The 115,343-nt window shown below is 44.4% G+C and carries 95 protein-coding genes, 1 pseudogene and 2 riboswitches (1 of these 98 running past the window's edge); of the genes and pseudogenes, 64 read left to right on the top strand and 32 right to left on the bottom strand.

Annotation, left to right across the window (positions count from 1 at the left end; all coding sequences use genetic code 11):
* Positions 1–79 precede the first annotated feature (79 nt).
* Positions 80–3,064: a gamma-glutamyltransferase gene (locus tag JSY36_RS07850; protein WP_205165934.1), complete on the top strand. Its 2,985-nt coding sequence runs from the start codon at positions 80–82 to the stop codon at positions 3,062–3,064.
* A gap of 260 nt (positions 3,065–3,324) precedes the next feature.
* Complete coding sequence (locus tag JSY36_RS07855) at positions 3,325–4,233, top strand: LCP family glycopolymer transferase (RefSeq protein WP_205165935.1); 909 nt, start codon at positions 3,325–3,327, stop codon at positions 4,231–4,233.
* Positions 4,234–4,811: 578 nt separating this feature from the next.
* Here the strand turns inward: JSY36_RS07855 and JSY36_RS07860 are convergent.
* Positions 4,812–5,771, bottom strand: a complete 960-nt coding sequence (locus JSY36_RS07860) for an LCP family glycopolymer transferase (RefSeq protein WP_205165936.1) — start codon at positions 5,769–5,771, stop codon at positions 4,812–4,814.
* A gap of 248 nt (positions 5,772–6,019) precedes the next feature.
* Between JSY36_RS07860 and JSY36_RS07865 the strand changes: the two genes are divergently transcribed.
* The 20 genes and pseudogenes from JSY36_RS07865 to JSY36_RS20825 all read left to right on the top strand — a co-directional run bounded on the left by JSY36_RS07865 (position 6,020) and on the right by JSY36_RS20825 (position 26,790).
* Complete coding sequence (locus JSY36_RS07865) at positions 6,020–6,769, top strand: YveK family protein (RefSeq protein WP_205165937.1); 750 nt, start codon at positions 6,020–6,022, stop codon at positions 6,767–6,769.
* Positions 6,720–7,460 carry a CpsD/CapB family tyrosine-protein kinase gene (locus tag JSY36_RS07870; RefSeq protein ID WP_122899455.1) on the top strand — a complete coding sequence of 247 codons (741 nt, stop codon included), beginning with the start codon at positions 6,720–6,722 and terminating at the stop codon, positions 7,458–7,460. The genes JSY36_RS07865 and JSY36_RS07870 overlap by 50 nt, the downstream gene beginning before the upstream one ends.
* Before the next feature lie 132 nt (positions 7,461–7,592).
* Positions 7,593–8,357 (top strand): tyrosine-protein phosphatase, encoded by a 765-nt coding sequence (locus JSY36_RS07875; protein WP_205165938.1) that lies wholly within the window; start codon positions 7,593–7,595, stop codon positions 8,355–8,357.
* A gap of 333 nt (positions 8,358–8,690) precedes the next feature.
* On the top strand, positions 8,691–10,511 hold the full coding sequence (locus tag JSY36_RS07880; RefSeq protein ID WP_205165939.1) for a nucleoside-diphosphate sugar epimerase/dehydratase: 1,821 nt from the start codon (positions 8,691–8,693) through the stop codon (positions 10,509–10,511).
* 23 nt (positions 10,512–10,534) lie between these two features.
* Positions 10,535–10,852 (top strand): annotated as a pseudogene (locus JSY36_RS20655) (sugar phosphate nucleotidyltransferase); the annotation flags it as partial.
* A gap of 332 nt (positions 10,853–11,184) precedes the next feature.
* Positions 11,185–12,294, top strand: coding sequence for a DegT/DnrJ/EryC1/StrS family aminotransferase (locus JSY36_RS07890; protein ID WP_205165941.1), 1,110 nt, complete (start codon positions 11,185–11,187; stop codon positions 12,292–12,294).
* Positions 12,295–12,299: 5 nt separating this feature from the next.
* On the top strand, positions 12,300–12,935 hold the full coding sequence (locus JSY36_RS07895; RefSeq protein ID WP_205165942.1) for a sugar transferase: 636 nt from the start codon (positions 12,300–12,302) through the stop codon (positions 12,933–12,935).
* Positions 12,932–13,555 (top strand): acetyltransferase, encoded by a 624-nt coding sequence (locus JSY36_RS07900; protein WP_205165943.1) that lies wholly within the window; start codon positions 12,932–12,934, stop codon positions 13,553–13,555. The genes JSY36_RS07895 and JSY36_RS07900 overlap by 4 nt, the downstream gene beginning before the upstream one ends.
* On the top strand, positions 13,552–14,802 hold the full coding sequence (locus JSY36_RS07905) for a glycosyltransferase family 4 protein (protein ID WP_205165944.1): 1,251 nt from the start codon (positions 13,552–13,554) through the stop codon (positions 14,800–14,802). The genes JSY36_RS07900 and JSY36_RS07905 overlap by 4 nt, the downstream gene beginning before the upstream one ends.
* Positions 14,803–14,849: 47 nt before the next feature.
* Complete coding sequence (locus tag JSY36_RS07910) at positions 14,850–16,199, top strand: nucleotide sugar dehydrogenase (RefSeq protein WP_205165945.1); 1,350 nt, start codon at positions 14,850–14,852, stop codon at positions 16,197–16,199.
* Between the two features lie 18 nt (positions 16,200–16,217).
* Positions 16,218–16,964 carry a polysaccharide deacetylase family protein gene (locus tag JSY36_RS07915; RefSeq protein ID WP_205165946.1) on the top strand — a complete coding sequence of 249 codons (747 nt, stop codon included), beginning with the start codon at positions 16,218–16,220 and terminating at the stop codon, positions 16,962–16,964.
* Positions 16,945–17,850, top strand: a complete 906-nt coding sequence (locus JSY36_RS07920) for a hypothetical protein (RefSeq protein WP_205165947.1) — start codon at positions 16,945–16,947, stop codon at positions 17,848–17,850. Before JSY36_RS07915 ends, JSY36_RS07920 begins: the two co-directional genes overlap by 20 nt.
* A 113-nt stretch (positions 17,851–17,963) precedes the next feature.
* On the top strand, positions 17,964–19,196 hold the full coding sequence (locus tag JSY36_RS07925) for an oligosaccharide flippase family protein (RefSeq protein ID WP_205165948.1): 1,233 nt from the start codon (positions 17,964–17,966) through the stop codon (positions 19,194–19,196).
* Positions 19,197–19,253: 57 nt separating this feature from the next.
* Entirely contained in the window at positions 19,254–20,372 is a 1,119-nt protein-coding gene (locus tag JSY36_RS07930; RefSeq protein ID WP_205165949.1) for an O-antigen ligase family protein, read from the top strand.
* 228 nt (positions 20,373–20,600) lie between these two features.
* On the top strand, positions 20,601–21,161 hold the full coding sequence (locus JSY36_RS07935; RefSeq protein ID WP_205165950.1) for an N-acetyltransferase: 561 nt from the start codon (positions 20,601–20,603) through the stop codon (positions 21,159–21,161).
* 18 nt (positions 21,162–21,179) lie between these two features.
* Positions 21,180–22,310, top strand: a complete 1,131-nt coding sequence (locus JSY36_RS07940; RefSeq protein ID WP_205165951.1) for a DegT/DnrJ/EryC1/StrS family aminotransferase — start codon at positions 21,180–21,182, stop codon at positions 22,308–22,310.
* Positions 22,311–22,340: 30 nt separating this feature from the next.
* Positions 22,341–23,351: a Gfo/Idh/MocA family protein gene (locus JSY36_RS07945; protein ID WP_205165952.1), complete on the top strand. Its 1,011-nt coding sequence runs from the start codon at positions 22,341–22,343 to the stop codon at positions 23,349–23,351.
* Between the two features lie 76 nt (positions 23,352–23,427).
* A complete protein-coding gene (locus JSY36_RS07950; RefSeq protein ID WP_205165953.1) occupies positions 23,428–23,565 on the top strand; it encodes a hypothetical protein in 138 nt (45 codons plus the stop codon).
* Between the two features lie 857 nt (positions 23,566–24,422).
* A complete protein-coding gene (locus tag JSY36_RS07955) occupies positions 24,423–25,073 on the top strand; it encodes a transposase (protein WP_205165954.1) in 651 nt (216 codons plus the stop codon).
* A 259-nt stretch (positions 25,074–25,332) separates the two neighbouring features.
* The gene (locus JSY36_RS20825; protein WP_419466032.1) at positions 25,333–26,790 is read left to right on the top strand and encodes a flagellin; all 1,458 of its coding nucleotides are present in this window, start codon (positions 25,333–25,335) and stop codon (positions 26,788–26,790) included.
* A 61-nt stretch (positions 26,791–26,851) separates the two neighbouring features.
* Here the strand turns inward: JSY36_RS20825 and JSY36_RS07965 are convergent.
* The 3 genes from JSY36_RS07965 to JSY36_RS07975 all read right to left on the bottom strand — a co-directional run bounded on the left by JSY36_RS07965 (position 26,852) and on the right by JSY36_RS07975 (position 31,039).
* A protein-coding gene (locus tag JSY36_RS07965) for an IS3 family transposase (RefSeq protein WP_205165955.1) occupies positions 26,852–28,014 on the bottom strand; the annotation gives its coding sequence in 2 pieces (ribosomal slippage) (positions 26,852–27,738 and positions 27,738–28,014; 1,164 coding nt in all).
* Positions 28,015–28,148: 134 nt separating this feature from the next.
* Positions 28,149–29,267 (bottom strand): response regulator transcription factor, encoded by a 1,119-nt coding sequence (locus JSY36_RS07970; protein ID WP_205165956.1) that lies wholly within the window; start codon positions 29,265–29,267, stop codon positions 28,149–28,151.
* Positions 29,264–31,039 (bottom strand): cache domain-containing sensor histidine kinase, encoded by a 1,776-nt coding sequence (locus tag JSY36_RS07975; RefSeq protein WP_205165957.1) that lies wholly within the window; start codon positions 31,037–31,039, stop codon positions 29,264–29,266. Before JSY36_RS07975 ends, JSY36_RS07970 begins: the two co-directional genes overlap by 4 nt.
* 294 nt (positions 31,040–31,333) lie before the next feature.
* Between JSY36_RS07975 and JSY36_RS07980 the strand changes: the two genes are divergently transcribed.
* The 10 genes from JSY36_RS07980 (at position 31,334) to JSY36_RS08025 (ending at position 43,186) form a co-directional block, all read left to right on the top strand.
* On the top strand, positions 31,334–32,236 hold the full coding sequence (locus JSY36_RS07980; protein WP_236784654.1) for an endonuclease/exonuclease/phosphatase family protein: 903 nt from the start codon (positions 31,334–31,336) through the stop codon (positions 32,234–32,236).
* 402 nt (positions 32,237–32,638) lie between these two features.
* Positions 32,639–33,661 carry an ABC transporter substrate-binding protein gene (locus JSY36_RS07985; protein ID WP_122899413.1) on the top strand — a complete coding sequence of 341 codons (1,023 nt, stop codon included), beginning with the start codon at positions 32,639–32,641 and terminating at the stop codon, positions 33,659–33,661.
* 63 nt (positions 33,662–33,724) lie between these two features.
* Positions 33,725–34,834 carry an ABC transporter ATP-binding protein gene (locus JSY36_RS07990; RefSeq protein WP_122899411.1) on the top strand — a complete coding sequence of 370 codons (1,110 nt, stop codon included), beginning with the start codon at positions 33,725–33,727 and terminating at the stop codon, positions 34,832–34,834.
* Complete coding sequence (locus JSY36_RS07995; RefSeq protein ID WP_122899409.1) at positions 34,791–36,467, top strand: ABC transporter permease; 1,677 nt, start codon at positions 34,791–34,793, stop codon at positions 36,465–36,467. Before JSY36_RS07990 ends, JSY36_RS07995 begins: the two co-directional genes overlap by 44 nt.
* A gap of 81 nt (positions 36,468–36,548) precedes the next feature.
* Positions 36,549–38,003, top strand: a complete 1,455-nt coding sequence (locus tag JSY36_RS08000) for a phosphoglucomutase/phosphomannomutase family protein (protein WP_205165958.1) — start codon at positions 36,549–36,551, stop codon at positions 38,001–38,003.
* Between the two features lie 104 nt (positions 38,004–38,107).
* Positions 38,108–39,274: an ABC transporter substrate-binding protein gene (locus tag JSY36_RS08005; protein ID WP_205165959.1), complete on the top strand. Its 1,167-nt coding sequence runs from the start codon at positions 38,108–38,110 to the stop codon at positions 39,272–39,274.
* Positions 39,275–39,278: 4 nt separating this feature from the next.
* The gene (locus JSY36_RS08010) at positions 39,279–39,902 is read left to right on the top strand and encodes an NUDIX hydrolase (RefSeq protein ID WP_183163878.1); all 624 of its coding nucleotides are present in this window, start codon (positions 39,279–39,281) and stop codon (positions 39,900–39,902) included.
* 12 nt (positions 39,903–39,914) lie between these two features.
* Positions 39,915–40,742, top strand: coding sequence for a hypothetical protein (locus JSY36_RS08015; protein ID WP_122899401.1), 828 nt, complete (start codon positions 39,915–39,917; stop codon positions 40,740–40,742).
* 294 nt (positions 40,743–41,036) lie between these two features.
* Complete coding sequence (locus JSY36_RS08020; RefSeq protein ID WP_205165960.1) at positions 41,037–41,285, top strand: hypothetical protein; 249 nt, start codon at positions 41,037–41,039, stop codon at positions 41,283–41,285.
* A gap of 161 nt (positions 41,286–41,446) precedes the next feature.
* Entirely contained in the window at positions 41,447–43,186 is a 1,740-nt protein-coding gene (locus tag JSY36_RS08025; protein WP_205165961.1) for an InlB B-repeat-containing protein, read from the top strand.
* Between the two features lie 270 nt (positions 43,187–43,456).
* Here JSY36_RS08025 and JSY36_RS08030 read toward each other — a convergent pair whose 3' ends face one another.
* On the bottom strand, positions 43,457–44,854 hold the full coding sequence (locus JSY36_RS08030) for a sodium/glutamate symporter (protein ID WP_205165962.1): 1,398 nt from the start codon (positions 44,852–44,854) through the stop codon (positions 43,457–43,459).
* 327 nt (positions 44,855–45,181) lie between these two features.
* Between JSY36_RS08030 and JSY36_RS08035 the strand changes: the two genes are divergently transcribed.
* The 15 genes from JSY36_RS08035 (at position 45,182) to JSY36_RS08105 (ending at position 57,378) form a co-directional block, all read left to right on the top strand.
* Complete coding sequence (locus tag JSY36_RS08035; RefSeq protein ID WP_205166078.1) at positions 45,182–46,168, top strand: substrate-binding domain-containing protein; 987 nt, start codon at positions 45,182–45,184, stop codon at positions 46,166–46,168.
* A 24-nt stretch (positions 46,169–46,192) separates the two neighbouring features.
* Positions 46,193–47,143 carry a sugar kinase gene (locus JSY36_RS08040; RefSeq protein WP_205165963.1) on the top strand — a complete coding sequence of 317 codons (951 nt, stop codon included), beginning with the start codon at positions 46,193–46,195 and terminating at the stop codon, positions 47,141–47,143.
* A gap of 206 nt (positions 47,144–47,349) precedes the next feature.
* Positions 47,350–47,988 carry a 3-hexulose-6-phosphate synthase gene (hxlA, locus tag JSY36_RS08045; RefSeq protein WP_205165964.1) on the top strand — a complete coding sequence of 213 codons (639 nt, stop codon included), beginning with the start codon at positions 47,350–47,352 and terminating at the stop codon, positions 47,986–47,988.
* On the top strand, positions 47,966–48,517 hold the full coding sequence (hxlB, locus tag JSY36_RS08050) for a 6-phospho-3-hexuloisomerase (protein ID WP_236784655.1): 552 nt from the start codon (positions 47,966–47,968) through the stop codon (positions 48,515–48,517). The genes hxlA and hxlB overlap by 23 nt, the downstream gene beginning before the upstream one ends.
* Positions 48,518–48,545: 28 nt before the next feature.
* Positions 48,546–49,577 (top strand): TRAP transporter substrate-binding protein, encoded by a 1,032-nt coding sequence (locus tag JSY36_RS08055; protein WP_236784656.1) that lies wholly within the window; start codon positions 48,546–48,548, stop codon positions 49,575–49,577.
* Between the two features lie 64 nt (positions 49,578–49,641).
* Complete coding sequence (locus tag JSY36_RS08060) at positions 49,642–50,118, top strand: TRAP transporter small permease (RefSeq protein WP_249414095.1); 477 nt, start codon at positions 49,642–49,644, stop codon at positions 50,116–50,118.
* A 3-nt stretch (positions 50,119–50,121) separates the two neighbouring features.
* A complete protein-coding gene (locus tag JSY36_RS08065; protein WP_205165965.1) occupies positions 50,122–51,411 on the top strand; it encodes a TRAP transporter large permease in 1,290 nt (429 codons plus the stop codon).
* Positions 51,412–51,431: 20 nt separating this feature from the next.
* The gene (locus JSY36_RS08070; RefSeq protein WP_205165966.1) at positions 51,432–51,716 is read left to right on the top strand and encodes a cupin domain-containing protein; all 285 of its coding nucleotides are present in this window, start codon (positions 51,432–51,434) and stop codon (positions 51,714–51,716) included.
* A 4-nt stretch (positions 51,717–51,720) separates the two neighbouring features.
* The gene (locus JSY36_RS08075) at positions 51,721–52,395 is read left to right on the top strand and encodes a bifunctional 4-hydroxy-2-oxoglutarate aldolase/2-dehydro-3-deoxy-phosphogluconate aldolase (protein WP_236784657.1); all 675 of its coding nucleotides are present in this window, start codon (positions 51,721–51,723) and stop codon (positions 52,393–52,395) included.
* A gap of 343 nt (positions 52,396–52,738) precedes the next feature.
* Complete coding sequence (locus JSY36_RS08080) at positions 52,739–53,134, top strand: C-type lectin domain-containing protein (RefSeq protein WP_205165968.1); 396 nt, start codon at positions 52,739–52,741, stop codon at positions 53,132–53,134.
* A gap of 284 nt (positions 53,135–53,418) precedes the next feature.
* A riboswitch (TPP riboswitch) is annotated at positions 53,419–53,525 on the top strand.
* A 97-nt stretch (positions 53,526–53,622) separates the two neighbouring features.
* Complete coding sequence (tenI, locus tag JSY36_RS08085; protein ID WP_205165969.1) at positions 53,623–54,246, top strand: thiazole tautomerase TenI; 624 nt, start codon at positions 53,623–53,625, stop codon at positions 54,244–54,246.
* Positions 54,243–55,370 carry a glycine oxidase ThiO gene (thiO, locus tag JSY36_RS08090; RefSeq protein WP_205165970.1) on the top strand — a complete coding sequence of 376 codons (1,128 nt, stop codon included), beginning with the start codon at positions 54,243–54,245 and terminating at the stop codon, positions 55,368–55,370. The genes tenI and thiO overlap by 4 nt, the downstream gene beginning before the upstream one ends.
* A gap of 4 nt (positions 55,371–55,374) precedes the next feature.
* Positions 55,375–55,578, top strand: coding sequence for a sulfur carrier protein ThiS (gene thiS, locus JSY36_RS08095; RefSeq protein WP_122899359.1), 204 nt, complete (start codon positions 55,375–55,377; stop codon positions 55,576–55,578).
* 1 nt (position 55,579) lies between these two features.
* Positions 55,580–56,347, top strand: a complete 768-nt coding sequence (locus JSY36_RS08100) for a thiazole synthase (RefSeq protein ID WP_205165971.1) — start codon at positions 55,580–55,582, stop codon at positions 56,345–56,347.
* Entirely contained in the window at positions 56,347–57,378 is a 1,032-nt protein-coding gene (locus tag JSY36_RS08105; RefSeq protein ID WP_205165972.1) for a thiazole biosynthesis adenylyltransferase ThiF, read from the top strand. Before JSY36_RS08100 ends, JSY36_RS08105 begins: the two co-directional genes overlap by 1 nt.
* A 451-nt stretch (positions 57,379–57,829) precedes the next feature.
* Here the strand turns inward: JSY36_RS08105 and JSY36_RS20445 are convergent, their stop codons facing one another.
* From JSY36_RS20445 to JSY36_RS08135, 6 genes are all read right to left on the bottom strand, one after another.
* On the bottom strand, positions 57,830–58,117 hold the full coding sequence (locus JSY36_RS20445; RefSeq protein WP_236784658.1) for a hypothetical protein: 288 nt from the start codon (positions 58,115–58,117) through the stop codon (positions 57,830–57,832).
* A 286-nt stretch (positions 58,118–58,403) separates the two neighbouring features.
* Positions 58,404–59,078 (bottom strand): thiaminase II, encoded by a 675-nt coding sequence (gene tenA, locus JSY36_RS08115; protein WP_205165973.1) that lies wholly within the window; start codon positions 59,076–59,078, stop codon positions 58,404–58,406.
* Positions 59,068–60,366, bottom strand: coding sequence for an acetylornithine deacetylase (locus JSY36_RS08120; protein WP_205166080.1), 1,299 nt, complete (start codon positions 60,364–60,366; stop codon positions 59,068–59,070). The genes tenA and JSY36_RS08120 overlap by 11 nt, the downstream gene beginning before the upstream one ends.
* Before the next feature lie 218 nt (positions 60,367–60,584).
* Positions 60,585–60,684: riboswitch (TPP riboswitch) on the bottom strand.
* An 877-nt stretch (positions 60,685–61,561) separates the two neighbouring features.
* Positions 61,562–62,824 (bottom strand): PTS ascorbate transporter subunit IIC, encoded by a 1,263-nt coding sequence (locus JSY36_RS08125; RefSeq protein WP_205165974.1) that lies wholly within the window; start codon positions 62,822–62,824, stop codon positions 61,562–61,564.
* Positions 62,825–62,827: 3 nt separating this feature from the next.
* The gene (locus tag JSY36_RS08130) at positions 62,828–63,100 is read right to left on the bottom strand and encodes a PTS sugar transporter subunit IIB (protein WP_205165975.1); all 273 of its coding nucleotides are present in this window, start codon (positions 63,098–63,100) and stop codon (positions 62,828–62,830) included.
* 28 nt (positions 63,101–63,128) lie between these two features.
* Positions 63,129–65,186, bottom strand: coding sequence for a BglG family transcription antiterminator (locus tag JSY36_RS08135; protein ID WP_205165976.1), 2,058 nt, complete (start codon positions 65,184–65,186; stop codon positions 63,129–63,131).
* An 867-nt stretch (positions 65,187–66,053) separates the two neighbouring features.
* On the opposite strand from JSY36_RS08135, the gene JSY36_RS08140 reads away from it, so the two are divergent.
* The 7 genes from JSY36_RS08140 to JSY36_RS08170 all read left to right on the top strand — a co-directional run bounded on the left by JSY36_RS08140 (position 66,054) and on the right by JSY36_RS08170 (position 77,871).
* On the top strand, positions 66,054–67,403 hold the full coding sequence (locus JSY36_RS08140) for a glucoamylase family protein (protein WP_205165977.1): 1,350 nt from the start codon (positions 66,054–66,056) through the stop codon (positions 67,401–67,403).
* Positions 67,404–67,764: 361 nt separating this feature from the next.
* Complete coding sequence (locus JSY36_RS08145) at positions 67,765–69,012, top strand: sugar ABC transporter substrate-binding protein (protein ID WP_205165978.1); 1,248 nt, start codon at positions 67,765–67,767, stop codon at positions 69,010–69,012.
* Between the two features lie 352 nt (positions 69,013–69,364).
* Complete coding sequence (locus tag JSY36_RS08150) at positions 69,365–70,246, top strand: carbohydrate ABC transporter permease (protein WP_122899332.1); 882 nt, start codon at positions 69,365–69,367, stop codon at positions 70,244–70,246.
* A gap of 11 nt (positions 70,247–70,257) precedes the next feature.
* Positions 70,258–71,073, top strand: coding sequence for a carbohydrate ABC transporter permease (locus JSY36_RS08155; protein WP_236784661.1), 816 nt, complete (start codon positions 70,258–70,260; stop codon positions 71,071–71,073).
* Positions 71,074–71,242: 169 nt separating this feature from the next.
* Positions 71,243–73,426 (top strand): glycoside hydrolase family 3 N-terminal domain-containing protein, encoded by a 2,184-nt coding sequence (locus JSY36_RS08160; protein WP_205165979.1) that lies wholly within the window; start codon positions 71,243–71,245, stop codon positions 73,424–73,426.
* 42 nt (positions 73,427–73,468) lie between these two features.
* Complete coding sequence (locus JSY36_RS08165; RefSeq protein ID WP_205165980.1) at positions 73,469–76,813, top strand: GH36-type glycosyl hydrolase domain-containing protein; 3,345 nt, start codon at positions 73,469–73,471, stop codon at positions 76,811–76,813.
* 74 nt (positions 76,814–76,887) lie between these two features.
* Positions 76,888–77,871: a LacI family DNA-binding transcriptional regulator gene (locus JSY36_RS08170; RefSeq protein ID WP_205165981.1), complete on the top strand. Its 984-nt coding sequence runs from the start codon at positions 76,888–76,890 to the stop codon at positions 77,869–77,871.
* Positions 77,872–78,367: 496 nt separating this feature from the next.
* On the opposite strand, the gene JSY36_RS08175 is transcribed toward JSY36_RS08170, so the two are convergent.
* From JSY36_RS08175 to JSY36_RS08210, 8 genes are all read right to left on the bottom strand, one after another.
* Positions 78,368–81,088 (bottom strand): phospholipase D-like domain-containing protein, encoded by a 2,721-nt coding sequence (locus JSY36_RS08175; RefSeq protein ID WP_205165982.1) that lies wholly within the window; start codon positions 81,086–81,088, stop codon positions 78,368–78,370.
* 927 nt (positions 81,089–82,015) lie between these two features.
* The gene (locus JSY36_RS08180; protein ID WP_205165983.1) at positions 82,016–82,477 is read right to left on the bottom strand and encodes a GNAT family N-acetyltransferase; all 462 of its coding nucleotides are present in this window, start codon (positions 82,475–82,477) and stop codon (positions 82,016–82,018) included.
* Between the two features lie 369 nt (positions 82,478–82,846).
* Positions 82,847–83,662, bottom strand: a complete 816-nt coding sequence (locus JSY36_RS08185) for a carbohydrate ABC transporter permease (RefSeq protein WP_122899303.1) — start codon at positions 83,660–83,662, stop codon at positions 82,847–82,849.
* A 16-nt stretch (positions 83,663–83,678) separates the two neighbouring features.
* A complete protein-coding gene (locus tag JSY36_RS08190; RefSeq protein WP_205165984.1) occupies positions 83,679–84,629 on the bottom strand; it encodes a carbohydrate ABC transporter permease in 951 nt (316 codons plus the stop codon).
* A 57-nt stretch (positions 84,630–84,686) separates the two neighbouring features.
* The gene (locus JSY36_RS08195; RefSeq protein ID WP_122899299.1) at positions 84,687–86,003 is read right to left on the bottom strand and encodes an extracellular solute-binding protein; all 1,317 of its coding nucleotides are present in this window, start codon (positions 86,001–86,003) and stop codon (positions 84,687–84,689) included.
* A gap of 18 nt (positions 86,004–86,021) precedes the next feature.
* A complete protein-coding gene (gene argH, locus JSY36_RS08200) occupies positions 86,022–87,506 on the bottom strand; it encodes an argininosuccinate lyase (RefSeq protein WP_205165985.1) in 1,485 nt (494 codons plus the stop codon).
* A gap of 1 nt (position 87,507) precedes the next feature.
* Positions 87,508–88,728: an ROK family transcriptional regulator gene (locus JSY36_RS08205; protein WP_205165986.1), complete on the bottom strand. Its 1,221-nt coding sequence runs from the start codon at positions 88,726–88,728 to the stop codon at positions 87,508–87,510.
* Positions 88,729–88,935: 207 nt separating this feature from the next.
* Positions 88,936–91,467 carry a PIG-L family deacetylase gene (locus JSY36_RS08210; protein WP_205165987.1) on the bottom strand — a complete coding sequence of 844 codons (2,532 nt, stop codon included), beginning with the start codon at positions 91,465–91,467 and terminating at the stop codon, positions 88,936–88,938.
* A gap of 387 nt (positions 91,468–91,854) precedes the next feature.
* Here JSY36_RS08210 and JSY36_RS08215 point away from each other — a divergent pair, with 387 nt between their 5' ends.
* Positions 91,855–92,766, top strand: coding sequence for an Nmad3 family putative nucleotide modification protein (locus tag JSY36_RS08215; RefSeq protein WP_205165988.1), 912 nt, complete (start codon positions 91,855–91,857; stop codon positions 92,764–92,766).
* A gap of 300 nt (positions 92,767–93,066) precedes the next feature.
* Here the strand turns inward: JSY36_RS08215 and JSY36_RS08220 are convergent, their stop codons facing one another.
* The 3 genes from JSY36_RS08220 to JSY36_RS08230 form a co-directional block, all read right to left on the bottom strand.
* Positions 93,067–93,846 carry an N-acetylmuramoyl-L-alanine amidase family protein gene (locus JSY36_RS08220; RefSeq protein WP_122899290.1) on the bottom strand — a complete coding sequence of 260 codons (780 nt, stop codon included), beginning with the start codon at positions 93,844–93,846 and terminating at the stop codon, positions 93,067–93,069.
* Between the two features lie 104 nt (positions 93,847–93,950).
* Positions 93,951–94,181, bottom strand: coding sequence for a helix-turn-helix domain-containing protein (locus JSY36_RS08225; protein WP_205165989.1), 231 nt, complete (start codon positions 94,179–94,181; stop codon positions 93,951–93,953).
* Positions 94,181–94,786: a sigma-70 family RNA polymerase sigma factor gene (locus JSY36_RS08230; protein ID WP_205165990.1), complete on the bottom strand. Its 606-nt coding sequence runs from the start codon at positions 94,784–94,786 to the stop codon at positions 94,181–94,183. The genes JSY36_RS08225 and JSY36_RS08230 overlap by 1 nt, the downstream gene beginning before the upstream one ends.
* Before the next feature lie 246 nt (positions 94,787–95,032).
* Here JSY36_RS08230 and JSY36_RS08235 point away from each other — a divergent pair, with 246 nt between their 5' ends.
* Both JSY36_RS08235 and JSY36_RS08240 read left to right on the top strand, forming a co-directional pair.
* Positions 95,033–95,179 (top strand): YvrJ family protein, encoded by a 147-nt coding sequence (locus JSY36_RS08235; protein ID WP_205165991.1) that lies wholly within the window; start codon positions 95,033–95,035, stop codon positions 95,177–95,179.
* Between the two features lie 293 nt (positions 95,180–95,472).
* Positions 95,473–95,601: a tautomerase family protein gene (locus JSY36_RS08240; RefSeq protein WP_205165992.1), complete on the top strand. Its 129-nt coding sequence runs from the start codon at positions 95,473–95,475 to the stop codon at positions 95,599–95,601.
* 239 nt (positions 95,602–95,840) lie between these two features.
* Here JSY36_RS08240 and JSY36_RS08245 read toward each other — a convergent pair whose 3' ends face one another.
* From JSY36_RS08245 to JSY36_RS08255, 3 genes are all read right to left on the bottom strand, one after another.
* Positions 95,841–96,866 (bottom strand): hypothetical protein, encoded by a 1,026-nt coding sequence (locus JSY36_RS08245; protein WP_205165993.1) that lies wholly within the window; start codon positions 96,864–96,866, stop codon positions 95,841–95,843.
* A 267-nt stretch (positions 96,867–97,133) separates the two neighbouring features.
* Entirely contained in the window at positions 97,134–98,633 is a 1,500-nt protein-coding gene (locus JSY36_RS08250; protein ID WP_205165994.1) for a hypothetical protein, read from the bottom strand.
* Positions 98,634–99,053: 420 nt separating this feature from the next.
* Positions 99,054–99,869 (bottom strand): alpha/beta fold hydrolase, encoded by an 816-nt coding sequence (locus tag JSY36_RS08255; RefSeq protein ID WP_205165995.1) that lies wholly within the window; start codon positions 99,867–99,869, stop codon positions 99,054–99,056.
* Positions 99,870–100,129: 260 nt separating this feature from the next.
* Between JSY36_RS08255 and JSY36_RS08260 the strand changes: the two genes are divergently transcribed.
* Complete coding sequence (locus tag JSY36_RS08260; RefSeq protein WP_205165996.1) at positions 100,130–101,368, top strand: M14 family zinc carboxypeptidase; 1,239 nt, start codon at positions 100,130–100,132, stop codon at positions 101,366–101,368.
* An 80-nt stretch (positions 101,369–101,448) separates the two neighbouring features.
* Here the strand turns inward: JSY36_RS08260 and JSY36_RS08265 are convergent, their stop codons facing one another.
* Entirely contained in the window at positions 101,449–102,387 is a 939-nt protein-coding gene (locus tag JSY36_RS08265; RefSeq protein ID WP_205165997.1) for an acetamidase/formamidase family protein, read from the bottom strand.
* A 379-nt stretch (positions 102,388–102,766) separates the two neighbouring features.
* On the opposite strand from JSY36_RS08265, the gene JSY36_RS08270 reads away from it, so the two are divergent.
* Complete coding sequence (locus JSY36_RS08270) at positions 102,767–103,528, top strand: zinc ribbon domain-containing protein (protein WP_205165998.1); 762 nt, start codon at positions 102,767–102,769, stop codon at positions 103,526–103,528.
* Positions 103,529–103,616: 88 nt separating this feature from the next.
* Here JSY36_RS08270 and JSY36_RS08275 read toward each other — a convergent pair whose 3' ends face one another.
* Positions 103,617–104,132: a TcaA NTF2-like domain-containing protein gene (locus JSY36_RS08275; protein WP_205165999.1), complete on the bottom strand. Its 516-nt coding sequence runs from the start codon at positions 104,130–104,132 to the stop codon at positions 103,617–103,619.
* A 57-nt stretch (positions 104,133–104,189) separates the two neighbouring features.
* A complete protein-coding gene (locus tag JSY36_RS08280) occupies positions 104,190–105,458 on the bottom strand; it encodes a zinc ribbon domain-containing protein (RefSeq protein WP_205166000.1) in 1,269 nt (422 codons plus the stop codon).
* A 475-nt stretch (positions 105,459–105,933) separates the two neighbouring features.
* Between JSY36_RS08280 and JSY36_RS08285 the strand changes: the two genes are divergently transcribed.
* The gene (locus JSY36_RS08285) at positions 105,934–106,197 is read left to right on the top strand and encodes a hypothetical protein (RefSeq protein ID WP_205166001.1); all 264 of its coding nucleotides are present in this window, start codon (positions 105,934–105,936) and stop codon (positions 106,195–106,197) included.
* 50 nt (positions 106,198–106,247) lie between these two features.
* On the opposite strand, the gene speB is transcribed toward JSY36_RS08285, so the two are convergent.
* The 4 genes from speB to JSY36_RS08305 all read right to left on the bottom strand — a co-directional run bounded on the left by speB (position 106,248) and on the right by JSY36_RS08305 (position 111,419).
* Positions 106,248–107,138 (bottom strand): agmatinase, encoded by an 891-nt coding sequence (gene speB, locus JSY36_RS08290; protein WP_122900086.1) that lies wholly within the window; start codon positions 107,136–107,138, stop codon positions 106,248–106,250.
* Positions 107,139–107,229: 91 nt separating this feature from the next.
* Positions 107,230–108,552 (bottom strand): aspartate aminotransferase family protein, encoded by a 1,323-nt coding sequence (locus JSY36_RS08295; protein ID WP_205166002.1) that lies wholly within the window; start codon positions 108,550–108,552, stop codon positions 107,230–107,232.
* Between the two features lie 24 nt (positions 108,553–108,576).
* A complete protein-coding gene (locus tag JSY36_RS08300; protein WP_122900084.1) occupies positions 108,577–109,914 on the bottom strand; it encodes a YjiH family protein in 1,338 nt (445 codons plus the stop codon).
* A gap of 134 nt (positions 109,915–110,048) precedes the next feature.
* A complete protein-coding gene (locus JSY36_RS08305; protein WP_205166003.1) occupies positions 110,049–111,419 on the bottom strand; it encodes a sigma-54 interaction domain-containing protein in 1,371 nt (456 codons plus the stop codon).
* Between the two features lie 367 nt (positions 111,420–111,786).
* Between JSY36_RS08305 and JSY36_RS08310 the strand changes: the two genes are divergently transcribed.
* From JSY36_RS08310 to ggt, 4 genes are all read left to right on the top strand, one after another.
* Positions 111,787–112,137: a DUF2512 family protein gene (locus JSY36_RS08310; RefSeq protein ID WP_122899249.1), complete on the top strand. Its 351-nt coding sequence runs from the start codon at positions 111,787–111,789 to the stop codon at positions 112,135–112,137.
* Positions 112,138–112,618: 481 nt separating this feature from the next.
* Positions 112,619–113,872, top strand: a complete 1,254-nt coding sequence (locus JSY36_RS08315; RefSeq protein WP_205166004.1) for a GTPase family protein — start codon at positions 112,619–112,621, stop codon at positions 113,870–113,872.
* A gap of 14 nt (positions 113,873–113,886) precedes the next feature.
* A complete protein-coding gene (locus JSY36_RS08320) occupies positions 113,887–114,336 on the top strand; it encodes a hypothetical protein (protein ID WP_205166005.1) in 450 nt (149 codons plus the stop codon).
* A gap of 398 nt (positions 114,337–114,734) precedes the next feature.
* Positions 114,735–115,343: the beginning of a gamma-glutamyltransferase gene (gene ggt / locus JSY36_RS08325; protein ID WP_205166006.1), read on the top strand. It continues 1,161 nt past the right edge of the window; only the first 609 of its 1,770 coding nucleotides appear in the window; the start codon lies at positions 114,735–114,737; its stop codon lies off the right edge, out of view.

Below are 115,343 nucleotides of genomic sequence, written 5' to 3' on the forward strand. Positions count from 1 at the left end.
AGTATACAGGCGCTTTTGGGAGCGGTTGCCTCTTTCTAAAACCCTTCACGGCTGAAAAAACAGAGTGGAGGTGACATGAATGTTAAAAAAAATACTCACGATCACGTTACTGCTCAATACATTTCTCATCGGGATTGCCAACCCCCACCTTGTATCAGGTGAGGGTGAAAACCCGGCTGAACAAGACGAAGATTACGACAACTACGGCGTCAGTGCGGCCCACCCCGCTGCTGTAGAAGCCGGAATGGAAGTGTTGGAAAGCGGCGGGAATGCCGTTGATGCAGCCATTGCCGTTTCCTATGCCCTCGGTGTAGTTGAACCGTTCGGCTCAGGAATCGGCGGCGGCGGAAAAATGCTGATTCTGCCTCAGGAAGAAGAAGACCCTGTCGTTTATGACTACCGTGCCGCAGCACCTTACGATGACGAATGGGGTGATAAGATCACCGGTGTGCCGGGGTTTGTTGAAGGACTGAACAGAGTCCATAACGATTACGGTCTGATGCCCTTTGAGCACCTGATCTCTCCTGCAATTGACCTTGCGGAAGACGGGTTCAGAGTCGATTACCTTCTTTGGGAACGTCTTGAGGCGGCTTCCTACCGCCTCCCTGTAGAGGAGTTGTCTCACTTTTACCCGCGGGGAGAGGCGATTAAACCTGGAAGAAACCTCAAGCAGCCGGAACTTGCTGAAACGTTGACCAAAATTCAGGAAAACGGCGCCCACGCTTTTAACCGGGATGAATTCGGCGACATGATTAATAACGCTGTTCCTTACCTTGACGGCAGTGACCTGGACGAGTATGAAGTGGAGCTTTCCGAACCTGTGGTCGGTGAGCTGAAAGAAGGGACGATTTATTCGGCAGATCCGCCCCATGCGGGGGTATCCCTTGTTCAGTCCATGCTGCTGGCTGAAAAAATGAATATAGAAGATACAAAAGGCGATGAAGAGGAATACGTTCACCTCATGTCAGAAATCTCAAAGGTCACAAAGCGTGACCGGATCGAAAATATCGGTGACCAGTCCGATTCCCTTAAAGATGAGCTCACGAGCGAGAACCACATTGAAGAGCTGGCAGACGAGATTTCAACCGAAGAGCCTTCTCCTGATATCGGGACAGAGGAAGAAGACGGCGATGATGAAAAGACAGATACAACTCATTTTGTTGTCGTGGACCAGGATGGTATGGTGGTATCGACCACGAATACACTGAGCAACTTCTTCGGCTCGGGAGAGTATACGGACGGTTTCTTTTTAAACAACTCCATTCAGCAGTTCAGCGAATTCGAATCCTCACCAAACAGCTATGAGCCCGGTAAGCGTTCAAGAAGTTTAACCGCGCCTTCCATTTACGTGGATGATGAACGTGTGGTGGGAATCGGAAGCCCGGGAGGAAACCGGGTACCTTCTGTGATGGCCCAGGTGCTCACAAGACATCTCTACTTTGACGAACCCTGGGAAGACGCCGTCAATGCGAAACGGTTTTATGGTGAGTCAGACATCCTTTATGTAGAGGAAGACTTTGACGAGTCGGTACTCGGTGCCCTCAGGGACCGAGGCTATGAGCCGGAAACACGGAACTTATCGGTCTTTTTCGGAGGCATTCAGGCTCTTGATTTTAATACGGAAGACGGATCCATAGTGGGAATTGCCGATTACCGGCGTGACGGCTTATGGGATGCAAAAGACAAAGTATCATGGATGGAATATGCCCAGTACGGATTGGTCGGCTTGTTTATTCTGAGTATCATTTTCCCGCTGATGCATATCATCCACTGTCTGCCGTTTTTCCGGACGAAAAACGAAACCGTGCACCGCATCTTGAGAAAAGAAAAAGGCATGAGCATTCTCATCCCTTGCTACAATGAGCAGGGAATTATAAAAACATCCCTTGAAACCATTGAATCTCTCTCGTATTCAAACTTTGAAGTGCTTTACATCAACGACGGCTCAACGGACAAAACGCTCGCGTATCTGGACGACTTTCTCGAGCTGAAACCGAGCAGCCGGGCGCCGCACAGGAAACTGGATCATAAAAAGGTAAAAACCGTCTATCAGTCCAAGCGTTATCCCAACATTTATGTAGTGGATAAATGGAACGGCGGAAAGGCCGATGCCCTTAATGCAGGGATCGAGTATGCCAGTGAGGATCTTGTGATTACCCTTGATGCGGATACGATGCTGACCGATCAGGCGATGCCGAAAGTAAATGAAGTATTTGAGGATGGAGATGTCGTTGGAGCGGGGGGAATGGTCCATGTGCTTCAGACGAAAACGGCCAATCCGTTAAGCCGTCTGTCCCTTAAGCACACCAATCTGCTCGTGCGCCTGCAGATGCTCGATTTCCTGAAGGCGTTCTATATTACAAAGGTATCCCTTGCCCGTTTTAATGCCCTGGCTGTTATTTCAGGAGCATTCGGGATTTTCAGAAGACAGGCCCTGATTGATGTCGGAGGCTACCGCTCCACTGTAGGGGAAGACATTGACATTACGTTGAGGATGCAAAAATACATCGCGGCAAACAAAAACAAGAAGGTTGTCCACATTAAAGATGCCATCTCCTATACCGAGATGCCTGAAACCGTGAAGGACTTCTTCAAACAGCGTGTCCGGTGGCAGAAAGCCTACATCGACTGTATTATTCACTTTAACTCGTTCTTTGCAAAAACGCTCTTCAGGAAGGCTGTTTCTTTCTTCTATATCTTTGAGTCTTTCCTTGTGGGAATTGTATCGGCGTTTATTTTGACGGCCTTTTTCGTCATCAACGGGATCTTTTATCCGCCTGATTCCTACTTGCAGTATGTACTGTTTTATCTGACCTACTTGTTCCTGTTCGGGGTCATCTATGATATTGCCGCTCTGATCTTTACGAGAGCCCAAGGCTTTAAGTTCAGAATGAGAGATATTTTTACATTAGGCACAACGATTCTATTTGATATTTTCATCTACCGTTTTATCCTGATGTACATTGTGATGCACGGTACGATCGCCTACTTCTTTAATACAGACTGGAACAAGGTTGAGAGAACAGGCAGAGACTACAAAACCGAATCAAAACCCGCAGCGTAGGAATAAGGCAGGGACGAGTTAACAAGAAACCGAACGTGCGGTGCGAATAAACCGCTCCTGAAATATACTTCGCTTTCCGCGGTGGTCCGGTGAGCCTCCTCACTTCGTTGCGGGGTCTCACCCTGGCCCCTGACACCGCAGGAGTCTGCGTATATTTCATCCGCTATGTCAGTGGATTGGATTATCAAAGAAACTCTTTCTTTTTGTCCCATCATCATTGCCTATACAAGGCTTAACAAAAACTTCAGGAGGTGACATGTATGGGAAAGAAAATACTCCTTATCACTCTTACGTTCGCTGTGGTCCTCGTTGTGGGAGCGGGAGGCTATGTGTGGCAGGCTGTTAACGCTACGATCGGAAGCATCCAGGAAAACATCGACCGTAACCAGTCGGAAAAGCGCCAGGAGGCCATTGACCTGGAAGAAGGGGATCCGGTATCCATCCTTTTGATGGGAGTGGACGAGCTCGAGACCCGGGACGACCTGGGCCGTACCGATACTATGCTTCTGCTCACGGTGAACCCGAAGGAAGAATCGATCAACATGGTGAGTCTGCCCCGTGATACCCTGACCGAAATCCGAGGGCAGCGGACAGAGGATAAAATCAGTCACGCCCATGCTATGGGAGGAAGTGAAACGGCGTTATACACCGTGGAGCATTTCCTGGATATCCCTGTCGACTATTTCGTAAAAGTAAACATGGAAAGCTTCGTCGGTCTCGTTGATGCCATCGACGGAGTTGAAGTGGACAATGAGTTTGAGTTTATCTTTCATGAGATGCATTACCCGGAAGGAAAAATCAAGCTGGACGGAGAGGAAGCCCTCGGCTATGCACGTATGAGAAAGGACGATCCTAAGGGAGACTTCGGCCGCCAGATGAGGCAGCGTGAAGTGATCGAAGAGATCATTGATAAAGGAGCGAGCTTTTCTTCCATTACGAACCTGACCGACATTCTTGAAGTGGTGGAAGACAACGTCCAGACCAACCTCTCCCTCGATGAGATGTGGGACATTCAATCGAACTACAAAAACACCATCAACGACGTCGAGCAGCATGAGATCAAAGGGGAAGACAGAAAAATGGACGGAATATCCTACTTCTTCACTGATGAAGATGAGCTCGAGTCACTGTCTGACGAATTGAAGCAACATCTTGAAGTGGAGGAGTAATCTCCTAAAGAGGCTGGGACATAACTGTTTTAGCCAACGAGAATCCGAACGAATAATATGCGGTGCAACTAACCGCTCCTGAAATATACTTCGCTTTCCGCGGGGGCACCGGTGAGCCTCCTCGGGCTCTGCCCTCCGGGGTCTCACCTTGGTTCCTGCTCCCGCAGGAGTCTGCGTATATTTCATCCGCTACGTTCGTGTATTGTTAGGATTCTCAGCTAAACACGTTCTTTATGTCCCCGACTCCCCTTAATAAGTGAAGATTGTTACTCAAGCAAGATCATATTGTGCTACAGTCGAACAAGCATCATTCAACCTTATTGAAGGTTTACTCATGCTTCTTTCTTTACGAACATCTCCTTTGAAGTGAACTAGAAAAGAAGACGTCCCTCTTTTTTAATTAAACCACCACACCAAAACGATACCGAGTAGTCGATTATTTATGATATGGTTATATTTCCTTTCAACACTAACTTACCAATAGACCTTAAGCACTTTACTTGTCGTAGATATCAAAAAAAAGACCTTCTCACAGCCGGGTGAGAAGGTCTTTTTCGTACTATTATATTCATGCTTTATTATGATTCATCATCGTCATTTTCATTAATTGCGACCGAGTCACTGCCGTCGAGTCCGAGGTGGGCGCGGAGCTCGCCGCTTACCCGCTGGCGTTCGTTTTCATCAACAATATAGTACCAGATGCCGTCAATGCGGCTTCCGGATCCGGCGATTTCAAGTGTCTCTGAGTTGTGACGGGCATCACGGTAATTAGACTGAATCTTTACCATTTTATCAAAGTTTAAGTCTGTGCTGATGTTGTTGCCGAGGGCATCCAGGATTTCGCCTGCTTTTGTGATGGAGGAGAACTGAGCGCCTTCTTTAATAATTGCATCAACGATTTCACGCTGGCGTTCGTTACGACCTAAATCTCCACGTGGGTCTTCATAACGCATTCTGGAATATGCAAGGGCTTGGGACCCGTCCAAATCAAGTGGACCTTCACTGAATTCATAAGAGCCTGACTTAAACCCAAAGTTGTTATTAACTGTCACGCCACCAAGAGCATCCACAATATCTTTAAAGCCATCCATATTAACAGTCATAAAGTAGTCAATTGGAATATCAAGAAAGTTTTCAACGGAAGCCATGGCCATCTCGGGCCCTCCGAAAGCATAGGCGTGGTTGATTTTGTCATCAACGCCGCGACCGACCATTTCTGTGCGCGTATCACGGGGAATGCTCATCATTTTCATTGATTCGTCTGCCGGGTTTACGGTTACTACCATTAATGTGTCCGTACGTCCACGGTCTGTACGGCTGCCCCCTGTGTCCACACCCATTAACAAAAATGAAAGAGGCTCCTGATCTTCAATATCCACTTCCAATTCGCGCTTTTCTGATTTTTCGCGATCTACTGTAACGTGCATTTGGTTATCCACTGTATTCTGAACGCTTGAGTACATGTAATAGCCATAGCCTGCGACAGATCCTAATATAACAAACAAAATAAGGCCACTTATAAGTAGAAACTTTTTCATTAAGCTAACTCTCCTCTTAAACTATGATTACTTTGATTATATTTCTCTACCCTCTATTAGACAAGAAATATTTATAAGTAAATGTATTTTTTTACCTATTTGTCGCATTCTTTCGATTGAAAACGCTTAATATGAAAATCATGTTAAAATATGATGTGTTTTCTGAATTTTTCCTCGAAAACCATTTACATAACCTGTTATCTTGAGTAACATATACGGAGACCTAATGAAGGAAGCAGGAGGAAATAATGGAAGAGACAATCAGCTTAAAAGATATTTTCCAGACACTCAGAAAAAGACTTACACTGATCATCGGTATTACCGCTGTAGCAGTAGCAGCAAGTGCTATCATATCATACTTTTTTTTAACACCGATGTATCAATCATCCACTCAGATCCTCGTAAATAAATCCCAGGAAGACAGTACCCAGGTAACCCAGGCGGATCTCAGGACGAACCTGGAGCTCATAAATACATACAACGTTATTATGACATCCCCTAGAATCCTGGAGCCCGTGATTGAAGAAATGGGCATTGACGCAACACCTTCACAAATCCGGGATCAAGTATCCGTAGGAAGTGAACGTGACTCCCAGGTAGTAACGATCAGAGTCGAGAACCCTGACCCAGGCCAAGCAGTAGAGCTCGCAAACACTATAGCAATGGTTTTTCAAAGAGACATTGTTGACATTATGAATGTGGACAACGTATCGGTTTTATCACCGGCAGAATTATCGGACAATCCATCCCCGGTAAGCCCGAACCCTGCATTAAACATGGCAATCGCCTTTGTAGTCGGGCTGATGGGCGCAGTTGGATTCTCTTTCTTACTGGAATTTTTGGATAACACGATTAAAGACGAAGATGACATTGAAGAAGCACTTGGCATTCCGGTTCTGGCAAGTATAGGATCCATTGATGGTAAAACGATTGATATGAACAAGTTAAATGAAACATCGAGACAAAACAGAACGGGGCGTGGAAGCATTGGCGCGTAAACGTAAAAGCAACCAGTTAACAGACAAACAGCGGAGCCTGATTTCCCATCACGCTCAAAAATCGCCTGTCACCGAACAGTTTCGGACATTAAGAACAAACATTCAATTTTCTTCTATTGATAAAGTCGTAAAGAAAATTCTTATTTCATCTTCAGGTCCCGCTGAAGGGAAATCTACTGTTATCGCGAACCTGGGCGTGGTTATGGCCCAGCAGGGGAAACGTGTTCTGTTAATCGACTCCGATTTAAGAAAGCCGACGGTTCATTTTACATTTCAGCTGGAAAACACCTTCGGCTTAACGAGTGTCCTGACCCGGGCTGAATCTTTCGAATCTGCCGTGCAGGAAACGGCTGTTGAAAACCTTGAAGTACTTACATCAGGTCCGGTTCCTCCTAACCCTAGTGAGTTAATTGGCTCAAGATCGATGGAATTATTCCTGAGTCAGATAGAAAAAGACTATGATTATATTCTCTTTGATGCACCGCCGATCAATGTGGTAACGGACGGTCAGATTCTGGCTACGAAGACAGATGGCGTTGTTCTTGTGATCCGCAGCGGGAAAACAGAGAAAGAGGCAGCGATAAAAGCTGTTGAACTTCTTAAGAAGACGAATTCAAATATTATTGGCACCGTTTTAAACGACCGTGAAATGAAAGAAGATACGTATTATTACTACGCAGAAGGAAAGTAGCATAAAAACTGAAATAATATAGAAGATTATGACCCTTTTCTGGAAATAGTGTGATATTATGGAATAGACTCAAGAGGAAATAGTCCGATAGACCCTGTAAACATCTGCAATCGGGAAAGGGGATTCTGCTTTATGATTGATATTCATTGCCACATACTGCCGAATTTGGACGACGGTCCTGCAAATAAAGAAGAAGCGTTAGAGCTTGGAAAAGCGGCATTTGAAGAAGGCATTCATACGATTTTAGCTACACCGCACCACCAGCACCCACACTACCACAACGATAAAAATACGATTCTGGCAAGTATTGAAGAACTGAACCTCATATTTAAAGATCACCAAATCGATGTGAAGATCCTTCCTGGTCAGGAAACCCGTATTTATGGAGAACTGCTTGAGGGGTTTAAAAACGAAGAGATACTTACTCTGAATGAGGGAAAGTATTTTTTTGTGGAGTTTCCCTCATCGGAGATACCGAGATACAGCAAACGTCTATTGTATGACGTCCAGCAACAAGGGTTAAAGCCGATCATCGTTCATCCTGAGCGAAACCAGGCCGTGATGAAAGATCCGTACAGGCTTTATGAGCTTGTTCAAGGCGGATGTCTGACACAACTGACAGCGGGGAGTATTACAGGGAAGTTTGGAAAGAAGATTAAGAGATTATCAGAAGACTTAATAGAAGCGAACCTGGCTCACTTTATTGCAAGCGACGCCCACGATACCATTCGGCGTCCGTTTCTATTAAAAGATGCCTATGATGGAATAGAGAGAGAATTCGGAATAGAAACAAGATTCTATTTTCAGGAAAATGCGGAGCTGCTTGTAGAAGGTAATCAAGTGATGGTTGAACCGCCGCAGAGAGTAAAAACGAAGAAGTTTTTAGGGTTGTTTTAAAGCAAGCACAACTTATATCAACTATCTATATTGTAAACCGACTGTGTAAATTCAGTGTTACATGACCATTACATTCAGGTAATGCCTCCTCACCTTTATCAACGGGGGTACTCAGCCACGCTGTGGGTCGTTCACCAAAGTGAACAACCTTAGACGCTAGTTGTCACCGGTGGGGTGTGAGGTTAGGTTTAATGCCTATTCATTATATAGTACGGAGGTAGTATGGGGGTTACGACCGTATTATTTAGAAAATTTAGCGAGGTCTTTGTTTTCGATAACGAACTCTCGTTAAGTGTTCTAAAGATTTATTTATTTTACATAGGAGGGGACGAGTTGGATTATAAGAAACGGTTAGGGCTGCTGGTTACTGCTGATTCACTGATTGTCGTGTTTTCGATTTTTATTGGTTTTTGGCTTTTGGTCCCGACATCAACGATTTTACCTGAGGCGATCATCGCAAGCTCCATTGCGTTATTTTTTGCTCACCATGTTTTCGCTCATCTATTTAAACTATATAAACGGGTCTGGCAGTATGCGAGCATCCAGGAGCTGTCAGCGATCTTTGCGGCAGTTTCACTTTCCATCACCGCTGTTGCTCTTATTCAGATTATCGGATATCAAACCATTTTTGCAAGAACGTTGCTCGTCACGTGGATGCTGCATATCTTGCTCATCGGTGCTTCACGTTTCTCCTGGAGAATCTACCGTGATTCATTAATGAAAGGAAACACGGAGAAGAAACGAACCCTCATCATCGGGGCCGGAAATGGCGGCACACTCGTTGCCCGTCAGCTCATGAACAGCATCAAGTCAGAGCTTCACCCGGTTGCATTCATCGATGATGACTTTACAAAACAAAACCTGGAAATCATGTCGATCCCTGTACTGGGACGGACAAAAGACATTGAAGATGTTGTCGTAACGAAAAACATCGAACACATTATCATCGCGATTCCTTCATTGACAAAAACGGAACTCAATACGATCTTTGATGCCTGTTCGAAAACAAAAGTCCGGACGCAGATCATGCCGTCAGTGGAAGACATTATGAGCGGGAAAGTCACCGTCTCCCAGATCCGGGACGTACAGGTGGAAGACTTACTCGGCCGCGAGCCGGTTGAACTGGATACAGAAAAAATCGGTGCCAAGCTTACAGGTAAGACCGTCCTTGTAACTGGAGCCGGCGGATCGATCGGATCTGAAATCTGCCGCCAGGTATGCGCCTTTAACCCGGACAAGCTGATCCTCCTCGGTCACGGAGAAAACAGCATTTACAGTATCGACATGGAGCTGAAAGTCACGTTCCCTCATCTTGATGTGGAAACAAAAATTGCCGACGTCCAGGACGCTGATCGGATGATCGATGTGATGAACACCCATCAGCCGGATGTGGTTTACCACGCCGCGGCACATAAGCACGTACCGTTAATGGAAAAGAACCCTCATGAAGCAGTGAAAAACAATGTGATCGGTACGAAAAACACGGCCGAAGCAGCCCATGAAGCAGGAGTGACAACATTTGTGATGGTCTCAACGGATAAAGCCGTGAACCCGACAAGCGTCATGGGAGCAACGAAACGGATTGCTGAAATGGTTGTTCAGCACATGGACCGAATCAGCGACACGCGCTTCGTGGCGGTCCGCTTTGGTAACGTTCTGGGAAGCCGTGGAAGCGTAATCCCTCTATTCAAAAAGCAGATTGAAGCAGGTGGCCCGGTGACAGTAACCGATCCGAAAATGACACGGTACTTCATGACAATTCCGGAAGCATCCCGTCTTGTACTTCAAGCGGGATCGTTAGCAGAGGGCGGCGAGGTGTTTGTCCTGGATATGGGAGAGCCTGTTAAAATCGTCGACCTTGCGAAGAACTTAATTCGCTTATCCGGATTTCGAGATGATGAAATTGAAATCATGTATTCAGGCATGAGACCGGGAGAAAAAATGTTTGAAGAACTCCTCGGCAAAGACGAAGTACATGACGAACAGATTTATCCGATGATTTACCGCGGGAAGACACCGCCTGTTGACGTGAACGTGGTTTATGACCTCATTGAAGACTTTGAACAATTCCCGATCACTACATTACGGGAATATACATTAGACCTGGCTCACTTCAGGCTGAAAAAAGTGAAGCAGTTGAGTTTGGTAAAATAACCACTATTAGAAGGGATGATCGTATGCAAAAAGTAAAAAAGGCAATCATACCGGTTGCGGGACTTGGAACACGTTTCTTACCTGCAACAAAAGCCATGCCAAAAGAAATGCTTCCGATTGTGGACAAGCCAACGATTCAATACATTGTTGAAGAAGCGGTTCAATCGGGAATTGAAGACATCATCATCTATCGGCAAAGGGTAACACGCAATAGAGGATCATTTCGAACAATCGTTTGGGCTTAAGCAAGACTTGTTCAAAAGTAAAAACGGAACTTTTGAAAAGTTTGAACACTCAGCGAATATGGGGGAGACATTCATTACATTCGCCAAAAAGAGCCCTAAGAACTTGGACAATAAGATTCAGCGTGTATTTGCTTATGACTTTAAAGTCACTCGTCAAGTCGTTTGGCAGGAGATGAGTTTGTGAAGAACGTTGAAGTTTGCTTTTAAGGGTGAGGGGTTTAAAGCCAACCTGCTTAAGACTATGGAAGAGATGAAAAAGAGAAAGTAAAACAATAAAAAATATAAGTTCCCGGATGACTGATGCTTGGTTAGGTCTGTTGTTCGGGGATTTTAATATGCATAAAAGATTATTAGTGGTTTAGTAGTGCGTCAGAAAAACTCTACTTACTGCTAAACTACTAAACAAACAGGAAGGAAGACAATCATCTATGAGAGACCGTATTTACCTTTCGTCACCACATATGAGTGATGAAGGTTATGAACAAGAGTATGTAAAAGAAGCATTTGAAACAAACTGGATTGCGCCACTAGGAATAAATGTGAATGAATTTGAAAATGAATTAGCCGCTAAAGTAGGGTCAAAAGCTGCAGCTGCACTATCATCAGGGACAGCAGCTATTCATTTAGCATTGAGAGCTGCAGAAGTTGGAGAAGGAGATATCGTGTTCTGTCCAACTTTGACATTTTCAGCGACTGCCAACCCAATAATCTATGAAAATGCAAAACCGGTATTTATCGATAGTGACTACGAAACATGGAATATGTGTCCAAAGGCTTTAGAAGAAGCGTTCCGAAAATATCCAGAAGTTAAAGCAGTCATTGTTGTACATCTATATGGTCTGTCTGCTGACATGAATAAAATCGTAGACCTATGTACGAAACATAATGTTGTCTTAATTGAGGATGCTGCTGAATCTCTAGGAACTTACTATAAAGGTAAGCATACTGGAACATTTGGTGACTATGGCATCTTTTCTTTTAACGGAAACAAAATCATCACGACTTCCGGTGGAGGGATGTTGGTTTCTAATAATGAAAGTAAGATTGCTAAGGCTAGGTTTTGGGCTACTCAGTCGAGAGATCAAGCAAGGCACTATCAGCACAGCGAACTAGGGTTTAATTATCGAATGAGTAATGTGGTTGCGGGGATTGGCAGAGGACAACTGAAAGTACTTAATCAAAGAGTTGAGAAAAAGAGATACATATATGACTTTTATAAAAGAGAATTAGGTGAGTTAGAAGGTGTAGGGCTTATGCCAGACAACGATTGGGATTATTCGAATTATTGGTTAAGCTCAATTACGCTGACTGGGAAAGTGAGGCCGATTGATATCTATGAAGCTTTGGAAGCTGGAAATATAGAATCGAGGCCGGTTTGGAAGCCGATGCATATGCAACCGTTCTTTGAGAAATATGATTTTGTGGGTACCGATGTATCTGATAAGTTGTATGAGAATGGTGTTTGTTTGCCATCTGACACGAAAATGACTGATGAGGATTTAGAGAGAGTAGTAGAGATTATTAAAGGATTGTGGTGAGTAAAATGAAGATTGGTTTTTACAGAAGGATTATAAAAAGACCGATGGATCTTGTTCTAGGATTGTTTGCAATTTCAGCACTAAGTCCAATTCTTTTAATAGTAGCTCTTTTAGTAAGAACTAAGTTAGGAAGTCCTGTTTTATTTAAGCAAGAACGGCCAGGTTTGAATGAGAAAATATTTACTATGTATAAGTTTAGGACAATGACAGATGAGAGAGATGAGAATGGAGAGTTGTTGCCCGACAGTATTAGATTAACAACCTTTGGACAGTTTCTACGATCAACTTCACTAGATGAACTTCCTGGACTATTTAATATTCTAAAGGGTCATATGGCAATTATTGGACCTAGACCGTTGTTAGTTCAGTATCTGCCTCTCTATGATGCTCATCAAAGAAGACGACATGAAGTTAGACCTGGCTTATCAGGTCTTGCACAGGTTAGTGGTAGAAATGCGATTAGTTGGGAAGAAAAATTTAGTCTAGATGTGAAATATGTTGATAACGTAAGTTTTGTTGGAGACTGGAAGTTAATTTTTTTAACAATAAAAAAGGTTATTGTAAAAGAAGGAATCAATTCCGACACAGCAGCAACTATGGAACCATTTAAGGGAAATAAAAAGGAACGAATGAGGGTATGAAAAATAAACTTCTTATAATTGGTGCTAGTGGCCACGGTAAAGCGGTTGCAGATATTGCACTAAAAATGGATAAATGGCAGAGTGTCAATTTCTTAGATGATAATGAGGCTATTACTTTCTCACTGGGCTTAAATGTAATTGGAAAATCAACTGATGTTATAGAGTATATTGAGGATTATGAAATCTTTGTCGGTATTGGAAATAATACGGTAAGGAAAAAGCTTCAAGAAAACCTTCTGGCTAACGGTGCAAGTATCCCAGTTTTAATTCATCCTAATGCTGTAATTGGTGAGCAAGTTGAGATAGAAGTCGGTACTGTAATAATGGCTGGGGCAGTGATTAACTGCTGCACTATAGTAGGACAAGGTTGCATCTTAAATACAGGAGCCACGTTGGACCATGATAATCTAATTGAGGATTTTGTACACATTTCACCAGGTGTGCATTTAGCAGGCACAGTTAAAGTAGGGCATGGTTCATGGATAGGTATTGGCAGTATTGTCAGTAATAATATCAATATTCATAGTGAGTGTAAAATTGGTGCAGGCGGGGTTGTTGTTAAGGATTTGAGTGAGACTGGAACTTATGTAGGGGTGCCGGTGAGGAGGGTTAGAGAATGAAAAAAAATATATGGATATTTAACCATTATGCTACCAATATGTATAAGGATAGTGCAGGTAGACATTATTGGTTTGCAGAAAATTTAATTAAACAAGGGTATAACCCAACTATCTTTTGCGCTACAACTATTCATAATTCAAATGACAGTATAAGTATTGGCAATAAAAAATACTCTTCAGATACTGTAAATGGAGTTCCATTTGTTTTTGTGAAAACCCCGAGTTATCTAGGTAATGGGTTACAGAGAATCAAAAACATGGTGGCTTTCTATAATAACCTTTTTTCCGTGGCTAAAGATTTTGTGAAAATCCACGGTAAACCAGATGTTATATTAGCATCAAGTGTACACCCTCTTACTTTAGTAGCGGGGATAAAAATAGCTAAAAGATTGGGGGTCCCTTGTATTTGTGAAGTAAGAGATTTGTGGCCAGAAACATTAATTGCTTATGGTTCATTAAAGAGAGAGAGTTTACTTTCGCGATTGTTATACCTTGGAGAAAAGTGGATCTACAAAAAAGCAGATAAGTTAATATTTACTATGGAAGGAGGTAAAGATTATATAATCGAAAAAGGTTGGGATAAAGCTAATAAAGGTCCTGTTGATATCAGTAAAGTACATCACATTAACAATGGTATTGACTTGGAACTTTATGACCATAATAAAAAGATTTATTGTCTAGAAGACAATGAATTAAACAATAATAAAGCCTTTAATATTGTTTATACAGGTTCAATAAGAGCCGTAAACAAAGTAGAAAAAATATTAGATGTAGCGAAGTTGTTAAAAAATGAAAACATAAATTTTTTGATATGGGGTAGTGGTGACTACCAAGAAATTATAAAGAATAGAATTGAAAATGAACAAATTAGTAACGTTTATCTTAAAGGTCGGGTAGATAAAAAATATATCCCTTTCATTACTACAAACGCTAATATTAATTTGATTTCAGGTGAAAATATATCCCTTTTCAGATACGGGGCTTCTCTCAATAAAATTTTTGATTATCTTGCCTCGGGGAAACCTATTCTAAGTACGAAGCAGTATGGCTATTCAATTATTCGAAAAAATAAAGCAGGCATTGAGTTAGAAAATAGTAATCCTGATAAAATAGCAGAGGCAATTATGTATTTTAAAACTTTGAACAAAGAGGAATATGAAAGATATTGTTTAAACGCTAGACAAGCGTCTAATGATTTCTGTTTTAAAAAACTAACAAATAAATTAATTAAAACAATAGAATCTTAAAATAAGAATAGCTGTTCGTAAATATCTTTATAAAGGGAGAATGAAAAATGATTCAAACAATAATTGACAAAGAAAAGAAGACTTTGAAGCAAGATTTAATTACAAAAATTGAAAAGAAAGAAATAGTTGTAGGTGTAGTTGGTTTGGGTTATGTTGGGTTACCGTTAGCTGTTGAAAAAGCAAAAGCTGGGTTCAAAACAATAGGTTTCGATATTCAGGAAGAAAAAGTTAAAATGGTAAATGAGGGTAAAAATTATATTGGAGATGTTGTAGACGATGATTTGCTAGAGATAGTTAATGAAGGCAAATTATCTGCAACCTCTGAGTTTAGCTTTATAAAAGATGTAGATTTTATTGCAATTTGTGTACCAACTCCACTAGATAAATATCAACAGCCTGATATTAGTTATGTGAAAAATTCCACAATTGAAATTTCAAAGTATCTTAAAGTAGGTTCAATTGTTGTATTAGAAAGTACAACCTATCCAGGAACTACAGAAGAATTAATAAAACCATTATTAGAAGAAGGATCTGGGTTGAAGTGTGGGGAGGACTTTTATGTTGCTTTTTCTCCTGAAAGAGTTGATCCTGGTAATTTGAAATATAAAACAAAAAATACACCTAAAGTTGTTGGGGGCATTGGAAAAGCTGCTACAGAGATTGCTGCAACTATGTATAGAAATGTACTTGACGGTGAAATTTTTGAAGCATCTTCACCTGCAGTAGCTGAAATGGAAAAAATCTTAGAAAATACCTATAGAAATATAAACATAGGATTAGCAAATGAAATGGCTATCATTTGTAATAAAATGGGCATAAATGTATGGGAAGTAATAGATGCAGCTAAAACAAAGCCGTATGGATTCCAAGCTTTTTATCCAGGAGCTGGTGTTGGAGGACATTGTATTCCACTTGATCCATATTACTTAAGTTGGAAAGCTAGAGAATATGATTACCATACCCAATTAATTGAGACATCTGGGATTATTAATGATAATATGCCACAATATGTTGTAGAAAGATGTAGTAAAGTATTAAATCGTTGTAGAAAGCCTTTGAATGGTTCCGAGATATTAATTATTGGGGTCGCTTATAAACAAGACATAGATGATTATAGGCACAGTCCTGCGCTTAAAGTTATTGATAACTTTGAGAGAGAAGGAGCTGTAGTAAAATATTTCGATCCATACGTAAAGGAATATGTATTTGAAGGAAAGAAGAAAGAAAGTTTATCTTTATTAGATATAGAGATAATAAAAGGTGCAGATCTCGTAGTTATTACAACAGCTCACACAACAGTTGATTATAAAATTATTAAGGACAATGCTAAATTTATCTTTGACACTAAAAATGTTATGGATAAATTTGAAAATAAAAACAATATAGAGTTGCTTTAATTGAAATGGAGGCCTTAAATGAAGTTTACTTATAAAGCTTATTCTGAATTGATTGATTTGTTGAAAGGCAAAGGTTACTCCTTTGCTGATTACTTTGATTATAAAGATAAAAAGAAAACAGTTATATTTAGGCATGATGTTGATTTTTCTTTATCAAAAGCATTACAGTTAGCAAAATTAGAAAAAGTAAAAGGGATAAAGTCAACTTACTTTATATTACTATCTACAGACTTCTATAATGTGTTTTCTAAAGAATCTTATAAAATTTTAAAAGAAATACAAGAACTAAATCATGAAATAGGTCTTCACTTTGATGAGAAAAGGTATGATATTAAAAACCTTGAGAAGTTGGAGCACTATATAATTAAAGAAAAGAATAGTCTAGAATTACTTTTAGATAATGAAGTAAGAACAGTTTCCATGCACAGACCCTCAAAAAGGATTTTGGAAAATGATATTCAGTTTAAAAATATATTAAACACCTATTCTAAAACTTTCTTCAAAGAATTTAAATATATGTCAGATTCTAGAATGAACTGGAGGGAAGTAGTCTTAAATATAATAGAAGAAGAGAAAAATGATAAACTTCATATATTGACACATCCTTTTTGGTATTCTGAGCGGGAAGAAACAATGAAACAAAAGTTATATCAATTTATTAATATTGCAAATAAAGACAGATATTCAAATCTAAAATTAAATTTTAAAGATTTGAACGAGGTAATACAAATAGGAGACATTCAATATGAAGATCAAAGTAAATGATATAATTCACTATCTTCTAAAAGAAAAATTGCAACATTCCTTTATAGGTGATCTAGATATTGAAATTGAATATTTTTCATCTATTAATAATGTTAAAGACCACTGTGTAAGCTGGGTTAAAGATATTAAGGCCTTTGATATTAGTGATTTAGAGAATACCAAGAATATATTAATTGTTTGTAATGATTTTAATGAGAAAGTATATTACAAAAATTTAAGCTTTATATGTTGTGAAAACCCTAAAGAAGCTTTTTATACTATATTAAAATATTTCTTTCCGAAAAAAGAAAATGTAAATTTTATTAGTCCAAAAGCTACTGTCGAAAGTGAAAGTTTGGGAAAAGACATATACATTGGTCACAACACTTACGTTGGGGAAGAAGTTGAAATAGGGAATCATGTAATTATAAAAAACAATGTTTCCCTAGAAGGGAGAATAAAAATAGGAGATTATTCTATTATTAATTCAGGAGTTGTAATAGGTTCTGATGGGTTTGGATATTACCAGAATAGCGAAGGAATTCAGCAGAAGGTACCTCATTATGGGGGTGTTAATATCGGAAAGCATGTTGAAATAGGTGCTAATACATGTATTGATCGCGGGACATTAGATAACACCGACATAAGCGATTATGTAAAAATTAATAACTTATGTCATATCGCACATAATGTACAAATTAAAAAACATGTATTTATAACGTCAGGTACAATCATAGCTGGAAGTACGACTATTGGTGAAAGTTCGTATATTGCACCGGGAACGGTTATTAGAAACCAACTAAAAATTGGTCAAAAAAGTTTCATTGGAATGGGGTCGGTAGTTGTTAAGGATGTTAATGAAAATGAAAAAGTTCTTGGTGTTCCAGCGAATATTATGAAAAAGTAAATAATTAACTTTTATAGGGGAAGCTAAGTCATATAACTTTTGGCTCTTTAATAAAATAAATGTATATTAGCTGGAGTCTCAAGTGAAAATATAAAATAAAAGGGCGTAGCTTTATGAAAAGTCTCTTATTTAAAAACTTCTCTTGGAGTTTTATTGGAAGTTCAATATATGCGTTAAGTCAATGGATTTTAATAATAACGATAATGAGAGTTGGAAGTCCGCATGACGCGGGTGTTTATTCTTTAGGGCTGGCTTTATCGGCTCCAATAATAATGTTGATCAATTTAAATTTTCGAGCAATGCAATCTACTGATTTATCCATTAGATTTGGATTTAATGCTTTTAAAGTTACCAGAATACTAGGAAACGCGTTATTTTTTTGTGTTTTTTTAATAATTTTGGCTATTACTAATTATAATATTGAAATAGCAACAGCTTTGGTTTTAATTGCATTAATTAAAATTATAGAATCCTTCTCGGATTTATATTACGGTCTTTTTCAATACAATGAACGCCTAGATTTAGTTGCTAAATCTACTATTTTAAGAGGAGTTCTAGGTACATTGCTTTTTGGGTTTGGATACTATATTTTTAAAGACCTCAGCCTTGCGCTAGTTTTGATGCTTGTAATGTGGACATTAAATTTAATATTCTTTGACATTAAAAATGGAAAATATTTCTTGAAAGAAATGCAATCAGAGGCAAAAAATTTAAAAATAAAAAGTTTAATTAAAATTGGGTTACCGATAGGTCTAGTTTCTTTTATTGCTTCACTTAATGTAAATATTCCAAGGCTAGTTTTTGAACAGTATTTAACATTAGAGGATTTAGGATATTTTACTGCGATTTTTTATTTAGTTTTAGTAATTGGTAAATTTATGACTTCACTATCAAGCGCTACTCTACCAAGGATGGCCAACTTGTATGAAAATGGTAATTTGATTTCGTTTTTCAAAATATTTAAGTTAATAATGTTTTTATTAATGTTTTTCTCATCTTTGACAATTATGATTTCTTATTTTTGGGGATCTGAACTATTATTATTTGTATATGGGGAGGATTATTATAGTCTCAATATTTTATTGATTTTGATTATGATTTATGGATTATTTAATTATTTAGGATTTGCCTTTGAAATAGGGTTAAATGCAATGAAAAAATATGAATTCAGATTGTATATTGAAATATTTGTTACTTTAGCAGTTATTTTTAGCTCTATTTACTTTATACCTAACTTCGGTTTAAACGGTGGGGCTATTGCGTTAATTATTTCAGCAATTTTTAAGACTATTTTGTTAACAGTTCTGTTCATGTTTAAATATAAAGCTTTAAATATAAAGCTATGAATAGGGGGGTTAAACATTAACCAAAATAAATTATCTTCTTATTTGATAGGCTTTTCATTGTTTCAGTTTGGTATACTTCAACCCCTTGCTATTATATCAGGTTCACAAGCTATAATAGCCGTATCCACCATTGCTATCTTTACTATACTATTAATAATCTATAAATTTAAATTCAAAAAATATGTAATTAGTTTTCTTACTTTATTAACATTATTTTTTCTGACAAACTACTTTTTGTTTGGAAATCGGGAAGTTACATTAGTAATATTTATGGAATTTCTTATGAAAAGTTTTTCGTTGTTTATTATTGGAAGTTTCCCCTTTTTAACTCCATATTTAAAGAAGTCTTTTTATTTTTTTGCTATTTTAAATTTTATTGCTTTAACTATCATAGTAATTTTAGGATTTGTGGAATCAATAAGTTATATGAGATTCGGGTATGCAATGTTACCGACTCTTCTAGTTTCAATTTATGCATTAAGAGATATTAGTATTATTAAGTACAAATTACTTTGGATATTAATATGTTTTAGTAGTTTTATAATAATATTTATTTATGGAAGTAGAGGACCACTAGTTGGACTACTAATATTTATATTTATTATTTTATTTCTGGATGTTAAAGCTAACTTTTTTAAAAAAATGTTCATATTTTTAATATTGATATTAGGTTATATATATACTTTTATTTATGATGGTTTCCTAAAAATTTTAGACTTTATATATTTTGAGTTAAACTTACAAACATATTCCATAATAAAATTGAAGGTGATGGTTGAACGTGGATTAGCCGAATCAAGTTCAGGGAGAGATTATTTGTATGAAAGTTTCTTTGAGCAGATTAAATCAAATCCAATATTCGGAAGTGGTATAGGTATAACACAAGAAGTATGGGGAGTAACCCCACATAATTTATTTCTTCAAATAATGTTAGAGTTTGGTTTTGTAGGGTTAGTGATATTTATTGGTTTAGGAGGACTAGCATTTTATTTTCTTGCAAGAATAAGAAGGGTAAATAATGATTTATTTTTATTAATATCTATTATTTTTTCTGTTTCTGTTGGTAGATTATTAGTAAGTTCAGATATTTGGTTGCGCCAAGAACTATGGTTATTCATATCAATATTAATTAATGCTTTTCTAATGAGTAATCTTAAAATTTTTTCAAATAGATGAATAAAAATATCTTATTAATTTTAGGAAAATCGTTGTTAACCTCTGACCTAGCAGTTGTAACTATTGATCACTCAGATGTGGACTATTCATTTGTTCAGCTCCATGCAAAGGCTACATTTTATACTAAAAATGTAATGAAAGATGTTACAAACAGAGAAAATGTTGAATTATTATAGGGGGAGCCATAAAGGCTTCCTCCTTAATTTGATAATTAAGGAGAATATAGAAATGCATTATTTTGTACATGAAAGTAGTTATATAGATAATGATGTTAAAGTAGGAGATGGTACAAAGGTATGGCACTTTAGTCATGTACATACAGGAGTTCGTATAGGTGAGAATTGTTCTCTTGGTCAGAATGTTAATGTTGGTAACAACGTCAAAATTGGAAATGGTGTGAAGATTCAAAATAACGTTTCAGTATACGAGGGTGTAGAATTAGAAGATTATGTATTTTGCGGACCTTCTATGGTCTTTACTAATGATTTAACACCAAGAAGTAAATATCCTAAAGGTAGTGAAGGATATAAAAAAACTCTCGTGAAATACGGAGCATCAATTGGAGCGAATGCAACTGTTGTCTGTGGTAATACGATTGGCCGTTGGGCTATGATTGCCTCTGGTGCAGTTGTTACAAAGGAAGTTCCAGATTATGCATTGGTTGCAGGAGTTCCGGCTAAACAGATTGGTTGGGTATGTGAATGTGGTGTGCCGGTCAAAAACAACTATGATTGTAAGGACTGTGGAAGGTCCTATACGTTAAGAGATGGGCAATTAAAAGAAAAATAGCTTTCAGGAGAGATGAATATGCAATTTAGAGATTTAAAGATACAGTATGAACAGCATAAACCACTTATTGATTCTGCAATTCAAGAAGTGTTGACCAGGGCAAATTTTATTGGCGGCAAGCAAGTTAAAGACTTGGAAGACCAATTAGCTGAGTATGTTGGTGTGAAACATTGTATTACATGTGCAAATGGAACAGATGCGTTATCTCTTGTTTTAATGGCTTGGGATGTTAAAGAAGGCGATGCTGTATTCGTACCTGACTTTACTTTTTTCTCCACGGGGGAAGTGGTTTCATATAACGGTGCGACACCAATTTTTGTGGATGTGGATGAGATAACATTTAATCTTGATCCTAATAAATTGAAGCAATCTATTGAAAAAGTAAAACTTGAGGGGAATTTGAATCCGAAAGTAGTTATTCCTGTTGACCTGTTTGGACTTCCTGCTAATTACGAGGAAATTGAAAAAATTGCTAAACAAAATAACTTGTTAGTACTTGAAGATGGAGCACAAGGTTTTGGTGGAAGTATTAATGGTAAAATGGCTTGTAGCTTTGGAGATGCCGCTACGACTTCCTTTTTCCCTGCTAAACCACTAGGGTGCTATGGAGATGGTGGTGCCATTTTTACGAATGATGATCGTACAGCTGAATTGTTAAAATCATATAAAGTACATGGAAAAGGTACCAACAAGTATGACAATGTAAGAATTGGCGTTAATTCAAGACTAGATACTATTCAAGCTGCAATATTACAAGTTAAATTAAAAGCTTTCAGGGAACAAGAACTTGACGGTGTAAATAATGCTTATGCGCTTTATAATCAGAGGTTAAGTAGTATTGTAAAAACACCCTTCATTCCTGAGGGTTATTATTCAAGCTTTGCTCAATATACGATAAAACTTGATTCAAAAGAACAACGAGATTCATTGCAGGCTAAGCTAAAAGAAAACGAGATTCCTAGTATGATTTATTATATAAAGCCAATGCATCGCCAACAAGCATTCTCAGATTTAGAATTTGAGGAAAGGGATTTTGAGGTGACAAATAAACTTTGTGATACAGTATTATCATTACCAATGCATCCTTATCTTAAAGAAAAAGAAATTGAGAAAGTATGCGATGTGATACTTGGATTTTTTAATAACTAATTTCTAAAAAAGGAAAGATGAGGTTTCATTATGAATTTTGCAATCATTGGATGTGGATTTATAGCTAAGAAACACGCTGCAGCTATTAGTCAAACTGAATCAGCAAAGCTTGTAGCTGTATGTGATAAAGTTACAGATACAATGCAGTTTTATAAAGAAGAGTACGGTGCAAATGACTATAACAACTTAGAGGTTATGCTAGAAAAAGAGAAAATCGATGTTGTTTGTATTTGTACTCCAAGTGGATACCATGCGTCTATCGCGGTACAAGTAGCTGAAGCTAAGAAACATATCGTTGTAGAAAAACCTATTGCTATGACATTAGGGGATACAGAAAGAATAATAGAAGCTTGTAGAGTTAATGAGGTGAAATTATCTGTTGTACATCCTAATCGTTTTAGACCGGTAGTGCAAGAATTGAGGAAGATATTGGACCAAGGATTATTAGGGGAAGTTAGTCATGCAAGTTGTATGGTGAATTGGAATAGAAATCAAGAGTATTATGATCAAGCCACTTGGAGAGGTACTAAAGAATATGATGGTGGAGTTTTGATGAACCAAGCTATTCATAATCTTGATTTACTACTATGGTTCTTGGGGAAGCCAAAACAAGTTTTTAGTATGGAAGCCACTAGGTTCCGTAATATAGAAGCTGAAGACGTTTCTGTAGGTACCATTCAATTTGAGACTGGTGCGCTTGGAACAGTTGAGGCTTCTACCACGGTGTATCCTAAAAATTATGAAGAATCAATCACTATATTTGGAGAAAAGGGAACTGTAAAAATCGGTGGTACTAATGCGCTATACTTTGAACATTTAGAAATTGAAGATATGACTGATAACCAAAGACAAGATTTAAAAGAAAGTATTAAAGCAGATCCATGGGGGACTCCAGGTCACCAGTGGATTATTGAGGACATGGTTAATGCTATTAGTGAAAATCGAGAGCCAGCAGTTACTGGTGAAGACGGTAAAAATGCTCTAAAACTAGTATTAACTTTCTATGAATCTGCTAAACTAAACCAACCAGTGCAATTTTAATATTAAGCTAAGTAAAATATATAATGAGCAGCTAATCTTTATAGGTCAGCTGCTCTATTTTTATGGAGGGATTTTAATGGGAAGTGAAAACTTAAAGAACTTGATGCTAGAAATAAAAGAATACAGTGAAAAGAATATAGAAGTAGATAAAAATGAAGTTCTTGATTTAATAAAAAATAGACTAGTAAAGAGTTTAGAGCTTAATAATCATTAAATAATATATTTAAATTTTATTGCTTACTAAAGAAGAGGAATGACTTTTTTATACTTTCGTTTTATTTCTTTAGTGAGTAATTTTGATTAAGTTAATGGATAAAAGGAGTGACACACAACGTTGAAGTTGTTTGATAGTTTACCTAAGTCAATAAAGAAAACAATCAGATATATTCATCAAGATGTAACTTCAGTAGAGAAATTAGAAGAAATTGAAAGGCAGTTACTCTATAATCTCTGGTGGATGTGTGCCTCGGGGAAGCGCCGGGACGGTTCTGATGCTTCCTACCTGTAAAAAGATATAAAAAGAGTTTTTTTTACGAGAAATGTCTTGAAAATGACTTTTCTCAAATTTGAATTGAGTGAATGTTAATTCATTGATTAATCATAGCAGGTAGGGTTGGTATAGCTGGGACTTAGAAAAGCGAGATGGTCGTTATTTAGAAGTGAGTGAGATGAAATTGTTTTGATAGTACAGCAAGCGCAAGGTCAGTTAACAGGAAGCGCGGGGACGGTTCTTTGCTTCCGGCAAGGGAGTTATTCAAGGTGTGGGAAGCAAGTAGAAGCCGTCCCCGAGCTTCCTTTTTTATTTTGAGAACTTTTGTTCCCCTTTTTTGGTTTTTTGTGCTATATTATTTTCACCGTATGATTTTCTTCGAATTCTCCTTAATTTCTTTCCTCAGTGTAATACCTTTCCTTAACTTCTATTATTTCTTTTGTTTTTTGCCTTATGTCCTCTATGTGGATACTCCTTTATTCTTTAATGCTCCCCTTACATTCTTCAATCTTGTTTTTTATCTCTTGTTCTTTGTCTAATTTATTTACAAAGGTGGTGGTTGTGTGCCTCGAGGGGCGAGGTTGAAAAGCCGAACTGGGATTTATCATATGATGTGGAGAGGATCTAGCGGGCAAGAGATCTTTCATGACGACGATGACCGTACTCAGTTCCTTGAATTCGTTAAAAAATATAAACAGCGTTTTAATATGAAGGTATACGCCTGGTGTTTGATGAGTAATCATGTACATTTCCTCATAAAAGAAGGCAATGAACCGGTTTCCGATACGATGAAACGGATCGGTGTGTGCTTTGTTAAGTTTTACAATTGGAAATATAGGATATCTGGCCATTTATTTCAGGACCGTTTTAAAAGTGAGTGCGTGGAAACCGATCAGTATCTCCTAACGGTTGTCAGATATATTCATCAGAATCCGGTAAAAGCGGGAATGGTCACCCGTGTTGATGAGTGGAAGTGGAGAAGCTGTCCTTGGTTTTACAAAGGTGCAGGTGCACTCTTTGGTGAACTTCTGGATCCACGTTTTGTATTATCTCAGTTTGCGAACAACATGGTGAAGTTTAAAGAGTTTAATGAGAGTGTCAATGATAATCAGTGTCTCGATATAGAGACGACGAGTCAGAGGTTAACAGATGACGAAGGAAGGGCATTGATTGTGGAGCTTTTGAGGACTACCTTGAATATTGCACAAGTTAAGAGATGGGAACGGTTCTGATGCTTCATGGCACACTGGAAGGTGTGCTCACGAAAAATATTAAAGAGAAGTTGTAACCCTCTGTCATTTTGTGGTTTAGTTCTTCAAAATTACCTTAATGTTGGTCCTTCTCATTACGTATTCAGAACTTAATCAAGACGGGCGAGATTCAGACAGGTGGATAAACTAAGTAAAGCTAGTTTTAATTTTTTTCAATAATCACTCAAGGTGTCTTAACCGTGCGGGAGACGACGCAGCGGGTCTTGCGATTTCCGAGAAGATGCGAGCGCAGATCAATGGTTTGGACCAGGCAAGCCGTAATGGCCAGGACGGCATCTCATTAATTCAAACGGCTGAGGGTGCTCTTGATGAAACACACTCGATCCTGCAGCGTATGCGCGAACTTGCTGTACAGGCAGCGAATGATACAAACGTTGATGTGGACCGTAACGAGATCCAAAAAGAAATGAACCAATTGACTTCTGAGATCAACCGTATCGGTAACACGACAGAGTTTAACACGCAAAACCTGTTAAACGGAGGAAACTCTCTGGAAGGAGTGGCTGTAGATCCGTTGTCAGGTGGATCAGATGCAGTAGCAGCTCAGGTTACGATTGATTTTTCATCTGGTGATAATATCACTACAGAACTAACAGTTGAAATTGATGGGGTTAGCCTTACAGAAGGAACGGACTTCAATGCCGGGGCTGATTTAGCTGAAACACTAGCAAATATTGCGACAGCCATGAATGATGAGGGAAGTTCTGACTATACCTTTGAAGCTGTCGGTGAGACTTTGGTATTAACTCAAAAAACTGCTGGCGATGATCCAGCTACTCCGCCGGCTGCAACAGGAACCTGGATTGAGGAAGACGGAGAACAAAGCTCTTCTGTAACAAGAAATTATGTGGCTGCTGAAGCTGCAACTGGACAGATCACTGTTGATCCAGGTTCAGAAATTACTGCTGGAACCGTATTTACTATTGGTGATCAAGCATTTGAACTTACTGATGGGGGGGCTGCAAGTGCGGGTAACGTTGCTGTAGATATTTCTACATTAAGCGGTAATGAAGATATCTTAGGTGCGTTAAACACTGTAATTAATGCAAATTCACCTGCAGGTGTTGATTCAGTTTCAGTGAATGCTTCGACAGGTGTGATTTCTGTAAATGCTGTTGCTGGGGATGCAGGTAACTCTCTTCAGTTAAGTGTATCTAAAATTGGAGAAACTGCAGGATTCTCTGCCAACTTCCAAATCGGTGCAAACCAGGGTCAGTCGATGACAATTGAAATTGCTGATATGAGAGCAGGCGCTCTTGGAATCAGCGGTGTTTCTGATGCTGCTGCCAATGGTGTAGGCGGTAAAGATGCGGGTGCTGTATTCACAGATGCCCATGATGTAAGTAACGGAACTGACAACGCAAAGTCCGAATCTGCCCTTGATGTTTCTACACATGAAAATGCATCTGCCGCGGTTGAAGTATTAAATCAGGCGATTGAAAGTGTATCTGCACAGCGTTCTGAGCTTGGTGCGTTCCAAAACCGTTTGGAGCACACGATTTCAAACTTAAACAATGCTTCTGAGAACCTGTCCGCTGCGGAATCCCGTATCCGTGACGTAGATATGGCTGCAGAGATGATGGAGATGACTCGTACAAATATCCTTTCTCAGGCGTCTCAATCTATGCTTGCACAGGCAAACCAACAGCCACAATCCGTTCTGCAACTTCTAGGTTAATAATAAAAAAGCCTCCAATATAAACTGACCTAGTTATATGAGACAGTAATAAAACACCTTCCTAGGCTGCCATATCACCAAACTCTATTGGTGTGTGGTAGCCTAATTTTTCTTGGATACGCTCATCGTTATAATACCTCATAAATTGATCTACACGTTCCTTTACTTCTTCTAAAGACAACGAATTGAATTTAACATACTGAAATTCTTCTGATTTCAGGGTCGAATGGAAAGACTCAATAACTGCGTTGTCCCAACAGTTTCCTCGGCGTGACATACTACTGACTAAATTCTTTTCTTTAATCCGATTTTGATAAGCATAAGAAGAATAAACACTTCCTTGATCTGAATGGATGATGACTCCTTTAGGGTTTCCTCGCGTTTCCAGTGCTTCATCCAAGGTATCAATCACCAAAGGGATTTGTTGATGAGTATAAAGCTTATAAGCAACGATTTGGTTATTAAACAAGTCCATGATCGTGGATAAATATGAAGTGTCTGGACCATAGTGAATGTAGGTTACATCCGTTACCCACTTTTGGTTAGGTTTGCTTGCGTGAAATTCTCGCTGTAATAAATTTGGCGCGACAATGACAGATTCCCCTTGAGATTTCCACCTTCTTTTTTGCTTTACTCTACATTGAAGGTGGAATTTCTGCATGATCCGTTGAACAGTATTACGGTTCAATTTGATATGATAGTTACGTTTTAATAGTTCCTTGATTTTACGATGACCATATCGATACTTTGTTTTTTCGCAAAGGTAAATAATCGTTTCCTCTTCCTTAGACAACTCGACTGGTTGCGCAGATACCCAGCGATAATAGGTGGATCTGGGAACATTTAAAGCTGATAAGATAGCTGAAACTGTATATTTTTTTCGTGAAGTCTGGACTAGTTGGAGGACGATTTCTTTTTCAGCTCCTTTTCGATCTCCAAATACTTTTTTAATATTTCATTTTCCTGCTTCAAATGATTTATTTGACGTTCTTTTTTCTCTTCATCACTTGAACTGTCAGGTCCATGACCATATGAATATTGTTTCCCTATTGGTTGATCGAATCGATGAACCTGATTTTCACGATACCATTTCATCCACGTTTTGATTTGAGACACATTTTTAATCCCATATTTCTCCATGATCTCCTGGTTCGTATACTGACCACTCATCTTATCTTTCACTACTGCCCACTTAACTTCATTTGAATATACGTTTTTGCCCATGCAAAAACACCTCCGAATTAGCACTTTGTTTAAGTGTACCATTTCGAAGGTGTTTTATAGTGTCTCATTAATTTAGGTTAGTCTAATATGGGGGCTTTTTTTCAATTTGACTGTACTTAGTATCCAGCGTTTAATTAATCCTCTTGTTTCCGGTATTCCTTCGGTGTCACCCCGCACTTCTTCTTAAAAGTCTGGCTGAAGTACCGGGAATCTGTATAGCCTACTTTAACAGCAATCTCATAGGTTTTCAGGGATGTTTCCCGGAGGAGGCGCTTAGCTTCTGTGAGCCGTTTATCTGTAATGTAGTCTACGAAGTTTTTGCCGGTGAGCTGTTTGAACAGCTTGCTGAACTGGCTGGTGCTGATGTGAAAATAATCCGCAAGCTCGGCCTGGCTTAATTGCAGGTTGAAGTTGGAGTCTATGTAGTGCACGGCTTTTGTAATATCCACCGTATACTGTGTACTTTGGTACAGCGTATATCCGCATTCATTGGCCAGGTCCGTTTGTTCGATTGCCCATTTTGCTTCCTCATACAGCCGGGACCAGTCCGTTATTAATTCAGATACTGAGCTTACGCCTGCCGTTTGTGGCTTAAGGGTCGATAACAGCGATTCGATATGATGTGGCCAGCTCCTGCTGTCAGTAATGTTATAGATAAGAAGTTCCAGTTTATAAGGGTCGGCACTTATATTGAGATGGGCAAAGTCAGTATAGTGATCGGTAATTTCCTCACAGGATTCCTTCAGGTCCACAATAACGAAACCGAATGGAGGAGAGGGAGTGAAATAATCTTTCAGGCGAGCGATGTTTTCATTTGCTGGGTGAGAGACAACCTCCCGTGTGAGGAGGGAGATTATGTCTTTTTTTTCACTGCGGTCTGTTTCAAGCTCTCCGAGTATTTTCTCCATCGTTGTTCGAAGCTCATCTTCGTCCGTCGGCTTCAGCAGCAGATCCCTGGCTCCCAGCTTCAATGCTTTTTGGGCATATTCAAATTCATTGTGACCTGTCAGGATGATGCTTTTCATGTCGGGATATCTCTCTGAACAGTGCTCCATTAACGCCAGTCCATCCATCCCGGCCATACGTATGTCCGTTAACAGGATATCGGGTTCGTGAAGTGCGATAAGAGAAGCCGCTTCTTTTCCATTTGAGGCTGCTCCGAGTACATTGATCCCCCATTCTGACCAGGGGATCGTTTTTAATAAGCCCTCGCGTATAAGCCATTCGTCATCAACAATTAATAGTGTTGTCATGCGGATTCCTCCCTGTAGGCGGGCAAGGTTATGGAGAATTTTGTTCCTTCGTTTTCCTTCGTTTCAATATGCCATGTAAAATCATTTCCGTAATATAAAAACACTCTTCGTTTGACGTTTTGAAGTCCTATTCCTGTTCCTTTAGATTGTAATGGTTTTTCCAGATTAATCCTGTCTAACGTTTTACTGTCTATACCTGCCCCGTCATCTTCTACGATAATCTTCAGGCTGTTTGAAATCATTGTAATCGTAATGGAAAGATTGCCTTTTTCCACTTTTCCTTCAAGCCCGTGGCTGATGGCGTTCTCTACGAGAGGCTGAAGCAGAAGGGAAGGAATGAGGGCTTTCTTTGCTTCTTCATCTACATGCAAATGAATATTAAACTGGTCCCGGTAGCGTACTTCCTGAATATTTAAATAGTTTTTGAGCTGCTTAATGTCTTCTTCCAAAGGAACAAGGTCATCCCCCCGCTTGATGGAATACCTCATAATTTCCCCTAATGAAACTACCAGCTTGCTAATCTCTTTTGCACCATTTAAACGAGCCATCCAATTGACGGTTTCGAGTGTATTATACAAAAAGTGAGGATTAATTTGAGCCTGAAGGGCTTTAATCTCGGACTCTTTCAGACGGATCTTTTTCTCATAATTCTCCTGAATCAGGTTGCTCACCCTTCCTAGCATCTGGTTAAAGCGTCGGGCGAATATGCCGATATCATCGTTGTACTTCGGTGCAAACCGGGCTGTCAGGTCCCCTTTTTCCACCGTTCTCATGACTTTCATCACTTTATACAAAGGATCAGTGACTGTCTTGGACAGGAAGTAAGCGAGCCAGGATGAGATGATAATTCCCAGTATGGCAAAGCTCCAAGTAAGATTTCTGATCAGACTGTTCTTTTCATGAATCAGTCCGATTGGTGTAAGACTGACAATTTTAAAGCCCGTATCTTCAGCCGTGTCATAGGTGAGCACAGAGGCCTGACTTTCCCACTCTGCTTCAAAGAAACCCTGATCGCCCTGGATGACGCGGGGTAAAAAATCATAGCTCAGACGGGTACCCACAATCTCTTTATTCGGCTGGCTTGAGATGATATAGCCCTGTTCATCCAATAAAAACAGCTGATCGTTAAGGTGTTTGCCTCCCGTGGCATAAATGTCCGAGAGTGCTGATTCATAAATATCGATCATTAAGTAGCCGAGAGGTTCTTGTGTACTGTGGTCATGAAGCATTCTGCCGGATGTCAGAACCACCTCCTGCATTTCCTCCGGCCTGATCGAATAGTGGGTATCCCAGATGTTTTTTCCGTCAGCCGCCTGGGCCTTTCTGAAGGCGCCCCAGTTTTCCCGGATGTGATTGTAGTGAGGAGGCAGGTGCTGGGTGGAAAAATAGCGGTCTCCATTGGCTCCGATGATGTAAATGCTCACATCCCAGTTTTTGGCCCCCATGACTGTATCAAAGAGGCGCTCTATCTGTTGCAGGTCTTCATCCTTTTCCTCCGGGCTACGGTATGGATCTTTATTTAAAATCTCCTGAATCTCCCCATTTTTATAGAGAAAGAGAGACAACTGCTCAACATCGTTTATAAAATAAGTCAGGTTATTGTTCACCTGCTTAAGCCGCTCCAGTTCACCTTCACTGATTTCTTCCTGCATCAGTTTTGTTACATAGTTGTAGGAAAACAGACCGAGTAAGGAGACGGGGATAAATGCCGTGACAATAATCAGGGCAATTAACTTGGTTCGCAAATTTAAACTCAAAAAACGACGAATCATCCTCCCATTCCTCCTTCTTTTCCCCTTCTTTTTCCATATGTGACCAACGGACCGAATCGTTGGAACTGTATTTCTCATTTATAGAACTTTATGGAAAATAATCATACTAATCTCGAAAAAACACCCCACAAGAAAGCGCTTACTGAAATGATAGAATGACTATATTCTACCACGTTTTAGGAGGTGTGTTGAGGTCCTTTCGGTTTACTAAGGATCCTTTGTGGTGTTTCAATTCTGGTTTTTATACGTGCCACTCGTTGTTTGACTACTAAAAAAGGATAAGGAGCGATTGAGTTGAAAACAAGAAAAAAAGGATTAATAGTCTTTTTCGCAGTTGCTATGCTGTTTTCATTTATCATTCCCGTCAACCACCAGGCAAGCGCCGATACTCCAAGGGGAAATGAAGTAAACGTGGATGTGATGTCATTTAATATTGCTCATGGCAGAGGGATGGACGGAGTCATGGATTTGGAACGAATTGCTTCGGAGATTGAAGATTCCGGTGCTGAGATTATCGGCCTTCAGGAAGTCGACCGTCATTGGTCAGACCGAAGTGATTTTGAAGATCAGGCAAAATGGCTCGCGGAACGTCTTGATATGCATTATGCGTATGGGGCAAACCTTGACCGGGATCCGTTGGAAGAAGGAGATCCAAATCGTCAGTACGGAACCGCAGTGTTAAGTGAGTATCCAATCATTGATTCGCAAAATCACCTTCTCACTCTCATGGTTATTGAAGGAGAACACAATGAACAGCGGGGGTTATTGGAAACGGTGATTAATGTAAAAGGAAACCATATCCGATTCTTCAATACGCACCTGGGATTAAAAGAAGTCGAGCGGCTTGTTAACATTCAGGAGATCTTTGATATTGTAGATGAAGACAATAAACCAAGTATTATCGTAGGGGATTTCAATGCTTATCCAGGTGACGAAGAAATAGACTTAATGGAAAAAAGATTCGATGATGTCTTTGCGAGCCTGGGATTAAATGATGCCTATACCTTTCCTGCACCTTATGTTGATCCGGATACCGGAGAGGTAACAGAACCCAATGCGAGAATCGACTACATTTTTTCCGATAAAGACATAGAATACCAAAATGCAAGAGTGATTCATACAAGTGTATCTGATCATCTGCCGATTCTAATCGAGTTTACATTGGACAGAAGCAGACCCTATGAAAATGGAAGATAAATAGTGCGTTTAAGAGGCTGGGACATAAAGAAAGTGTTTAGCTGAAAATCCGAACAATACGCGAACATAGCGGATGAAATATACGTAGACTCCTGCGGAATGAAAAAGCAAAGGTGAGACCCCACAGTGCGCAGCACGAGGAGGTTCACCAGCTTTCCGCGGAAAGCGGAGTATATTTCAGGAGCGACTTGTTTGCACCGTATGTTATTTGTTCGGATTCTCGTTGACTAAAACACTTCTGTCCCAGCCCTTTTGCCGGCTGAAATGGTAATTGGAATAGAAGTTTGGCATACAGGAAAAAAAACATACTTTTTCAGAAAGATTACAACATTAAAATCAGTTTCAGACCTGCTACGATAGATTACAAGGAAAACGTATTACTACATTAAAGGGGGATTTATTATGAAAAAGGCAGGGTTTCTGGCTTCGTCTCTTGCAGTATTAACGGTTTTTGCAGCTGCTTGCGGCGCAGAGGATGATGCAAGCGGAGAAAGCTCATCAAATGTTGTAACCGTTTACTCACCGCACCAGTCTGAAATTATCAACCCGATTGTAAGAGAATTTCAGGAGCGTTCCGGGATTGAGGTGGACCTTGTAACCGGCGGAACAGGGGAGTTACTGAACCGGGTACAGGCTGAATCCAACAATCCGGGTGGTGACGTGTTCTGGGGCGGAGGTGCCGAGTCCCTCGAAGCCTACAATGATTATTTTGAACCGTATGTAACAAGTGAAGATGACAGCATACCGGAGGAATATAAGAGCCCTACGAACCACTGGACAGGCTTCTCCGCTTTACCGATGGTCATTATGTATAACGAAGAGATGGTCAGTGAAGAGGATGCACCTACAAGCTGGGAAGACCTTCTGGATGAGCAGTGGAAAGGGAAAATTGCCTACACGGATCCAGGCCGCTCAGGATCTTCCTATACACAGCTTGTGACGATGCTTTTTGCCTATGAAGAAAACGGAGAAAAGGGTTGGGATTTTGTTGAGCGTTTCGTGGAGAACCTTGACGGTACGATGCTTTCCGGATCGAGTATGGTATTCAGAGGTATTGCAGATGGTGAATTCCCGATCGGAATTACCCTTGAAGAAGCAGCTCACCGTTACATTGCCGGCGGGTCTCCCGTTAATGTAGCCTACCCTGAAGAGGGAACGTCAGCAGTTCCGGATGGCATGGCACTCGTGAAGGATTCAAAGAACAGTGCAGAAGCACAGGAGTTTATGGACTTCTTAGTGAGTGAGGATGTACAGGAAATGATTGTAGAAGAATTTAACCGTCGTTCCATTCGTGAGGATATTGATCCTCCTGAAGGTCTTGTAGACTCTTCAGAGATCCCAATGGTCGATTACGACTTTGAATGGTCTGCTGAAAATCAGGAAGAAGTCATGCAGCAGTTCCAGCAGTTAATTATGCAGCAGTAATATATTGTACTGAAAGGGATCGGGACATTTCTTGATCCCTTTTCTTTTAAGGGAGGAAAGGACATGGGAAGCATCAACATCAAAGAGGTTAGTAAACTGTTCGGAGAAACAAGAGCGGTTGACCGTGCTGATATTCAAATAAAAGAAGGGGAGTTTTTCACCCTCCTTGGTCCGAGCGGGTGTGGAAAAACCACTCTTCTCAGAATGCTTGCAGGGTTTTACAGACAGGAAGAGGGAGACATCTACTTCGATGAAAAGCTGGTCAACGACCTTCCTGCTCATAAAAGAAACATCGGTATGGTTTTTCAGAACTATGCCATCTTTCCTCACATGACGGTCTTTGACAATGTGGCTTACGGTCTGAAAGCAAGGAAGGTAGGCAAGAAGCAATTGACAGAGCGGGTAGAAGAAGCACTGGAAATGGTGGAGCTTTCCCACTTAAAAGATCGCCAGCCATCCCAGCTTAGCGGCGGACAGCAGCAAAGGGTAGCACTTGCCAGAGCCGTTGTCATTCATCCTGGTTTGTTATTGATGGACGAACCTCTCTCGAACCTGGATGCAAAGTTACGTGTGAAAATGAGGGATGACATCCGTAATCTGCAAAAGAAACTAAACATCACAACGATTTATGTCACACACGATCAAGAAGAAGCTCTGGCTGTGTCTGACCGGATTGCTGTTCTGGACAGTGGTAAAATTCAGCAGATCGGAAAGCCACATGATATTTACCTCCACCCTAAAAATAAATTCGTTGCCAACTTTATCGGCACGACCAATTTTTTGGATGGTACTGTAAGCGGGAAGACTCTTCGCGTTGGCGGAGCAGCCTATCCGATAGAGCTGAACAACAATTATGAAGGAGACGTTTTGTATTCTATCAGACCGGAGCAAATCAACATTCTTGGAGACAACGATCACAGTGAACGAGCCCTGAGCGGGGTTGTAACGGATGCGTCGTTTTTAGGAGAATCTGTCGTCTACCGTGTAGGGTTGGAAAACGGAGACGAGGTTCGTGTGCATGAACACTCTATTCGATACCATGAACTGAGGGAGATAAAGGATTACGTACGAATTGACCTTAACCCAAAAGACGCTGTGGTATTTAATGCGAGCGGGGAGGAGGTCCTCAATGAGCCCGAAACCAGTGACAACTCCTCAGTCAAATCCCTTTAAGTTTCGGCTGGATTTTTGGAACGGAATTACCATTGTTGCATTTCTTCTCATCGGTCTATTCCTTCTTTATCCGCTGTTCAATATTTTTATTAATAGTTTCTGGCAGGATGGAAGAATCTCTCTTGAAAACTACCGGGATTTCTTTTCCTACCGTTATTACTACAGTGCTCTATTTAATAGTTTTATTGTATCTACATCAGCTACGTTCTTTGCATGCTGTATCGGGATTCCGCTGGCCTATGCCATGTCCCGGTTCAATATCCCGTTTAAAGGGCTGATTAATATACTGATCGTCCTTACGTTATTATCCCCGCCGTTTATCGGAGCCTATTCCTGGATTTTAATGCTCGGAAATAACGGGTTCATCACAAACTTCCTGGGTAATTTCGGACTCGATATTCCGTCTATTTACGGGCTTCACGGGATGATCTGGGTTTTCACACTGCAATTTTACCCCCATATCTACCTTTATGTATCAGGGGCGTTGAAAACGATAGACAGTTCCTTGGAAGAAGCGTCGGAAAACCTGGGTGTTGCCGGGTGGCAGCGGATCCGTCAGGTCACATTGCCGTTAATTTTCCCAACCCTGTCTACAGGGGCGCTGATGGTATTTATGGCGTCATTTGCAGATTTTGGCACACCGATGCTGATCGGGCAGGGTGAGAAGGTACTGCCGATTCTTGCATACGAACAGTTTATCAGTGAAATGGGAACCAACCCTGCAATGGCCAGTACGTTAAGTATGATTCTATTGACGGTTACGACGCTCGTCCTGTTCGTTCAAAGGTACTTAGTAACAAAGAAAACATACACCATGAGTGCATTGCGGCCTCCTAAACTTATAAAGCTTAAATGGCCACTTCGGCTGGCAGCCACGCTGATGGTGTTCAGTGTAATCGTGGTGTCGATTATTCCGCAGGCGACGGTTATCACCACGTCTTTCCTAAAGACAAACGGGCCTGTATTTGTGCCACAGTTCAGTCTGGACAGTTATCGTGAGGTGATGTACCGGGTTCCCGGGGCGATACAAAATACGTTCACCTATGCAAGTATTTCGATCGTAATCATGGTATTTGCCGGTCTCACCTTGTCTTATGTGATTGTCAGAAGAAGCTCCAAGCTTACGTCGATATTGGATGCACTGATTATGATTCCGTATGTTATGCCGGGAACGGTGCTGGGAATCAGTCTGATCATTGCGTTTAATGAGCCGCCTATAGAACTGACGGGTACCTGGGTCATCCTTGTTATCGCCTACTGTATACGTAAACTGCCGTATACGATGAGATCGAGTACCGCCATTCTCTATCAGATTGACAAAAGCGTGGAGGAAGCGTCCATCAGTCTGGGTGTCCCGCCAATGAAGACATTCTTTAAAACCACAGCTGTGTTAATGATACCGGGTGTTTTATCGGGAGCCATTTTGAGCTGGGTAACGACGATCAATGAGTTAAGTTCAACCATTGTTCTTTACTATGGAGCAACAGCTACCATTACGGTCTCCATTTACAGTGAAGTGTTCACCGCAAACTTCGGTACAGCTGCGGCATTGGCATCGATCCTGTCGTTAAGTACGATCGTGTCGTTGATTGTGATCACCAAGTTGTCCGGGAAAAAAGAGTTCAATATCTGATTTAAAAGGAGAGTGCGAAACAGTCCTGGGTTAGCGATTGGGATTTCGCACTCACCTTTATCTTAAACAAAGGGGAGATTCATGATGATACGGTTTGGTACAGGTGGTTGGCGGGACATTATTGGTGAGAATTTCACCTTTGATAATGTAAGGCGGTTTTCACAGGGAGTCGCCAATCATATTATTGAAAGCGGCAAAGAGAAGCAAGGTGTCGTTATTGGGTACGATAACCGGTTCATGGCAGAAGACTTCGCCAAAGCATCATCAGCAGTGTTTGCTGCCAACAGCATTCCAGTATTATTACTCACTCCTTCTGTTCCCACACCTCTTGTAAACTTCGTAACCATCGAAAAAAAGACAGCTGCCGGGCTGACATTTACAGCAAGTCACAATCCCTATATTTATAATGGAATCAAATATGTAAGAGAACATGGACTGCCTGCGACTGAAGAGGTCACAACCGAACTACAGGAGTCCATAAACAAAATACCCACTTCCCATATTAAAACGATGGAGTACGACTTGGGAGAAAGGGAAGGACTGATCAAAAGGCTTGATTATCATGATGAGTTCATTACCTTTATTGAATCTCAGGTGAACATGGACAAGCTGAAAGAAGCAAAGCTGAAAGTTTTGTACGACCCCATGTTTGGAACCGGGGTCAATGCCATCTCAACCTTACTCGTGGACGCACGGTGTCAGGTGAGGACCATTCATAATTCCATGGATCCTTTGTTTGGCGGTCGTGTGCCGGCACCTACGGAGGAAACGCTGTGGAGAGTGGTCTCCATGATGAAAGAAAAGCCGGGAGACTATGATATCGGCATAGCAACAGACGGGGACGGAGACAGGATTGCGGTCATTGATGAAAACGGAGAGTACGTCCACCCGAACGAGATCATTACCCTTCTTTATTACTACATGCTCAAGTACCGGAAGCAGAAAGGAGCTGTAGTCAGAAATGTGTCCACGACCCACCTTCTTGATCGTGTGGCCGAAGACTTTGGCTTCGAGTGTATTGAAAAACCTGTTGGATTTAAACATATTGCCGAAGGGATGACACAAACGGATGCCATCATCGGAGGTGAAAGTTCCGGCGGGATCACAATCAAAGGCCATTTACTTGAAAAAGATGCGATCCTATCTGCCGGTTTATTGCTGGAAATGCTGGCCGTTACCGGTAAAACGCTCGGGCAGATTCGATCAGAAGTGAAAGACCGTTACGGCATCCGACATTATAAAGAGGACAATTATGCTTACTCGAGTGGAAGAAAAGAAGATCTTAAGGAGTTGGTAAATCGTCTCGATCCCGCATTCATCTATGAAGCCCCGGTGACGAAAACCAATCGTATGGATGGTGTGAAATGGGAGTGGGAAGACGGAACGTGGTGTGGTGTCCGGTTCTCGGGCACCGAGCCCCTCCTGAGAATTATTGTCGAATCACCTGAAGAGGAAATCCAAGCGAGTGTTTTAGCAAACTTGCGTCAAAAGATTGATGCAGCTCTTTCAGTCTCAAAGAATACCAAGTCAGTTTAGCCGCGGAAACGGGGAATCGTGCAGATTGTTTTCATTCTGGACTATTCCCCTGAAGTGGCTTTAAGTTAAGATAAAAGTATTATCTGTTTTTTAGGAGCTTGTATATGAAGGTGAAGGTTTTATTTATTGTTTCAACAGCAGCCGTTTTGATTATCGGCTGGTATATTTTCAGCCTCTACAACCAGGAGTTCACCTTGGACAGAGGAGATACGTTTGAGAAGCAGTTTACCATTTGGACGACCACTTCTGCTGTAAGAGAAGCAGTAACACGGTTCGAAGCTGCAGATGAAAGAGTAAGAGTAAATGTAAGAATGTATGACGATTCGGAAGCTCTCCTGGAAGATTGGGAAGTGAGAAGGGATACTGAAGAAGCCCCTGATGTGATTGAGCTCAATGCTCAATATGGTTTTTCCGATTTGGAAGAGCCGGATGTTACCCCGATAGACGCAATCGGGGTTGATGAACATTTTCACAAATCCATTTATGACGCATTTAGTCTGAATGACATCCTTTATGCGGTTCCCTTGGGGATTGAGATACCTGTCGTTTATTCAAATGCCTCATTGGTTGGTGGAACGAAAGGGTTGGAACCTTTCTATTTTAATGACTTACATACGAACGAACAGCTTGCAGAGCTTCAACAAGGAGTAAATGAGCGAAACAGCAGCGGAACCTTCCATGCTTTTCAAACGGATCGTGAACTTCCGTGGTACTGGACGTCCTGGAATGAAGGGGAGTCTGACCGGCCGGCTGAAGTGTGGTGGGAAGAGATTGTTCAGGACTATGAGCTGATTCCACCTTTGGATCATCACATGGCCTTAACGCGCTTTGTTAATAGAGAAGCGGGTTTGCTGTTAAGTTCATCAAGACATCAAACGACGTTGTTAAGTTTGATCCGAAACCAGTTCGATTTACAGGTGACCCCTTTTCAGGGAACAGAAGGGTCTCCCATCTTAATCGGAGGGAATGGATTGGCGGTCGTGGGTTCAGATAAAGAAAAGCAGGAGGTCATTTCCGAGTTTATTGCTTTTCTTTTTACAGAAGAGGAACAGGTCGCTTTGTTATCGGAAACAGGGTGGCTGCCTTCAAAGGAGAAACAGCTGCTTGACCGGTCCTTTCTCATGAAACTTCCCATGGGAGGCAACTTGGTTGAATTGGCTGGTTATGAACATTTATATACCGGTGATGCGGAGAGCAGGCTGACCTTTGAACGTTGGACGGAATTAATGGAGCGTGCACGGGAAATTGAAAGGAACACAAGTGAGAGGTGATCACGTGGGTATTGAAGAAAGATTGCTTGAATGGGCCAAAAGATTAAAGGCTGTCTCACAGACAGGGCTTGAGTACGGTAATGATCATTTTGATTATGAGCGCTATAAAGAAATGAACGATTTATCGAATGAAATGATTGCTTATTTATCAAAGGAGAAAATTGAAGAAATCGAACGGCTTCTTCCGGTAGAAAAAGGGTATGCGACTCCTAAAATGGCGGTAAGGGCAGTTGTTATGGCTGAGGGGAAGCTGCTTATGGTAAAAGAAGCGGCAGACGGTTTGTGGTGTTTGCCCGGTGGCTGGTGCGATACAGGAGTGACCCCTGGGGAAAACATTGAAAAAGAGGTAAGAGAAGAGACCGGTTTGAATGTACAGGCAACGAAACTGCTGGCTTTCTTTGACCAGACCAAGCACCGCCCATCTAAAACACTTCAACATATCTATACGTGTTATTTTAAGTGCGAGGTCACAGGGGGAGCCATCAGGGGAAGTGAAGAGACAACAGATGTGGGTTTCTTTTCTCCGGATGCTTTACCCCCGCTTTCAATTGAGCGAATGACAAAGCAGCAGCTGGACGTGGCTTTAAAGGAGATGGATGCAGGCTCACCGAGTATTTACTTTGACTAGGGGGAAGGATTGTTGGAGATAATCGAGTATTTTCTCAAAGCCAAAACAGGCAACGAAAGGGATTGTGAAGACCAGATCGTTGTAACCGATCATTTTGCAGCGGTAATAGATGGTGTCACGAATGTCTCAGGCTGCTTTTATGACGGGGAAGCCCCGGGAAGGCTTGCAGCTGAGACGATCAAGAATACGATTAGGGGACTTGATGAAAGAGACAGCATAAAAGAAGTTGTAGATAAAATCAATATCGACCTTCATAGACTTAATCGGAAAATCGGTATAGCAGAAGAGGTGGATGATGTTCCTCACCTGCGCCCAAGCGCTGCTATGATTTTATACAGCAGGCATTATCGGAAGATATGGATGATCGGAGACTGCCAGTGTTTTCTGGAAGGAAACGCACTTCAAAACACAAAAATAATCGATGATATTACAGCCAATGCCCGGGCCATGATGGTAGAAGCTCAGCTGGTTAAAGGAAAGACTGAAAAGGAGCTTCTCTCCCATGATATGGGATTTGAAGCTGTTAAGCCTTTTATCCAGCAGCAGTTTGCGTTCCAAAATGGAGATCCCGCACACCCATACAGTTACGAAGTCATCAACGGTTATCCTTTGCATGTGGAAGCAATCAAAACGGTTGATGTCCCGACGGATACCGGGTACCTGTGCCTCGCATCTGATGGATATCCGATGATTTTTGAAACGTTCGAAGAAACCGAAGCGCATCTGCAGGAACTTTTGGTTAAAGATCCTCTTTGTATCAGGGAAAATCCAAGTGCAAAAGGTTTGGTAGAAGGAAATGTGTCTTTTGATGACCGGGCGTTTGTGAAGATTCGGATTTGAGAATTGGAGAGTGCAGTGCCCATATGTTTATAACAGCATCTGTCCTGTGGCAGGTGCTTATTTTATGTCTTATAAAAAGGGGGGAGGATGGTTCTTTTGCTTCTTTAGGAAGCGGGTGAACCTTTCCCACACTGTCAGTGTTTCTTAGTCTTTTATTCATTAAACAATAATAGACACAAAATTATTCCATTTTTCTTCCTTAAATTTATGATTTTCAATTCAATTTTATGTTAAAATTATTAGTAACATAGAGGGTGATTACATAGAATCAATATGTGTGCAGGGGGGACTAAATTGCTAATCATTAAGGTTTGCAGTGCACAGAAAGAGAGCTATTGGTACAGGGGAATGATTGGGAAAGAGTGTGAGGCTGAAGCCATCGGCAGGGACTTTTCGTTAGTAAATACAGAGAATAACCGAAAAATTCTGCCAGAGTATTTGGTTTCGCGCCTCGACCAGGAAGGTGTCTGGCTCACGATCAGCAGTGAAGACTGCAAAGTCATTGGGGGAGTGACGACACACCGGGAGATAGCAAATCAATAGGATTTTTTAAAAACACTTTTCTTATGCGGGAGAGTGTTTTTTTATTGCCCGAACCGGGTCCATTCTCGAATCTTCCTGAAAACGATGCAAAATGATGTCGCTTTATGGTATGTTTTCTTTATAATACATAATTCTTACAGTTTTCAGGGAAGGAAGAACCAATGGATAGAAAAAAGATCGTTATTATTGCGCTCACAGTCATTCTCGTGCTGATTACCGGCGCGTTTACGTATAACGCAGCCCAGTCGGAAGATGCAGGCAGCCTTTTTGAAAAAGCAGAAGCCTACTTTCAAGAAGAAGACTATGAAACAAGCATTGAGTATTATCTCGAGTATTTAAATATAGACCCCGGGCACCTTCAGGCACGGTTAGGTCTTGCAAAAGCCTATTTTATGCTTGAAGAGTGGGGTAAAGTTGAGCATACGCTCCTGCAGGGAATCCGTCTGAAACCACGAGAGCCGGCCTATTACATCACGTTGGCGGATGTTTATTTTTATACCGGCCGCATTGAAGAAGGCATTCAAACGGTCATGGACGGTCGCGGATCTTCCCGCTCCCAAGGTATGGACCAGATGTTGGAGGAGATCACGGAGCGCCTGTCCATTCAGTCCACCCGTGCCCGTCTTCAGCAAGACTATGAAAATCCTTTGATGCTTGTGTGGGACGAGGACACCACTGTTGATATGGACATAGAGTGGACGTTGGAAAGCGGATCGGGAGAGTTTAGTCACGATGAAGAAGGTCAGCTTTTTATCGTACCTGAACAGACAGGGATGGTAACCCTGGATGCAGCGATCGAGTCCCTTACCCTATCTGAAGACTTTGAGGTTGCCGAACAGGTACTCAATGAATTGGTTGTGTCGGCCGAGGATGCTGATGCTGTTGAAATGAGCATTGGAGAAGAGGTAACGCTATCAGTAACCGGGTTTGATTTGGCAGAAGACGAGAAGGACATCGTGCCTGAGTGGTCCCTGGACAAGGAACTCGGGACATTGAGCGAAACAGAGGAGGGAGACATCATCTTCACTGCTGAAAAAAGCGGTACTGAAACGATTACGGCTGAAGCAGACGGTCTCGTATCAGATGTGACTATTAAGGTTGAAGGTGATGATCTTGTTCAAGTAGCCTACGAGGTTGAGGGGGAAGGGATCGTGAGCCTCACACCGGAGCCAGAGGAATTGACTTACGGTACAGAGATTACCCTTCACGCGGAGCCGGCTGAAGGCTGGACATTCGCCGGGTGGCATGGAGATGTCCAATCGTTAAATAACCCGTTGGTTGTCACTCTGGAAGGTGATCTCTCTGTCACAGCTGTTTTCACCGAAGAAGGGTCCTATGATCTGTCTGTAGGAACGGATGGAAGCGGAAGCGTACTTCAAGACACGATGTCTTATGCGAACGGTGATACCGTAACCCTGACTGCTGTACCGGACCGAGGGTGGGAATTTGTCCGATGGGAAGGCAGCGTTACGGGATCAGCGGAATCCATTTCCGTAATCATGGACAGGGATCATCATATGACCGCTGTTTTCAGTAAGGAACAGGAGGAAGCCGTGGAAAATGAAAGCAGTAATACCGGGGGCACTGAAACAGAGGCTTCCACGGGCTCCGGTTCGGGCGGCACTTCCGGAGGATCTTCAGTAGGTGGGGATTCCCCTGACAGGCAAGAATCATCAAGAGATTCCGGAATGAAAGAAGAAGAGCGTAAAGGTGAGGAGAAAGAGAAAAAGGAAGTTATAGAACCAGATAAAGATGAAAAGAAAGATAAAGAATCTGGTCAAGAGCCCGCAGAAGGTGACTCCGAAAATGTTGAGGATAAACAAGAAGGTGAAGATATAGAAGAGGACTTACCACCGGATGAAGATGATCAAGAGCAGGAAGAATCACAGGGAGAAGAATAGCAGTTACGAATTCCCTTTTTCACATTACTCTTGAAGGTAGTCCTGTTCATTCTCACCTAGGGATGTAACTCTTTACTAGAGAGAAAAAATGATAAAACGGCGCTGCCATGTACAGCTCTTTCAAAGGTTTATGTCAATCCGTTTTTTAAGTAAGGTCACTCACAAACCAAGCCCCAACCAGTTAACAAAGCATGCTGGTTGGGGCTTTTCATATTAACTATAAAGGAAAGTACAACTCCCTTAGGCGGCATTGCTGCATTCCTACAAGGGTCATTTCTTCTTTCTGAAATAAAGCAATCCAAGGAGCAACCAGCCGGTTGTGACGATGGCGGCTGTGATCAGGGCGGGTACGGGGCCGAAAGCCGCGATAAGAGGAACGGATGCTGCCGTCACAATTCCACCGCCGACAATGAGATCAAGAAGCAGCTGTTTGTAACTGAATCCTTCTTTGGCGGGGCTTTTCCCTTCAGGATCTGCCAGCTTGATCAGTAAAAGACCTGCTGCACTCATGCCCATCGCCTGACCATAATCCCCGATGGCTCTCTCAAACCAGTAATCAGGCATGATCCGCGGAGCGATAAAGATAAATGCGAGGATGTTCCAGCTTATTGCCCCTGCAGACAGAATCAGGAAAGGGAGCAGGTACTCTCCCAGTACGGAAAGAGAAAGGGTGGCAATCGCAGAGACGATAAGGAGATCAAGGGCAAAACCTTGAATTCTGTTGATCATCCCCCGGTCGATCACTGCCGGTTTCACGAATTTGCTTAAGAAGAGCTGAACCACTACCGCTCCCACCATGGCAAGGGGGAACAGAGGCAGGTGCACAAAGAGCTCGATTGTGTCACTCCACAAGGCTTCTTCCACAAGGATTAAACCTTCTAGAAGAAGGTACCCAAGGGCGATGGCAATACCGATGTAGGCAAAATGAACCGTCAGGGTTTCGATGACTTCCGGCCTTGTTGTCTGCTGCCCGGCAGGTTCTTCCTGCTGATCTTCTTTTTTTATCAGGCCTTTTTTCTGCTCGTCGGAAATATCGCCTGGATCTTTCAATACTTCGGTTTTTCCTTTTCTTGCACCCCAGTTGATGAGGATCATTCCCAAAAAGACTCCCGTAAGAACGCCTACAGTAGCCAGTCCCACCGCAAGGTCCCGTCCTTCTTCAAAGCCGATACTTTCAAAGGTACCGGAAAGCCCTGCGGCTGTACCGTGTCCTCCTACAAAACTGATCTCCAAAAGGGCGCCGACAGCGGGATTCATATTAAACACGGGGACGAGCAGAACAAGGGCGATGGTGATCCCGACTACATATTGTCCCCATGATAAAAAGTGAGCAAAGGTAATCTGAGGTCCTGAAACCTCCCATATTTTTTTAATATGAGGGATGGTTTTCCCGATAAAAAGGGAGGCGAAAATGACGCTGATCAAAAGCTCGGGAAGTGTTTCCCAAACAGCGAGCATGGGTTCAGGGAACATACCACCACCTTCAAATAACTCCACCCCCAGAAGCCCGAGCACTTCCGGTCCTAAAAGCAACCCGATCAATCCGGCAATAATGGAACTGGGTATAAAAAACGACTGCAGAAACGGCGTCGCCACCCGAATCCATTTTCCGATCATGAGAAGCACACCTAAAATAATAAAACTGAATCCGACAACCTCCGGTGACATATTCTCCCCCTCCCTTTCGTCTATAAGAAGCTATACGATGCGTATTACCGGGTAATGGAAGGATTAAACGGTGTTTAGCAAATATAAGCTCATCAAAAACCACATTTCTCTCATGTAAGACTTTTGATGTATTCACAGCGCAATATTTTGTTCTGGCCTGGTGCTATCAGAGCAGGACGGAAAATACTGTAATCAACATTCCAACACCTTTTTAAAATTTCACCTTGTAAAGCGCTTACATTTGTTTTATACTCTTACTAAACCGATTTACTAAACCGATTTAGTAATGCGAGAGCGAGCTGAGTCAATGTGAACAAACGAATAACGATGGCCGATGTAGCCAAACATGCCGGTGTGTCAAAGAGTACCGTATCGCAATATTTGAACAAGCGGTTTGACTACATGGGCGCAAAAACCAAAGCACGAATTGAAAGCGCAATCAGTGAGCTGGGGTACCAGCCTAACATTGTTGCCCGGAGCTTAAAGCAGAAATCCACACAGACAATAGGGGTGATTGTGGCAAACATTCTTCATTCCTTTTCCACCCAAGTGATCAGGGCCATTGAAGATTACTGCCATGAGCACGATTTTCACCTCATTGTGTGTAATGCCGATGACAATCCTGAAAAAGAGAAGAAGTATATTGAAATGCTTTTGGCAAAGCAGGTGGACGGACTGATTGTTTTTCCCACCGGCGGCAACCTGGATTTGTATAAAAAGATGAAGGACGGAGAATTCCCCCTTGTGTTTATGGACCGGATCATTGATGAAGTGGAGGTTCCCACCGTCCAGCTGAACAACGAACGGGCTTCTGCCCTGGCCGTTACTCATCTGGCCGGGAAAGGTTATTCCAACATTGGGATGTTAACCACCTCGCTTAAACAAAAACCTTCACCGCGGGTGGAGCGGATCAACGGATTCAAACAGTCACATAAAGACAATGGTCTTTCATTGAAGGAAGAGTGGATCAAGAGCGTGGACGTAGAAGATATGCAGGGCGCACTCGGAGAGATGTTTAACGGACCTTTAAAGCCGGATGCGATTTTGGCTTCCAATGATCTTTCCCTGATTGAAGTTTTGAAATTTGTGAAAGAAAGCGGTCTTTCCATGCCTGAGGATCTGGCTGTGATCGGGATTGACAGGGTTTCCTTTGCCGATCTCTATTCCCCAACACTTACGTATATTGCCCAGCCGACTTTTGAGATGGGTAGAAAAGCAGCGTCCATTATTATTGATAAAGTCAAAAACAACAATACCGGGGATGAAATGGTGTACCGTTATGAACCGGAATTGATACCCGGAGAATCTTGCTAATCTGGCAGACAGGAGTTAACCGACATGGATGTAATCACGATCGGGGATGCCATGGTATCCATGCAGCCCCAGACAAAAGGACCGATGAGGTTTGTAAATTCTTTTGACAGAAAAGCAGGCGGTGCTGAATTTAACCTGGCCATTGGCTGTGCGAGACTTGGGCTTAGCACAACCTGGATCAGCAGACTCGGGAACGATGAGTTTGGCCGCTTTATCCGTAACTTTGCCCGCGGAGAAGGAGTAGATACGTCACAGGTTGGGCTTGTGGACGGCTATCCGACCTCGGTTCAATTTAAGGAAGTGTATGAAGGCGGGGGCGGAAGAACGTTTTACTACCGCTCCAACTCACCGACCGTAACCCTAACAGAAGAGACGATCGGCGCATCGACCTTTAAGGGAGGACGGGTGCTGCATATAACCGGTGTGTTTATGGCACTCGATAAGGAGAAAAACGTCCCGCTTGTAAAGAAAGCCATCCGTCTTGCAAAAGAACAAGGCCTATTCATCTCCCTGGATCCGAACATCCGCCTGAAGCTTTGGCAAAAGGAAGAAGCGAGAGAGGCCTTACTGGACATTCTGCCGGAAGTGGATCTTTTACTTGCAGGTATGGAGGAAGCGGAGATTCTGTTTAACAGTGTGGATCCTGATGTTATTTTCCAAAAATGCAGTGATCTTGGTCTATCGTCGGTCGTGCTGAAAGATGGCGGGAACGGATCGACGGGGTGGGAAAACGGAGAAAAAGTCGTTGCCCCTCCTGTAAAAGCAGAGAGTGTGGTCGATACGGTAGGTGCCGGTGACGGCTTCGATGCAGGGTACCTTTACAGCTGGCTGCAGGGGTGGCCTTTGGAAAAACGGCTCCATGTGGCCAATACGATCGGATCCATGGTTGTTGGAGTCTCAGGAGACAATGAAGGTCTCCCTTACCTGGATGACGTGTTAATCCGGCTTGGTGAAAAAGAATTCATAGAAAGATAGGACGGCACTGAAAAAGTTCGGTCTTAAACTTTTTTAAAGTGCCGTCTAAGCAATGAGCGGAACGGTTGCATGTTTTAAAAGCCTGTTATGAGTGGGGTTCTCGTAACAGGCGGGCAACCGAATGGAGCCATTGCCGCTTAAATAAAAGGCAGTGAAAAAGTTGGTTTGTACTTTTTCAGTGGCCTCAGATAGAAGGAGGACTTCCAGTGAAGATTCAACTGGCTTTGGACAGGTTAACCCGTGACGAATGTTTTGCCATTCTCGAACAGACAGAAGCCCATATCGATTGGATTGAAGTGGGCACAGGCGTCATTAAAGAGTACGGAATGGCGATTGTAAGAGAGATTAAAGAAAAATTTCCACATAAGACACTGGTGGCGGATATGAAGACCTGTGATGCAGGCAAGCATGAGGCCCTTCAGGCTTTTGAAGCGGGAGCGGACATTACAACGGTGATGGCTTTTTCAGCGGATCAGACAATTGCGGATGTGCTAGAGGTTGCTAAACAGAACGATAAGCGCGCAATGATCGATTTATTAGGCGTCACAGACCCTGAACGTATAGCAGCCCTTGATGAATTGGGGGCGGACCTCGTAAGTCTCCACTACGGAAAGGATATGCAAAAGGGTGGGGCTATGAAGCTTGACTTGTTCTCCCTTACAGAAGGACGGAAAAATCTTGAAGTAGCAGTAGCAGGCGGCATTTCACCAGTTTCACTCCCGGAGATTTTGTGCAAATCCCCTTCGGTTGTGATCGTCGGGAGCGCGGTTACAAAGGCGGATGATAAAAAACAAGTCGTATTAAAAATGAGAGGAGTTATGGATGACTATGAAAACAATCATTAATCAGGTCGCTGCTGAAATGGACACGGTTCTTTCCAACGTTTCCGAAAGCGAAGCCTCGGCACTTAGTCAGGAATTAAAAGATGCGAAGCGGATTTTTATTACAGGTGAAGGGCGCTCAGGACTGATGGGGAAAGCCTTTGCCATGAGGCTCATGCATAGCGGCTACACCGTTTTTGCAGTCGGGGAAACCATTACCCCAAGCGTCGAAGAAGGGGATCTTCTCGTTGGGATTTCCGGTTCCGGAACAACGGGCGCGATTAAGCAGTTTGCCCAAAAGGCCAAAGAGGCAGGTGCAAAGGTGGCGCTTGTCACAACAAACGACCAATCGCCCATCGCTGAAATAAGTGACCTCGTACTGGTCATTCCGGCAGCGACAAAGTTTAGAAGAGAAGAAGAACCTGAGACCATTCAGCCACTTGGAAACCAGTTCGACCAGGCCGTTCATCTGGTACTGGATGCGATTATCATTGGAACAGTTAAAGGTGAAGGGTACGAAGAAATGACCCGCCGCCACGCAAATATGGAATAGATAAAAATAAAACCGGGAGGAATCGGACATGAAGAAACTGGCAAGTACATTGGGGATGACCGTTGCTGCATTGGGATTGGTACTCACTGGGTGTGGAAATGAAGATGAAACAAGCGGAGCAGAAGGAAGCGGGGACCTGAAAATCCTTGCTGCCCACAACCAGACTTCTCCCGACAATCCATTTCAGGAAGGGATGCTTGAGTTCAAGAATGTAGCTGAATCAGAATCAGACGGGGCTATTGAAGTGGAGGTTCATGCGGGAACCATCGGGACAGAGGAGTCGGAACTTGTGGAAAAGCTAAAACTTGGTGCAGCGGATGTTGTCCTTGTTTCACCGGGCTTCATGACGGCTACTGGAATCAAAGAAGTCGACTTATTAGCGCTGCCGTACCTGTTTGACGATTACGACCACTGGGAGTCTGTTGTAGACGGGGAAATAGGAGAAGAACTGGCGGAGATTATTAACGAACAATCCGGCAATGACTTTAAAGTACTCGGCTACTGGTCAGCCGGTGTCCGTCACTACTACGGCAAAGAGCCGCTCGAGACTATTGACGATCTTAGAGGAATGTCAATCAGAACCCAGACCTCCGGTGTCGTTGCAGACTTCTGGAGACAGGCAGGCGCAACACCTGTTGATGTAGCATGGGGAGAGCTCTATCAGGGACTGCAGCAAAATGTTGTAGATTCTTCTGAGAACGCTTACCCGTACTTTGTCCAGCAAAATCACCACCAGACACCAAATGGGAAGTACACCACAGAGACAGGACATGACTACACGACCCGTTTACTTCTTGTAAATGGAGAGCGTTTTGATGAGTTGACGGACGAGCAGAAGGAGATTCTGTTAAACGCTGCAGAAGCATCAACAGTGGCAGAGCGTGAAGCCCTTTACGCACAAGAAGAGGAGTATAAGGAGAAAGCCCTTGAGGAAGGTGCTGAAATCAATGAAATTGACCGTGAGCCGTTCATCGAGATTGCCCTTCCGATCCAGGAAGCGTTCGCAGAAGACGCGGGTATTGAAGATATTCTCCAAAGAATCAACGACCTTAAACAATAAATCAAGGGGGAAGAGCACACAGGAGTGATCTTCCCCTAATCTCTAACATGAGTAGGTGAAGCGAGTGTTCATTAAACGGCTGGAGCAGATTCAACTGATTATCGGTGTTGTATTTCTATGTATCTTTTTCGCGGCCATCCTTGTTCAGGTGGTAAGCCGTCAATTGGGCGTATCTGTCCTGTGGACAGGCGAGGTCGCTAACTATTCCTTTATCTGGGCCGTGTTTATGGGTGCGGCCGTGATGGTGAATAAAAAAGAGCATTTTAATTTCGATCTGCTGGCAAAGAAGCTGAAAGGCAAAGCAAAGTACGCGTTAAACATCACTATTGATGTGATCTTGATCGCCTTCAGCAGCGTGCTTTTCATTTACAGTTTAACGGCTTTAACGACGTTTTGGAGTTACCAGTGGGTGACCATACCGGCTTTGAAAATGGGCTATGTATGGATTTCTCTGCCGATTATGGCAGGAACGATGGTCATCTATCTTGCGGCACATGTGTTTACGAGTGTTAAGTTGATCTCGGCACGGGGAGGGGAGTAAGAGATGGGATTTTTATTAATAGGACTCTTTCTTGTACTGCTGCTGATCGGTGTTCCGATTGCGTTTGTTATTGGTATCATTGCCTTTGTCGGAATTTTCGCCATCCCTTATATTCCTGAAGTAACTGTTCCCGTAAGAATGCTCAACGGGTTGGACTCGTTTGTTCTGCTGGCCGTGCCGCTCTTTATTTTAGCCGCAAACCTGATGAATCACGGGCAGATTTCTCAAAAGCTGATTGATTTTTCCCTGAAAATCGTCGGCCATATCCGTGGGGGGCTTGCCCACGCGAATATACTCGTTTCGATGATTTTTGCCGGAGTTTCCGGTGCGTCACAGGCAGATACGGCCGGTGTGGGGAAAATTCTCATCCCCAGCATGAAAAGACAGGGATATGACACCCCGACTGCCGTAGGTGTGACTGCCGCTTCATCGACGATAGGGGTTATTATTCCTCCTAGTATTCCGATGATCATCTTTGCAGGACTGACAAACGTCTCAGTAGGTGCGTTGTTTTTAGCCGGGATCGTGCCGGGCGTTCTCGTTGGTCTCGGGATGATGCTCCTTATCTATATCTTTGCCGTAAAGCGCGGGTATCCAAAGGCGAACCGCACTTCGGTAAATGAATTCACAAAATCATTTTTGGAAACGCTTCCTGCCATTTTTACTCCGGTCATTTTAATCGGGGGTATTATATCAGGGATTTTCACTGCTACGGAAGCCGCTGCTTTCGCTTCTGTTTACACATTCCTGATCAGCATGTTTTTCTATAAGACCCTGAAACTGAAGGACATGCCGAAAGTGCTGACGGATACCCTGATGCTCAGTTCTCTCTCGTTGTTTGCCCTGGCCGCAGCCAGCGCTCTCGGGGAACTGCTGAGCTACTACCAGGTAGCCATCTGGGCTCAGGAATTCTTTACGAATAACATCTCAAGCAAGATTGTGTTCCTTTTGATTATTATCTTGTTCTTCCTGTTTATCGGTACGTTTATGGATGCGATTCCGGCCATGATTCTGTTTGTCCCTGTTGTCCTTCCGGTCGCCCAGCTATTTGACATCAGCCCGGTTCTTCTCGGGATTATCATAATCATGACCCTTGCCATCGGACTTATTACACCTCCGTACGGGCTCTGTCTCCTGCTCGCTGCGAAGATCGGAAATATATCCATTGAGCGTTCATTTAAAGCAGTGACACCATTTATTTTGGTGATCCTCATCGTGCTCGGTCTCGTAGCTTTTGTACCGGAAGTGGCATTCTTTATTCCAAAATTCTTTTTCCCTGATTTAGTCATATAACAGAAAGGTTGATAGTGTCTATGGTTACTAGAGAAGTGTTAGCAGCAGAAGGATCGGTAATGGTTGTAAAAGTAGAGCTGGATAAAGGCTTTCACGGAGACGAGGACAAGCACGTGGAGGAACAGGTCAGCTATATCAAAAAAGGCAGTGTGGAATTCGAGGTTGCAGGTGAGAAGCGAGTGCTGCATGAAGGGGATGTGCAGTACATCCCGTCCAACGCTCCGCACCGCGTAAACGTGATTGACAGCTGCACCATTCTTGATGTGTTCACGCCGGTTCGAAAAGATCTCCTGGATGGGAAGTGACAAGATGAGTTTTCTTCTTGAAAATATATCAGACAGCGGAATTGTCGCCGTGATTCGCGGAGCAAAAAAAGACAGCATTTTAGACGTGGCCAAAGCCCTTAGGGAAGGGGGCATCAAGTCCCTTGAGATCACGGTGGAATCCCCCGGTGCCATGGGCGTCATTGAAAAGCTGGCGTCTGAGTTTACCGGAGACGGGGTAAGTGTTGGCGCCGGAACGGTTCTTGATCCGGAAACCGCACGAGCAGCGATTCTCTCCGGCGCTCAGTTTATCTTTTCCCCTACGCTGAATGCAGACACGATAAAAATCGCAAAGCGGTACGGAGCCCTGAGCGTTCCAGGGGCATTTACCCCAACTGAGATTCTAACCGCTTTCGAACACGGGGCGGACATGGTTAAAGTTTTCCCCGCAAGGACTTTGGGCGCTTCCTTTATTAAAGATATGAAAGGCCCATTGCCGCAAATTCCGTTGATCGCAACGGGAGGCATCGATCTTTCCAATGCAGGTGAATTTATTGAGGCTGGAGCAGCAGGCATCGGCCTCGGAAGTACCCTGGTTCCGTCAGATGGGGAATTAACTGCAGAGAAGTTGAGAGGCATTACTGACAGAGCGAGGCAGTTTGTAGAGTTAGTCGGTAGAGTGCGTGAAGGTGGAGGGAAGTTAGAGAGTAATAGAGTGTAGGATTTGTAGCGTTTTGGATGGGTTTGGTGTTCGATTTTGGGGTGCTTCTTAGGGAGCATCCTTTTTTGCTTGAGGGGGGGAGGACGAATGGAGATTTTGTTATCTTAATTAGATTCATATTTAGTTGACTCATAAAAAAACGGGAAATCAATACTCCGAGATGTAAATGTTAATCTTTCAGTACTAATATGAATGTTTGCCTGAGCCTTGTCCCAGCCGAAATATTTACTTCCGGGGAAACATTTGGATATACTCTGCGTTTCCACCATTGTCAAACAAAATAAGCATCCAACCAGTTCCTTTTATAACGTAATGAATACTTTATAAAAGGGAGGTGAGCTAAATGGGTATCATACCGTTTTGTCCGAGACAGTTACAACCGTGCGAAGGAGAGCAGTGTACTGAAAGAAGAGCGGAGATTGCTGCCAATAATTTTGATCCGGTTAGTGGACTTGCATATCTTTATACTCCACAAAATATAAGTTTTGAGAACGCATCAACTCTTTGCAGCAATCAAGGAGCCTTTTTAGCTTCTATTAATGAACTAAATCAACTTGCACACATGTTTACCTATACCGATGGAACAGGGAATGTTCAGAGGTGTCCTACCTTATTTTGGAGTACTGATCTTAGCGGGGATCCTGTTATTGTCCGGGTTATGCCTTGTAGTGGTGGCAATATAGAAGTGATAACAAATTTTGAGGATTGTCTGGTGCATGCTTTGTGTGTTTTTCAGTAGGTGCTTAATTTCGTAACAATAGGGGGGATCTCTGCTTCTTTTGGAAGGGAGAGAACTGTCCGTTGCTGCCATCAACACACAAAAGCCTCCGTTCCCTTACACTGGAAATGGTAACGATCATTCTCATTTATACCTGTCCCCTTTTTAGACTAACTTTAATCTTAATAGAAAAACGGCATGTCTTAACACAAAATCCCATTACTAACGCCTGCAGGATCTGGCACGATTTCCGTATTTTGAAAACAATGAATTGTGTGCTATACTGGGGGCGAATAATTGAATACTCATAACACTGGGGGCGTCATAAGTGACTGAGATGGAAAGATCAATTTCCAGACCCTTTGAACCTGATCTAGTTCAGACTAGCGTAGGGAAGTGGGATCGCTCTATCACTGTTGAACGGCACATAGATTTAAACCACTCTTTACGCTAAAGAGTGGTTTTTTTGGCTTTCCCGAAAAAAGATCAACAAAATCGTTTCATAAAGGATGATTACCTTGCAGTTACATCTCGTTACGGATGGTAAAAAAACAAGGGAAAACTTGGTCTGCATCTTAACTGACGTTCATGAGTATGTGGATGTGATTCATGTAAGAGAAAAAGATCGAAGTGCAAAAGAGATGATGGAAATTGTGGAGGAACTTTTAGCGAGTGGGGTTCCAGCGCGTAAGTTGATCATTAATGATCGCGTGGATGTGGCCCAAGTGATGAACTGTTGCGGAGTTCAGCTTGCCTGTCATAGTCTTGGCGTTTCTGAGGTTCGAAAGTGTTTTCCCCATTTAAGGGTAGGGAAATCGGTTCATCGCTATGAAGAAGCCATCGAGGCAGAACGGGATGGGGCTGATTTTGTCCTCTATGGCCATGTCTATCCGACAGCTTCCAAATCCGGGAAAACCCCAAAAGGACTTGACGAATTGAGCAGCCTGACAAGATCTTTAAGGATTCCAGTCATTGCCATCGGTGGCATCTCTCCTGAAAAGCTGCCGGAACTTCGGGCTGCTGGAGCAGGGGGGATCGCTGTCATGTCGGGGATTATGGATGCGAAAGACTGGGTAAAAGCGGCGAAAGCCTATCAAACCGGCCGGCTTGCCGGGAAGGAGGAGATTCGATGACTGCACGTTATGATGCCATCGTGATCGGTGGGGGAGTGAACGGGTGTTCCATCGCCTACTATCTTGCTCTTGATGGGAAAAAGGTATTGCTGTTGGAAAGGGGGCGCCTGGCGGGGAAGGCCTCCAGTGCTGCAGCGGGAATGCTCGGGGCACAAGTCGAGCTGACTGAGGGAGGACCGCTATTTGACATGGCGAAAGAAAGCAGAGCCATGTTTCCATCCCTCCAACACGAATTAAAAGAGCAATCAGGCATTGATATTGAGCTTGTACAAAAAGGAATGCTGAAGCTTGCAAGAACAGATAATGAAACGGAACATCTGAAAAAGACGATTGCCTTTCAACAGAGACTTGGAGAAAGAGCGGAATGGCTGAACCCGGAACAAGTAATGGAAAGAGAGCGTCACCTCTCCGATTCCTTTTTAGGAGCGATGGATATTCCCGGTGACGGCCATGTGAACCCGGAAAGGCTGACACACGCCTTTGCCACGGCTGCTGCAAATTTAGGGGCTGAACTCAAAGAAGATACAGACGTGTGTTCTCTTGTTAAAGAGGTAGATTCGGTTTGTGGTGTGCAAACGGGCGATGGGACTTTTTACGGCGAAAGGATCGTGGTAGCTGCAGGGGCATGGACGAAGCGACTGTTAGAAACGTGCGGCCTTTCTTTGCCCGCTTACCCTGTAAAAGGGGAATGTTTTTCCGTATTGACAGAGCGTCCTCTCCTTTCCAGCACGATTTTTACAGATACCTGCTATCTGGTACCGAAGAGTGGAAACCGGTTAGTGATTGGTGCAACCGTGATACCGGACACCTTTTCTGAAAACGTGACGATAGAAGGCCTGTCACAGTTAATGAAGGAAGCTGTGAACGTTCTTCCGGCCTTGAAGAGCGCCACCTTCGAACGGTCTTGGACCGGCATACGGCCGCAGTCGGGAGATGGGTTACCGTATCTGGGGAAGCATCCGGATGATGAGAATCTCATGATTGCCACAGGACATTATCGAAACGGGATCCTCCTTTCCCCGTTAACGGGCAGTCTTGTAGCTAAAATGCTACGCGAAGAGCCGCTGCCGTCATACATGGGCGCCTTTTCACTGGATCGGGTAAAAGAATCTGTAAAGAGGTGATAAAATGAAGCTGATTATTAACGGAGACCAGGTGGAAATGCCAGATTCCATTACGACCGTATCAGAGCTGCTGCACCATTTTGAATTGGATCAGAAGGTCGTCATTGTGGAGAAAAATAAGGATATTTTAACAAAAGAGCTTCATGAAGCAGAGCGCGTACAGGACGGAGATCACTTCGAGCTAGTCCATTTTGTAGGAGGCGGTTAATATGTTGAAGATTGGTTCAAATACGTTTCATTCTCGTTTATTGCTTGGAACAGGAAAGTACCCGGATTTTGATGTTCAGAAGAAGGCGGTGGATGTTTCGGAATCCGAGATCTTAACCTTTTCAGTAAGAAGAATGAACATTTTTAAGGCGGGTCAGCCTGATTTTCTCGAAAAGCTTGATCTGGAAAAATACAGTCTTCTTCCTAATACTGCAGGGGCAAAAACGGCGGAAGAAGCTGTCAGAACGGCGAAGCTTGCAAAGGCTTCCGGACTCTGTGACATGATTAAAGTGGAAGTTATCGGATGCTGGAAGACACTTCTACCGGATCCAGTGGAAACGTTGAAAGCAACGGAAGAACTTTTAAAAGAAGGCTTTACTGTTCTGCCTTATACGTCTGATGATGTGGTACTGGCAAGAAAACTGGAAGAGCTCGGGGCACATGCGATCATGCCCGGAGCGTCGCCTATCGGTTCCGGCCAGGGAATCATCAATGAATTAAATCTGGACTTTATTATCGAGCAGGCGAATGTTCCTGTTATCGTGGACGCCGGTATAGGATCTCCGGCAGATGCAGCGAAAGCGATGGAACTGGGAGCAGACGGGGTGCTCCTCAATACAGCAGTGTCTGCAGCGAAGGATCCTGTGAAAATGGCCGAGGCGATGAAGCTTGCAATCGAAGCGGGGCGTCTTGGTTTTGAAGCAGGCCGAATGGAAAAGAAGCGTTATGCCACAGCGAGCAGTCCTATGGAAGGAATGAGTGTCAAGTAATGGACCGATACTCACGTCAGACCCTGTTCAAACCGATTGGAGTAAGCGGGCAAAAGAGCATCCGCGAAAAACATGTGCTGGTGATCGGTGCGGGAGCTTTGGGGACAGGAAACGCAGAAGCCCTGGTGAGGGCCGGTGCAGGAAAGCTTACTGTGATTGACAGAGACTATGTGGAATGGAGTAATCTCCAGCGTCAGCAGCTTTATTGTGAAAAGGACGCACAGGAAAAGCTTCCGAAAGCTGTGGCTGCCAAGCAACGGCTGGCATTGATTAATTCGGAAGTAGAGATTGCCGCATATGTGTCGGATGTAACGAATGAGAGCCTGGAAGCTTTGGTGAAAAAAGAACCATTTGATCTGATGATTGATGCCACCGACAACTTTGATATCCGGCTAATCATGAATGATGTCTCCCAAAAATATCTGCTGCCCTGGATCTACGGGGCATGCGTGGGCAGCTATGGGATTTCCTTGACGATTTTACCGGGGAAAACCCCCTGCCTGCATTGTCTGCTGAAAACGGCCCCCCTTGGGGGAGGAGCCACCTGCGATACAGTGGGAATCATTGCTCCCGCTGTGGGAATGGTTGTGTCCCATCAAGTGGCGGAAGCATTGAAAATTCTGTCGGGTAACGAGCAGGAATGCAACCAAAAGCTTGTTTCGTTCGACGTGTGGAAAAATCAGTATATGGCGGTGAGGGTAGAAAAGCTGAAGGACCATGATTGTCCGAGCTGCGGTCAATCCCGGACGTATCCTCATCTTTCTTTTGATAACCAGACAAAAACAGCCGTTCTCTGCGGCAGGGACACTGTGCAGATCCGGCCGTCTGTTCGTTTGGAGGAGGGGAGAAGGCTGGATGCTCTTAAAGAATCCCTTACTTCCCAGGGGATAGAAGTGGAAGAAAACCCGTATCTATTGTCCTTTAAAGTGGAGGAGTATCGCTTGGTGGCTTTTCAGGATGGAAGAGTACTGGTGCACGGGACGAAAGAGATCGGAAGAGCCAAAACCTTGTATCATCGGTATTTTGGATAGGAGCGGGGACAGTTTTTAGCTTCCTTTGGGGAGTGGAAGAGCTGTCCCTTTTTGGCTTTTGCCAGGGAATGGGTGACGTAAAGTGGTTCTTCTTGTCGTACGGTGTCTTGTTAATTAAACGTTTATTTAATGTGGGAATCTTCGACATACGGGCAAGGCAGGGGCGGTTGTTAGATGGCTGCTTTTCAAGAAAAACAGAGCAGTACCCGTTAATTTTGACTGGCAGGAGGTCGGCGGGGGAGGAATTGGGAATAAATTGGATGTCGATCTGGTTATCTTAACATAAATCAGTCATAAATTTATATTCACCGGGCAAATCTTAATATAAAACCAGCATATCTTTACACAAATCCGCATTACAGCCTCTCACCAGGAAATCCGAAAACCCAAAAGCATTCACTCCCAAAAAAACAGAGCATCGGGTCTTTTCCCGAAGCTCTGTTCATTTATTTTATCCCTTCACCAAAGCTTCCTGTCCATAGAAAGAAGCTTTAAAAAGATCCTTCATTTGCTCTACCGAAGTTTCACGCGGGTTGGTGCCTGTACATGGATCTTCCATGGCATTTTTGGCCATGGTGTCCAGGTGGGCGTTGAAGTCTTCTTCTGTTACACAACGGCAATTGCCATAGTGATAATCGGAAACGTCTCTGACGAGGTGACAAAGGGGAAGAAAGTCCGTTCGGTCAGAGAAATGCGGCTTGCTTATGATCACCGCTAAACCGACGCCGAATATCACCATGGTCCCCTAGCCCTGTGACAATCACTTGCAACGCAGCGGACAGATGAACGGTTAACAAAACGTCTTTTAACTCCCGGAACTTCGATCGGTAAAGGCTGCACAAAGGGTATATTGGAGAGCCTGGCACCCGATCCCATGGTTGTAACAAATTTCTTTCTCCTAAATCGTAAGTTCATATCCTGAAAAACAGGATTCTTCTCTTCTGAACGGGAGTGGGGAGACTTTTATGTGCCCTCGTTAAAGGCCGGGTGTGAACGAGACGGACTTGCATGTTCCAGTTCCTTTCTTATTGCTGTTCCTCAGGCCATGTCTCTTTTTGATAGGACATCTCCCAGAACATGTATTCAAACCGCGTTGTCGTTAAAAAGATCTCTTCAAGGTGGCTTAGTTCATGCTCGGGCTTCCCTTCTGTCAGTTCATTCAGCAGATTAATAGTCCAGTTTGTCAATTCCTGAAATTCTTCGCTTGCGTACATCTTGATCCATTCTCCGTACTGATGGTCCCTTGCTCCCGGAGTCTCATCCAGCGCTTTTCCGATTTCGGCATAACTCCACATGCAAGGGAGCAGACTTGCCACAAGCTCTGCTAATCCGCCGTTATTTCCAACATGAAGCATGTAGTGCGTGTAGGCCAGTGTGGTCGGAGCCGGCTTTGCCGATTCGAGCTCTTCTTCTGAAATGCCAAATTCTCTGGCATACTGTCGGTGGAGCTCCATTTCTGTATTTAAGGTCGAGTGAAGAAGTTCAGCAAATTCCCCCATTGTTTTAACGTCTTTCGCTTTCATCGCTCCCATTGCAAAAAGCCTGGCATAGTCAATCAAGTACAAATAATCCTGGACCATGAAAAAACGAAATTTCTCCTGATCCAATGTTCCATCCCCAATCCCCCGGACAAAGGGATGATCATGATTGGCTCTCCAGATTGGTTTCACATTTTCATATAATCGCTGACTAAAGGTCATATCTCTCATCCTCCCTTTTTGTATGACACCATTCATGGATAAACGTGACCATAACTTTTGTAAATTCGATGAGCTCCTGAACAGACACAGATTCATTTGTGTGGTGAGCGTTTTGTAAATCCCCGGGTCCGTAAATCAGCGTAGGTATACCGGCATCTCCAAGCCAGCCTCCGTCAGTAACTGTCGGAGACATACTGACCGTGGGATTTTCCTTAAAAATAGAGGAGTGGGCCCGCTTTAAGGAATGGACTTCCTTTCCATCTGGATCTATGTCCAGTGAGGGAAAGATTTCTCCCTTATCTTCAATCATGGACTTGCCTCCCCACTCGAAAACCGGTGGATGATCCCTTAACCACGGATCTCCTTGCGCAACGTTTAACAGATGGTTTTCCACCTCTTTGGCGATATCCTCGTGATTTTCATCCGGATAAAAATGAACGGTAATCCAAAGCCTGCACTCATCTGCAACAAACGCAGCATGCCTTCCTCCTTCAATAACCGCAGGGTTTATCGTATTCATTCCTGCTGGAAAGCCTGGATAAGACTTCGTAATGGCCCAATGCTGTTCCAGTTCTTTCAGACCTTGAATCATTTTCACCATTTTTTCGATGGCACTCGCTGCATGAAGGCCGCCTCCTGCATGAACCATGTTTCTCCGAACAGCATCATGATAGGTTTTGGGACTTTTCACTGTGACCCATCCTGTGATGACGCCTCCTTGCCCCTGGATATTCAGCTCACTCGTATCCACGACAACGGCAGCATCAGCGGTGTAGCCTTTTTCACAGCATTCCAGCGTACCCGCTTCACCAACCTCTTCCCCAATCACCGATTGAAAGATCAAATCACCGGGCAGCTCAACCCCGCTCTCCCGCAACAACTTTATGGCAAACAAAGCGCCCGCCAGTCCCCCTTTCATATCCGCTGTCCCGCGGCCATACAACCTTCCGTCTTTCACATAAGGGGTAAAGGGATCTTTTTCCCAGCCTTCTTCATTTGGTTCAGCCTCTGCAACATCCATATGGCCGTTCACGATCAGGCTCCTGTAATCAGCAGACTGTTTCCCTTTCAGCGTTCCCACTACGTTGGGGTCATTCGGAAACACCTCCCATTGATCAATGTCAAATCCGAGGTCCCGTAATTGCCCAGCGAAAAATTCCTGTGCCTCCCTGGTATTCCGGGCAGGCGGACTGGGCGTCGGGAAACGAACCAGTTGCTTCACCAACTCTACTAATTCATCCTGTCTCGCATCAATTTGTTCGATTAACTGACTTACCTGGTCCCGCACATCGATTCTCCTTTCCATGTCTGGCACTGCAATTTAACAGACCCTTCCCTTTAGTGAAGGGAAATGATCTTAAAAAAACGAATGATAACTACAGAAAAAGCAAATTCAACTGAAATGTTTCCTGAACAACAAAAAAAACCACTCCAGCTGGAGCGGCAGTGTATGTCAAACAAGAAATCATTGGCGGCACGGTACAAAATACACCACGCCCAATGATGATAATGCTGACGCCACTTCCCTCCGCTGGTATTACCCAGTTCAGGTGACAGGGTTAAGACAAACGTCTCTCTCAGCAAAAAAGCACCCCTAGTGGTCTTTCATTAGGTTGTTTATACATACAAGATAACATACTCAAGGTGCCCGTCACCACCCGAATGGTGTCAACTGTGGAGGGCCATTCTACATTCAGCGAGAGAGCAGGTCAAACTGGGCATGCTCTCTCGGCGTGAAAGACCTATGGTTTCGACAAAAACCGGGTGGTGACAGGCACCACAGATAAATATGTTAAACTAATGAGAAATATGTTTTTGGAGGTACATACATGAAAATTTTCATCACTTTGCTTTTGCTTATCGCAATTATTATGACAGTTACAGGCGTTGTTAAGAAAAATCGAAAAATGACAGTAACTTCTGCAGTTATATCTGTCAGTCTCCTCGTACTCTATATGCTTTTATTTCAATTATAGAATGATTTGATACATGATCTTTTGTACAGGTGTAATCGGGGGCCGGGGGCTTTAATCTGGAAACGTTCCTATGATAGAGGTATCTGACCTATTAGAAGTTACCTGGTATGCGAAAGCACTTCAATTTTTGTTAATCAAGCATTGCATGGCGGCCGATTTATTGTGGAAATGGCCGTTCAGCTCTCTGATGAGAACGGATTTTTATGGGTTTCACTGATAGAGTAAGTGTGGCTTTGATGATGGAGGAATTGGAAGTAAACTGGATGTGGATCTGGTTATCTTAACATAAAACCGTCATAAATTAATATTCAGCAGGCAAATTTTAATACAAAACCGGCATAACTTTACACAAAACTTGATTATGAAGCAAAGCGGTGGCGGTTATGTTCTTCATTAAGGAAGGGCAGAACCTTCTCAGGGTCGCCAAGTTAATACTCGCAAAAAAAGAGAAACAGCCAACCAGGCCGTTTCTCCTTTTTCATTAATCTAACTTCGCGTAACAACTTATCAGTTAAACAAACTCACAAGCCAGCCTAACAGGATACCGACAACGCCAAAGTCTGAATCTCCGAATGTTGTTCCTTCAAAGCCGAGGGAACCGAGTACCGGTAAAAGCAGGGCTGGGAGGAAGCTGATGAGGATACCGTTTGTGACGGCTCCAAGCATTGCGCCTCTTCTTCCGCCCATGGCGTTTCCGAACACGCCGGCGGCTGCTCCTGTGAAGAAGTGAGGGACGAGCCCCGGTACGATCAACGCTAGGCCGAACATCGGCAGGAAGAACATGCTTCCAAGACCCGCGAGAAAGCTGAATAAAAATCCGATGATAACAGCATTTGGTGCGAATGGGAATACGATCGGTGCGTCCAATGCTGGCTTTGCATTAGGCACGAGCTTATCGGCAATTCCTTTAAACGCAGGAACGATTTCAGCAAGCAGCATACGTACCCCGGCAAGAACCACATAGACACCTGCGGCGAACGTAATCGCCTGCATAAGAGAGAAGACAATGAAGTTCATTCCTTCACTCAGCTCGGTTTCAATGAAGGTTGCTCCTGCAAAGAGGGCGACAACGATAAACAGAATCGCCATTGTAAGAGAGACAGCAACGGAAGTGTCCCGTAAAAATCCAAGTGATTTAGGCACTTTAATATCTTCTGTGGTCTTTTCTTTATTACCAAAGTACTTACCAATCGTTCCTGAAACGAAGTAACCAACAGATCCGAAGTGACCGAGTGCAATGTCGTCGTTTCCTGTAATTTGTCTCATGTACGGCTGTAATAGAGCCGGGAAGAGAGCCATCACAGATCCTAAGATAAGTGAACCGGTAACAACGAGTGGAACTCCGGCCATGCCGCCTGTACTTAGGATAACGGCGATTAAACACGCCATGAATAAAGTATGATGTCCGGTCAGGAAAATGTACTTAAGAGGCGTCAGTCTGGCAATGACAATATTGGCAACCATACCGAACAACATGATCATGGCTGTTTCTGTGCCAAATGCCTGCTGAGCTACCGCTACAACGGCTTCGTTGTTCGGAATAACCCCGCGGATGCTGAATGCACGCTCGAACATTTGTGAGAAGAAGTCCAGGGAGGAGATAAGAACACCGGCCCCCACCCCGAGGATCACAAACCCCATGATCGTCTTTAACGTCCCGGATACCGTATCAGCAGCTCCTTTTTTCTGTAAAAGAAGGCCCATTAGAGCAAACAGACCAACGAGAATTGCCGGTGTACCCAGGATGTCATTCATAATCAGTTCTGCCATGAATTATCCCTCCTGTAGATGTTTTTGCAACGCTTCCTTCAGTTCTTGCTGATCCATCAAGTTAGTGAGGGGGATGATTTTTCTGTTGCCATCATCCAGGTTCATAATGATATCCCGTGAACCGATGTAGTAATCAGCCAGCTCCGTTTTTGATGTGGCTAAGTCTGTATGAGAGACCTCAGCATCAATTCCCAGTTCAGTTAATACCTTCTTTACGTTCATCTCCACCATAAAGCTGCTTCCAAGTCCATTTCCGCATACAACTAATAATTTCATTTTAAATTCCTCCTACTTTTGTTTTGGGTTACTCGCTGTATTGATCAATGATTTGTTCGATCTCACTAATGTCTTTGGCTGCTCGTAATTTTTGAATATTCTCTTCCTCAGACAGCATCGTTGATAATTGTGACAGCGCCTTAAGGTGGGATTCATTATCCACCGCTGCCAGTACAAAAAATAAGGATGCCTGGTGACGCTCTTGATCTGAGAACCAGACAGGTTCGTTTAATTTCAAAACGCTCATCCCGAGTTTCTCCACCCCGTCTTCAGGTCTTGCATGGGGGATCGCTACTTGAGGAGCGATAATGACATAAGGTCCTAATTCTTCAACTTTACTAATCATCGCAGATACATAGTCCGGAGTGATAGATTGATTATCGACTAAGGGCTGTGATGCGATTTGAATCCCTTCCTGCCAATTCTCCACTTTATCCAGAATCTGAACCGCGTTTGACTGAATAATTTCATTTAGCATAGGTTTATAAGGCTCCTTTATCTGAAGTGGTTTATTTGAAAGAATCTCCTCAATCTCCGTCAGTAATTGTGCCTGGTTGTGGACGGTTGCGTGTTTTTCCACGGCGCGCAGGATGTCTTTCACTTTCGAATGTGATGGATTGACTTCCTTGTAGTTAAGAAGCCGGTTCACATTCATTAAAATTCGTTCTTTTTCCGTTTCTGTTAAAACGGCATTCACGTGAAAGGTTGGTACACTTCTGTTCTTTAGGGGCACAGTCGTAAAGATCAGATCAGGTTTGATCGTTGCTTCTTCCACGGATGTGACCACTTCAAAGTCGATGGTAGAAAACAAGGTTTCAAGCTGGGTCCGCAGAATTTGAGAAGTGCCGATTCCGCTTGAACAGACAACCAATGCTTGTTTCCTCTCGGCCGCTGTCTGGCCTTCTTTTCTCATCCAGCCGCCAAAGTGAATCGTAATGTAGGCGATTTCATCTTCGGGGATAGCTTCACCTATAAAGCGTTCCAAATGATGAACCACTTTATGCGTAAGCTGATAGATATCGCCGTACTTTTCCTTAACAGACTGTGTTAACGGGTTTCTTGCAGGTAACTTGTATTTTAACCGGTAGTAGGCGGGATAAATGTGAATCAGCAGATTGTTCTGCACATCCTGGTAATTTCGAAACTGCATACACGCATAGCGCTGAAAGTCCAGAACCATGGCGCGGACAACATCCTCAAGTCCTTTAACCTCTGCGTCATCTTTATCAGAATTGACCCGTTGGCTGAGAAGGAGAATCGTAAAAAAATCTGTTTCTCCGGCAGGGACAGTCACTTCATAGGTTTGGCTGATGGAATCAGTCAGATGCTTTGCGCGCTCGTACACAGAGCTGCTTCTAAGCCCGTTCGTTTCATGTACATCTATAAAATGATGATGGAGGATGCGCTTAAGGGAATACGTCATATACCAGTTCAGCGGGTTGAAACTGCCTGTACTTCCTTGAGATCCGAATACTTTTTCCATCTGGCTGCGGAGGTGGTTCATGTTCTGCGGGATCTGGGAATCATTTTTTTCCCACAGCCCCATCATCGCTTTCAGCACCTCCGGATCCAGCTCTTCATGGACGGTGTTCATAAACAGCCTGCGGATGTCAAACTCTTTTCCCTCAAAGGTGTAGCCTTTGGAATGAGAATAGGATAAATCCAGCTCATACTCTCCGGCTTGTTTACGAAGGCGTTTGACATCGTTTAAGCAGGTATTTCTGCTTGCACCGGTGGTCTCAATCATGTGTTGCAGATAAATGCTGCTGCTTTTTGTAAGCAGGAGAAAGGTTGTAATTGCCCTTCGCTCATCGGAGGAGAAGAAGTAATCATACTGCTGATTTACCGTGAAGTATGTGGGCAGCTTTTCTTTCGTTTCCTCAGTCAGAAAAATACCAACCGACTTGACTCTCTGAACTTTCTCGAGCTTCTTGTCTGCCAGCCAGTCATCCACCTTGTTTAGGTTGTAATAGACCGTCCGGCGGGACACATGCAGATGTTCACTAAGTTCAACGGCTGAAACAGGTTCATTTTTAAGTGCGAGAACATCCAATAATTGAGCGCTCTTTTGATCCAATATCATCATTCACCCACCACCTTTTCCATTAATGCCGGCCAGCTGAAAATCAGGAAACTGTTGAATGACTTACTTTCATAATAAAAGAATTTCACAAGATTAGAAGTCCGAATGATGAACAGACGTGTGTGCAAAATTGGACTGTTGTTGTGTGTCATAGATTAAGCCTTCCTTGGTTTAGATACTGTCAGTGTTGTCGCCTGTGGCAGAATTTAGACCTTTAGGAAGGCTGTGGCCGCTGTCTCTTTTAGTTTGTAATTGAACGAAAGTACAAATGGTGCAATTTGGTTTTGTTGTATTAGGTAGTCACTCTCTTAAATGTAAGGTTGGTTTTAGTAGTTGGTGCGGTGGAGTAAGATGGATGTGGATCTGGTCGGGATTTTATCCGTCTATTTTGTTGATTTATCGATCGATTCTGTTGATTTATCCGTCGATTTTATGGATATATAGGTCATTCTGCAAAATTCGACACCTTCCGATTTAACAAAGCCAGCCCCATTACCTGCCAACAGGTGCGATGCTCATGACAGAGAGGATGAAATAAATTAAACCGCAAAGATTTTTAAAGAATTTTCATAAACTGTTGAAAAGGCTTACAAAATACACTACAATCTAATTATTGAAACGTTTCACTTTTTACTTATCTTATGTCACAAGAAATCATTAATAAATCTCGCGGAATTTTGGAGAAACGTTTCAATTTTGTATCTGATACCAGCTGACCGTACATACTTCCGCATGGGAAAGAGTCGTATTTATAGTCTTTCAATTTTGAGGAGGTGATCGCTGAAGCTGCTGGCGTCATGGAAGCAGGATTTGGATCTGTAACTTTCTGTCATGTAAATCAAATCTCCATATGAAAGGGCGATTAAGATTATGAAAAAGTTATTCAGCATCATGTTAACTGCCGTTCTGGTTTTTGCATTATTACCATCCACACAGCATGCCCAGCCAACACATCCTCCCGGGCATGACATTGCACTGGAGAAGCAGCTGAATGCGATTGCGAAGAAGACCTTCGAGTATTTTGAGGATTATACGGATGAAGAAACGGGTTTGACATATGATATTGTCCGCCTGGATGAAGACGAAGAAGGAAAGCACACATCACCAACGAACATCGGACTTTATATGCTGAGCGTGATTTCAGCTGAAGAAATGGGTTTCATTGAGAAAGAGGAAGCGGTTGAGAAAATCAGCAAAACGATAAACAGTCTGCAGGACATGGAAACGTGGAACGGCCTGTATTATAACTGGTATTATACGGACGATGCGAGCCTTATGACAGACTGGGGACAGTTTATCTCCCAGGTGGATAACGGCTGGCTTACGGCAGGGTTGATCGTCGTGGCTGAGGCCTACGAAGAGCTTGAGGAAGACGCACTGGCTCTTGCAGAGGATATGGATTATTCCTCTCTTTACGATTTTGATGAGAACCTGTTCCGCGGCGGATACGATGCGGAAACAGACAGCCTGACTGATCATCACTACGGGGCATTCTATACGGAACCGAGAATCACAAGCTATCTTGCAATCGGGAAAGGCGACGTTCCTTCTGAGCACTGGTGGCATATGCACCGTACATTCCCTCCTGAATGGGACTGGCAGAGTCAGACCCCACAAGGGTATGAAGTGGAGTATGACGGCGTAACCTTTTTCCAGGGACATTATGAGCACAATGATATCAAGTACGTGCCGAGCTGGGGCGGAAGCATGTTTGAAGCCTTAATGCCAGGACTGCTTGTAAAAGAAAAAGAGCTCGGAACAGAAGGTCTTGGTCTGAATAATGAACGTCATGTGGAACTGCAGATCGACCATGCAAAAGAAGAAGGCTATCCTGTATGGGGCTTCTCCCCGGCAGCGGTTCCTGGTGATTATCAGGAGTTCGGCGTACCTGCAGGCGGTATGGAAGGCTATCCGGAAGACGGTACCGTTACACCACACGCGTCCTTCCTGGCACTTGAATATGCACCGATGGACGTCTTTGAAAACATTAAAGAGCTACGCGATATGGGAGTTTACGGCCCATACGGTTTTTATGACACCGTCAATGTCCATACTGGAGAGGTGACAGAGGCGTATCTTGCACTAGATCAGGGTATGATCATGCTTTCCATCGCCAACTATCTCCATGACGGACTGATCAAAAACTATTTCCACCAGAACGAAATCGGGTCCAACCCGGAACACCTGCTTGAAAGAGAAGAATTTTCAATTAACGAATAGAACAGATCATAATTAGGAGGGACTGGCCGGGAGCCATCATCCCCGGCCCCTCTTCATAAAGAAATAGCAATTCTACTTGTTTTATCTGAGTATATTTGTTCAATAAATACTAAATATAATAGCGAAAGGCGACGACTCCAGTGTCGAGCGTTGACATCACGAATAAACGTTGAGGTCCGAGCCGAAAGACCCCGCAGGGCGAATTTCCAGAAGCGGCTGAGGTGATGACCGCGGAAAGCGTCCGCCTGTAGCGAAATCCAGGTTCAATATTAAAAGTGTTTATACCGAAGATACTCCTTTTTCAGCCATTATTTTTTTAACAATAAATTGAAACGTTTCACTTAAATTAGGAGGGTTCAGGATGAAATTTAAAAAGAGTTTAGCGATGTTTGCCGGTGTTCTTGCAGTAGCCGGCTGCGGTAATGACGGCGATTCAAACGGAGATCAGGCGAACGGTGGTGACGGTGACAAGGTCACACTTGACGTATGGGCCATGGGTGAGGAAGGAAACGCCCTCGGATCATTCGTGGAAGCCTTTGAAAATGAGCACGACAATATTGAAGTAAACGTTCAGGCGATTCCATGGGATAATGCCCACGATAACCTGCTGACGGCAGTTGCTTCCGGTAACGGTCCTGACGTTCTGCAGCTTGGAACCACGTGGGTGGCTGAGTTTGCAGGCGCCGGGGCATTCCTTGATCTGTCAGAATACGCAGATGAGTACGACGTGATCAGCAATGATGATTTCTTTGAAGGGGCCCTTGATACAACGGTTTACGATGACGGCGTTTACGGTGTGCCGTGGTATGTAGATACCCGCGTGCTGTTCTACCGCACAGACATTCTTGCAGAGCACGGCTTCAGCGAGCCGCCTCAGGACTGGGATGAAATGCTGGAAGTATCCCGTGAGCTTGCCGACCGTGGTGACGGCATGTACGGCTATGATATCGATCAGAATGACCAGCTTGTTCCGCCAATCTTCGCATGGCAGAACGGATGGGAATTTAACGAAGAAGAAGCAGAGGAGAACTTTGCCGATCCGGCATTCCGAGAAGCAATGGCCTACTATCACACATTCTTCGATGAAGAACTGGTCCAGGTAACAGAAGGTGTGCCGATTGAGCAGGGCTTTGAAGAAGGAAGCAAGCCGATGTTCTCAAGCGGACCATGGATGGTCAACATCCTTCGTGACAGTGCACCTGACATTGACGGAGACTGGGATGTTACCATGCTACCAGGCAGTGAGCGTAACGCTTCTGCGATCGGCGGTTCCCACTTGAGCGTATTTGCTGAAACAGAGCATGTAGAAGAATCTCTGGAGTTTATCACGTATATGTCCCAGCCTGAAACGCAGGTCGAATGGTTCAAGGAGACAAACGCACTGCCTGCCCGCCAGTCTGCCTGGGATGACGAGGAGCTTCAGGAAGATGAAAAGCTTGCCGTCTTTGGCGACCAGCTGGAAGAAGCCGTAGCTCCTCCGGTACTGAGCCAGTGGGAAAACGTGGCCCAGGATCTCTTGTCCTCCCTTGAGCGCATCAACCGCGGTGGCGCCGACCTAGACGAAGAGCTGGACGATTTCCAGCAAAATTCCGCGAGACGCCTTAACTAAACAGATTGAAATGAATTAACGTCATCACTTAGAGATCTTTTGTAACAGAAAAATGTAGCACAACCACTATTTAAAAAAGCTTATTAACGGGCTTTGTTTTATGGTGTATTAAAGGTCATTGTTGTATAAAGACGTTGATTGGAGCGAATGTGCGACACTCCTGCGGGAAAAGCGAGTTCCGGGGAGACCCCGAAGGCGCAACGCGCCGAGGAGGCTCCCGAACCGCCCGCGGAAAGGGAGCACAATGAGCGCAAATCAACATCTATCTCACAAATAAATTTCAGAGAGAAAGGTTCCCAAAAAGCCTCTTCTCTCTTCTTTTAACGATCATTTGTACGAGGAGGAAAGGTATGTGAATCATAAAAACGCCCTCACACCATGGCTGTTTATCGGGCCTGCCGTACTGCTGCTGATTGCATTTTCACTGCTTCCGATTCTGGTAAGCCTTCTGATCAGCTTTACGGATATGAACCTGATTGGTCTAAGAAACTGGGACGTAATCAGCTTCGTTGGCTTTGAGAATTTCATTGCCCTGTTCCAGGATTCCCTGTTTCACAGGTCGATTGTTAACACACTCGTGTATGTCAGTATTGGTGTTCCATTAGTCATTGTCTGCTCTCTCAGTGTTGCACTTCTTCTAAATTATATGACGAATAAGCTATTCACATTTTTCAGGGTGCTCTTTTATGTGCCTTCCATCACAAATATCGTCGCGATTGCGGTTGTCTGGGGCTTTCTTTACAACATGGACGTGGGACTGTTTAACTTTATCCTGAACAGCCTCGGCTTAGGAAAGGTTCCGTGGCTTGAACACCCATTCATCGCAAAAATCTCGCTGATCATCCTGGCAGTCTGGAAAGGGATCGGGATTAACATGCTGATTTATCTTGCCGCTCTCCAGTCAATTCCGAGGTCATACTATGAAGCGGCGGATATGGACGGGGCGAATAAATTCCAGAAGCTACGTTACATTACGATTCCTTCGTTAAGCTATGCGACCTTTTTCGTAACCGTAACAACGCTTATCGGCTGGCTTCAGTTCTTCGAGGAACCGTTTGTCATGACAGGCGGGGGACCTCTTGACGGCACGATGTCAATGGCCCTGTTTATTTACGAAAGTGGTTTCCAGTATAACGACTTCGGTTACGCAGCGGCGGCGTCCTTAATCCTGTTCGTCTTTATTATTGTCGCTACGTTAATCCAGTTTACGTTTAATAAATCGAAAGAGAATTGAGGTGAACCCTGTTGAAAAACAGATTTGAAAAGTTTTTCGTCACATCCGTTTTAGTAGTTGGTGGATTTCTTGTTTCGATCCCGTTTATATGGATGATTCTGAGTTCATTTAAATCGGAAAGGGAAGCGCGCACGATGCCGCCCACATTCTGGCCGCAGGAGTTCACCTTTGAGCACTACATCAATCTCTTTCAGAATCTGAACTTCGGCACGTACTTCATGAACACCATGATCATCGTCCTTTTTGCCATGCTCGGCTTACTGTTTAACACAATGGCGGGCTACGGATTTGCGAAGTTCAAATTCAAAGGAAGAGAAGTGGTATTTCTCTGTGTTCTCGCAACGATGATGATTCCGGCACAGGTTTCCATGATTCCGGTTTATCTGCTATTAAACCAGATGGGACTTACCAATACGATGGCAGGGATTATCCTGCCCGGGCTGATTGCCGCCTTTAACATCTTTTTGATCCGTCAGTTTATGACGACGATCCCGAATGATTTAATCGAATCTGCCCGTATTGACGGGGCAAAGGAATTCCGGATTTTCTTTCAGATTATCATTCCATTATCTAAGCCGATTATTGCGGTACAGGCGATTCTTACGTTTGTCGGTGCCTGGAACAGCTTTCTCTGGCCGCTCATTGTGGCAAATGATCAAGCACTGTATACCCTTTCCGTTGGTCTCGCACTGCTTCAGGGCCAGCATTCAAGCAGTTTTGCCCTGCAGATGGCAGGTGCGACAGTGATGGTCCTTCCTGTGCTGTTCCTGTTCCTGTTCGTACAGCGGTATATTGTTGAAGGCTTTAATACGACTGGGATTAAGTAAGTGGTTTGAATATGAGTTAATAAAGAATTGGAGCGAAAGGCGGCAACTCCTGCGGGAATAGCAACAGCTGAAGACCCACAGGCGCAGCCGAGGAAAGCGAACAGACGGCGTGAAGCGGAGCTTATGTTCAGAGTAATTTTAGAGCTGCATTTTCAGGAGGACAGACGTTATGAATGAATCGAAATTACACGACCTGATAGAGAATATGACCCTTGAAGAGAAAGCGGCCCAGATGTCGCAGGTGGTTTCTTCCTTTATTCACCAAGGAAGCAGCGACGAGAAAATAACCGGACCGTTCGCAGGAATGGAAGTGGCCAATGAAGATATGACCGGAAGCGGATCCGTTCTCGGGGCAACAGGAGCAGACAATCTCCGCACGATTCAGAAGGCATACCTGGAGCGAAGCCGCCTGGGAATCCCCCTTCTGTTTATGGCGGATGTGATTCACGGCTATAAAACCGTGTTTCCTGTTCCTCTAGCCCTCGGGTGCACGTGGGACCCGCAGGCTGTGGAGGAAAGCGCCGCAATCGCCGCTAAAGAATCCGCAGCTGCGGGACTTCATGTTACGTTTTCACCGATGGTTGATCTTGTACGGGATCCGCGCTGGGGCCGGGTGATGGAGTCGACAGGTGAGGATCCGTATTTAAATGGCGTGCTGGCCCGTGCCCTCGTACGCGGTTATCAGGGAGACGATCTAAAGAACGATCAGTCTAAGCTTGCAGCCTGTGTGAAACACTTTGCCGCATACGGGGCTCCGGAAGGCGGAAGGGACTATAACACAGTGGACATGTCCCGGCGCCAGCTGATGGAGTACTACCTGCCGGCCTATGAAGCTGCCCTGGATGAAGGGGCTGAATTGGTGATGACGGCTTTTAACACGGTGGAAGGCATACCGGCTACAAGTAACAAGTGGCTTATGAGAGACCTGCTCCGAAAGGAAATGGGCTTTGACGGCGTCCTCATATCGGATTGGGGTGCCGTTCAGGAAGCGATTCCCCACGGAGTGGCAGCCGATAACCGTGAAGCGGCGCTTAAAGCCGTGACGGCGGGGTTGGATATCGAAATGATGACCCCCTGTTATGTGCAGCATTTAAAAACACTTGTGGAGGAAAACGTCATCTCGGAGGCCCTGCTCGATGAAGCGGTTCTCCGGATTCTGAAGCTGAAAAATAAGCTCGGTCTGTTTGAAAATCCGTACCGCGGAGCAGACACGGAACTGGAAGAAACAGTGATGCTCTCGGAGGCGCACCGCAAAGCGGCCCGGGAAACAGCGGCTAAATCCTGTGTCCTTCTGAAAAATGAAGGCGTTCTGCCGTTAAGGAAGAGCCAGAACGTCGCGCTGATCGGCCCGTTTATCAAAAGCACGGATCTCATGGGTCCGTGGTCCATTTTCGGAGCAGAGGAGGATGTCGTTTCTGTCAGGACGGGGATAAGCGAAAAGCTTGACATAGAGCCGTCAGTTGAAAAGGGCTGTGACATCGAAGCAGTCTCCCCTGAACAGCTCGAGGCAGCCGTTGAAGCAGCAAAGCAGGCCGAGGTGGTTGTTTTGGCACTAGGTGAGCATTCCGAGATGAGCGGCGAGGCAGGGAGCAGAACCAACATAAAACTGCCTGACGCCCAGCTGCAGCTGGTGGCGGAACTCAAGAAGCTCGGTAAACCCCTTGTGACCGTTCTCTTCAACGGACGTCCCCTCGATCTGCACGGCGTGGTTGATGAATCGAACGCTGTTCTTGAGGCTTGGTATCCGGGCACAGAAGCAGGGCATGCCGTGGCTGATCTCCTGTTCGGTGACACGAACCCTTCCGGAAAACTGACCATGTCCTTTCCCCACAACGTTGGGCAGGTGCCGGTTTACTACAATTCGTTTAATACAGGACGGCCGAAGGATCAGATCGCTCCCGAGGACCGGTTTGCCTCCAAGTATCTGGACGCACCGAACGGTCCGTTATTTCCATTCGGTTTCGGCCTGAGCTACACCACTTTTACCTACTCAAGCCTTGCCCTTTCCTCGGAAGACATGGAGGAAAACGGAACGATCCGTGTTTCTGTGGATGTACAGAACACGGGAGAAATTGCCGGTGAGGAAACCGTCCAGATGTACGTCCGCGACCTTGTGGGGGAAGTGGTCCGCCCTGTTAAAGAGCTGAAGGGCTTTAGTAAAATTCATCTGGAGCCTGGTGAAACAAAGCAGGTGGTGTTCGAGGTGGATGAAGAAAGCCTGAAGTACCACCATAGTGATTTGACCTATACGTGCGATGCGGGGGAGTTTATCGTCAGTGTCGGTCCCGACAGCAGGAATACAGAGGAACGTCGTTTTTCCTACAGTCCCGCCGGGAGATCCGGACAGGAGTAGGAGAACACCGCAACAGAGCATACGGCGAGGAGAGATTCTTTGATGAAAATAGAAACAAGACCAATCTATGATCACGAGATTACATCCGGTGATTTGACATATACGTTTTTACCGACAGGGGATCTTTATGAGATCCGCTCGGGGCAGGCTATGATCAACCAATGGAACGGTAATACGATTGACGGCTCTCTGAATAACCTGTATCTGCGGGTTCATTCCGGGGGAGGGATTCAGTGGAGCCCGATGCTCGGCGTGAAATCCCCGTCGAGTGTTTCTTTCGGGGACGAAGCGGTGGAGTGGAAGGGAAGCTTTGAAAATGTATCGTACGTCGTCACTTTTTCACCTGACCCGACAGGCACCTGGTTCTGGAAGGTGGACCTGGAAGGGGACGGAGCAGAAGTGGATGTCGTTTACGGACAGGATCTCGGGCTCGGTGCACAGGCCATGGTCCGGACCAATGAAGCGTACGCCTCCCAGTATATCGACCATAAGCCGTTCGACACGGAAGATAAGGGCTTTGTGATCGCCAGCAGGCAGAATCAGCCGCAGCCAGGCGGAAATCCGTATGTGCAGCAGGGCTGCCTTACGGGTGCGGACGGCTATGTAACGGACGGCTTTCAGTTTTTCGGCCTGTCCTATAAAGAAACAGACGAGCCTGAGCTGTTAAAGAGCGAGGCGTTTCCAAATGAAAACTACCAGTATGAATTTGCCTACACCGGACTGAAAGCCGTCCGGGAACCGCTAAACGGAAGCCGCACCACAGTCTTTTACGGGCTGTTTAAAGACAACCACCCGGAACCTGTGAAGAAGCTGGAATATCAGGATCAGCTGCAGGCTGCCTGGGAGCGTGTGGAGAACAAAACGTACGGGTTAACTGAGGGTGAGACAGGCCCGGTACAGACACGGACCGGGGAAAGCCTCCAAACGTTTCCTCTGACGTCAGATGAGGTAGACGCTCTTTTTCCGGAAAGACGGTTTGAGGAGAAAGTGGGAGACGAACTTGCGGCCTTTTTCACGCCGACCCACGAGCATGTTGTTTTTCCTGATAAAGAACTTCAAGTTGAGCGCTCCCACGGGCACATTCTGATGACAGCTGATCACGGCGATACGGATCAGGAACTAATCACTACAACGGCCTACATGACCGGAATCTTCAACGCCCAGATTGCTGTAGGGAATACGTCACTCAATAAACTGATGACCAACCCACGCAACGCCTTGAATATACCGAAAACGTCCGGCCAGCGCATTTACATTGAAAAAGACGGCAGATACTGCCTGCTCACGATGCCGTCCCTGTTTGAGATGGGCTTTAACTACGCCCGCTGGTACTACAAAACAGAGGACGATCTGATTGTCGTCACCAACTATACTTCCGTCCGTGATGCGGAAGTAACGCTGCACATTGAATCGCAGCAGCAAAAGCCGTACCGGTTCCTCGTGACGAACCAGCTGTCGATGGCCCCGAACGAATACGAAGTACCTTTTTATATTGAGGAAAAAGACGGGGCTTACGTTGTGGCGGCTGATGAAAATGCCCCAAGCCGGGAGGTTCACCCGGAACTGAGCTACAGGTTCTCGTTCAGTGTGCCGTCTGAAATGACGGACGAAAAGGCGTTAGTGGACGGCTTGGATCACGGAACAGCGTCCTTAATCGCCTTTGAACTGGAAGAAGCAGCCGAGTGGCGTCTGACGATTGCCGGCAGCTTATCCGGGGAATTTGACTTTAGCGCTGATAAGGTGTTTCAGCAGGAGAAGGAAAGCTACCGCCAGTACGTTAAGGAGCTGATGAACGGGTTCAAGCTCGAGCATCACGGCGGAATGGCTGAAGACGTGGAAAAGCTCAATACGCTCGCCTGGTGGTATACCCATAACATGCTTGTCCATTACGCGGTGCCGCATGGGCTGGAGCAGTATACGGCAGCGGCATGGGGCACAAGGGATGTGTGCCAGGGACCTGCGGAATATTTCCTCGCCATGCAGAAATACGACCGGGTAAAAGACATTATCAAAACGGTTTACGCCCACCAGTATGAGGATACAGGCAACTGGCCGCAGTGGTTTATGTTCGATGAGTATACGAAAGTCCAGCAGGAGGAAAGCCACGGGGACATTATCGTCTGGCCGCTGAAACTGCTGGCTGATTATCTGAAGATAACCGGTGATACGGCGATACTGCAAGAGGAACTGCCTTACACTGACAGAAGCAGCAAGACGTTTACCGAGCATCAGCCTTCTTTACTTGCGCACGTGAACAAACAGATTGACTATATTAAGGCGAACTTCCTTCACGATACGTTCCTGTCTTCCTACGGTGACGGAGACTGGGATGACACACTGCAGCCGGCGAACCAGGAACTCAAGCAGTATATGGTGAGCAGCTGGACCGTGGCGTTAACATACCAGTCGTTAACGCGCCTCGGTGAAATGCTCGAGGAAGCGGCTCCGGAAGAAGCTTCCGAAGTGAAGCGCCTGTCTGAAGGGGTTAAACGGGATTATCAGAAGTTCCTCCGTGACGATAAAGTGATCTCAGGATTTTTATATTTTGCGGACAAGGGAAACCCTGAAAAAATGGTTCATCCTTCCGACAGCAAAACCGGAATCGAATACCGGCTTCTGCCTATGACCCGCAGCATGATCAGTGAGCTGTTTGATGAAGAGGAAATGAAAGAGCATTACGAGCTGATCAGAGAACATCTTTATTTTCCTGACGGTGTGCGGCTCATGAACAAGCCTGCCCGCTATGCCGGCGGTGTGAGCAAGCACTTCAAACGTGCCGAGCAGGCGGCGAACTTCGGCAGGGAGATCGGCCTGCAGTATGTGCACGCCCACATCCGGTTTATCGAAGCGATGGCGAAAATCGGCAAAGGTAAAGTGGCGTGGGAAGCGCTGAAGGTGATTAACCCGGTGGGAATCGGTGATGCGGTGCCGAATGCCGAAATGCGTCAGAGCAATGCCTACTTCAGCAGCTCCGACGGGAAGTTCAACACCCGCTACGAAGCGGCTGAGAAATTTGACCAGCTAAAGAGCGGCCAGGTGAAAGTGAAAGGCGGCTGGCGCATCTATTCCAGCGGACCGGGAATCTATCTGAATCAGCTGGTGTCGAATGTACTCGGTGTCCGGGAAGAAGGGGACATGGTTATTTTCGATCCGGTACTGGATGCAGGGCTGGACGGTCTCACGTTTGAGTTTGCAGCCGGGGGACGGCCGGTTACGATTCGGTACCGTCTTTCAGGCGAGGAAAACGCGAGCGGCGGCAGAGTGACCGTCAACGGGGAAGAGGTACCATCCGGTGTGCTCTCCAACCGGTACCGAAACAGCGGGGTAAAAATCAGTAAAACCCACATCCATTCGGATGAAAAAAATGAAATAGACGTTTTTGTGTAGTAAATTAGTTGTAAGGTGCCGGCTTGCCTCAGGTGAAGCCGGCCGGCAGCTACATAGAGAAAGGGGGGGAATCCATGCCTACAATTAAAGATGTTGCGAAACGGGCGGGAGTGGCAGTGTCAACGGCTTCCTACGCATTGAGCGGAAATAAGAAAATAAAGGGTTCAACGAGAGAGAAAGTCCTGGCAGCAGCAAAAGAGCTGAATTACAGAAAAAACGGCCTGGCTATGGATTTAAAAAAGAATAAAACGAAAACGATCGCATTGATTTTAAGCGACCTTACAGGTCCTTTCTATTCCGAACTGATCAGAGGCGTCCAGGAGCTCGTGCTGGAAAAAGGGTATGACCTGATCGTCTGCAGCTCCTACGGGGACGAAAGCTCAACGGCTGTTAAATTTCTGCGGGAAACCCGGACAGATGGGGTCATCCTGCTTGCGCACAATATCGAAAACAGTTTCATCCAGGGGTCGGCACGTGAAGGATTCCCCATCATAGTGCTGGACCGGTACGTCACCGGTGACCCTAATATTATCAGCATTAATGTAAACAACGTGAACGGCGGGTACAAGGCCACGGATTATCTGATCCGGAACGGGAAAAAATCGGTGGCGTTTATCAGCGGTCCGTCGAATTCTGCAGACAGCAACGATCGTTATAAAGGGTACTTAAACGCGTTAAAGGACCATGGGCAGACGCCTTTGTCAAAGTGGATTTTGAACGGAAACTTTACACAGGAGGGCGGCTATCAGGCGACGAAAATGCTGATTCATCAGGGTGAAATGCCCGAATCGATCTTCTTTGCCAACGATGAAATGGCCATCGGCGGGCTGGAAGCCTTGAAAGAGAGTGAGATCAGGGTGCCTGGTGATATCTCCATTATCGGGTTTGACGACATCCAGCTTGCCCCATACCTTTCACCGCCATTAACCACGATGCGCCAGCCCAAATACGAAATCGGCAAGCTCGCCTCCCACGTCATCTTTCAGGTGCTGGAAAGGGTTCAGGTGAAGGAAAGCTACTCGTTTGATACCGAGCTGATCGAGAGGTCGTCGTGTTAGGTTTGATCGGTGCCTGTCACCACCCGAACTTTGTCGAAATCGTAGTCTTTTATTCAAAATTTAATCCTTTCAGTTCTAATACTGGCCAGATAGAAAGGTAGAAGATCATATGACTTCACAAATTAATCCTTTGCCGATCGACCTAAATGGTTTCAGACGGTCACCTGTCAGTTGGACATGTATATGGGATTTGAAAGAGTGTAGTTTAGGGTGCTTCTGAGGGAGCATCCTTTTTGGTGGTGGAGGGTGCTGGAAGAGGGTGTGGGGCAGGTGTAACTGGAAATAAAATGGATTCGGATCTGGTTATCTTAACATAAATCGGTCATAAATTAATATTTAGCCGGTAAATCTTGATACAAAACAGGCATAACTTTAAACAAAACCTCATTATCACCACTCAGGGACCCGGTTGGCTGCTGCACGAAATTAAAAGCCCGGCACGAGTGTGAATTCTCGTGCCGGGCGGAGCCATTGTCAGGCTCTAATGGTCAGGTTTCTATTCTTCTATCCAAAATTCATCAATATTGACTCTGCTTCCCTCTAAACCATCTGCCACGATTCTAAAACGGACATCTGCTTCCGTGTCTACAACGACTCTATGGCGTTCGAGTTCGGAATTGCTTATGATTGCTTCCCCGGCATCGTCCCACGTTTCGCCTTGATCGGTGGACTGTTGAAGCAGTATTTCCGCTCCGGTGTCAGAACCGAAATTTGCGTGATAGAAGCTGACGGCGTGGGCACCTGGAACATCGAATTCCATACTGGCATGCCCGTTAGCGCGGATGCGCAGGGAGCGGTCATCAATTTTTTTGTCACTCTGATGAGTGCCGATCAGAGCATTATCGAGATGCCAAATGCCTGATGAAAGCTCGACATCAGCAGCCGCATAACTGCCTTTTGCGGCCCCTTCATATCCCTCCGCCAGAACAGGTTCTGTAATGCCTGCTTCTACATATGAGATGTGATCGATATTTACGCGGGTTCCTTCTTCTCCGCTTACGATAAAGCGAAGCCTCACATTCTCCGACTCATTTACATCAATCCGCTCTTTTTCCAGACTCCTCTGAGATGGTAGGGTAGTCACATCCGTCCAGCTGTTTCCATGATCAACGGACTTTTGAACGGTTATGGTTCCCCCTTCATCAGATCCATACAGTCCGTGGTAAAAGCTGAGGGATGCCACACCTTCGATATCTTCCTGCATTTCGATCATTCCGTCTGCACGCACTCTCGCAGACTGACTGCCAAGCTTTTTATCGTTGGACAGGGTACCAAGCAAAGCATTATCAAACAGCCATGCACCGGAAGCGAGTGTCACTTCATCAGCGCTGTATGTTTCCTTCACGCCGGATTCAAAGTCCTCATATGCCTCGCCAATAACCTGATCTCCGCCGGCCCAGTCGTATTCAAATACTTCCTTGTAAAAGTCAGCCACGTCCTGGTTCTCAATAATGACACCGGCTTCACGGTTATTTTTTCCGCTGTTTTTTGACCAGTTGATACTGGATACAAGTACCCGGTCATCAGCAATGACACCTTTATTGTGAAGAATGGCCAACCCGATGGCCTCGGTATCTATGAGCTGTGCTTCTATATCGATTCCTTCTTGTTCAGCGATAGTATGAAGGTATTCAATGGTACGTGTATTATCCCTTGGATTATCAGGATCCAGCCAGGCATCGCCAAGGCTCACGCGAACGGTGGCACCCGCCCGCGCTGCATCAATGACAGCTTCCATATAAATGTTCGGGTGAGAGTCTGATGAATCTTCCAGCCCTCCCCAGAACTTGTGGGAATACATCTGACTTACATAAACGTAGTCTTTAGCATCTTTAATCATACCCAGGATTGAATCTTCCTGCTTAAAGCTTGTATCAGGTGCGATGACCGGGGTGATTTTAAAGTCTCCTGTAATGGCTTTACTTTCAAATGGGGATGGATAAGAGCCTGTTGGAACGTCGTAGTCCGGCTCAAATCCAGCAGGCGGATTGCCGTATCTTTCATGGGACGGGTCGTGGGCAAACACATCCGGATACGAGTCGTCCCAGTCTTCTTCAAACACATCCTGAAAATAGCCGGCTACATCAGCGTCTTCAATGACGACTCCGTAGCCGCGGTTACCGCTTGAGTTATCGACTGGCGTTCCTGTTTTTTTGAAGTTTTCACTTTGTACAAAGACAATTTCGTCATCAATAATGCCGTACTTTGAATGGTCCCAGCGGTAGCGCTTGTGTTGATCGTTGTCACGGCCCATGATGATATAACGCACTTCTCCTCCTGCATCATGGAGCTGCTGGGAGACCCATCTGGAATCGTCCTGGAGGCCCCCAACCGGTCCGCCGTCGAAGTGGGCCCGCACTTCAACCCCTCTCTCAATGGCGTCAACCAGGATTTCTGTCAAATACGGGCTGTGCATTTCATATACGCTCAATTCGATGGAATGTTGGGCGTTTGAAAATAAATCTTCGAGAACGCTGAATGTAGAATCGGGTGATGTATAAGGCCTGACAATCCCTTCTACGTCAAACGTCTCAAGGTCAAAATCAGACTGGGCTTGTTTGTATGTTCGCAGATCAGCGGTTTCTGCCAGTGGATTTCCTTTTAAGCTGTCCCAATCCGAACGGCTGTCCGTATCAATCCAGGCACCTGTTCGTTCAACCTGATTTCGTCTTAGTACATCTCCGGAACTGCCGCGTGCAGCCGGGTCACCCGTCCAGCCGATCTCTTCATAGTCAGAGCTTCCATACACGACCACATCAATGATTTCCCCGCTGCCGTCCTTTAAAAATACTTCGTCCCCTCCATTGGCAAAGCGCGGATTGGCGCCTTCCATATTAGGTACAGAAGGGTCTGTATTTTCGGAAAACTCAAAGTGTGGAGTAATGCCGCTTAAAATGTTTTGTTCAATGATGATGTTGGCTTCCCGAACAATATAAAAGGTTTCTCCGCCTTCCATAATTGTCCCTTGCGGAAAGACCGCTTTCGTTCCGTCATCGCCAATCTGCCATCCTGAAATATCAACGTCATCTGATAAGGGATTGGTGATGGCCACATATTCATCCGGTTCAAAAGACATGTGAGTATCATAATAGACTTCCGTAATGATGATCGTGTCAGCTTCAGCAGCTACACTGGAAAAAGAAGAGGTAGTAAAGGTAGGAGTGAGAAGAAGAAAGACGAGTAAAATTATTTTAACTTTTACATTGATACCATTCATTAGAATTTCCCCCATGTAAGTAGTTGTCCATATGTAAGGTGAGCAGAGCAGTCAATCCCCCTTTTCCTGTTATTTACTTTCAATTTAACACCTTTTATGAATCCTCTTTATTATAATCGTAACAATGTAACGTTTCATGATTTTTATGTTAAAGCTCCATTACATTTGGACGGATCAGGTGGAATTGAATTAAAACACGGTGGAAAGTTTGTATAGAAAAACAACATGTTCCAACATAATAGAAAGGTGTATTTGCCACCCAAGAAGACCTCCATATCATTACCTTAGCTCTCCATAACCGGGGAGATTAATCTTTTTAGAAGTGAAGGACGATCAAAGAGCGCTATCCATTTGGACAGCGCTCTTTTTTAGATTTTTTTTGATATAATGATTCCAAACTAGTTAGATAGAAAGGTAGACGATCAAATGACTTCACAAATCAACCCTTCGCTGATTGTCAGATCAACAAACCTTACCAGATTCATATAGAGGAGATTAGGCTGCCGGGGAAATAAAGGAAATTGGTTTTTAATAATCGTGCTGGGTTTTTCCCCGGACAATGCATCTTCCTTCTTCCTGATTGCCGAAGTATTTATGGGAGACCGTGGGAAAGAGCTCCCGGTAAAAGAACGAACACTCAGGGAGAAGAGCACTTCCAACCTTTTCAAACGAAAAAAGAAAAAAGCCAAGAAGATGAAAAGAAGGAAGTGAGGCAGCGTCTGACGGAAGAGTGGGGGCGGTTCTTTTGCTTTCATTTTCTCGGTTTGTCTTCTGAAATCTACCAAAGCATTCACTCAAAAGTAATAGTTTAGAAGCCTGAATAATGCAAATCCAGGCTTCTTTTAAGGACAGAAACGAATACGACAAATCATCAATAAATTTCAAAAAAGATCGGTATATTTTTAGCTGACGTAGTTAAGATTTTGTTTATTTTAAACCGGTGTATTTTTCATACAGCTTGATATGCCCGCCACTTACTCCATATACTATGCCGCTATTTTTCCATCCGTATTTCTCATAATAACCTTCAAGGTCAGTGGATAGATAAAGCTTATCATATCCCTTTTTCGCTGCCTCTTTTAAGCCGTGTTGTAATAACTTGGAACCTATTTCATTTCCCCTGTGTTCACTTGACACAAATAAACAAGCGAGCCAAGGGCATAAATCCTGACGGCTATTGAGGTCATTTCTTAATAATGCGTATGTCCCTATGATATCGCCTTCTTCAATTGCCACATAAAAACAAGGAATATCTGAAGCTATGCTGCAAGAGTGCTGTATAGCATCTTCATAAAACTTGTAATTATGGTCGTTTCCCCATACTTCCCAGAATATTTGAACTGCTTTTTCAAACAGGTCATTCCGTTCTTGCAATTCAATAATTTCCATATAGGTTCCTCCTAATTTCTTTCTTTGTGATGTACGCTTGTATATCTGTTTCGGAAAAGCTATCTTCCAATTGGCAAGTAATTATTACGATTATACATGATTAATAGATATTCAGTAATTTCAGCCTGCTACCATTTTGCAGCGTTGCAGGAATGCTGAGGTAGTCTAATGAAGAGGAGAGGTTGACGAATTGGAAGAAAAATGGATGCGGATCTGGTTATCTTAACACCAATCCGTCATAAATTAATATTCAGCCGGAAAATCTTAATATAAAAACGGCATATCTTTACACAAAGCCTGATTATCACCTCTCATCACCCCGGGCTCCACAAAAAAAGACTTAACCCCTAAAGGTTAAGCCTCTGATTTTTATTTCATCCCCGTAAGCGTAATTCCCTTAATAATATGTTTTTGCAGGAAGAAGAATACGAGAATCAATGGCAGGGCGGTGATAGTAGCACCTGCCATGATCAGCTCCCAGCGGGATTCGAACTCTCCTGATGCGAAGTAGGAGAGACCTACAGGGAGTGTGAAAATCTCCGGTGACTCCAGGACGATGAGCGGCCAGAGGAAGGCGTTCCAGTTACTCAGGAAGGTGAAGATACAAAGGGCTGAGATTGCAGGCCACACTTGCGGAATGGCAATCTTCCAGAAAATCTTAAACTCTCCCAAACCGTCTACCCGGGCTGCGTCCAGAAGATCGTCCGGGATGGATTGCATGAACTGCTTCATTAAGAAGACGCCAAATCCTGTCATAAGACCGGGAAAGAGCAGGCCCCAGTAATTGTCGGTCCATCCGAATTCGGAACTCATGAGGTACCATGGAATAATGAGCATTTCTGTTGGTACCATTAATGTACTGAGAATGGCAATGAAGATGATTGTTTTACCGATAAACTGAAATTTAGCGATAATGTAGCCCACCAGTGTGTCAAAGAAAGCTACGCTGATTGTGGTGAGAACGGCGATAATTAAACTGTTAATAAACCACTTTCCAAACAACGTGTCCTGAAAGATTCTCCGGTAGTTCTCGAATGTCGGATTATCCGGAATGATGCTCAGGGAATACACTTCAAGTGGTGTCTTGAGGGAAGTGGAAACCATCCAGATAAACGGAAAGATCATGAGGATGGATCCTAAGATCAATAATGTATATACGATGATCGATTTTGCTCGTTTATTCATCTATGTGCACTCCCCTCTAGTAGTCAAATTTCTTCGACAGCACTTTCATTTGAATCACAGTGGTCGCCAGGACGATCAGGAACAGAACAACAGTGGCGGCGGAAGCCATACCCATACTGAACTGTCTGAATGCAAGCTGATAAATGTAAACCACGATTGTAAGGGTTGATTGGAGCGGTCCGCCCGCGCTGTCGACACTCATGTTCACAACCTGTGTAAAGGATACCTGAATAAAGTTGATACTTCCGATAACAACGGAGAAGACAATCGTTGGATTGAGCAGCGGGAGGGTGATGGATTTAAATTTATGCCAGCTGCTGGCTCCGTCCACTTCTGCTGCTTCGTAGAATATTTTTGGTATATTTTCAAGGCCGGCAAGGAAGATGACCATCTGAAAGCCGAGTGCCTGCCAGACCATGGTGGCGATTATGATATAAATGGCCTGATTGGGTGAGTTTAAGAACAGTTGTGCAGGCAGTCCGAGGTTTGTAAGCATCTCGTTGACAAACCCGTTGTTCATAAACAGCCAGCGGAAAACCCAGCTTACGGCTACAATGCTGGTTACATAGGGAATGAAATAAATCACCCTGAAAATACCGACGAACGTGTTGATGCGCTGCAGCAGCAAGGCCACGCCTAAACCGATAACGACTTGTCCGGTTACACCAAAGGCGATGAAGATAAACGTATTGAATAAGGACTTTCTGAATACCGGATCCTGAAACAGAGCAACGTAATTATCCATCCCTACAAAGGGCTTTTCAGGAGAGAGGATATTCCACTCATGAAAGCCGATGTTGAACGTATACAGCGTTGGTATGAATCGGATCGTCACGTAAAAGATGAGTGGCACGAGCAAACACAAATAAACAAACATGTATTTGCTTTGTTTTAGGGTGAGCCGTGAACGCGGCTTTTTAGCTTTTGGTTTCAGTGGTTGATTGGTTTCCAGTGATGTGTCAGCCATGAAAAGGACCTCCTGTTAGAAGAAAGGCCGACTCAAAGGCCGGCCTTTCGAGTAGTGTCAGCGGTTTTCCCAATAGTCATCGAAGAGTTCCTGAGTAGATTCAACAAACTCTTCGAATGCTTCTTCCGGTTCGACCCCTTGAAGCAGGACACGGTCTACTGCCTGGATGGCAAGATCGCGTTCGCGGCTTTCATCCACAAAGAAGTGGGCGTTGGCATATGGGAGCTGCTCAATGAATGCACCGTATAAATCGTGCTCCAGGTATTCATCCTGCAGGGCTACACTTTCTTTAGCAGGCAGCTCTCCTGTTGCTTCGAGCCAGCGCTCCATCACGTCGTCACTTGTGAGGAACTGAAGGAACTTAACAGAGGCATCGAGCTTTTCTCCTTCAACGTTTCGTGTGATTCCGTTACTCCAGAATGATGCCTGTGTTGATTGCTCGTCTTTTGCCGGCAGTGGAGCAATCGCGTAGTTTAAGTCTGGTGCGTCTGCCTGAAGCGTACCAACACGGAATGAGCCGTCAATATTCATAGCAGCGTTTCCTGTCATAAACGCGGTTACGTCATCGGTGTAAAAGTCTCGTTCGGCAACTTCATGCGTCATTGGGAAGTCGAGCCAGTACTTGAATGCCTCCAGGCCTGCAGGGCTTTCATCCCAGAGAATCGTACGGCGGTCCTCACTCAACCCTTCACCGCCTGCCTGGTAAATAAGGGCATCCCGGAACCAGTGGTGTCCTTGCTGGCTTGGCTCCCAGGCCATTCCTGCCTGACGAAGACGGCCGTTGTCATCTCTTTCTGTAAGCTGGATGGAATACTCCACAAGTTCATCCCACGTTTGTGGTGGCTGATCCGGATCAAGTCCGGCTTCTTCAAACATGTCTTTATTGTAAAAGAGTGCAATGGTTCTTACGGCTGTTGGAATCGTCCAATACTCATCATCGAGCTTGACGGATTCAACCATCGGGAAAAACTCATCTTCAATTTCATCATGTGGAAAAGCATCCTGAGGCAACGGCTGCAGGTAACCGGAGTCGACATAACGGGGAACCCATCCGTAGAATAGATTAATCACATCCGGACCTCGTCCTGCAGGAACCTGTGCTGCTACCCGCTCATTAAATTGGTCATAGGGGAAGGTGGTCTGCGATACTTTAATGTCGGGGTTCTCGGCTTCAAACTCTTCAATCAGATCATCGATTAATGTCACTTTTGAATCGAAATGATATTGCCAGTATTCAATCTCAACCACATCTTCGTCACCGGATTCTCCGTTTTCTCCATTTTCCTCGGTTGCACCATCTGTTTCTGCATCCCCGCATGCTGCGGCCAGAACAGCCAGTGAGAGTAAGCCTGCACTCAATAATCCCTTTTTCATTTTTATATCCCCCTTGTTTTAAACTGAATAGTTATTCTTTACACACAGCTCAGCGGATTTTTCAAGACGACTGGCATAATCACGCAGGCTGTGGAAAGTTTCCATAACCCATTCTGAATCCTTGTCAGCCTTCGTTTTGCACTCTTTAATCTGCTCCTTTACTGCATGAGGAGAAGGACCGCCTTTAACATTTCTTACTTCAATGAAAGAAGTCGGATCTATGGCTTTTTTGTATTCCTCCTCAGTTAGGGAAAGGTCAGCACCGATGGTTTCTTTTGCGATGGTGCAAACAAGCCGGGCATCTCCACTGCGGATATCAGAATCCTCCCTGTTTAGGTGACTCACAAGGGAGCTGACAACCTTATGGGCTGAGCGGAAGGAGATATGGTGGTTTCTCACCAGTACGTCTGCCAGTTCAGTCACTGTTGAAAATCCTTCCCTGGTGCGTTCATATAAGGTCTCTTTTTCAAAGGTGGCATTCTCGAGAATTTCATTTAAGATGGAGAGAATGTTGTTTGCGCTGGTAAAGCCCGACATCAGTACAGGCTGGATGTCATCTCCAATGTCCACGATATCTCCGAGTGGGATGCTGTGGGCTACTGTAAAACAGCTTTGAAGGTTTCCGATTGCTTTGCTGATTGAAGCGCGTGTATGTTCCAGAGCGGATGGGTTTCGTTTTTGAGGCATAATACTCGATGTCTGTACGTGCTGATCGTTAAGTTTGAGCGTGCTAACTTCGCTTGTAGCCATAAACATTAAGTCATAGACGAAGCGTGACAACGTACTTAGGGATATAGATAAAGCGCTTCCAAATTCGAGCATGAAGTCTGATGCGGAAATGGCGTCATAGGAGTTTGTCATTGGTGAGGAGAAGCCAAGCTGATCACTTATCTGCTGTCTGTCAATCGGAAAGCCTGTAGTGGAAAGGGCGCAGGCCCCCATTGGAGACACGTTTATTCTGTCATAGAGAGCGATGCCTCTTTCGGTGTCGCGTTTGAGGTTCTGCTCAGCAGCCAAAAGGTAATGAGCCAGTGTTGTCGGCTGTGCTTGCTGGTTATGTGTGTGGGCAGGCATGATGGTGTGTTTATGTTCTTCTGCCAATTCCAGCAGAAGCGTTCTCATGTCAATTAATTTATCGATCCATTCCGCTGTCTTTTGCCGCCACAGCATTCGGAAGATTGTGGTATCCATATCGTTACGGCTGAAGGCAAGGTGCATATTCCCGACCAGATCGTCACCAATCTCCTGGGCCAGGTCATGTTCAATCATAAAGAAAAGATCTTCAAACTGTGGATTGTATTCTTTTTCATATCCTTTTCTTTTAAGAGCCAGTGTGGCTTCAAGAATGGTGCCTGCATCCTTGTCCGAGAGGATTTTTGTTGAATTAAGCATCATCACGTGAGCAAGATTCACTTCCATGATATACGAGTAAAAATGCTCTTTTGTAAAATCAAATAAAGGATTCAAAGTGTCTTGAATATAAAGAGGTGATCGAGATGTCATGCTACATGACTCCTTCACTTTTAAGTAATGATTCATGTTCTTTTAAACAGAGTGCTCCGGCTCCGATAACGGACACATTATCAAGTTCTGTTACTGAAATTTCGGTCTTAAGAGGAAGGTGTCTGCTTAATACTTCTTTCACTCGGGGAAGAAACCAGCCACCTGACTTTGAAATCCCGCCGCCCAGGATCACACATTGAGGGTTGAAAATGCATACGACGTTGACCAGTGCATAGGCGATGTGATCGACTGTTTCCTTTATCACTTCAGTGGCAATCGGATCTTCGTCTTTAGCGAGCTGAAAGATGGTTTTCGCTGACAGGTTTTCACTGTCGTAAGAACCATGATAGTCTTGTGAAAGCTCCTCAAGCTTTTTCTTCATCCGCTTTACAATCGAAGGGCCGCCTACATGGCTGTCGAGAAATCCGTAGCCTTCAAAAATCTCATCATATTCTTCATTTGCTTCATTTTTATCCGTTACCATATAGCCGATTTCGCCGGCCGCGAAAGAAGAGCCTCTGTATAGGCTGCCATTGACAATGATGCCGCAACCGACCCCGGTACCAAGGGTAATGAGAATCAGATGGTCTGCATTTTTGGCTTTCCCTTTCCATTGCTCACCGAGAACACCGACATTCACATCGTTATCAATATAAACAGGTAGACCAAGTTCATTTTCGACAGCTTCTTTCAGGGGATAATCAATCCACCCGAGACTCGGTGCCTCAAGAACGGTGCCTTTGTCGGTATCGGTAATACCTGGTGCTCCTACTCCTACAGCCATTACATTCTCAGGGGTTCTGTTGATTTCCCCGAGAAGCTTGAGAATACAATCACCAACTTTCCTGATGATGTTGTTCTTCAGAGCGGGTTGCGTTTCAAAACGATCTTTGGCAAGGATCGTACCATTCAGGTTCAAGATCCCTATTTCTACATACGTTCCGCCAATATCTACTCCTGCTATAAGGCGGGAGTCGGGGCTGAAAGATAAGTGAACAGGTTTCCTTCCGCCCGAAGAACTGGCAACTAGGCTGTCTTTTTCTTCGATCCAGCCGTCTTCGATCAGCTCATCTACAATCGAGGAGACCGTAGGCTTACTGATCGAGAGGGCGAGCGCAATGTCGGCACGGGAGCGTTCATCATTTTCCCGCACATATCTCAGGATCTTCTTTTTATTCAGGTATTTCAGGTAGTTAGGCGTGCTTGTTTTTTTTAGGTTCATAAGCATGGCCCCTTGCACTTGATGAGTAGATTGTTGTTAGTGTGTTAGTTCGTAAACTTTACTAACTTAACTATATGTTAGGGTTTTGGCTAATATTTGTCAATTAATATTTTTAATTTTATAAATATTTAGTTTATTACTGAATTTACAAAACAGCAGGGTGTTCCTTAAGTTTGGACTTAAAGAACACCCTTTAGAGCTGTTGGTTTATTCTTCGGCAGCTAATGGATAGCTCATCAGGTTGGTAAATAAGCGGTAGCCGCCAGGAACCTGACCTTGAATCTGACGGTACCAGACCAGGTTCGTATGCATGTAGGTTCCCTCACCATACTCTGCCATCAGAATGCCGCTTGTATATGGCTCAGGGTCAACGGGATCTTTCATACCGATAAAGGTTTCGTACCTGTCATCCCAGCTCATCGGAAAATAGAGTGCCCGTTCCTGAACCCAGCCTTCCCAGTCGGAATCGGAGATCGCATTTGGGTAGGTGAAGAGTTCATGCTCAGGGTTAAAGATGTCAACGTCTGAGTTTTTATCTGTCACTCTCCAGCGAATCGACGGTACACCGATTTCGATTGGGTACGGTGCGTGCTTCGCATCATCCCAGCCGTCATTTGGTGTATGATACTGCACAATCAGGTGGCCGCCATTATTTACAAAGTTGAGCAGCCGGTCGTTTTCCTGTGCCAGGATATCACGGCCTCGGAAGGATCGGATTCCCTGAACGATCGTGGTGTACTCTGAAAGGTCGCCATTGGCAATTTCCTCGTCTGTGAGAAGGGTTAAGTCAATCCCGATGTTTTGCAGGTACTCAGGGATACGGTCAAACCCGCTGTCAATGTAGCCGACTTTTAACCCATCCGGGATGGCCAGATCAAAGGAAATGCCCGAAGCTTCTGCATCATAAAGGTAATACTGCGTTCGGATGTGATCGTAATCGATCAGCTGCACCGTGGTGTTGAACGTACTGCCGTTCACATCCACAAGTCCTTCTACATTGAATTCGTCATCAACGTTCTCTTCCGGAGGAGAAAGGGTGAACGTTACGTTTTGTGTTTCCAGTTGTTCACTAAACTCAACTTCCGCTTCTGATGGACTGACTTCCCATCCATCGGGAATATCAAGATAGGCTGACGCTTCCGCCGACCCGTTTACATAGTTCGTCAATGTCATGTCCACCTGTACATCATCCGGCACATCAAGTTCGTTGATCGAAATCTGATCGGGTGTAATGTGAACGGCTACGTCAGGTAAAACAGCTACAGTGTCCTCAGGATTTACGTGGTAATTTACACCTTGTCCGTTAACTGCATACGACACATCTGCAGAGAGGATGAAAGGTGCATACGGGTGGTAAAATTCAGCATCTTCAGGAACAGTCACTTCATATTGCACTTCATTTGTTTCGCCTGGAGTTAAGGATTGAGCAGTGGAACTTCCTTGTACTGTCCAATCTTCAGGTGTATTTAATCCGAGTTCGACGTCGTTAAGGGTCTGGTCCCCATTGTTCTCAGCCTGTACAGAAACCGTATAGGTTCCGCCTCTTGTGAGAGCAGCGTTCTCCACGTCTACAGAAACATCCAATGAAGAGGCCACCTGGCTGACTTCGGTCAGCTGGTCTTGTTTGACTTCCAGCTTGAACAGCAGGTCTTCCTGTAATTCGGGATCAATGTTTCTTGAAGCGATCCGTTTTTTTGCATTTTCGATGTCCTCAAGAGCATCGTGTGCAGCAAGGAGCGTCTGGCCGCGGTCCGGAAACTGGTTAATCACTTTATTCAGAGCGCGATCTGCTTGAAGAAGAACGCCTCTGATCTGGTTGTTGGAGCCGGAAAGCTGTTCGGCAGCTTCTTTAAACGTAATGTCAAGGCCGTCATAAATGGAGTCCTCTGTCTCAGGAATATCATTGACGGATTTCACAAGATCGAGGTTTACATATAGGGGTGCAACCGGCAGATCGCGTCCCATTCCCTGGCTTTTGTGAAGGTATCTGGACTCTTCCCCAAGCTGGGCATATGTTTTTCCGTAAATCGGGTCGACCTCGTTACCTACTTCTATGGATAGGGTTGGGTTATTGTTATCAACTGCAGGGAGGTACATTTTCTTAATCTGCCAAGGTGTTAATCCTTCATCCATATGTTCAGGGAATACAGATGGATCAGCAGCGTCATCAAATGCTCTTAATGATAGGATCGTAATGGCCCGGTGGTGGCCATGCTGTGTATCAACATCAAGGAAGGAAGGGAAGACGATCTCAGGCCGTTCTTCACGAATTGAGCGGATAAAACGTTCATAGGTCAGTTCTTCTCCCCATTCTTCAAAGGTTTCTTCAGGAGTCTTTGAAAATCCGAAGTCATAAATCGGGTCATCCGTATCTTCACTGAGAATAATCAAATCCACATTGGTCACCTCTGAAGCTTCAATTAATTCTTCAGATCGGATAATCCCGAGACCATTGCCAAGCTCCTGGCCGATTTCATTCTGGCCGCCTTCGCCACGGTTAGCGATGTTACTGCTCGTGCGCACCCCTTCTTTGAGGGATAAGTAAGCGAGAAGGTGGCTTCTTTCATCATCGGGGTGAGCCCCTGTATTCATAAAGCTTGTTGTCGTTTTAAGTTGAGTAATGGCTTTCCACAAATCCTGATCGGGTTCATCATCGGCTGAAGTAAGAGGGGCCTGAGGGATAAGGATGGACAGGAGAAGCAAAAAACTTAACAAAACGCCAATTATCGGTTTCTTCAATCAAAAAACCTCCTTAGTTTTGGATGTTCGATGTCAGATTGCGTCCTTTGACCTCCTTTCAAAGCATGGATTGAGTAAGTAAGGTTTCCTTACTAACTTAACCATATATAATTTACAGAATATTTAGAAATGTATTATTTACTAATTATTGGTAGGTAAAAAGATGGTTATATTTGGATGATTAGACATAGAGGGTGATGAGTGGAGATAAAGTGACTGGAATCGACAATATCCAGGTGAATTGAGGGTGGGACTTTAGGATCGTGGGGGCTGGGCGGTGGTTGTGCTTCGTTGATACAACCGTTATATAATTTCATTACTTTGGAAGGATTAAAAAGGTTATTGTGGAATGGATGAGTTAACCTGAATTGAAAAGAGGGATTTCACATGAAGTTGGTCCTGAGCAGAAAAGGGTTTGATACTGGCAGCGGCGGTTGTTTTTCTCCATATGATCATCATTCGGGCAGGTATATTTGGTTCCCGATCCCTGAAAAAAAGAATCATTATTCCAATACAATCAATTATGCAGATGTCCGGATTAAAGAAGATTATTTTAATAACCCCAAGTACGAAGCCGGGAACTTGAGTGAGTTGTATAAAAGGCTGTTGGGCCATAATCGGATTAAAATGGGAAATAGCAAAGCGTGTTCAATCGATGACGTGGGACTGTCAGCCCACTTTGACCCTATGCTTGGAGAGCCGCCGTGGATGGAGAGAGGGAGCGGGTTGAAGATAGGAAAGGGATTCGGTCAGTCCAACGCTGCACCGCACCTTTTAAAGCAGGAGGTTGGTGCGGGTTCTGTTTTCCTTTTCTTCGGAGGGTTTAAATCGATACATAATCACTACTCTGGGCACTATTTTTACGGGTGGATGAAGGTTAAAGAGCGGATTGATAACTATGACAAGGCCCTTCAGGCGGCAGAGGAATATAACCTCGGCGACCACCCCCATCTAACAGAATCTGCTTTTCAGAAACTGAATTTTATTTATACACCGGAAGAGTGGCTGTTCGAGGATTTGGAGGTCCCCGGCTGCGGTTACTTTACTGCACTGAATGACAGTCTGCTTCTTTCAAGGAGTAAAGATCGAAACAAAAGTGAATGGCTGTTGCCGAAGTGTTTCTACAAGCAGCTAACCCAGGCTTACAAGAACTCGTGGGTTGACCTTGGTGATGACTTTTGCACGGTTAAAACAGGAAGAGGCCAGGAGTATGTCACTGAGTTATCCGCGGCGGGCGAAGCGTGGCTAAGGCAGCTTTTTAAGCGGAATGCAGATAATATAAGTGCAGCAGATGGTTAAAAAAACGGAGCTTCGGCCAGTGTCCCGAAGCTCCGTTTTTTTATGAAAGGCTATCCTATGAACATTGACTTAATGTGAGGCCAAATTAGCAGCTCTAAAAGTAAATTGGGGAATCGGGGATCAGTTTGATGATTCTGTTAATATAGTAATCCTGGAGAGGGACTCTTCGGTAAACTGATGTTCACTAATGAGACCGCCACTCAATCTTTGAATATCAGACTACGATTTCGACAAAATTTGGGTGGTGACAGGCACCATAAAACAGGCAGAGGAGCAGCCTCTGCCTGGAGCAGGTCTTCCTCAGATATTGATTACCCTCACTAGGTTTGGATCCGTTGTTATATAAAGCCCGCTCAGGAGGCGGTACATATCTGTGGTGCTGCCGGGGACGGCTACCCGTTCGACAATGGTAAACGCCTCACCTTTGAATACGGTTCCGGCGATCGCCTCATCATCCCAGGATGGTAGTGAATATACGTTCAGTGTATCAACTTCAACAACCACCATCTGTGTGCCGGTTTCCCGTTTTTGCAGGCCGAGGTGAGCTGCAATTCCTTCCACTACAGCCCGGCAGTAGGCTTCTTTAAAAGCGGCTTGTCGCATCAGGTTATTGTCTGTGATGTTATCAATAAACGCCTCTTCAAGAAGAACTGCAGGCATTGAAGTATTACGGAGGACACTGAAATTGGCTTCTTTTCGGCCGCGATCCGGCAGGCTGTAGCTGCCGAGTGCCGCAGCAACACGGTTATGAATGGCTGTCTGAAGGTTACGGGTTACCTGGCTTACCCCGCCATTCCAGATATAACTTTCGAAACCGCGGACAGATCCGTTAAAGGCATTTTTATGATCACTGATAAAGACATCTGCTCCTGCATTATTGGCGTTTTGGGCCCGGACTTCCAGGTCCACAAACACATCGGTACTGCGTGTTAAAAGGGTATGAACCCCTTCATATTCATCAAAAATCTGCTGCATCCTCAGAACACGGTCAAGGCACAGATTCTTCTCTAATAATCCATGTCCCGTAGCTCCCGGATCGTTTCCCCCATGTCCTGCATCCAACCATACTAATTTTGTCATCTTATCCTCTCCCTCTTTGTTTTTTCCTTTCACTTGTAAAAGGAGCGGAAGGGCTTTTCTTTACAACCTGATGTCCTGAAAATTTGAAAAAATTGTGCCGGATATTATTTTGCCTCATCAAGCCAGTCCCAGAATCCGGGGACATTACTGGTATCAAAAGAATGAACAATCGTCATCGTCTTTATCCGCAGTTCCTGTTCAAGGTTGTCCCGTTCCTGAAAGTCGGTCTGATACAGGGACTTTCTGATCTTGGGCTCCAGTTTTTGGATGATTTTTAACGTGCTTTCTTCGTTTCCTTTCTGCGAGCTTTCAATTAACAGACGCCATTCTTTCATTACTTCTCCTCCTTTTCTGAAAAATTGCATTTCAGGTTTTTGATGGCAGCACGGTGGATTTTTGAGACCGCCTGCTGGCTGATTCCAAGTTTAAGTGCAGTCTCTGTCAGCGTTTTTTCTTCTCCGTATATGAACTGGAGTACTTCCTGCTGCCGGCGGGTAAGCTTTTGTATTCCTTTTTTGAGATTAGGGTTTTCGATACGTTCATGCAAAGCCAGGTGCGATGATTCGATCACTTCCTCTTCAACGCGGTCACCTGACTCGATATTCTCAATCACCACCGTATCCTCATCTTTTGCCGGGTGATCAAGCACAAGAGGAAAGGTGCTGGATCTTTCTCTCCTCTTTTTGTCATAGTTGACAGCTTCCCAATACAGTGTCTGTGACAGGTAATTTAAGATTCTCACACCGGTGTAGTAATCTCTGAATGCCTGATCAAGTGCGGCTTTATTTTTATCAGTAGGATGCTGCAGAGCATCAGTCAGTAAGGTACGGTGTTTATGATCAAGGAGAAACGAGTGGAATAATGGATTGCCTGAGATTTCAGGGTGACGTTTTCTAAAATGATCGATGAGATGCTGTTCTGTAATTTTCTTTTTTAGCATCGATTTCCTCCTAACGTGTTGGGTTACCAATTAAAGGGGTAAACCAGATCGTTTTCACAACCGAATTACGAACGTATGTTCTTATTTTCGGATAATTTACTAGGTTAAACAAGTGGTTATCTTTTTTTGGTTGTGAAGACCTAGGAAGATTCCCTCTTTTACAGGTATCGGGACATGGAAGAATGAATTGCTGCCGAGAGAAGTGGGGATCTGCCACACAGTGGCTGAAAAGGAGGAGGGAAAAGGATGGAACACTTTCCGGACTGGGCGATGGTTGCGGGCAACGTAGGCTTCCCGGTATTGATTGCGTTTTATTTATTAACGAGATTTGAAAAGCGGATTGAGAACTTAACGAAGGCCATTGAAGATCTGCAGTCAAGAATGAATCGGTAAGTTCCGTAATATCCCCTTTAGCGGGAAAGGAAATATAAAACAGCAAACTTTAGACAATGATTCTGCCGTAAACAAAGATCATTCTACCGAAAAAGGAAATCATTCTATCTGAACCAAAGATGATTCCGCCCGAAAAGAAAATAATTCTACGAGAAACAAAGAAAATTCTACCCAAAGGCAGAGTTATGCTGTTCCAAGATCCAGGATGGGCTGTTTTTTAACCTGAATGGCTCCATTCCTGGCTTCAAAAGGAGCCTGCTAAGGCCAAATGCCTTAGCAGGCTGTGTTAAAGAATGAGAAGTACTCAGGAAACGTTAGATAAAAACCCGGAATCAATGTTCGTGGTCATTGACGAAGTTGACACAGATAACTATGGGCTTGGAGGGGAATTGGTTACAGAAAGAAGAAAAGGAGGGAAGTAAGTATTAAAGCAATATGTACTGGCTGCTTGAGTACGTTTATTTTCTGTTTAGTGTATGAAGCGGCAGATGAAGATCGATTGCTTCGTGTAAGTTGTCCAAGCAAAGCAAAATGAGGTTGAAGGAGCTTTTAAAACAGAGTTTAGGTAATATAAATGCAGGTGGTTAACAAAAAAACTGAACTCCAGGTTATTACTCTGAAGCTCAGTTTTTGTATTGCAAATCTCAATCAAGAATATTTCCTATTCTATAAACATTGCCTTTATGTGAGGCAGTGTAATATTATACCCTGCAGTAGATTCATAAGTATGGGAACCTTCTACGGATCCGTAAACCGTAACAATGTCGTCTTTAACGAACGGTGTAGGGAAGTCATAGGTAACATAGATCACGTCCGAGGAAGAGTAGCCAAATGATTTTTCTGTAACTGCCAGACGGATGATCCCAAACTGGTCGTCTTCCATAACCTGCATGATTTCGCCTTTAAACACAGTAACGGTTCCTTCATATGGGGAAGTGTTTTTATCTAATTCGGCAAACCGGATTTTCTCTGCACTTGATTTATATTCCGAGGCAAAATCCTTTAGTGATTTCGTGTCAGTAACGGTAAAGGTTTCCTGCCCCAGGTAAATGCCGTATTCCTCTTCGTCCCCATGTGTAACAATGTTATCGAAATGGATTTCAAAATTTGTTTTACCCCCAAGGGATTCTCCCAGACCTGTATTAAACTCACCAATATCCAAGCTTACACTAAAGCGGTAATCTCCGTTAATGAAAGGGACCACTTCGTGTGAGAAAGAAACGTTTATTTCGCCCCTCAGCACCATAAAATATTCGAAATCAGTTAACTGATTAACGACGGAGCCGGTGACTTCATCTGTTTCTTCAGGCTCCACATCTGTAAGTCCTACTCGTACAAAAGACGCATCTGGAAGGTTTGTTGTTATAGAAACATCGAGTTCATCTGTTTCCTCGTTATATTGTACATCTTCTATTTCGAATACAAATTCGTTGTGATCAAACGGATTGCTGTACTGCTCAGCCTGAACAGTGTCTTCAGTTGAAGCATAGTCTTCAAAAAGCATATATGAAATTGTTCCGAAAAGCAGAAGTCCTCCGATAAAGGAAAGGGTTGTAATCCCATACCTTTTAAAATTACCAGTCTTCCTGATTAAAGAAAATAAAGCCATAACGGCAAAAATAATGGCGGCAAAAAAGCAGCCTATCCCTAAAAAAGGAACAATGTCGTGAATGAAAACCTCAACCATGTACAAATTCTCCCAACTATGTAGTTTTAATGTCGCGTTACTATTATACTCCTAAAATGGATTTGATCAATATAAATTTAGTATCTGTATAACTAACAACTACATAGCTTGTTTGTGAAATTGGGAGTCAAATTGATAATTCTGTTAATATAGTAAATCTGAAGGGAGAGCTCCCCTTGCAACTGATTTCCTGTGTTGGAGGCCACCACTCAAACTCTGAATAAAAGACTACGATTTCGACAAAGTTCGGGTGGTGACAGGCACCACTTAATCTATTCTATTGAATTCGATCCCTTTCATTTCAGCCCATTTTTCAACGGCCGGTATTTTATCTTTCTGATTGATTTCAAGGATATACCTGAACTTGTTCTTATCGTGCTTGTCAAGACGGAGGAGATTCTTCTCCTCGTTCCAGTTTACTGTTTTGAATTCTGCAGGAAGCAGTTCACCTTTACTTTCCAGAAAGAAATGCTCCTGAAAGGTAATTTCGGTTTTAGAGAGAGGCGATTTTAGAATAATTAAACCAACAAGACCAAAGAAAAAACTGAGTAGAAAAAAGAACATTGTTAAACCATTTAAACCGTCACGCAGGGTAACGAAAGTGGTGACAATAAAGAAGATACCAAAGGCATAATAAAACACATGTCCTCTATTGAGTGAGGTGACCTTAAACGTAACAGGGGTGAAAGCACCTTCTTCAGGTTCTGTTTTATCATCATCATGTGTGAGGCTGTCGTGAGCCCCGGTCTTGGGATCAAGATGTTGATTACTCTCCAGAAACCTGTAGTAAACTTTGTACTTTAAGTATTTATTCGACTGATTAAAGATTGGCCTGTAAACGAGCCAGAAGACAGCCGGAAAAATCAGCACACCAAAATTAAACCCTGTACCGATAAAAATAAGAAGACTGAGTGGAATTACGATAAAATACATGATTGGTTTCAGTACCTTAATCATTATTAAAAGTGTTTTCTCAAGCCCGGACAGGCGGCAGTTCGATACATCGGCTTTGTCTTTATGTAAAATGCTGAAATGACGTTTGATTACTGACTCAAGGCTGCTGTCTGTAGTGGACATTTCCTGAAACCACACTGTAAAGGATGAAAGAGCCAGGTTCTTCATTCTGTTTTCTTCCGACATACTCATAACCATGTTCTTTACTTCAGGATCATGGATTTGGTCAAACCGAATACCCGCCTCTGCCAGGGTATTCAGATGAGGAAGACGATCCTCATAGCTGCTCCAGAAGTCGTTGACATCCTCAATTAGTGTGCGAATATTATTTTCGTGTATAACCTCTTCCGTGTACAGCTGGTCATACGCTTCATTAATCTGTTCAAGTTTCCTTACAAGAAAGGGATTTATTCTTTCTGACAGCCGTTCTGCCGAGCGTGACTCGACGTCGTTTTCAGTGAGAAGGTTCGCTAGTTCTTCTGTCCCGGCCGCCTCGTTTCTTTCCTGGTCTGATAATACATTACGTAGACGTTTGAAGTGAACGCCCAGACTCAGGAAAGCTGCGTAGCGGTGAATGGTTTCCTGTATTTTTTTATCCGTTACCTCATGTCCGCTATGGTCAATTACATAAAAAGCGGAAAAGAACTGATCATTCCTTTCTTCTTCGAGCATACTTCCGGCTAATGCCAATTTCCGGCCATCCACCGTAATAAATTTTGAAATTCTTTTCTTCTGAAAAGGGAGATCCGGTATATCTGTTTTACGCAGCAAAGCCTTTGGCGTATTCAGCCAGGTGTGATCGTCTTTTTTCATGTCAGTATCTCCTCCTGTTCTATAGGTTTAGGGGGGACGATTCTTATTACGCCGTTATTCCGGACTGCTCTGGTAAAAGCTAAAAAGGAAGCAGAATGTCGCTAGGTTACACACCTCCTGTCAAATAATAAGATAATTATGGAAATTATAGCATAATGTTATAAAAAGCCCTCGTTTTTGACATGAAAATCAGGAAAGATATTTACAAAGAAAACGAGGGACCTAAAGAAAATGAGGTGGAAACGCTTGTAAAAGAGGTCAAGCTCTAAAATATATCAGATGTGACCATTGATGAAGGAAACTGCTGTTTTGGAGGGGGGAATAAGTATAGAAAGAAGAAAAAAAGGGGAAACAGACATTATCGTTACTAAGTGCCAGGCACTGTGTTTATTGATTCACACAGTGCCTGGCACCTGCTGTTTATTGAATAAAACGCTGCACAATCTCATTGAACTTATCACTGTGCTCCCAAAACATCATATGCCCTCCCAGGACTTCCACTTTTGTTTTCGGGGTCAGTTGGTTCGTATAGTTGACCGCAGTTTCGGACCAGTGCTCTGCTACGATGTTTAAGGTAGGCACCGCTTTGCTCGCTTTTTTCGCTTCTTCTCGGTAATCAGAGAACATCCCTGAAGCAAACAGGCTGCCGGCAATATAATAAGGTGTCTTCAAAGACTGTTCCACAATCCAGGTTAATTCCTCATCACTGAGCTCTCTTTGAATCATCACCGAGGTTATGTAGCTCGTGATGAAGTCCCTTTGTCCTTTGGAATCCCTCAGGTATGCATTGTAGATACCTGAAATATCATCCAGCGAGCCTTCTACCCAGTCTGCTTTACTGATCGATAACGACTTAGGCGGCATATCAACAAAAACCATTGACTTCACCCTTTCATAGCCATTCTGTTTTACATACTCCCAGGCCGTCAGACAGCCAAAGGACCAGCCCACCAGAACCGCATTTTTAACATCTAGTTCTTCAAGTACTGCATGAAGATCCGTTCCGTGAGTAACGTAATCATTCCCGTGAAGAACCACCGTTGAGCGGCCATGACTTCGCGGATCCACAACAATAACCCGGTTCGTTTTGGCGAAGTGCTCTACCTGCTTTTCGAAAACCTCTGTCGTGAACGTAAACCCCGGGATAAACACGATCGGCTCGCCGCTGCCTGCTTCCTGGACAAACAGTTCCACACCTGAGTCTGCCTGAATGTACTTCTCCCTTACCTTGGTCATTTATCTCACCTCATATCCTTTTTAATTACTATATTCGAGGGTGATACCTTTCAGACTAGAGTCAGTGCCGATGGTCTAAAGTTGCTAATTACTTATGAACTATGATTCCGGAAAAAGAGACGCGAATATGCAGTAAGTGACACAAACCGCCTTTACCAGACAAATACAGCTGGGTTAATTTTCTTATTTTTCTGAAATTGGTTGACTCTATTATTTCGGTATACGAAAATTAAGGGAGTAAAATAAAAGGAGGTTGTTTGATGAAAAAGTTTATAGGTCTTGGTTTAGCAGCGGTTATGGCATTCACAATGGTGACGCCCGGTGGAGCAGGTGCAGAGCCTCAGTCAAAGCCGAATGGTCCTTGGATTAAGTCGGGACAGCAGGTTATGCTTGAACGTTTTCTTTCACCTGAAGAGCTACATACAAAACTGGAACAGATTGACGAGCGAGACAGGGATAACCGGATGGAGCTGGAGGTTGTAGGCCATTCTGCAAAGTATGACCACCCGATTTACGTAGCCAAATTCGGGGATGCGGACTCTGACAATCCTAAGGTGTTTTTGCAAACGCAAATTCACGGGGATGAGCAGGCAGGTACAGAAGCGGCAGTTAGCCTGATTCATAACCTTGCCATGAGTAATAACAGAGACATCAGGGATATCCTGGATAATGTAACGGTTTGGATTTTGCCGATGTTGAACCCTGATGGAGCGGAAATTATTGACGTGGAGCAAGGGCAGTCCAAGCAGCGCCGTAACTTCCAGGAGTGGACGCCTGAAGAGTGGGGGCTGTCTGCGGATACGCCGGCTCCTTGGTACCATGGAACCGATCAGGCCAGTGGAGAATTAGGGTATGATGTAAACCGTGATTTCCACCCGGATCTGTCTTTTGAACTGTCAGAAGAAGATGCTGGTCTTTTGCCGGGCCTAGGTTCAGAACCTGGCTTTTATGTAACGCCTGAAGCGAGAGCATCCCGTGATGTGTTTGAAGAGCTTCAGCCGGATCTTTTCATTGATCACCACCACAGATATAGTAATGTCGTATCAGAGGACGATGACCGTCTGAACACGCTTCAGCTCATTGCACAGGTGGTGGATGAGGATAACGTAATATCCTACGGCGGGGAAGAGTATCAGCTGAGCGAAGAGTCTCTGAATCTTTCTAAGCAGGTAAACTCCCATGTCTATCAGGTTCTGCAAAAAGGAAATTCACCATTTGGCGCGGTTTCCCGTTATCCTGACGTAAACCTGCCTGGTACAGCTCTCGGAAGCTATTCATTAAATGATGCCGCGATCATGCTTTATGAAACACGCGGACAGCAGCACCCGGACGGCCACACAGGGCAAAAAGGAAGCGGAATGCTGATCCAGCAAACGTATATCGGTCTTTATGAAACGCTCCTGGGACTGGCTACAGGAGAAATCTATGAAATCGACCCTGACTTCTATGACACTGAAATTCCAAGAAACAGCCCAAGAATCGGACCACCTAATTTGTAGGATAACATTGCTGATGCCAGTCACTGTGTTTAGCGTTTTACACAGTGACTGGCACCTTATTTATGACAGCGAAATTAAAACTACCCCCGTAACGCCCCGTGTGCCAGCATCGCGTGCACCCCTTTAACGCCGTTCACCACCTGTGTAATGCGCAGGTCCACAACTGTACTCGCAAGTGCCATTGCTTCCGTTTTTTTAATCCCGTATTGTTCCTCCATTAAAGTAATCATGGAGCTTAGTGCTTCTCCGGTGGCAACATTTAAATCTTCATTGAAACCAAAGGTGATCCAACCTGAGGGTGTTTTTGCCAGTGGTGATGTTAAGGTCATGTCGTCTCTTACCGTTAGTGTCACGTCAACGTGGTCCATCGGACATTCAATGGCTGTACCGGAAATTTCTCCGTCTCCTTGCAACGCGTGTCCGTCACCAATGTAGAAGTGAGCGTCATCTACAGAAATCGGAAGATAAAGTGTGCTTCCTTTGACCAGCTCTTTACAGTCAATGTTCCCGCCCGAGTAGCGCGGGGGAGGGGTGTCATGGGTACCGGGCTCTTTAGGGGACGTTCCCATGAGTCCCATAAAAGGGCTTAAGCCTACATGGAAAGACCTGTCGCCAATCCGGCAGCTGCCGGTCAGGTTGGTATTGTTCAAGTGCCAGTCGAGCTGAATTTTTTCCTCTTCTGAAATGCCGGCTGCTTGATTTTGCCATGATGGTCCGCCGCCAGCCCAGTTTTCCCCGTACCACCCGGGAACGATATCATTCAAGCGGACTTCAAGAACGTTTCCTGCCTTAGCCCCGTTAACCGCAATCGGTCCGATCATCGGGTGACCTGGTTTTTCTTCCTGTTGGTTGGATTTATAGAAGGTTTTTGGTGTGTCTTCATTGGGCGAATATCCCCATTGGATGTCGGGAGTGGTGAGGTGAAGGGAATCCCCCGAATTTATTGTGTGAACAGGTTCGTAGTTTTGGTCGAAGGATCCGCTAAGATAGCGGGAATCCAGTTTTAGCTTATGGATCATTTATAGGTACCTCCGTAGGTTTGATGCTTTAAGTGTAGCAGGTTGGCTGTCATATGAAAGGAAAGTTTGTAGATTAGGGATCGAAAAGGAAATGTGTTTGTCGGACTGTGCAGGGTTAATTAAACGTTTATTTAATATGGAGCATGTCAACATATAATGGCGAGGTTCAGCAAAAGGTCTGTAAGATAGACAACTCTGCTAAGATAGCTTGACACCACCAAACGTCCGCCGCAAGCTTAATAAATACCAATTAAATTCCATTTAACACAGACTTTATTCAATAATAAACATAATATAGATATTTAGTAGTAAGTAAAGCCCTTTATATGTAAAATATGATTAGGTACTAAGATCTAATTCAATAATAGGGGGCTATCATATGTTTTGTTCAGGTTGTGGCAGTCAAATGGCTGATCATACCAAGTTTTGCGGGAAGTGCGGGACTGCGGCAGAGGTCCAGGCAGCATCAAATGAAACAGCGGCAGCGTCTGAGCCGGTGCAAGCCGGGACGAGCGGCAATGACATTAAAGACAATGTCTATGTGAAACAAGGAAAAGAAGTAGGAAGCATGTATCTTGCTTTCGCATTAGCGGCAATAAAAGCGCCGTTTACGACAGCAAAGCAAACCGATGAGACGGGGTTTGTAAATGGGATTATTTCTATCTTACTGTTTTCGGTCTTTTATTCTTTAACTTCGTATAATCTGATAGGCAGTTTTGTTTCGTTTTGGGAAGGGGCACTTGTTCCGGCTTTTCTTCTGACGGTTACATTTTTCCTGTTTGCAGGGGTAATGACGTTAGTATTGAAATTGATGAATGTGGGAGCTACATATAAAAATGTGCTGGCTCGTTACGGAGCACTGCTTGTTTTCCCGGGCGCACTTGCCATGTTTGGCTTTGTGCTTGCCCTTTTGTCCCTCAATTTCCTCGGGGTTTTCATTGCTCTTATGAGTGTGGTCTTTATTCCACTTACGTTCTTCGGGACCATGTTTTCCTTTGAACGAAAAGGGCCTGGCGGGCTGGATGCTTTTTACGGTATCGTACTGACAAATGTTCTGATAATGATCATCTCAATTCTTACACTTGCAAGCATGGTACAGCGGATGATTGAAGAGATCACGTCTTCCTTTTGGTTTTTATAAGCTGTATGTACAGTCCTGGAGTCCGGATAAGACGGTACTCCAGGGCTTTTTTTGCAAAAAAAACAGCCCCCTTTAAGGGAGCTGAAGGTTAATACTCTTCACTGGATAGTTCTGTTGTATCAATCAGTTTGGATACTTTCAGGCCGTTGCTCGTAAAACGTACAGAATAATTGGATTCAAATGACTTTACTTTTGCAGAGGCATCCTCGTAATAAATCACGTATTCTTCCTCGGTTGTAACGGTAAAGTGGATATTATCCTCTGTATCTACCTCAACGATTTCCACTCCCAGAAAGTCTTCTGAAACCCCTCTCCCGTATAAATAATCAATGTAATCGACGACTTCCTTTAAGTAATCGGGCGCTTCCGGATCGACGTATTCTTCCACCCTGGAAGAGTCGCTGTAATTAATTCCATACACGTTCGCACTGATGAATTCGTCAAACAACACTTCAAAGGCTTCATCAGAATGCTCAATCACTTCTGCGAGAGACGCCTCCTGTTCATCAATGTCAAATGAGTAAGACTCGGTGTTGGCATAGTCCAGGCTGTAAGTTGAATAAACACCATGGACGAGCCATTGTTCATCTGCCTCATCATACATGAGTGTATACTCATTAGTTCTGGTGTCCGGGTAGGATGAATTGCCGGTATTTACTTCCTAGGCTTCTTCCACCTCCACATGAACATACCAGTCTCCTTCATAAAAAGTAAGGTCGAACGACTGAAGGTCAAAGACGGTTCCTGTCAGGAAGGCCATACTGCTGCCCCCGTAGTTTCTCACATCCTGAATAACATTGTTGAACTCTCCCTGGTGTGAGGTGGTAACGGCACTCAGCGTTGCAGCATCAAGTGTCATTTCTCCTTTGCTTCTTTCCATCATGTACGTATGCAACGAGTCAATGACCGGCTCATGATATTCGTCGTTAAGGGCAAGAGAAAGTTCATAATAATGATTCATCAGGGTAACAGGCGGTGTTACGAGTGTCCCAAATGGAGATTCTTTTTCCAGGTGCATGTCCATGGAGCCGTCGAGTAATACGGGTCCATAAGTATCATCGTTCCCGTTCATCACTTTACCGGTATCTTTCCCATTGATATAAAGAGAAGCTCCTTCAAATGGAAAGTAAACATCAATTTCTTCCATCTCGAGATAAAGATCGATGTATCCATCATAGAAATGGGCGGTGCTTACTTCGGTCTCAAGCTGCACAAGGTCTGTATCCAGCTTTCCGGCGATGTCATAATAACCAGGCAATAGTGAACCCAAATAATAGACACCATCCCCGTATTCTGGATTCTCAAATTCTTCCCCGTCTATGTAAAGCGTCAAATCGTGGTGGTTTGAATGTACGGTTAATGGGACAGGGTGGAGTACAAATTCATATCTATCGAAAAAGAGAAACGATCGTCCGGTTTTTTCATAGGTCAGGAACGAATGGCCCGGAAGGTATCCGCTGTCTGCAACTGCAAAATTCGTTGTTTCCTCGATTGTATTGATATGCTCCATCTGGTCATTCAAATAAGTGTAAAAAAACTCTTTTTCATAATAATTGTCCTCAAAAAAAGACAGCAGTCCCTCTATGTTTTTTTCATCCACGTGAAGTGACTCATCACTTGAGACAAGGCGCTTGCTTATGTACTGTGCGTCATTGTTCTCCAATGCCTCCACAAAACTCCGTGCGTTTTTCATTGGATCATTCATCGATGCCCCGACCTGATAAAAACCGGTAAATAAAAGAGCCAACCCAATTAAAGAGGCAGCTATAATCTTAGATCTCTTACTTACCTGAGAAAAGCCGGTACTTTTTGGTACGGCAGCAGGTGCCGGGTTTCCGGTTTGATTATTACTCTCCTTCTTCGCTCCGCAGGCTGTACAAAAGGACGATTGCTCCTCCTGTTTCACACCACAGACAGTACAATACTCCATCTAACTCACTCCTAATACGTTTATATGATTCTATTATACTAAAACTTTAGTCTTATAAGGTGTGAACTTTGATTAGAATAAGGAAAATTCAGGTGATATCAGTAGTTTTGTAAAAAAGACCTAGAGATCCATTGACCTTATTTTTGATTTAATTATTACTTCTTTGACACCTCATTCAAAGAACACCGATCATTTTCAGTACATATTCTTAAAACAACAAGCATATCGGAGGGTGAACGGTGAAAAAATCAAGATCGGAGTTATACATCAGGCATGTGCTAGCACCTCAGTATGAATTTACAAGAACTCATTTACTCGGTTATATTCTCGAAATAAACCTGGCGTATATTACCATGCTGCGGGACAAGAAGTTAGTCGGTTAATAAAGCGTATGACGGGCAGTGAAGATCTGTTTTTTATGATTGCGCAGTAACTGAATGAGCGGGTAGGAAAAGACGTCGCGGGAAACCTTCATATGGCTTTCAGCAGGAACGATATGGAAGCGACAGCGTTTGTAGCGTGTTTAAGCGAGCGGGGAATGAAGCCTGTGGACATTGGGGCGGGGGACGTTCTTAAAGAAGTCGTAGTTGAAAAGACCGGGAAGAAGATGAATATCTCTGAGGCTTTGTATAAGCGGAGGACTGACCCCGGGGTGTTCATCTCGCTGAGGACTCTGCTGGGAGGACCTGCTCCGGAAGAAGTGAAAAGGCAGCTGGAAGATGCGAAGGCGAGGTTATAAAGGTATCAGGCACTGTGTTTTTCGTTTCACACAGTACCTGGCACCTGTATTTATCCGTGTTTCTTTTTTAATGCGACAAGGCTGATCATTTCATAAGCGACAGCGGAGGCGAGGCCGGCTGTGATGTCGCCGGAGTCATAGGCTGGAAGGACTTCTACGAGATCGAATCCTTTGATGTTCAGTCCGTCCAGACTTCTCACGTACTCGAGGGCTTCAAAGCTGGTTGGGCCTGCCACTTCAGGGGTGCCGGTGCCGGGGGCATATGCGGGATCGACAAAATCGATGTCAAAGCTTACAAACACCGGGCGGTTGGCGTCTCCGACCCGAGCGTGAATGCGTCTGTTTACTTCTTCCTGGCCGAGTTTTCTTGCTTCCCGCATAGGAATGACCTGAAAACCAAGGTCTCTGGCATCTTCAATACAGCCGGGTCCGTAGAGCGGGCCCCGCATACCTACCTGAATGGAGTGGGCGGTATCAATCAGTCCTTCCTCCACGGCGCGGCGGAACGGGGTGCCGTGCATGTATTTTTCACCGTAATAGTTATCCCATGTATCTCCGTGGGAGTCAAAATGAACGAGAGAGACAGGGCCGTATTTTGCAGCGAAAGCCCGCAGACTGCCGAGTGAAATGGAATGATCTCCGCCGAGGATAATAGGAATGACGTCATCGTTCAATAAAGGCCTGAGTCCTTCGGTAATCTGGTCGTAGGTCCGATGAATGTTCCCGGGAATGACGTCAATATCTCCATAGTCCACACCGGAGCAGTAGTCAAAAATATTCACATCCTGATCAGGGTTGTACGGTCTTAACAGCACAGAGGCATCGCGGATATGCTGTGGTCCATAGCGGGCTCCGATGCGGTTGGAAGCGGCAGTATCGAAAGGAATGCCTAAAACGGCAAAGTCCACGTCCTTTGTTGTCTGGATGTTTTCCAGTCGCATAAACGTTCTCACCCCGGTGAAGCGGGGGGAGAGTGAAGAGTCTTTGGGCTGGTATTTAATCAACGTGCTTCCTCCTTTAAATGACTTCGTCTCAAGTGGTTGTCCGTTCTTTTTCAAAACGTGTCAATGCCCGGTCGAGTGCCCGCAGGCCTTCATCTATCTGTTCCGTCGTTACGGTAAGGGGCGGAATCATCCGGATTACTTCTCCTTCATTGCCGCAGAGGTAGAACAGCACACCTTCGTCCAGGGCCAGGTCAAGAATACGTAGGACCGCTTCGCCATCCGGTTTACCTGTGGAAGGTGAAACAATTTCGATGCCGATCATTAACCCGAGACTGCGGACGTTGTTAATCACAGAATGGCGCTGTTTCAGTTTTTCAATTTCCTTTACGGCATGTGCGCCGGCATTGACTGTGTTTTCAAGAAGAGATTCGTCTTTAATAATCTCAATGGTGGCAAGGGCGGCACTGCACGCAATCGGATTACCGCCGAACGTTGTGGCATGGCTTCCCATAGGCCACTGCTGCATGAGTTTATGGCTGGCTGCTGTGGCGCTGAGTGGGAGGCCTGATGCGATGCCTTTGGCAACGGCCATAATATCAGGTGTCACCCCGAAGGTCTGGGCGGCAAACCAGTTTCCTGTCCTGCCGAAGCCGGTCTGAACTTCGTCAAAAATCAGAAGCATGCCGTGGCGGTCGCAGATTTTTCTGATGGACTTCAGCCAGGAAGCAGGCGGCATTACATACCCTCCTTCACCGAGAACCGGTTCCACGATCACACCGGCTACTTCGTCAGGGGAGACCTGATGGTTAAAAAGTGCAGCGAAGTCTTCCTCCAGCTTTTCGATGGCTTCGTTTTCCCGGATGGTGCCGTCTTCATCTTCGAATTTTTCAGGGCGGTAGTACGGGATCTGGTACGTGTTGCCGTCAGTCTGAAGGTGCTTCCGGTATTTGCTCTTCGAGGTGGATACACCGAGTGATCCCATTGTCCGGCCGTGAAAACAACCGGTAAATGAGATCATATATGGACGTTTCGTTACGTACCTTGCCAGTTTCAACGCCCCTTCAATCGCTTCTGTTCCACTGTTGCCAAAAAAGAAGCAGTCAATCTCCCCGGGCATGATTTCAGCCAATTCCTCAGCGAGCCGGAGGATGGATTCATACTGGATGACCCCGATCGGACCGTGGGTAAGTTCATCTGCGGCATTTTTAATCGCTTCTACAATTCTGGGGTGCCGGTGTCCCACGTTTGTGACAGCGATGCCCGAAGTGAAATCAAGATATTTTCTTCCGTCCACACCCCAGTAATAGCAGCCATCTTCTTTTACAACAGGCAGGTTCGGGTGGTCCTTTGCCATGGAGGGAGCGAGTCTTTTTGAAATGTTTTTCGATAAATGGTTCCAGTCTTGTGTCATCACACACCACACCTTTCAGAGAAGTTAAAAGAACAGGAGATGCGCCATCAATGTAATGATTGGCAGTGTAATCAGCGTACGCTGAATAAAGATAATGATCAGGTCAAGAAGGTTGAGCGGAATTTTGGAACGGAGAAGCAGGATACCTATTTCAGACATATATACGAGCTGTGTAAGCGAGAGGGCTGCCACGATAAAACGGGTCAGCTCGCTTTCAATGCCGCTTCCCACAACGGCCGGAAGAAACATATCTGCAAAGCCGACAATCATGGCAGGAGCTGCAGCCTGTGCTTCCGGAATCCGCATCAGTTCAAGAAGGGGAACGAGCGGATACGAAAGATATACAAAAAAGTTCGTATATTCGGCGATAACAAGAGCGATCGTTCCAAGGGCCATGACGAGAGGGATCAAACCGAACCAGATGTCAATGACGTTCTGAAAGCCGCTCTGGATAACGCGGGAAGCACTTTTTACTTCGGAAGCTTTTGCTACAGCTTTTTCAAATGCCCACTGGTTCGGGGATTTGCCCGTTGGTACTTCCTCTGAAATCTGCCGGCCGGCTTCTTCAAAGTACGTGTTTTTCTTTTTTGAAAGGGGCGGAATCCGCGGGCAGATGATCGCTGCCAGAAGACCTGCAACAACTACGGTCACGTAGAACTGGACAAACATGTGCTCGAGGCCGATGAAGGAAATAACAACGAGACTGAAGGCAATGGAGGCAACAGAGAAATTTGTAGCAATAACGGCGGCCTCCCGTTTGGTGTAATACCCGCTTTCGTACTGTTTTGTTGTAATGAGAACGCCGACAGTACCACTTCCCATCCAGGATGCGACGGCATCAATTGACGATCGGCCCGGAAGCTTAAATACAGGCCGCATCACTTTTCTTACAACAGTGCCGATATAGTCCATCAGGCCGAATTCCAGCAGCAGCGGCATCATGAGTCCTGCAAAGAAAAACCAGGTCGTCAGAACAGGAATCAGTTCATAAAGAACCGTTCCCCCTGTAAACTCGTCCCAAATAAAGGCCGGGCCGGCTTCCAGAAGCACCATAACGGCGAAAGTGCCTCCCAGAATCCGCATAATAAGCCAGAAGCCTCCAACGTAAAACAAGGACTTCAGAAAAGGGGAGTTCATTATCCATGCTGGTTTTCCTAATCTCGCAATCAGCGTCATCACAATTGATATGAGAAGAATAGCAGACATAAACAGAGGAATGACGTCTGAAAACAGGCCTAGGAAAAACTCGGCCAGGATTCCGACACCGATCGTCCATTGTCCTGTAAAAGGGACAGGGACAAGAAAGAGTAGAAGACCGAATAAGGAGGGAATGATGAATTTTAACTTGTTTGTCTTCGTCATCGTTTCAGCGGTGTACGTGGTGTTCTTTGTCTGAGCTTGTTCATTCAAAGCTGTCACGCACCTTTCTTAGATTGGCGTAAGGGTTGGAGCCGCATAACGCTTTCCCTAGAATTAATGCAAGACCTGTGCCAGAACTAATCATTTATTCTGTATTTTTTTAATTTTCTTACGATTGATGGCTGGCTGATTCCCAATACTTCAGCCATTTTAACGGTTGTTTTCCATCTTTTTTTAGCATCGCGGAGAATGCGTTCCTCCACTCCATCAAGTGTCTGCCTGAGGGGAGCTTGAAAGCTTGTTTCCAATGGACTGACGGTGTCACGGTAGGACTGAGGCAGGTCAGAATGGGTAATTATCTGGGAATGGGAAGTGACTACGAGACGTTCAATCAGGTTCATGAGCTCCCTTACATTCCCCTGCCATTCCTGTTTGTAAAGCTCTTGCATCACAGCATCATCGAGCATTTTCTTCCTCTCGTATTTTTCAGAAAACAAGTGGAGGAAATGGCTGATGAGTGGTGCAAGATCTTCAGGTCGTTCTCTCATAGGAGGGATGTGGATCGGCACGACACTAAGGCGGAAATACAAATCTTCACGGAATTCTTTAGCCACAACCAGGTCCTGAAGTGGCTGGTTTGTAGCTGCAATGAGGCGGAAATCCAATGATTTCGGTTTTGTGCCGCCTACCCTGTAAAATTGCTTTTCTTGTATGAATTTCAGGAGTTTGACCTGAAGGGAGAGCGAGAGTTCACCGATTTCATCGAGAAACAGAGTGCCGCCTTCGGATGTTTCAGCGAGTCCGACTTTTCCTTTTTTACTTGCTCCGGTAAATGCGCCGCCTTCATACCCGAAAAACTCAGCCTCAAAAAGAGATTCCGGAATGGAGCCGCAGTTCACTTCAATAAATGGTCCTTTATTTCGCGGGCTTTTCTGATGGATCATCTTGGCAAGGTGCGTTTTCCCTACACCGGATTCACCCAGGAGAAGGACATTTACATCCACAGCGGCTACCCGGGAAGCCGTGTCAAGACACGCTTTCATTGGCGGTGATTCTGCAAACAGCTCGCCGTATCCGCTGCTTTTCAGTCTCAGCTGATCGAGTTCATGCTTAACCCGCTTCATTTCATCCTGCATGTCTTTTAGATGCGTTTCCATATTGGCCATTTCAGTAATGTCGTGGGAATAGGATGCAATCCTCCAGACATTGCCGTCTGCATCGAAGACTGGGACTCCGGTAATGAGCAGTTTTTTGCCGTATCTTGTTGTCTGCACGACGTTTACCCGGTCTTTTTTCTCAAGTACGAGAGGGGTGACGATAGGGGTGAATACCCCTTCCTTTTGAAGCTGGTACACCGTTTCCCCCACCACATTGCGGCCTTCTATGCCGTAGAGCTTTTTTGTCTCCTCACTTACCGTCATAATCGTTCCGTTACAGTCGGTTACAAGCAGGTCATCTTTTAAGGCCTGCAGAATACGTTCACTGTCGTTCAGGATGGGTCTCGTCATGCTTATGGCACCTCCGGGTATTCGTTTTTGAATAGGATAATGGTTATAAGAATGTATGAATACGGTTTCATTTTCCGAAAATTAATGCTATTCATAAATAAATATAGTATTCATTTTTGGATAGCGCAAGGGGTGGTGGGGTCTGCTGGTCTGGCACCGCCCGGATTTTGTCGAAATAGTAGTTCTTTCCCCCGCTTAAAGAGTTTCATTTATAAGACCTATGAATTTGGCAAAGTTCGGGTGGTGCCAGGCACCCTCCTCAGCGCCTCCTCAAGGTTGCAAAATAATCTTCCTCCTTAAATAAAATACAGATATTTGGTAAAAAATATCTGTATTGGAAAAAGAGGCATCAAAAGGAGGCACTATCATGCATTACGTAAAAACCGTTCTATTGAAGGCAGTGATCATCGCTGCTGTTCTTCTCCCTATACTCTCTCTGGGTTATCAGTACAGTTTTCTTGCTACCCTTCTTCTTACAGGTGTCCTGACAATCGTAGGCTTTGTAGCAGTCGACTTGTTTGTGTTGAAAATGTCGTCCAACTGGATGGCGACAATATCGGACTTTGGCCTTGCTTTTCTTGTCGTTCAGGTAATTGGATCATTCTTCTATGGGGAAGGCATGATTGCTATCGGTGTTTCCCTCGTAGCAGCCACCGGCATTGCCATCGGGGAGTGGTTTGTTCATGCTTACTTGAACCGGACATTGGCAGTGAATTAAATTCTTTTTGGGCGCCAGGCACTGTGTGTAACATCTCACATGGTACCTGGCACCTTTTTTGTCTGTGTTTTGGAAATTAATTGGATCGGGATCTGGTTATCTTAACAAAAATCCGTCATAACTTAATATTCACAGGGCAAATCTCAACAAAAACCCGTCATATCTTTAATATCGATGATCTACCCGCTTCTCCCCTCTCAGAAAGCTAAAGAATCGCGTTTCTGCTTCACCCCAACTAGGATGATACTCCCTTGCTTCCCCTCTCTCCTGCTGTATAATGATAGGAACTACAGTAATTTCCTTCCTTCATCCACAACAACAGACACACTTTCCGTCTGACCATTCCAACTGACATCTTTCAAAATCCAGCAATCAATCCAACACCTTTTCGCACGTTTGAGAGGAGTGAATTTCAGATACGAAGAATGTTCTGCACTTGTTCGGTACATCGCTCTATAAATCTGGTAAAGGTGGTAGGTCTATGGCTATTGATAAAGAAAAAACGAGAGAGCTATTGAGTTTAATCGATGATTTGTTTGATTCGTTTTCGGGGAATCTGAATCCGGAAACGAAGGATTCTTTAAAGAAGCTGGTCATGGGGCCGGCGATTGAAGAGATCAGAAAGCTGGTCGATGACAGCCGGCCGCCGGTGATGCTTGTGATGGGCAGAAGCGGTCACGGGAAGTCTTCATTAATTAACGCGCTGGCCGGTAAAGAGGTTGCGCCTGTAGGTGATGTGAAACCGGAGACTCCGGAATCGATCCCGTATTTGATCACATTTCCTGAACAGTATTCTACATGGCAGATTGTTGATACGAGAGGGATTTTCGAGACGACGAACCCTGATGGCGGTATCCCGGAAAGTGCCGTTTCCATGCTGAAGGAATCGGTGAAACAGTATTCGCCGGACATTATTCTCCATGTTGTCAGTGCTCCTGAAATCAGAAGCTTCAGCCAGGATCTCACTCTCTATCAGGAGATTGTGGACGAGGTTCATAAAGAACAAAACGTGAAAACACCGACCGCCCTTATTTTGAATAAAGCAGATACTATCGGGAATCCGCGTCACTGGCCGCCGGAAGAGTTTGCGAACAAAGCAGCTCTTTTACAGGAAAACCTCAGTTATGCAGCCGATGATATTTTGAATGTGAACGCAACGCTGCTTAACCAGAACGTTCCCTACTATGGCTATGAAACAACAGGAAATCAGTATGCGGGCATCGTGCCGGTCTGTTCGCTGGAAGGCGAAGAGTGGAACATTGATACTTTGTCCGACTTGATCGGAAATAACATTGGTGAGGAAGCGAAGCTGGATTTTTACCAGGCCCAGCGGAGGGACAAGCAGTTAAAGAAGGTGTCTTCATCGATCATCAAGAGGTTCACGACCATTTCCGGCGGTGTCGGAACAACGCCGATTCCTCTTTCGGATATCGCTGTGCTCACACCGCTTCAGCTGTTGATGATTACGGTCATCGGTTCTTTGGCCGGACGGGAAGTATCGAAGAAAACAGCGTATGAATACCTGGCTGCGGTAGGTGTAAATGTAGGAGCCGCGTTTGGTCTGCGTGAAGGGGCGAGACAGCTCGTGAAAATCGTCCCCGTAGGCGGCTCGATCATCTCCGGGTCCATGGCAGCCGCCGCGACGTACTCGATCGGAAAATCAGCAGAAGCCTACTTCTTCCACGGCAAGAAAATTAAGCCTCAAAAGGTGAAGAAGGATGAGGTTGAGGTGTAAGTGGGAGGGCAAAGTTGGACAACTATATGAACATCATTTCCGGTCGTCTTTCCAAACTTCTGGACAAGCGTGTTTCGGTTCCCATTTCAGAGGACATCCTGCTTGGCGTACTTACACGGACTAAGGTAAAGAACGTGACTATTGAAGCGGTAACGATTACAGACGAAATAATCATGATTAGCGGCCGTGTAAAGAAAGCGGGACTATCCATCCCGTGCGCCATTACACTTGCGCCATCAGAAACGACCGGCCGCACGGTCTATTTCGATGTGATAAAAACGAAGCCCCTGAATATGAAGTGGATTCATAAAAGCATTTTCAACAGGCCTCCTCATATTACTTACGACAAAGGTGAGGTCGGAATTGATTTGAACCAGATCACGATTGTTGAGCGGATCCCGGTGGGGAGGATAAAGGGGTTCACGGTAAAAGAAGGTGTACTTGTAGTTGAGGTCGGGGTTTAAAATACTGCTGGGTGCCAGGCACTGTGTTTGATATTTCACACAGTGCCTGGCACTCTTTTTTTTCGAATAAAAGACTACGGTTTCGACAAAATCCGGGTGGTGACAGGCACCATCTAGAACACCAGGTCCTACGATCTGGTCATTTCTGCATATTTTCTACTACTCTTTCTTTTTATGTCGGAAGTCGAAGACCTTTGTCTTATCTGTGAACTGTGTGATGTGATTCCAAGGTCTTTTATATAAGTCTGTCTTATGAATCTATTAGTAATGGATATAAATGAACGCCTGTAAATAGTGTTATTATTTTGAAAAGTAAGAAAATTATCTTACATATGGGAGGTAGAGTCTGCGATTGGGTTAGTGACTTAGTAGTCTAATCTTCTTTAGGAGGCGGTTGAATGAGACATAAAAATTGGATTCGAATGATTTCGGTTATGACTGTTATGGCCTTACTGGTAGCCATGAGTCCGTTTCATGCGTCGGCGAAAAAATATGACGGGGATATTGATTCGGTTGCAACGGGTACAGATGGGATGGTTTCCACCTCTCACCCGATTGCTTCACAGGTGGGCGCTGATGTTTTAAATAAAGGAGGAAACGCTGTTGATGCTGCGGTAGCGATTCAATTTGCCTTGAACGTCGTTGAGCCGATGATGTCAGGAATTGGCGGCGGCGGGTTTATGATGGTGTACGACGCGGATGAAGATGATGTGACAATCGTCAACAGCCGGGAACGGTCACCGGCAGGAGCAACGCCGGATATGTTCCTTGATGAAAACGGCAATGTCATTCCTTTTCAGGAACGGGTAAGGCATGGTACCTCTGTAGGTGTGCCAGGGACACTTCTCGGACTTGAAGAAGCCTTGAACCGCTGGGGATCAAGACCCCGCCAGCAGTTAATGACACCAGCAGTTCAGCTGGCTGAAAAGGGATTCGAAGTAGACAAGCAGCTGGCGGATGCCATTGCGGGCAATGCTGAAAAACTCTCATTAACCTCGGCAGCCGAT

The organism is Alteribacter salitolerans, from assembly GCF_016901055.1.
GTDB lineage: Bacteria > Bacillota > Bacilli > Bacillales > Salisediminibacteriaceae > Alteribacter > Alteribacter keqinensis.

What these genes read in the sequence shown, in the direction of transcription:
- JSY36_RS08205 (WP_205165986.1), bottom strand. Translation starts at nt 88,728, where the DNA reads ATGAACCTAAAAAAAACAAGCACGCCTAACTACCTGAAATACCTGAAT.
- JSY36_RS07860 (WP_205165936.1), bottom strand. Translation starts at nt 5,771, where the DNA reads ATGAAAAAGTTTCTACTTATAAGTGGCCTTATTTTGTTTGTTATATTA.
- JSY36_RS08160 (WP_205165979.1), top strand. Translation starts at nt 71,243, where the DNA reads ATGAATGAATCGAAATTACACGACCTGATAGAGAATATGACCCTTGAA.
- JSY36_RS07850 (WP_205165934.1), top strand. Translation starts at nt 80, where the DNA reads ATGTTAAAAAAAATACTCACGATCACGTTACTGCTCAATACATTTCTC.
- JSY36_RS08310 (WP_122899249.1), top strand. Translation starts at nt 111,787, where the DNA reads ATGCATTACGTAAAAACCGTTCTATTGAAGGCAGTGATCATCGCTGCT.
- JSY36_RS08245 (WP_205165993.1), bottom strand. Translation starts at nt 96,866, where the DNA reads ATGGTTGAGGTTTTCATTCACGACATTGTTCCTTTTTTAGGGATAGGC.
- JSY36_RS07940 (WP_205165951.1), top strand. Translation starts at nt 21,180, where the DNA reads ATGCAATTTAGAGATTTAAAGATACAGTATGAACAGCATAAACCACTT.
- JSY36_RS08025 (WP_205165961.1), top strand. Translation starts at nt 41,447, where the DNA reads ATGGATAGAAAAAAGATCGTTATTATTGCGCTCACAGTCATTCTCGTG.
- JSY36_RS07920 (WP_205165947.1), top strand. Translation starts at nt 16,945, where the DNA reads ATGAAGATCAAAGTAAATGATATAATTCACTATCTTCTAAAAGAAAAA.
- JSY36_RS08315 (WP_205166004.1), top strand. Translation starts at nt 112,619, where the DNA reads ATGGCTATTGATAAAGAAAAAACGAGAGAGCTATTGAGTTTAATCGAT.
- JSY36_RS07915 (WP_205165946.1), top strand. Translation starts at nt 16,218, where the DNA reads ATGAAGTTTACTTATAAAGCTTATTCTGAATTGATTGATTTGTTGAAA.
- JSY36_RS08135 (WP_205165976.1), bottom strand. Translation starts at nt 65,186, where the DNA reads ATGATGATATTGGATCAAAAGAGCGCTCAATTATTGGATGTTCTCGCA.
- JSY36_RS08140 (WP_205165977.1), top strand. Translation starts at nt 66,054, where the DNA reads ATGAAAAAGTTATTCAGCATCATGTTAACTGCCGTTCTGGTTTTTGCA.
- JSY36_RS08230 (WP_205165990.1), bottom strand. Translation starts at nt 94,786, where the DNA reads ATGCTAAAAAAGAAAATTACAGAACAGCATCTCATCGATCATTTTAGA.
- JSY36_RS08185 (WP_122899303.1), bottom strand. Translation starts at nt 83,662, where the DNA reads ATGAATAAACGAGCAAAATCGATCATCGTATATACATTATTGATCTTA.
- JSY36_RS08145 (WP_205165978.1), top strand. Translation starts at nt 67,765, where the DNA reads ATGAAATTTAAAAAGAGTTTAGCGATGTTTGCCGGTGTTCTTGCAGTA.
- JSY36_RS08305 (WP_205166003.1), bottom strand. Translation starts at nt 111,419, where the DNA reads ATGACGAGACCCATCCTGAACGACAGTGAACGTATTCTGCAGGCCTTA.
- JSY36_RS07950 (WP_205165953.1), top strand. Translation starts at nt 23,428, where the DNA reads ATGGGAAGTGAAAACTTAAAGAACTTGATGCTAGAAATAAAAGAATAC.
- JSY36_RS08075 (WP_236784657.1), top strand. Translation starts at nt 51,721, where the DNA reads ATGAGTTTTCTTCTTGAAAATATATCAGACAGCGGAATTGTCGCCGTG.
- JSY36_RS08215 (WP_205165988.1), top strand. Translation starts at nt 91,855, where the DNA reads ATGAAGTTGGTCCTGAGCAGAAAAGGGTTTGATACTGGCAGCGGCGGT.
- JSY36_RS08175 (WP_205165982.1), bottom strand. Translation starts at nt 81,088, where the DNA reads ATGAATGGTATCAATGTAAAAGTTAAAATAATTTTACTCGTCTTTCTT.
- JSY36_RS08030 (WP_205165962.1), bottom strand. Translation starts at nt 44,854, where the DNA reads ATGTCACCGGAGGTTGTCGGATTCAGTTTTATTATTTTAGGTGTGCTT.
- JSY36_RS08165 (WP_205165980.1), top strand. Translation starts at nt 73,469, where the DNA reads ATGAAAATAGAAACAAGACCAATCTATGATCACGAGATTACATCCGGT.
- JSY36_RS08240 (WP_205165992.1), top strand. Translation starts at nt 95,473, where the DNA reads ATGAGAAGTACTCAGGAAACGTTAGATAAAAACCCGGAATCAATGTTC.
- JSY36_RS08285 (WP_205166001.1), top strand. Translation starts at nt 105,934, where the DNA reads ATGGCTTTCAGCAGGAACGATATGGAAGCGACAGCGTTTGTAGCGTGT.
- JSY36_RS07935 (WP_205165950.1), top strand. Translation starts at nt 20,601, where the DNA reads ATGCATTATTTTGTACATGAAAGTAGTTATATAGATAATGATGTTAAA.
- JSY36_RS08000 (WP_205165958.1), top strand. Translation starts at nt 36,549, where the DNA reads ATGATGATACGGTTTGGTACAGGTGGTTGGCGGGACATTATTGGTGAG.
- JSY36_RS07870 (WP_122899455.1), top strand. Translation starts at nt 6,720, where the DNA reads ATGAAACATCGAGACAAAACAGAACGGGGCGTGGAAGCATTGGCGCGT.
- thiS (WP_122899359.1), top strand. Translation starts at nt 55,375, where the DNA reads ATGAAGCTGATTATTAACGGAGACCAGGTGGAAATGCCAGATTCCATT.
- JSY36_RS07865 (WP_205165937.1), top strand. Translation starts at nt 6,020, where the DNA reads ATGGAAGAGACAATCAGCTTAAAAGATATTTTCCAGACACTCAGAAAA.
- JSY36_RS07975 (WP_205165957.1), bottom strand. Translation starts at nt 31,039, where the DNA reads ATGATTCGTCGTTTTTTGAGTTTAAATTTGCGAACCAAGTTAATTGCC.
- JSY36_RS08275 (WP_205165999.1), bottom strand. Translation starts at nt 104,132, where the DNA reads ATGTATGATGAGGCAGATGAACAATGGCTCGTCCATGGTGTTTATTCA.
- JSY36_RS08295 (WP_205166002.1), bottom strand. Translation starts at nt 108,552, where the DNA reads ATGACACAAGACTGGAACCATTTATCGAAAAACATTTCAAAAAGACTC.
- JSY36_RS08235 (WP_205165991.1), top strand. Translation starts at nt 95,033, where the DNA reads ATGGAACACTTTCCGGACTGGGCGATGGTTGCGGGCAACGTAGGCTTC.
- JSY36_RS07970 (WP_205165956.1), bottom strand. Translation starts at nt 29,267, where the DNA reads ATGACAACACTATTAATTGTTGATGACGAATGGCTTATACGCGAGGGC.
- JSY36_RS07875 (WP_205165938.1), top strand. Translation starts at nt 7,593, where the DNA reads ATGATTGATATTCATTGCCACATACTGCCGAATTTGGACGACGGTCCT.
- JSY36_RS08250 (WP_205165994.1), bottom strand. Translation starts at nt 98,633, where the DNA reads ATGAAAAAAGACGATCACACCTGGCTGAATACGCCAAAGGCTTTGCTG.
- JSY36_RS08260 (WP_205165996.1), top strand. Translation starts at nt 100,130, where the DNA reads ATGAAAAAGTTTATAGGTCTTGGTTTAGCAGCGGTTATGGCATTCACA.
- JSY36_RS08130 (WP_205165975.1), bottom strand. Translation starts at nt 63,100, where the DNA reads ATGAAATTATTAGTTGTATGCGGAAATGGACTTGGAAGCAGCTTTATG.
- JSY36_RS08105 (WP_205165972.1), top strand. Translation starts at nt 56,347, where the DNA reads ATGGACCGATACTCACGTCAGACCCTGTTCAAACCGATTGGAGTAAGC.
- JSY36_RS07890 (WP_205165941.1), top strand. Translation starts at nt 11,185, where the DNA reads ATGAGAGACCGTATTTACCTTTCGTCACCACATATGAGTGATGAAGGT.
- JSY36_RS08220 (WP_122899290.1), bottom strand. Translation starts at nt 93,846, where the DNA reads ATGACAAAATTAGTATGGTTGGATGCAGGACATGGGGGAAACGATCCG.
- JSY36_RS08055 (WP_236784656.1), top strand. Translation starts at nt 48,546, where the DNA reads ATGAAGAAACTGGCAAGTACATTGGGGATGACCGTTGCTGCATTGGGA.
- JSY36_RS08070 (WP_205165966.1), top strand. Translation starts at nt 51,432, where the DNA reads ATGGTTACTAGAGAAGTGTTAGCAGCAGAAGGATCGGTAATGGTTGTA.
- JSY36_RS08065 (WP_205165965.1), top strand. Translation starts at nt 50,122, where the DNA reads ATGGGATTTTTATTAATAGGACTCTTTCTTGTACTGCTGCTGATCGGT.
- JSY36_RS07905 (WP_205165944.1), top strand. Translation starts at nt 13,552, where the DNA reads ATGAAAAAAAATATATGGATATTTAACCATTATGCTACCAATATGTAT.
- JSY36_RS20445 (WP_236784658.1), bottom strand. Translation starts at nt 58,117, where the DNA reads ATGGTGATATTCGGCGTCGGTTTAGCGGTGATCATAAGCAAGCCGCAT.
- JSY36_RS08265 (WP_205165997.1), bottom strand. Translation starts at nt 102,387, where the DNA reads ATGATCCATAAGCTAAAACTGGATTCCCGCTATCTTAGCGGATCCTTC.
- JSY36_RS08180 (WP_205165983.1), bottom strand. Translation starts at nt 82,477, where the DNA reads ATGGAAATTATTGAATTGCAAGAACGGAATGACCTGTTTGAAAAAGCA.
- JSY36_RS07995 (WP_122899409.1), top strand. Translation starts at nt 34,791, where the DNA reads ATGAGCCCGAAACCAGTGACAACTCCTCAGTCAAATCCCTTTAAGTTT.
- JSY36_RS07895 (WP_205165942.1), top strand. Translation starts at nt 12,300, where the DNA reads ATGAAGATTGGTTTTTACAGAAGGATTATAAAAAGACCGATGGATCTT.
- JSY36_RS08195 (WP_122899299.1), bottom strand. Translation starts at nt 86,003, where the DNA reads ATGAAAAAGGGATTATTGAGTGCAGGCTTACTCTCACTGGCTGTTCTG.
- JSY36_RS07990 (WP_122899411.1), top strand. Translation starts at nt 33,725, where the DNA reads ATGGGAAGCATCAACATCAAAGAGGTTAGTAAACTGTTCGGAGAAACA.
- JSY36_RS08035 (WP_205166078.1), top strand. Translation starts at nt 45,182, where the DNA reads ATGGCCGATGTAGCCAAACATGCCGGTGTGTCAAAGAGTACCGTATCG.
- tenA (WP_205165973.1), bottom strand. Translation starts at nt 59,078, where the DNA reads ATGACCTTTAGTCAGCGATTATATGAAAATGTGAAACCAATCTGGAGA.
- JSY36_RS07945 (WP_205165952.1), top strand. Translation starts at nt 22,341, where the DNA reads ATGAATTTTGCAATCATTGGATGTGGATTTATAGCTAAGAAACACGCT.
- JSY36_RS08125 (WP_205165974.1), bottom strand. Translation starts at nt 62,824, where the DNA reads ATGGCAGAACTGATTATGAATGACATCCTGGGTACACCGGCAATTCTC.
- JSY36_RS08040 (WP_205165963.1), top strand. Translation starts at nt 46,193, where the DNA reads ATGGATGTAATCACGATCGGGGATGCCATGGTATCCATGCAGCCCCAG.
- JSY36_RS07900 (WP_205165943.1), top strand. Translation starts at nt 12,932, where the DNA reads ATGAAAAATAAACTTCTTATAATTGGTGCTAGTGGCCACGGTAAAGCG.
- JSY36_RS08100 (WP_205165971.1), top strand. Translation starts at nt 55,580, where the DNA reads ATGTTGAAGATTGGTTCAAATACGTTTCATTCTCGTTTATTGCTTGGA.
- JSY36_RS08300 (WP_122900084.1), bottom strand. Translation starts at nt 109,914, where the DNA reads ATGACGAAGACAAACAAGTTAAAATTCATCATTCCCTCCTTATTCGGT.
- JSY36_RS08280 (WP_205166000.1), bottom strand. Translation starts at nt 105,458, where the DNA reads ATGGAGTATTGTACTGTCTGTGGTGTGAAACAGGAGGAGCAATCGTCC.
- JSY36_RS07910 (WP_205165945.1), top strand. Translation starts at nt 14,850, where the DNA reads ATGATTCAAACAATAATTGACAAAGAAAAGAAGACTTTGAAGCAAGAT.
- JSY36_RS08225 (WP_205165989.1), bottom strand. Translation starts at nt 94,181, where the DNA reads ATGAAAGAATGGCGTCTGTTAATTGAAAGCTCGCAGAAAGGAAACGAA.
- argH (WP_205165985.1), bottom strand. Translation starts at nt 87,506, where the DNA reads ATGACATCTCGATCACCTCTTTATATTCAAGACACTTTGAATCCTTTA.
- JSY36_RS07925 (WP_205165948.1), top strand. Translation starts at nt 17,964, where the DNA reads ATGAAAAGTCTCTTATTTAAAAACTTCTCTTGGAGTTTTATTGGAAGT.
- thiO (WP_205165970.1), top strand. Translation starts at nt 54,243, where the DNA reads ATGACTGCACGTTATGATGCCATCGTGATCGGTGGGGGAGTGAACGGG.
- JSY36_RS08170 (WP_205165981.1), top strand. Translation starts at nt 76,888, where the DNA reads ATGCCTACAATTAAAGATGTTGCGAAACGGGCGGGAGTGGCAGTGTCA.
- JSY36_RS08080 (WP_205165968.1), top strand. Translation starts at nt 52,739, where the DNA reads ATGGGTATCATACCGTTTTGTCCGAGACAGTTACAACCGTGCGAAGGA.
- JSY36_RS07855 (WP_205165935.1), top strand. Translation starts at nt 3,325, where the DNA reads ATGGGAAAGAAAATACTCCTTATCACTCTTACGTTCGCTGTGGTCCTC.
- JSY36_RS08255 (WP_205165995.1), bottom strand. Translation starts at nt 99,869, where the DNA reads ATGACCAAGGTAAGGGAGAAGTACATTCAGGCAGACTCAGGTGTGGAA.
- JSY36_RS08005 (WP_205165959.1), top strand. Translation starts at nt 38,108, where the DNA reads ATGAAGGTGAAGGTTTTATTTATTGTTTCAACAGCAGCCGTTTTGATT.
- JSY36_RS08190 (WP_205165984.1), bottom strand. Translation starts at nt 84,629, where the DNA reads ATGGCTGACACATCACTGGAAACCAATCAACCACTGAAACCAAAAGCT.
- JSY36_RS08270 (WP_205165998.1), top strand. Translation starts at nt 102,767, where the DNA reads ATGTTTTGTTCAGGTTGTGGCAGTCAAATGGCTGATCATACCAAGTTT.
- tenI (WP_205165969.1), top strand. Translation starts at nt 53,623, where the DNA reads ATGATTACCTTGCAGTTACATCTCGTTACGGATGGTAAAAAAACAAGG.
- JSY36_RS07985 (WP_122899413.1), top strand. Translation starts at nt 32,639, where the DNA reads ATGAAAAAGGCAGGGTTTCTGGCTTCGTCTCTTGCAGTATTAACGGTT.
- speB (WP_122900086.1), bottom strand. Translation starts at nt 107,138, where the DNA reads ATGCGACTGGAAAACATCCAGACAACAAAGGACGTGGACTTTGCCGTT.
- hxlB (WP_236784655.1), top strand. Translation starts at nt 47,966, where the DNA reads ATGACTATGAAAACAATCATTAATCAGGTCGCTGCTGAAATGGACACG.
- JSY36_RS20825 (WP_419466032.1), top strand. Translation starts at nt 25,333, where the DNA reads ATGCGAGCGCAGATCAATGGTTTGGACCAGGCAAGCCGTAATGGCCAG.